The organism is Paenibacillus sp. FJAT-26967 (assembly GCF_001541095.1).
Classification (GTDB): Bacteria; Bacillota; Bacilli; order Paenibacillales; family NBRC-103111; genus Paenibacillus_F.
The window spans coordinates 864,990-980,332 of record NZ_LMXH01000001.1 but is presented as its reverse complement, the minus strand read 5'-3'; the positions used below and the strand labels follow the sequence as shown (position 1 = coordinate 980,332).

Below are 115,343 nucleotides of genomic sequence, written 5' to 3'. Positions count from 1 at the left end.
CAGTGCGCATCAGCGCATCGATCTCCGCATCGTTTACTTCTTCCTCCGGCAGCTCTCTCGCATTCACTTCATAGAACTCATCGTTGGCGATATATTCAGCAATCTCCGCCCGGACGACTCCTTCTACAAGCACACGAATAGTTCCGTTCGGAAGCTTCAGCATTTGACGGACCTTCGAAATCGTACCCACCCGGTAAATATCTTCCTTGGCAGGCTCTTCTATATTCACTTCGGCTTGGGAACAGAGCAATATCATGCTGTCATCGATCATTGCTTTTTCCAAGGCTTTGACCGACTTTTCCCGGCCTACATCCAAATGCAATACCATGCTCGGATAGACGAGCAGGCCTCTAAGAGGCAACAACGGCAGGCGGCGTGTCCGCGTTTTATTAGGCCCCATGTTCCGACACCTCCACTTTTTACTGGCGGGAATTTCCTTCTCGATTATAAGACAACCCCATTTTTAATGAGGGTCCTTATCTGTAGATAACATTTTAACAAAATTGTACACAAAACACCAATTGGGCAAAAAACAGCCTTCGGAAAGGTTCCCCCTGCCGAAAGCCGCTTCTGCCCGGAGACGGTATTACGACTTTGAAGGTTCTGCACCGTCAGTCGGACCCGCATGAAGAATGGGCATGGACCCCGGCAGCATCTGCTCGCTGAAGGCGGATAGCGGGATGACATTACCGACTGTCTGGATGCCGAGTGCAATAGACATCACTTCTTCAATGGATTCGACTGCAATCACTTCCAGCTCCGGCAGATCCGCAAACATCTCTTGCCAGTTCTCCTTCGGAACAAGCACCCGGGTAGCCCCCGCCTGGAATGCCGCCTCTACCTTGGGAACGACCCCTCCGACAGGCTTTACCTTCCCGTGTATGCTCATCTCCCCCGTCATAGCCAGTTTGTTGTCCACGGGAATTCCGTGAATAGCTGAAGCGATTGCCGTTGCCATCGCTATGCCTGCCGAAGGACCGTCAATAGGCGTCCCCCCGGGAAAATTGATATGCAGGTCATAATCCGTCGTCTTCAGACCCAGACGCTTGAGCACAGTCAGTACATTCTCAACGGAACCGCGGGCCATGCTCTTGCGGCGGATCGTCCGTGCTCCCCCGCCCATCTCTTCTTCATCAACCACACCGGTGATATTAAAAGTTCCGGTCCCCGGCTTGATGGTTGGAATTGCGATGACCTCAAGTTCCAGCAGAGTTCCCAGGTTGGGACCATATACGGCAAGCCCGTTTACAAAACCGACCTGCGGCTCCGAAGGTACTTTACGCTCCGGACGCGGAGGAATCTGAGAACTGTTCACAACCCATTCGATATCGGCTGCCGTGACATCCTCGCGCTTATCGGTCATGGCGATTCCAGCTGCAAGCTGGATGACATTCACCGCTTCCCGGCCGTTTGTCGCATAGCGCTTCACAACTTCGATCGCGGATTCATTAACCGGGAAGCCGATCTTGGTCAAAGCATTGGCTGCAATCTCTCCGATTTCATCTGGTAACAGGGGACGGAAGAAGATTTCCATGCAGCGGGAACGGATAGCGGGAGGTATTTCGTTAGGTGTGCGGGTCGTAGCACCAACCAGACGAAAATCCGCCGGCAGTCCATTCTGGAATATATCATGAATGAAGTTCGGAATGTTATTGTCTTCCGAGTTATAGTAGGCACTTTCCAGGAACACTTTGCGGTCTTCCAGCACTTTCAATAGTTTATTCATCTGAATCGGGTGCAGTTCCCCGATTTCATCAATGAATAAAATCCCTCCGTGTGCTTTGGTTACCGCGCCCGGCTTGGGCTGTGGAATGCCCGCAACGCCCATTGCACCTGCTCCCTGATAAATCGGGTCGTGAACAGATCCGATCAAAGGATCGGCAATGCCGCGTTCGTCAAAACGCGCAGTCGTTGCGTCTATTTCCGTAAATTTGGCTTCATTGCGAAAAGGAGATTGCGGATTCTTCTTGGCTTCCTCCAGCACGACACGCGCAGCCGCCGTTTTCCCAACACCTGGAGGGCCGTAGATGAGAACATGCTGGGGATTGGGACCGCACAATGCGGCTTTAAGCGCTTTGAGACCTTCTTTTTGACCGACAATATCCTGCATGCTTGAGGGTCTCGTTTTCTCAGCCAAGGGCTTGGTCAAGGACACCGAACGCAGTTTTCTAAGCTTCTCCAGCTCTTTCTTGGACTCTCTATCTACCGCAGACCGGTTCGTCTGCTGATTACGCAGCAAATTCCAGAAGTACATCCCAATGACAACAGCAAAAAACACTTGAATCAACATTAATATCATACTCAGGCTCATATCCATCGTCTCCATTCCTTTCCGGTCCGATCTCCTATATGGCAGTATTCCCCTCCTTGAGCGGAATAATCATCGTTTCGGAATGTTTTCCGGCAAATATGAATGAGCATCGAGATTTAGCGAATGCTAATATTAATCGATCCAATCAGAAAGGATGGGCAATAATGTTCAACAAGTCCGTTCTGCAAACCCTCTGCGTTGTTCTGCTGCCCGCAGCACTTATTATTACCGGAGCATGCGGAGAAAAGGCCGGGGGCCGCCGGGAGCAGGCAGATGCAACTTTGGCTTCCCAACTGGCAGCCTCTGCCGAGAAGAACCTCGGAACCGGTAAAGCTTCGGCCAGCTCTGCATCCTTCTCTAAGCCTGAACCGGAGAGAACACCGGTCTTATCTAAAAAAGCTCCTCAACACACTATCTCCGATATTGATGTGCTGATTGATGTCGGGCACGGCGGAATTGACGGCGGTGCTGTCCACGGCGCTTTGCTTGAAAAGGATATTAACCTTGCAATTGCCAGATTGACGTATACCGCCCTCACTCAAAAAGGGTACCGCGTCGTTCTGAACCGGGATAAAGACTATGCTCTTAGCGATGATAACAAATGGCTGAATACCCGCAGCCGGCATATACGCGATCTTGCTCAGCGGATGCAGATGGCCAATGACATTAAGCCCAAAATCCTTATCTCCCTGCACGTTAACTCCGCGTTAAACCGGTCTAAGAAGGGGCCTATTGTTCTCCACCAGAATAACCCCGGCAGTTTATTACTGGCAACGCAGCTGCAGGAACGCCTTAATAGCACTACCAGAACATCGTTTATGCCAATGGTGGGCAAAACCTATTATTTACTAAAAAGAACGAAATGCCCTTCCGTCATCATAGAGGTTGGCTTCATTACCAATGCGGAAGACCGAATCCGGATGACTGACCCTAAGGGCCAACTCCAAATTGCTCACGGGATCCGTGATGGAGTTACCTCCTACCTGACCCAGAGCGGGATTCCAAGCACGCAAAAAAGTCACGATTCAGAACACTGAATCGTGACTTTTTGTGTCTTGGGTGGGTTAGGTGATCGGCATACCGTGGCGTGCCTGATGCTCTTTACGTCCCGGAATTTCGCCGGTCCGTTCGTATTCCACCACAATATGATCGATTTCTTTCTTCAGCTCGCTGAGCAGCTCCGCTTCAGGAATTTTGCGGACCATTTCTCCGTAACGGAAAAGCAGCCCTTCTCCTCTGGCTCCCGCGATTCCGATATCGGCTTCACGCGCTTCGCCCGGTCCGTTAACGGCACAGCCAAGCACCGAGACCTTGATCGGCACTTTGATATTCGCAATGTAAGCTTCCACCTCATTGGCGATTGAGAACAAGTCGATATCCAGACGTCCGCAAGTCGGACAAGATACCAAGGTTGCTGCGTTCGTAATAAGTCCGAAGGACTTAAGAAGTTCACGCGCTACCTTTATTTCTTCTACGGGATCGGCGCTCAGTGAAATACGCATCGTCGAACCGATGCCCATACTCAGCAGCGCTCCAAGCCCTGCCGCACTTTTGACGGTACCCGAGAAAAGCGTGCCCGCTTCCGTAATCCCCAAATGCAGCGGATAGTTGAAAGCTTGAGCCGCTTGTGAGTAAGCCGCTATAGCCATCGGCACGTCCGATGCTTTCAGCGATACAATGATGTCATGGAAATCGAGCTCTTCCAGGATACCAATGTGGAACAATGCGCTCTCCACCATCGCTTCAGGAGTCGGGTAACCGTACTTCTCCAGCAGATGATTCTCAAGGGAACCTGCATTCACTCCGATACGGATCGGAATCCCGCGTTCTTTGCAGGCTTTCACAACAGCTTCGACTTTCTCTCTTCGGCCAATATTGCCCGGGTTAATTCTTACTTTATCAATCCCGTTCTCAATGGCAGATAGAGCAAGCCGATGATCGAAGTGAATATCCGAAACCAATGGAATATGAATTTGCTTCTTAATTTCCTTGATAGCCTCCGCGGCTTCTTTATTGTTGACGGTCACGCGAACGAGCTGGCATCCGGCCTCTTCCAGACGGTGGATTTCCGCCACGGTTGCTTTCACGTCCGCCGTTTTCGTCGTACACATACTCTGAATGATAACCTCATCACTGCCGCCGATTGTCAAATCCCCGACGCGTACCGGTCTCGTATCCTTTCTGTGAAACATGCGTGTCTTCTCTCCCATGAACCAAACATCCTCCAGACCGCACAGCCCGCTGTCCCGGCCTCTAATATGAAGCGGGCAGCCAGAGCCGGGCAGCTTGGAGGCTGTCGGTACCTTTATAGTATGAGCAGCCGATTACGGAAACTGACTTCGAATCAGGCGCTTTCTTCTTTTTTGTTATCCGATTGACCTTCATTCGAGGACAATACAGGTGACAGCTTGTTCTGAACAGAATCCTTCGTAACCATGCAGTTCGTTACATCGGTACGGGTCGGAACATCGAACATGACATCAAGCATAATGCTCTCAATGATGGCACGCAGTCCACGGGCGCCCGTGTTACGTTTGATGGCTTCCTTAGCGATAGCGTCCAGTGATTCAGCATCAAACTCAAGCTTGACATTGTCCATCTCAAGCAGCTTCTGATACTGCTTCACAAGCGCATTCTTAGGCTCGGTCAGAATACGGACAAGCGCGGCTTCATCCAAAGGCTCCAAAGTGGAGACAACTGGCAGACGGCCTACGAATTCCGGAATAAGACCGAATTTCAGCAAGTCTTCCGGCAGAACCATGGATAAGTATTCGCCCGGCTTCAGGTCGGTTTTGAGACCGTCTGAGCTGAAACCGATGACTTTCTTACCGATTCTGCGTTTGATGATTTGCTCTAATCCGTCAAAGGCACCACCGCACACAAACAGAATGTTCGTCGTGTCGATCTGGATAAATTCTTGATGCGGGTGCTTGCGTCCGCCTTGCGGAGGAACGGATGCTACCGTACCTTCAAGAATTTTGAGGAGTGCCTGCTGCACGCCTTCGCCCGAAACGTCACGAGTAATGGACGGGTTCTCGGATTTACGCGCCACTTTATCGATTTCATCGATATAAATAATACCGCGTTCCGCTTTCTCCACGTCATAATCTGCCGCTTGAATAAGCTTGAGCAAGATGTTCTCCACGTCCTCGCCCACATAACCGGCTTCGGTCAAGGAAGTCGCATCCGCAATCGCAAAAGGAACATTCAGAATCTTCGCAAGGGTCTGAGCCAGAAGCGTCTTACCGCTACCGGTAGGGCCCACGAGGATAATGTTACTCTTTTGAAGCTCAACATCTTCAATCTTGCTTTGAGAATTGATGCGCTTATAGTGATTGTAAACAGCGACGGAGAGCGATTTTTTCGCCTGATCCTGGCCGATTACATATTGATCCAAAATGGTGCAGATTTCTTTCGGTTTCGGAATGTCCTTAAGATCCAGCTCTTCTTCATGGCCGAGCTCTTCTTCAACGATTTCCGTGCACAATTCGATACACTCATCGCAAATGTAGACACCCGGGCCAGCAACGAGCTTGCGAACCTGATCTTGGGACTTTCCGCAGAAAGAACATTTCAACTGACCTTTTTCATCGTTGAATTTAAACATTGGATCACTCCTTTATGATTTCAGGTCGCTTCGAGTGATGACCTCGTCGATCAGACCGTAAGCTTTCGCGTCTTCTGCGCTCATGAAATTATCACGATCCGTATCACGATCGATTTTATCGTACGGCTGACCGGTATGTTTCACGTAAATATCGTTGAGCTTCTGCTTCGTCTTGATGATCCAATCCGCATGGATTTTAATATCCGCGGCTTGACCTCTTACACCGCCAAGCGGCTGGTGAATCATTACTTCGCTGTTAGGAAGCGAAAAACGTTTGCCCTTCGCACCAGCAGTCAGCAGCAGGGAACCCATGCTTGCTGCCATGCCGACGCAGATCGTCGACACGTCCGGTTTGATGTGCTGCATCGTATCGTAAATTCCGAGACCGGCCGTTACAGACCCACCCGGAGAATTAATGTATACGTGAATATCTTTCTCAGCGTCCTGCGCCTGTAAAAACAGCAGTTGGGCAATGACCAGGTTAGCCACGTCATCATCAATCGCGCTGCCGATAAAGATAATTCGGTCTTTGAGCAGGCGAGAATAAATGTCGTAAGAACGCTCACCACGGGCTTCTTGCTCCACAACCATAGGGATAAGACTCATTGGACCAACTCCTTTGCGGGGTACTTACCTTCCATTTTATCATGTTTGAAAGGTAAAGTCATATTTGGGACAGGCGCTGTGCAAATTTGTTTCTTTGCCTGTTTCCGGGTAAAACAAAGGCACGCTTTGGAGTACGTGCCCTGTATGTGTCCTATTATACAGCTTTTGTCGAGTTCATAAGGTGTTTAAAAAGGAGAGAGATTACTCAGCCGCTTCTTCCTTAGCTTCCTCTTTTGCTGCTTTTTTTGCTTTTGGTTCTTTCTTTGCCGCTTTTTCTTTCTCTTCTGTGCTGTTAGCTAGCAAGAAGTCAACCGTTTTGCGAACAGCCAGATCTTGCTTGATGCCTTCCAGGCTGCCGTTAGCTTCAAAGATTGATTTCAGCTCTTCAACAGTCTTCTGGTACTGCTCAGCAAGACGTGCAAGTTCAGCATCCACATCTGCATCGGATGCTTCGATTTTCTCTGCTGCAGCAATGGCTTCAAGAACCAGGTTGTTGCGAACACGTTTCTCTGCATCTTCTCTCATTTGAGATTTCAGCACGTCCACGTTCTGACCGGAGAATTGGAAGTACAGGTCAAGTGTCATGCCTTGCATGCGAAGGCGTCTTTCGAACTCGCCTACCATCTGATCGAGTTCAGTTTCGATCATGGAAGCCGGAATTTCAACGTTAGCATTAGCAGCGGCTTTCTCGACAACAGCCGTTTCGCGTCCCACTTCTGCATCCTGCTTCTTCTTCTCTTCCAGGCTTTTCGCGATATCCTGCTTGTACTCTTCCAGCGTATCGAATTCGCTAACGTCTTTAGCAAACTCATCGTCAAGTGCAGGCAGGTTCTTGCGTTTGATGTCGTGCAGCTTAACTTTGAAAGAAGCCGCTTGACCTTTAAGCTCTTCGGAGTGGTATTCTTCCGGGAAGTTGACTTCGATGTCTTTCTCTTCGTCTTTGACCATCCCGACAACCTGCTCTTCGAAACCAGGAATGAAGCTGTTGGATCCCAGTTCAAGAGAGTACTTCTCCGCTTTGCCGCCTTCGAATGCTTCACCGTTCACGAAACCTTCAAAGTCAATAATCGTGATGTCGCCGTTCTCAGCTGCGCCTTCTTCAACAACAACGAGTTCAGCATGTCTTTGCTGCAGGCGTTCCAGTTCTTCGTCGATTTCCTGCGAAGATACAGTGCTGTCAACAGCAGGAACAGCCAGGCCTTTGTATTCGCCAAGCTCCACTTCAGGCTTCAGGGCTACTTTCGCTTTGAATTTCAAAGCTTGGCCTTTACCGAACTGTTCTACGTCCACTTCCGGACGGTCTACAGGCTCGATGCCCGTTTCTTGAACAGCTTGCATGTAAGCTTCTGGCAGAATGATGTCCAGTGCGTCCTGGTACAAGCTTTCAACGCCAAAACGCTTCTCGAAAATAGAACGGGGCACTTTACCTTTACGGAATCCCGGAACGTTTACTTTCGATACGATTTTCTTAAATGCTCTATCGAGTGCTTCTGCAACTTGCTCCGCTTCCACTTCGATATCAAGAACGGCAGTGTTCTTCTCTATTTTTTCCCAGCTTGCTTTCATTTTATGCTTTCCCCTCCAAAAATGTACCCTGACAAGTATTTTTTCACGTTCTGACCTTGCAAAATGCAGAAAAACCCTTTTACCGGCCATTATAACCATTCTAGTATAACACAAAACCTTGTCTTTTCAAGAGAATCGAATGAATCGCCGATTTTTAACTGCCTGTAAAAAATGTCCGCATAAAAGAGTGCAGACAGCCGTAAGCTTCTGTCCATTTGCCGACCGCTCCGGCCGTGATTCCATATTGTTCAAGAAGCTGCTCACGGCCTGCTTCCCCGTAGAGCGTCTGAAGCAGAACCCCATGCAGCGCGCAGGCCCATGCGTCTATCTCTTCTTCGGTCGAGGCGCTCATGGCAGCGTAAAGCTCGGTTCCATAGACCGTCTTCAGGAATTCCATCCAGGTCTGCTCCGCAAAAAAGCCGAAATCCGGCTGGTCGTTTTCGCTGAGCTGCTGCACCCGGTACAGCATTTCCCGGATCTTCTCCGGGAATTCTTCCAGCTTAAGCGGAGTGTCTTCGATCCGGATCACCATTTTGTCGCCCTTGCGAGCAAGGACAGCAGGTCCCTTAACTTCGCGCTGCTTGAGCACTTGAAGGGCGCGGAACTGAATGAACGGGTGATTCTCCGCCGTGTGCAGCCACTCTTTGAGAAACTCGTCGATCCGCGGATCATCCGCATAAGCGAGCTGTTCCAGTGCGATCATCTGACGTTCCATATCTTGCCTGTCTTCAAGCATATCAAGAAGCCGGCCGACATATTGACGGCCTTCCGCTGATTTATCGGATACGGATTGCCTCATCAGATCTTCTTCGGTTAATTCCGTGTCTTCGTCGTCTACCTTTAATCCATCCTCGAAAATCGTTTCGGGAAACATGGTTTCCAGCCATTGAAGAAGTGCCCTCCACTGGGCCTGTTTGTCCGCATCGTCACGGGAAAATTGCAAAAGATAGCGGAGCAGGCGGGCAGCCTCTTCGTAATTTTCCTGTTCCAGCATAAGCGTCATCTGCTTCTCGTAAGCAGCCGAAGTTTTGGGGAACAGTACGACATTATTATAAGAATGAGTCAAGTAATCCACCTCAGAGCCGGTCCGGAACCGGCTGATTTTGTTTGAACCTCGTCCGTGAGTTCCATAAAGTTTATCCCTAAGTGTACCGGATTAAGCCCAGGAAATCAAAGCTATGCCCACAGCAATGCGCAAACCATACAGCAAACAACCCCAATTCTCCTTAAATTACTGGGAGAACTGGGGTTAGGGATCATCCGATCCGTTGAAGAATCAGACCAGATCGATTTCCGGAATTTCACCGGTGCCGGTGCAGCCATTATGTTCGACAGTCTGCCCGTGCCGGCGCACAAGGGTAAAATATTCGCAGCTGCCAATCACGGAGTAATCTCCGTTCATCACACCCGGGTAGGCCCGGTTGACCGAAAAAACCTGGCTTTTATGCGCTTGAAGCGCCTCACCCTTACGGCTGCGGAATTCCGAAATGTCTACGCGCGCCGTAATAGGACAACGTTCTGACGGGCCATAGTCTCCGCAGTGGTCATAGTAATTCGGAATGGAGACATAGTACAGATCCGGTGCGGTCTCCAGGCTGCTCTCGGTCCGAACTGCCGCACGCAGCACAGCCTTCGAGACAGCGATGTGATCCGGGTGTCCGGTTACTCCGTCTGGGGGAAACGTTACGATGAGCTGCGGCTGAAGCTTCAAGATGAGATCCGCTATATGCGAAGCCAGCTCCTCTTCATCGACCTCAGCCAGACCTCCGTCCGGGTAACGGCAGAAGCAAACCTCCTGAAGACCTAGCACGCCGGCGGCCAGCTGAAGTTCACTTTCCCGGAAACGGGCAACCTCCTCCCGGCAGGTAAACGAGTACCCTCCGGTCTTTCCTTTGCAGCCGGATGTAGCGCATACGAGATGGACGGCATGCCCCTGATCTGCGTATTTGGCCATAGTGCCCCCGCAGGCAAAGGATTCATCATCCGGATGTGCAAAAATAAAGAGCAACGTTTTCCTCATGACGGAACCACCCTTCTATCTCCCGAGCTACGGCAGCAGACTGAGGCCCTGCGTGATCACGCCGTAAATCGGTTCTCTTTTGACTTCTTCCAGATTACATGAAGGGGCAAAATCCTGCAATTGATTCGTCAATCTGCTGCGCATAAACATGTTATTCTGAAGAACGCCTCCCTGAAGTATAAGTGTAAAAGGCATTGCTCTCATATCCAGCCGTTCGATGACCGCTCTGGCGGCGTGGAACAATTCGTCCGCGCCGGCTTCCAGAATCGACCGGGCCGCCGGATCTCCCCCCTGCTCGGCCTCGCTCACAAGCCTGGCCAGCCTGGCGACCGTATCCACCCGGTATTCGGTGGAATACACCCAGTTGTACAGCTCTTCTTCACTCCGAAGGCCCAGGAAGGGCATCACCGCGTCCGTGAGCGCAGTAGGCCCCCGGCGGCCGTCTAGCGACTGCAGCACGGCAATAAGCGCCTGCTTGCCGATCCAGTAGCCGCTGCCCTCGTCTCCGACGCGGTACCCCCATCCGCCTGCCCGGGCGCTCCTGCCGTAATCGTTGATTCCGTACACGATCGAGCCTGTGCCGGCGATCAGCAGGATGCCGGGCTTGCCGTCAGTAGCTCCAAGCAGCGCAGCCAGTCCGTCGTTCTCGATGACGATCCGCCGGGCCCTGATGCCTGCCTTCACCAGAGCTTCCTTTACGAAGGCTTCAATCATCTCGCGGTCATGCTCCGTATCCAGCCCTGCCATTCCGAATACGGCGCAGGCGACCTCGAGCGTCTGCAATTCCTCAGCCGGATTATCCGGATTGGACAGGCCGGCCAGAGTGCCCGTGACGTCCCCGCCCTCCCCTTCAATCTGCCGGGTGCCTGCTTGCCCGATCTCGTCTTGCGGGGCGCCTTGCCTGGAGGATTGCAGCTGCTTCCTCGCGGCATGAATAGCCTGCACAAGTTCGCTGGCAGCCGATTCCGCTGAGGTCGTCTGATAATTCACCGACCCTGATCTTCCGGTTCCGATAACAGTTCCTTCCTCATCCGTAAAAACCGCCAGACACTTCGTCCCGCCGCCGTCTACGGCAAGCAGCGGAATCGCAGGCCCCGTCATTGGCCCGCGCTCCAGCCTTGGAGCTCAGCGTCCAGATTGGCAAGTGCGCCCGTCGTCTGCTTCTGCGCGGCCGATAGCCATGCCTCCTGCTGATGCTGGCGCACTCTGCGGTCCGCTATCGTGCGGCGGATCTCTTCCGGAGCCGGACCGCCCGGCAGAGTGCGGATATTCACGAAGTGAACGGGATCCAGTGAACTGCGGAATTCTTCCGGAGTGATCAGCAGCTTGCGCCCGATGACTTCCAGAGCTACCTCGTTCACCAGCTCCAGAGAGATTTCGTTGGCAGCAAGTCCTTCGGCCAGCGCATGCTTCACAACACCGCTGACGATGTGATGCGATTTGCGGAAAGAAAGCTGATCGGTACGGACGAGAGTATCGGCCAGCTCCGTAACGGTAGCGAAGCTGGCTTCTGTCCTCTTGCGCAGCACTTCTTTATCAACATCGAGCGTACCGATGACACAGGATAAGAGACGGTACATCTGATCCAGTACGGCCAGCGCCTTCCATGCATAAGGCTGCATGTCGTCTTCGGTATCCACGATATCCCCGAACGGAGTATTGTGCATCATCGTGAGCACCGTCTGAGTATTTCCTACACAGCTGGACAGAAGCGAGCGCATATGCTCGAAAGATACCGGATTGCGCTTTTGCGGCATGATCGAGGAGATTTGCACGTAGGGATCGGCCACCCGCAGTACGCCGAACTCCTGTGTGCACCACAGGAGGAAGTCCTGTGAAGCGCGGCCGAGGTTAATCCCCGCAAGCTGCACGGCTGCTGCGATTTCACCGACGTAATCGGCACCTCCGATAGCGTCATAGGAATTGTGCACCAGCTCGTCAAAGCCGAGCAGCTCCTGCATTCTCTCGCGGGATATCTTGAATCCCGATGTCGTCAGCGCCGCCGCCCCCATGCTGCTGCGGTTGCAGTTCGCGTAAGCCGCCTGCAGGCGGCGGATATCCCGGTCCAGCGAATCGGCTACGGCCATGATGTAGTGGGCCAGTGTGGTCGGCTGAGCCTGCTGGGTGTGCGTATAGCCGATCATCAGTGTGTCTGCATGCTCCTCGGCAAATGTAAGCAGTTGGCTTTTGAGCGCCAGACCTCCCCGGATCGTCGTCTGAAGCTTCTCCCGGAGCACGATCCGGTAGATGGCTATCCCCATATCGTTACGGCTGCGGGCCAGATGTAAATTCCCAGCAATGTCCCCCGCCGCTTCCAGTAATTCACTTTCCACCTGGAAAAATAAATCTTCAAACTGCCCGGTATATTCACACTGGCGGAGTTTCTCCAAATCCAGTCCGCGGATCGCACCGGCTATTTGCCCGGCTTCTTCACTGGTAACAAGTCCCTGATCCTTGAGCATGATGAGATGTGCTTTGTTGATCGCCATCATCGGCGGGAGCAAACTAGTTTTCGCTTCATTAAAAGCTGGTTTCAGTACCGCTTCTGTATAGGTAAGGCCCGGAAATAGACCGCCTTCCTCATGTAAAATCTGGTCACGGCTTCTCATGTTGTCCATCCTCCCATATGATTTATCTAAGAATTTCTTTAGTCCGTTATGTCATGACTAGTCAGCCAGCTTGCAATGAGCTTGTTCATATTCGCCGTCACTTCTCCGGCAATCCATTCCCCAGTCTCCAGCGAGATCTGGTGAATATTCCCCGTATAGCCGTCCCACCCCCGTGGAGTTCCTTCTACCAGAACATAGGGCACTTCGGACAAAGCTTCCGGCGGGGTAAGATCACGATCTTCCCTGCGGACTTCTACCAGATCGGGGCGCAAAGCTTTGAGAGCGGACATTTCATAAGGACCTCCATGACCTCTTCCTGTAGTCCCTTGAAAAAATCCGAGCTTTTCCGGAGCATCCACGGCAGCCATCTGCCACCAGTTGATCAGGAGAAAGCTTGCATCTTTCCAGCGGGCCGTTACTTGTTCCGCAGTAGTACGGGCGGCTCCCATATTGCCGTCATGGGCGTTAAGGAGTACAACCCTTTGAATTCCGGAGCGGCATATACCGTCCAGCACAGCCTCCAGATACCGGTGAAAAACAGGAGGATCGATGGTGATGGTTCCCGGATAGGAGCTGGTTTTGCCCGGACATGCGCTGTAAGGCACTGCCGGATATATAAGCGGTTTTAGACTCGGATCAATCCTTTCGGCAAAGCCCTGTGCCAGATAAAGATCTGTGCCAAGCGGAGAGTGCGGCCCGTGGTATTCCAGGCTTCCGAGCGGGACGACGGCAAATGCCGCTTCCCCGAACTGCTTCTTCGCATCGCGTCCATGTACTTCGCCGGCCAGCATGCCCCTCACCTCTTTTTAGAATAGAAAGGAGGATCGGAAGATCCTCCCGTTCTGATTTTTTCCTTCTATTAATAGATACTCCCAAACAGATACTCCGGACCCGCTGAATCTGCGGGACAGTCTTACTGCTTCAAGCTGATCATGTTGACGAACATCCGGATGGAGCCCGGAACCAGACTCGGCATTTCACGATACCAGACGAGTGAGCTGTACGTGTACGTCCCTTTGCCGTAATTAGCGGACAGGAACGTGCCTGTGAATTCTTTCTCACCCGGATCTCCGTTAGAAATGAGTTCGGTATACTCCTTGCCCCATTCAGCCGGATTGTAAGCCGAACGGTCTTGAATCCAGTTCTGCCAGTCGGCATCCGTAATTTTGTTAGGCGTGTTGAAAATAGGATGTTCCGGCGCGAGCATTGTCACCTTGGAATTCTCGTCGGTCACCCTCCATTGAATAAGCGGGGTGCCGATCTTGATCGGATACGGAGCCAGAGTCGGCGACCATTTATCCTCCGGCTTATGGTACTGCACAACCAGATTACCGCCATTCTTCGCATAATCGAGCAGGCGCTGATTGCTTGGAATCAATTCAGGCCGGAAAGCGTACGCCCGGATACCCAGTACAATTGTGTCGTACTGCGAGAGATCCCCGAATTGAATGGCTTTGGCATCCAGATTCGTTACGTTAACACCCACCTGGCGCAGCACGGCATCAATGTTATCAAAGCCGCTTGATACATAACCGACTTTAAGATCATTCGCCACCTTGAGGTCGAAAGCTTCGATGGCGAGATTCGCCGGTTTCACATAATAAGTCGTCCCCAGATGCGGATACGTGATTACCTGGACGGTACGGCTGCTATCTTTGCCGTTCTCCTTGGCAACGGCAGCAATGTTAAATTTGCCGGGTTTCACGGATTTAGGGGCTTTAACGCTGAATTCAATCGCCTTCGTTTCATTCTTGGCCGCAAAGCTTACCTCCTGGGACGCAGGCTCGATCGTCCAGCCCTCAGGGGCTTGGAGCGAAACGGTTGTTTTCGACGCTCCCGGAGCATAGCTGCGTGCGGTTACTTTGACCGAAACGGCCTCTTCAGGCTTGAGGGTGTTAAAAACAGCCGCTTCCGGGCTCAAAGTCAAGGATGTTGCCGGAAGAACCGCGACGGCATTATCCGCAGTAGCATGTACGCCGGCCTGAGTGCCATAGGCTGTGTATGTAACGTCAGCGCTAAGGAGCGGTGCGGCATACGGATTGAAGTCATCGGATTTAGCCGGAACCGTTACTTCATATTCCGCCTTGGCGGTTTCGTTGTAGCCCAGCTTTTTAAAGGTGACTTCTCCTGTAGGTTTAGCTGTCCATCCGTCCGGAACATTAAGTTTGAGCGCAAGATCTGACAAACCTACACGGCCCCCGCTGTGCGCGGTTACGGCTACTTTCACCTTCTGTCCGGCGACCAGCTCTCCGGTTTCGGGTTTGACCTTCACGGTAACGGAAGACGCTTCCTGACTGGCTTTATCCAGTTGCCCCGTCTTGACACTCAATCTGTGGAGCAGATCCGTTTTGACGGAAGCTTCGAGCGAAGACTTCTGCACATTACCGATAGCCGATTGTACATCTGCTTTCATCTCATGAACCTCACGGGCCACTTTGACGAAGTTCGGATAGGCCGCAATGACTTCATCCGCATCCTTCTGGAGTGTTTTGAGATCCTTTACGATTTTATTGTCTTTTCCTTTGGTTTCCAGCTCCTGAGCCAAATCCGCAAAGGTAAAGGAGATGCCTTTGAATAAGGAGTCCGATTGGGCTTCCTTATTGCTTTCCGTACCGTTTAAGCCAGCCAGCTTATAATAAGTGTCTTTGGGGCCTTCATCTACATGGCGTCCCATTCCCTGGCTCTTATGCATAAAGCGGGACTCTTCACCGAGCTGCACATAAGAAGCGCCATAGATTTCGCTGTAGTCGCCTGTCGGCAGAGCTACGCTGTAATCTTTATCGTTAGCAGGCAAATAAAGCTTCTTCGGCTGCCACACTGCCAGCCCTTCTTTGAGCTGTTCCGGAAAAATAGCTGGATTTCCTGCATCTTTAAACGCACGGACGGTCAGTACGTTAATAGCCCGGTGATGGCCGTGGGTAGACTCTTCGTTCAGGAATGCCGGGATGAGCACATCCGGTCTTTTCTCACGGATTTCACGGACCAACCGCTGGTACGCGACCGTCTCGCCCCATTTCTTAAGTGTTTCTTCAGGACTTTTGGAGAATCCGAAATCATAAATCGCATCGTCAAGCTTGGTGCTGAGGTTCGCTAAGGTAACATTCGTAATCTTGGAGGCTTCCTGCAGTTCCCGGGTACGGATGATGCCCAGAGCATTGCCGAGTTCGCTGCCGATCTCGTTCTGCCCGCCTTCTCCGCGGTTGGCAATGACACTATACGTGTCGACACCCTGTCCGAGAGAGACATACGCAAGTGCAGCACTGTGCTCGTCATCGGGGTGCGCCCCCGTATTCATGGCACTGGCGACAGTGGTAAGCGGTTTGATCGATTTCCATAGGTCGACGACTCCCCTGTCGGCTGCTGCGGGTTGCGGTAGCGCCGGTACGGCAAGTGTTCCTACAACCGTCACAGAGACTACTGCTGTCACCCATTTCTTCATCCATCTGCTTGCATTTGTTCGATTCAATCGCTTCTCCTCCTTGACGCAATAGTGGCGGCAGGAACAGAATCCTCTCCCTGCCTTTATCAGCATCGCGGCAGGCGTCCGCCCAATAGGAGCATGACACCCGCCACGATAATGAACGGTAGGCGTGGTGGGTCAGATCGCCGATCCGGCATTGCCGCCGGTCAGCTTCCGGGAAACAAAGAGAACGAGAATAATCATCACAATCTGCAGGACGCCGTAGGCACAAGCTGTACCGAATTCAAAAGCGTACATCCGCTGGAATATTTCAACCGACATTGGTGTCGTGTTACTCGTGTACAAGAGAATGGAAGCGACGAACTCTCCCAGTCCTTCCACCAGAGCCAGTAGCGTACCTGCCAAGATGCCGCTGAGTGCCATCGGAAAGACGATCCGCCTGAAGCTGTACCACCAGGAGGCGCCCAAGTTACGCGCCGCTTCCTCAACGGAGCTGTCCATCTGCATCAAGGTCGAGGAAGTCGACCGGAAAATAAGCGGCAGATGACGGACGAAATAGGCGAGCGGCAAAATCCAGAAGCTGCCGATCAGAACCTGATTGAACGAGAACACGTTCGGTTCGCTGAACGCGGTGATCAAATTCACCGCGACGACTGTGCCGGGAAGTGCCCACGGAAGCATAATCAGGATGTCCAGCATCGTTTTACCTTTGAATTTCATTCGTACCATGGCGTAAGCGGCAGCAACACCGAATAGAAGGTTCCCTATCGTGGCCACGATGCTCATCTGGAAGCTGTTTACAATCGGTCGCCATGTTTTCTTATCCGTAAACAAATCGATATAGTGCTGGAATGTATATTCAGGCGGCAGGACCTGGACCGTCCAGGTGCTGTCCTCCGAGAAGGAGAGCAGTACGATAACGAGAATCGGCAGCATCAGAACAATCGTTGCGATGAAAGAAAGCACCATGGTCGTGTACTTACCGGCCTTGCTTTTGACCTCCGTCCGGTGAACACTGACGCCTTTGCTCATGTTCTGATAATTACGCGCATTCTGGTACCAGCGCATCGCGATAAGGAACACGATCGATACGATCGACAGCAGCGTAGATTGGGTCGCCGCCATATCCAGATCACCGTTTGTCCGGGACAAATAAATCTGCATGGTCATCGTCCGGTCAATTCCGAAGACCAGCGGCGCCGTATACGAAGCCATCGAGATCATGAACACCAGCAGGGAAGCCGCAATGATCGCCGGGGTCAGCATCGGCAGAATGACTCTCCTCCAGATGAGGATTCTTCCCGCTCCAAGGTTAGCCGCCGCTTCTTCCAGCGACGGGTCCAGTCCTTTGATCGCAGAGGATGCTGTCATATAGAAATAGGTGTACATAGTGAACGTGTGAACCACAATGACACCCCATATTCCTTTCAGGGCAAAAGGCGCATGATCCAGCTCGAACAGCTTCTGCAGCGCCCGCGGGAAGATCCCGCTGTCTCCATACAAGAAAGAAAAGGACAAAACTCCAATCAGCGGAGGCAGTGCCATAGGAACGATAGCCAGCACGGACAAAATTTTGCGTCCGGGAAACTCGTACCTCTCGAGCAGGAACGCCATCGTGACCCCTACGATACCGCAGGAGATTACACTCAAGATCGAAATGTACACACTGTTCCATAAGGCTTCCAGATTAGAGGTATGCTCCAGACTGAAAAACTTGGCATAGTTTTTGACAGAGAAGATCCCTTCCATTTTCACACTCTGCAGGAAAGTCTGGAAGAACGGATAAATGACATAAGCAAGCAGGATCAGAAATAAAGGTGCAATGAGGACGTAAACAAATTTCGGTGACGTTGTAATGGATGTCCACCGGCTGTTCGGACGGATGACCGGCGGCCGTTTAGTCTGCTTATTCGTTTGCACAGCTCATCCTCCTTTACTCTACGAAATAGACGCTTTCCTTCGGAATCGCAAACAGAATATCTTCATCCCGGCCGCGCATACGCTGACCCGGCCCGATAAACATCGCTTTGATCGGCATACTGCCAATCTGCGCGACATAATTGACGCTGACGCCCGTGAATTCGGACATGACTACCTTGGCGGCCAGGACATTCTCTTGTCCCCGTTCTTCCGCCCGCGCTTCGCGGATCGATTCAGGCCGGACGGACACCGTCACCTGACCTCCCACGGACAGACGGCACTCCGGCGATGCATTCTCCGCGAAGCCTGTAACGAGACTGCCGGAGCTGGTGCGGACGTGGACGGTGCCGCCTTCGACACGCTCGACCGTTCCTTCCCACAGGTTCGATTCACCGATAAAAGAAGCAACGAAGCGGTTGAGCGGCTTGTTGTAAATATCATGAGGCGTGCCGACCTGCTGTACGACGCCATCCTTCATGACCATAATCCGGTCGGACATCGACATGGCTTCTGCCTGGTCATGTGTTACGTATATCGTGGTTATGCCGAGTTCCAACTGCAGGCGCTTAATCTCTAAGCGCGTTTCTTCCCTCAGTTTGGCATCCAGATTCGACAGCGGTTCATCCAGGAGGAGAATATTCGGTTCGATCACCAAAGCGCGTGCCAGCGCAACGCGCTGCTGCTGCCCGCCGGACAACTGATCAATCCGGCGATCGCCGTACCCGTCCAGATGAACGAGTTTCTGGGCGCGCGTTACCTTCTCTCTGATTTCCGCTTTGGACTGTTTGCGGACTTGGAGACCGAAAGCAATATTCTCGGAGACCGTCATATGCGGGAATAAAGCGTAATTCTGGAACACCATTCCGGTGTTGCGCTTGTTGGGAGGCGTAAACGTCACGTTATTCTCACCGAACATAATGCGTCCCTCGGTCGGATAGTAGAATCCGGCAATCATTCGCAGCGTGGTCGTTTTGCCGCAGCCGCTCGGTCCGAGAAAGGTGAAGAATTCACCGGGTTTAATGTGGATATCGACATTTTCTACTCCGCGTGCTCCGCCAAATTGTTTGCTGACTTTATCCAGCCTGACTTCTATCAATGGAATCCCTCCCCAAAATTAAAGCCTCTACTGCCTATCCGTCATTTATTAATAATACTATACTTATCTGCAAACTTGGTTTAAAGAGGATCGGGTGGCTCTGTCCCACCCGATTCGCTCGTAAACCTTTTTACTTATGTGTCAGGACGGGTTTTCATGCCACCCGCTTAAGCTACTTCTTGTTTTTTCCCTTGATGTTCTCATCCCAATACTGCATCCATTCTTTTTCTTTCGAAGCGAGAACCTTCCAGTCCAGCTGAAGCGGTTTGGTATCCAACCCTTTCAGCCAAGCCGGGAACTCATCCTTATTAATATCCGTCCGGGTCGGGATCTGGAACAACGACTCGGATTTCTTCTTCAGCTCGTCTTTATCGAACAGGAACTCATAGAATTTCTTAGCGTTCTCCATATTTTTGGCGCCTTTGACAATACCGACGGCATCCACAAGAATTGGTGCGCCGCTGGCCGGATAAATATAATCAAACGGCTGTTTTTTCATTTCCTTTTGAATGAGAATATCCTGAAGGTTCCACAGGGACAAAGTGCCTTCCTGACGAGCCAGCTTCAGATAAAGGTTGGTCGGGTCTTGGGTATATTCTTTGGTATTCGCATCCAGCTTCTTCAGCCAGTCGTACCCTTTCTGAGGGTCGGCCGGGTCCTGGCGGTAAATCATCGAAGAATAGATGGTGCGCATCGTACCGGACGCAAGCACGCCGCGGATCAGCAGCTTATCTTTATATTTGGGATCCAGAAGTTCATCCCAGTCTTTAGGAGCATCTTCTTTCTTGAGTGCCTGTGAGTTGTACATAATGACTTCCGGCAGGAGCATTTCCCCATACCAGCGGTCCTGAGCGTCCTTGTTCTCCGCCGCCACATTTGCCGCGAAAGTCGGCTTGTAGGTTTCCAGAAGCCCTTCCTCAGCCCCCGTTATAAAAGAAGACTGTGTGCCTCCCCACCAGAAGTCTGCCTGTGGGTTCGTTTTCTCACCGCGGATACGCTCCAGCACCTGCTGGGCTCCCATCGTCATTACTTCGACCTCAATGCCCGGATTCTTCTCTTTGAATCTCGGCAGAATTTCATCCACCACATTCTTGTCACGGGCCGTGTAAATCACGAGCTTCTTAGAACCGCCTGCATCTCCCCCGCTGCCGCCTCCCGCTTCGGGCTTGGTGTCGCCGCCTCCGCAAGCCGATAATCCGAAAGCCATTGCCGCAATCAGGGTTAAACTGGTCCACTTGGTCAACTTCTTTTTCACTTGAACTCCCCCTAATCTAAAATATATCGTTTAATCCGCTCCAGTTCGTCAGTTCTACCTGCCTGGCTGAGCAGAAGGAAACGCTTCCAGTACGCTGTGAACGGCACCTAGCAAACCGGCCCGCTCCCTCAGAGAGGCAAGCCTGATCTCGGGCACAACCGGTACCCACTCGGATAGCAGCTGTCTGATCCGCTGCAAACCTTCTACGCTCAGGTTGACCATTTCACCGCTCAGAATGAGCAGTTCAGGGTCAAGCACGCTGACGGTATTGGCTATCCCCGAAGTCCAGCTGCTATAGACTTCTTCGAGAAGCGTCCGCGCCTCTTCGCTGCCTCCTAAGTCCAGCTGATACAACTGCTGAAGAACACTGCGCCCCGCATCTAATGCCAGCCCTGAGGCTGCGGCTTTCTCACAAATCCCGGTTGCGGAGTAATTCTTCTCGAATAAGCCGAAGCCGTCCTGCTTACGGCTGCGCTGGCTGCCGATCAGCATATAGCCGATTTCACCGGCCGCCTCTTTGCTGCCCCTGTAGAACTGCTTGTCGATGATAATCCCGGCGCCGATACCGGTTCCGACATACATGTACACCAGATTGGAAAATCCGGAACCGGCTCCGCCATAGAACTCGCCAAGCGTCATCATGTTGACGTCATTATCCAGAATGACGGGAATGCCCAGCCGCTCTTCAATTTCTCGCCCGACCGGCAGATTCATCCATCCCGTACTCGGAGCGTAACTCACCGTACCGCTTCGCTTCTGCGTAATCCCCGGCAGTCCGACACCCATTCCTATAACCCGGTCCCGCTCAAAGCCGCTTTTCTTCAAAAGTTTCTCCAGGTTAGACTCCAACGCCTGCAAAGCGGAGTCCCCGTTAACCGGCTGGGTCAGGCGGGTGTGCACACTATGCAGAAGCTCTCCCTTCAAATCGGCAATTGCCATCTCCAGTTCACTGCCTTCAAACACGGCGCCTACCACCGTATAAGCCTGCACATTATATTCAAGGAGAATCGGCTTACGTCCGCCTTTGGACTCTCCCGCTCCCACCTCATGAATCAGACCTTCATGAATCATTTCATCCACAAGCGATGAAACACAAGGCCTGCTGAGCTTTGTACGCACCGACAGTTCAGCCCTCGACAAGCGGGGATGCTGGCGCAGCTGGTACAGAATACCTTCGCGATTCATCTGTTTAACTAGCTTCGTATTGCCGGTTTTTCCTTTGCCGATCACAAGCCTACCACCGCCTTACTTAGTTAGAATGACTAACAAACTAATTAAACATAGTATATGTATACGCTTTCAGGTTGTCAATATTATCCGGCGAAATTTTTCTTAATTATTTTTCGAATTGGATATAAGCTCTAAAACAGCTGTTTTTCTTCGTTTTATTTAATTTTCAAGTAAAAATCCCCCATTTCCTGCTTATACGGCGTCATAGCTATGCAACACCACATCTGATATACCTATATCCATTTTCGCGCAAACAAAAAAACCCACTGCAAACGCAGCAGGCTTTCTTCGTTCTCCACCATTATTTTCCTACCCCTTGACTGGGATTGTTCTGGGCTGCATGCTTGACGTTTTTGGCTTCCATCTCTTCGGCAAATTCCGCGTTGACCTCGTACTTTTTGCCTTTGGTCTGTTTAACCTTCGCCATGTTTATCACCTCCGCCCGGATTCCAAGAGTCCTTGCTCCGGCTGCTTTGCGGCAGCCAGCCTGTTCAAACCGCGCTTGGTTTTAATCAATGCTGTTTGTTCGGGAGCCTTTTCTCCGGGTGTTTCTTGCCATGGGTCCTCTGATTGCGCTGTGCTTTCAGCTGAGTATCATGCAATTTGGAGATAAAATGACTGTCCATCTTCGCACGCCTCCTCGGCAAATAATGTAAGTGAAGCCGTCTTAGTATGTCCCTACAGGCTCGATTTGAATTCCTTTGTCACATAAAAAAACAGAAAAAAAGAGCCTGCGAAAGGCCCCTCTGAGATAAAGATAAGTGCATTATTCGATTGCTTCCAGTCTCATAGCCATATCAACCAGCACGGCACGCGATTCCGGCTTCGTCTTCACTTCTTGATACAGTTTCTCAAAAGCTGCCTTATTGTTCTTGAATTCGCCTTCATTCTTAATCGAGAAGTGGCTCCATTCGATCAAACGGTTCTCCGCTTGACGAAGTTCATTGAAAGCTTTATGGAAACCGCTGCGCTCAATCGCATCTTCCATTTCTTTCTGACCGATTTCCGCACCGTTTTGTCTCATATCGTTTAGTTTCTTATCTGCCTGCTGACTTGCTGCAAGAAAGTGTTCTTTGGCCGCCAAATAATCTGTCTGCGCCCTGGCGTATCTACGTTTCATCAATAACAGTCCACCTTTAACATAATTTCCCGCTCACGCTTGGAGAGGGATACGTTCTATCTAGCCCCTATTGTAACAAAATTTCCGGAGAAACAAAACCGGATTAAGCCATCCCATCTTCCAGGCTCCTGAGTTCAGGCGGACAGACATTTTCAGCTCTGCCTCCGCATACCCTTAATCATCGCAATAAACGATCTTCTCCTGCTTGCCTAGAAATGTATACCGAAAGGGTGAACTCCATGTGCGGAATAACAGGATGGATAGATTGGCGCAAAGACTTAACCACTTCCTCATCCATTCTCGAAAATATGACAGAAACTCTTACGCATCGCGGACCTGATGCTTCCGGAACCTGGATTTCCCATCACTGTGCATTCGGCCACCGCCGGCTCAGCGTAATGGATCCCCAGAACGGGGCACAGCCGATGATCCGCAGAGAAGGCGACCGTCTCTATTCCATCGTTTACAACGGAGAGCTGTATAACGCAGTGGAGCTGCGCAAAGAACTGGAACACCGGGGCCATAGGTTCAGCAGCACGTGCGACACCGAAGTACTGCTCGCCTCGTTCGTTGAGTGGGGCCGCAGCTGTGTCGACCGGCTGAACGGCATTTTTGCGTTTGCGGCCTGGGACCAGCAGGAGCAGACGGTATTCCTTGCCCGGGACCGCCTGGGGGTGAAGCCGCTGTTCTACAGCCTGCTAAGCGGCGTGTTCTTGTTCGGCTCCGAGCCGAAGGCCATTCTCGCCCACCCCGATATGAAGGTCGAAGTCGGCGCGGAAGGCCTCGCCGAAGTATTTGCAATCGGGCCGGCCCGAACACCCGGTCACGGGATTTACCGGAATCTGGCGGAACTGAAGCCCGGCCATTATATGGTGTATGACCGCAGCGGATTGACCGTCCGGCCTTACTGGAAGCTGGAGAACCGGCCTCACACGGAGAACGTAGAGGAAACGGCCGCCTATATCCGGGAGCTGCTCGCAGATACAGCCCGGCGCCAGCTCGTCTCCGACGTTCCCGTGTGCACCCTGCTATCCGGAGGGCTTGATTCCAGCGCCCTGACCACGCTGGCCGCTAACCATTACCGGGATAGCGGCAAAGGGACGCTGGATACGTATTCCGTGGACTATGCGGATAACGATAAGCATTTCATAGAAAATGCGTTTCAGCCGAATTCCGACGCACCATGGATCAAACGCATGACTGATTATCTCGGTACAGAGCATCACTATGTCGAATTCGATACGCCTGAGCTCGTGGAATCGCTCCGGTCCGTCGTGCTTGCCCGTGATATGCCGGGTATGGCGGATGTCGACGGTTCGCTGTACCTGTTCTGCCGCGAAATCAAGAACAATGCGACCGTAGCCTTATCCGGCGAAGCGGCCGATGAAATCTTCGGCGGGTATCCCTGGTTCCACCGCGAAGATGCTCTAAATGCGAATACCTTCCCCTGGTCACTGTCACTGCCTCAGCGTGCGGGCATTCTGGCGAGGGACTTCGCCGACTGGATCAAGCCCCTGGAATATGTGCACAGCCGGTATGAGCAGGCACTTGCCGAGGTGCCCCGGCTGGCTGGTGAGACGCAGCAGGAGAACCGGATGCGCGAAATGTCCTACCTGAACATTACGCGCTTCATGCCGACCCTGCTTGACCGCAAAGACAGAATGAGCATGGCTGTCGGACTTGAAGTCCGGGTGCCCTTTTGCGACCACAGGCTGGTTGAATATGTGTGGAACATTCCATGGGACATTAAAACAGCCGGAGAACGCGAGAAAGGTATTCTGCGTAAAGCGCTGGTCGGCGTGCTTCCGGAAGATGTGCTCGCCCGGAAGAAAAGTCCATACCCCAAAACCCACAATCCAAGCTACTCGGCAGCGGTCAAAGAACGGGCTCTTGATATTCTCAGCGATTCGAGTTCCCCTCTTCTCCCTTTCGTAGATGCCGGGAAATTACGGGCAATGGCGGCACCGGGAGCCGAAGCCGCAGAATTCCCCTGGTTCGGCCAACTCATGTCGGGGCCTCAAATGTTCGCTTATTTAATCCAGGTGGATACCTGGCTTCGTGAATACAAGGTATCCATCCGGTAGCCAGGTTCGTTCGCAAACTTACCAGGAAAAGAAGGGCCGGCAATCCGTTAAGATATATGCTGAAACAAATTTGAATTATTGACTCCAGCCTTTCCTTTCATGGAAAGGTTATTTTTGCAGCTTATCCTGTATACGTCTCCTGCAAGTCCTTTACCCGGGGAAGCGTATACCTGTGTTATGTCCACCTTTATAAAGACATTTTCTTGATTGTCCACTCTACGAGGACACGAAATAACTGGCAAGTGAACGACAAGGACTGGATACGTGTTGTGGTGTATCTTGTGGTGTATCTTGTATAGAAACTCCATAGATTGGAGTTAAGAAGCGGAATCCACTATCTGCCCTATAACCATAATCCGGAAATGCAAGTCGCGATTAACTTTCTTCTAAAAACACAAAAAACCGGCTTCGCTTGTTAAGCGAAGCCGGTTGCTCTAGCCAAAGACCCATATCCCTATAAGATCAGACTAACCTCGTCGCATGACGCTCAAAAAACTGCTGAAGCGCCGCTGCTCTATGGCTGATAAGGTTTTTCTCCTCCAGCGGAAGCTCAGCCATCGTCATCCCTTGTTCTGTCAGGTAGAACAACGGATCATATCCGAAGCCGCCCGCTCCTCGCGGCTCCGCGATCACGAACCCTTCGCAAGTGCCCTCCGCCTCCAGGGTGTCCCCGCGCAGCGGGTCCACCAGAGCCAGAGCGCAGACGAAGCGGGCAGGGCTCAGCAAAGCAGGTCCTTGCTCCCCAGGATCTGAGACAGCAGAGGCGCTGCCACTGCCTGCTTGCCAGGTACCGGCAGCGCTGGACCCGGGGCCGTCTTCCTTGCCGGCTGCGTCCATGTCCTTACCGGCGGGGTGACCGTCAGCACTGCCGGTGCTACCGTCAATACGGGCGAGGTTACCATGAACACTGCCGGGACTGCCCCCATGCCGCTCAGACTCCGTGAAGCTGTCGACATTCGTCAGGCTCGCATAGCCGGCTGTGCCGCCCGCCTGAGCGGAAGCCATCGCTCTAAGCTCACTGAGCAGCTTGGCGTTGTTCTCGGCATCTGAAGCGTAATCTCCGGCATACCGGGCGGAGTATACGCCCGGGTCTCCGCCGAGCAGGTCTACGCACAGCCCGGAATCGTCCGCAAGTACCGGCAGATTCAGATGCCGGGCAATGATGGACGCCTTGATCCGGGCGTTGTCGGCGAAAGTCGCGCCGTCCTCGACGATTTCGGGCATAGCATCGAAATCCTCGAGACTGCGCACTTCCTTGCCGTAACGGGCAAAATAATGGGCAAATTCGCGTACTTTGCCCTTGTTGCGCGTAGCGATAACAACTACGCCGCCGCTCCCCTCAGGCACGTGCGCCCGTTCCGATCAGCGTACTCACGTGACCGAGTGCTTTACGCTGCTCCTCAATCATCGTCGCAATCCCGCCTTCTGCCAGAGCAAGCAGGCTGTCGAGCTCTTCACGCGAGAAAGAAGCTTCTTCTCCGGTCCCCTGCAACTCTACGAATTTACCGTCCCCCGTCATGACTACATTCATATCCACGTGAGCCTGGGAATCTTCGGTATACATTAAGTCAAGCAGCGGGCGTCCGCCTACGATTCCGACACTGACGGATGCCAGATAGTCCGTAATCGGAAGGCTTTTCAGCTTACCGTTGTCTACCAGCTTCTGCATAGCCAGAGCCATAGCCACGAAAGCCCCTGTAATGGAAGTCGTCCGTGTGCCGCCATCCGCCTGGATCACGTCACAGTCCAGCGTAATCGAACGTTCACCAAGCGCTTCCAGACTTACAACCGAACGCAAGGCCCGTCCGATCAGACGCTGAATCTCCATCGTCCGTCCGCCTAGTTTGCCTCTTGCCGCTTCACGCTGATTACGCACCTGGGTAGCACGGGGCAGCATCGAGTACTCGGCCGTTACCCAACCTTTGCCTTGTCCTTTCATAAAAGGAGGGACTCGCTCTTCTATACTTGCCGTACAAATGACTTTCGTCTCTCCAACTTCTATGAGAACCGATCCTTCGGCATGTTTGATATAATGGGGGGTAATTTTCATACCTCTTAGCTGGTCATTCTGTCTTCCATCGGCTCGCATTATTTGTTTCCTCCTGTTTGGTCGCAGCATCTTTCGTGCAGTATCCAGTTCTATCCTTCCTATTGTAGCAAAGGAGCCGGGCAAAAGCACATACAAGTTCAGACAAAAAAAGGGAGAGCAGCCTCTCCCGGGGTTCATACAGATAGCGGAATCCGCAGCTTCTATGCTTACAGCTTCTCCGGATTCGGATTCAAATGCAGCGGCCGGGCAACCGGTTTGCTGTAAGTCTGATCGTCAGTGGCCTCGACTTTGGCTTTCCCGTTAACCGTAATTTGAACCTGGGACGCTTTGGTGTTCTCAGTCAGGGACAAGATCACCGACTGGAGACCGTCCGCAGGGGCTTTGAGATTCTCATCCAGCAGCTTATCAGAGAAATTAACCGTCATGACCGAGTCCGAGCTGCTTTTCACATCCAGTACTTTAGCGGATGCGTTCAACACGGGCTGAAGTCCTTTGGAGATGTTCGGACCTTTAACAAGCTCCTCCATGACAGTTCGCGCGATATCATCCGTCCGTTTGACCAGACGGGTTACCGGTACATAATATTTACCTTTATCAGCAGTTCCATTCGTGAAATAAAGCGTGACCGGCGTCGATTGCCCATAATCGATTCCCTGCTGGATTTCCAGGTTAATCCCGAGTTTGCGGGACAGCGGTTCATCAAGCGGAGTCCGCGCAACCGGCATCTCCTTCAGTTCCTGTCCGTTCATTTTGAGTTTAACCCCATCAATCGTGGAGAATCCCGTCAAAGCCCACGTAATGCCCTCCATGATTTTTCTTTCTTCTTTGGCATCGTATTTTTTGAACGCCTGATTGAAATTAACGGTTGCGGTCTTTTCCTTAATATCTACTGTAAGCGTTGTCCCTTCGGGGAGCAGCGCGCTGAAGCCTGCAGGAAGCTGACCGGCTCCGGGGCCGCCCGCTACCATGTATTCAAGAGTCGTTTTGGCGACGGATTGCGTTTTGGGAAGATCCAGGCTGACCGGAACCACATATCCCTGCGGATCTTTCGCATAGACGGTCATTTTAGCGGTCTGGGTCGTCTGGGCAGCCGCCCCCTCTTTACCTGTGCTTACACCCAGCGATGTTTCGATGCCAGCCGGCGGAGCATCAATCGGCTGAGTCTCCGAAGTCCATAGACTGCACCCTGTACCCACAAGCGCAATAGCTCCCGTCACGGCTGCAGCCTGCACCCAGCGATGTTTTCTCATGTCCAACCCTCCTAATCAATATGGTACTGCGCAAACCGGTTTGCCGGAGAACAAGCGGAATCTTCCGCTGCTCCTGTCCCTCTTCCAGTGCTCCACAACCATTTCCAGGACCCCATAACCCTTCTTCCAGCAGCCTCGTCCGCCATCAGATTTGTCCTTCGTAATTCTATGTATACAAGCATGCACCGTGCTTTATGCCGATGTTGTCCGAAAAAGGTGGACGGTCCAATACCTCACCGCAAGTCCGCTTGCTGTTGTACTTGTTCCTAAATAGTGGGTATACTAGGGTATCGCATCTGAATTGATCATGGAGGAGAGACTAACGTGAAATATGCGCTTGATAGTGAAAAAGTGGCTGTGGCGACTCGGGAAATGCTTGAGAAAAGAGGAGTTTCCACTACAGATATCGCAGAATTGACCTTTTTTTTGCAAAAAGATTATTTCGAAACGTTAACTCTTGAACAATGTCTTGCAAGCGTGGAAGCCGTACTCGGCAAAAGAGAGGTGCAGAACGCGATCCTGACCGGAATTCAGCTGGACATGCTGGCCGAAGAAGGCAAGCTGATTTCTCCGCTGCAGGAAATGATCCAGCATGATGAAGGTCTATACGGATGTGACGAAATTCTGGCCTTGTCCATCGTGAATGTATACGGAAGTATCGGGTTCACGAACTTTGGCTATATTGACAAATTAAAGCCCGGCATTCTAAAAAGGCTCAATGATAAAAGCACGTACGAAAAGCACACATTCCTTGATGATATCGTCGGAGCCATCGCGGCGGCAGCCAGCTCCCGGATCGCTCACCGCAAACAGTCGGAGGCGGAACAAATCTTATAATTCACAGCAGCCTGCGGGATGCGCAAAAGAACCTTTCGGAACCACTTGATAAAGTGATTCTGAAAGGTTCTTTTTGATCAGAGTCATGATCGCCGGAGTATGGAGAAGGCGGAAATCCGGTGCATTCTTAAGCCGAGTAGACGATCAGGCCGCCGGCTTCTTCCGCGCGGACACGTCCGCCAAGCTCCAGGCGGACCGTATGCGCGATAGTCTCGGCCATCGCGAAGCGCAGCTGGTGCAGCGACAGACGGTCCCCGAACGTCGCACGGCACAGCTCGTACGCGGTCATCGGCTGCTCGCGCAGCTTGTCCGTCATGAGTGCCAGCCGCTCCTCATGGTGGCGGATCAGCTCCAGCGCCCTTTCGCTGAAACCCGCGAAAGGATCGCGATGGCCCGGATACGCCATCCGGACCTTGAGCCTGCCAATTACATCCAGGCTGCTCAAATACGCACCGAGCGGGTCCTCTTCCACGCCGGGCATGAAGCTGATGTTCGGCGTGATCCGCGGCAGCACATGATCGCCGCAGAAGATCTCTTCCGCATCGGCGTCGTAGAAGCAGAGATGTCCGGCCGCATGTCCCGGCGTCTCGATCGCTTCGTACTCCGCATCTCCGAGGCGGACGCGGTCCCCTGGCCGCAGCGCCGTCATCGACGGCTGCGGCGATACAAGCGGGACGAAGCTGTCCATATGCTTCGTCAGCTGTTCGCACTGCGCGGCATCCATGCCGTGCTGTGCGAACAGCTCCGTAAGCAGCCGTGTCATCGGCTGCCCCGGCCCCCACAGGAGCGCAGCCTGCTCTATGCCGGTTTCCGACAGGTAAACCGGCGCGTCCGTGCGCTCCTGCAGCCACCCGGCCATCCCGTAATGATCGGGATGGTGGTGGGTCAATACGACCTGCCCGATGCGGTCGTAAGGGATACCCAGCTGCGGAAGAACGGTGGTCCACAGTTCTTCCGCAGCTTCCGTGCGCAGTCCGGGGTCCAGGATCGTGACCCCGCCGGCGCTGCCTTGCAGCACGTAGCTGTTGACCCAGCGCAGCGGGAACGGCAGCGGAACCTTGACCTGCCACAATCCGCGGCGCAGCTCCTTCACAGGTGCAGATGCCGGTGTGTTCATTGCGGCACGCCCCCTGTCCGGCTGCCTACAAAGATCATCCGGGCTGAAGTCTTTGGCTCGTAAAGACTGCCGTCATAGCCGCCGTACACACGGTCGACTCTCAAACCGACTTCTTCAAGCATCTTCAGAAAAGCATCCCGCTCATACAGCCGGACTTGTTCGGAATAGCCTCTCTCACCATGCTCTTCGTCCTGGATCGAAATTTTTTTGCGTACATACCCGTCTTCTATGTATCTCGTTTCTTCTATACGCTGTCCTTCTTCTTCACGCAGAGAATGAGGAACCAGATTCTGCTTTACAAAAGCCGGATTCAGGAAGTCAATAATAAACTGGCCTCCCGGCTTGAGCAGCCGCGCAATCTCGCCCGGGACGCGTCCGTTCTCAAGGTCATTCTCGAAATAACCGAAAGAAGTGAACAAATTGACTACCGCGTCAAAAGTCCGGTCCACCGGCACGCAGCGCATATCTCCCTGCATCCAGGTGACGCGGCCGTCTTGATCCAGTTTGCGCGCTTCTTCGAGCAGGACTTCCGACAGATCGACTCCTGTCACATTGAAACCGAAGTCGGCCAGTGCAAGGGAATGGCGGCCCATGCCGCAGCACAAATCGAGCACTTCAGCGCCCTTCGGCAGATCCAGCCAGTCGATCATTCTTTTGACCTCCGCATAAGCCCCCTCAAAATTACGGTGTTTGTACACTAGTAAATAGTCTTTGCCGAAGCTTCTGCGGAACCATTCTTCGTTCAAATTCTCATCCCCGTTTCTCTATGATTAAGTCCGTCTCTCCGCTTAATCGAACCACCCTTTGCGCTTAAACCAATAAAACATCATTGCGGCCACAGCCAGCATTACGCCGAGCACAATAAAGTAACCGGACTGCCAGTGAAGCTCGGGCATATTGTCAAAATTCATTCCGTATATTCCAGCCATGAAGGTCAGCGGCATAAAAATCGTTGTGATCACCGTCAAGGTTTTCATAATATTATTCATCCGGTATGAATTCAGGGAAACGAAATTCTCCCGCATATCCGCTGTCGTATCCCGGACGGAATCTATCATTTCCGACAGTTTCAAGAGGTGGTCGTGGATATCCGAGAAGTAAGCATGCTGCTCTTTGATGTGCGGAATCCTCTCCGAACTTAAGACCCGGTAGAGCAGATCCCTCATCGGTACAATGGTGCGCCTGAGCTGGACAAGCTTCGTACGGATGTCAAAGACGCGCCTCATCAGCGTATGGATGGAATTCCCCTTCTGATCGGAGTCGAATTCATTCATTTCATCTTCAAGCTTATGCACACTCGGAAAAAAATCATCCACAAGTTTGTCCATAATCAGGTAAGCCCCGAAGGATGCCCCCTTGTCCCAGTAAGCCTCGTTCTGTTGGAACTTGCGCCAAGCCCCGTCAATTTCCTTGAGTTTCGTAAAATGAAACGATACCAGAAACTTCGGCGCCAGAAAAAGATCGACCTCATATGCCGCCAGTGTCGAGGGATGAATAGAATGCAGGACAAAAAAGTGCACGTCCCCATAATGATCCAGCTTGGGTCTCTGGAGCCGGTGCATACAGTCTTCCACGGCAAGCGGATGAAAATGAAAATGCCGGTCCAGCAAGAGAGCCTCTTCCTCCGTGGGGCAGTCAAAGTCTACCCAGTACCATTCTATATGATCTTGATCCAGTTCATCCAAAGGAAGGTCGAAGAGAAGCTCCATGCTGCGTGTAACAGCCATTGTGCGGATCATAGCGCTCCTCATTTCATTCAAAATCTCTTATACAAAATTTTGAAAACATTTCTATTATCGTATCATGTTTCGATAGGAAACAAAACCGATAAACCACTTCTTTATTACGCCTTAACGTTCAGGTTCAAACAGCCATTCCCTGGAAAATCTCAGCCACTCCCTGGCAGCGAAAGAGAGGTATCCATCCTTGCGCCAGATCATAGCCAGGTGCCACATTATACTCGGGGACACCAGAGTAATGTCTACGACTTTCGCAGGATCGAGCCTCCGGCAAATAGTTTCGGGCAGCAGCGCTACACCCAGACCGGCGCCCGCCATGGCGCTCAAGAAGTCCCACTGTGAGCTCTCATAGATAATATCCGGTTTGAATCCCGCCTGAATGCATGCCTGCGGTATTCTTTCATATAAAGTAAAGTCTTCCTGGAACATGAGAAAAGGTTCGCGGCTCAGCTCGGCCAGCCGCACGGATTTCCGGTTCGCGAGCCGGTGCTCCTTGTGAACTACCAGCCGCAGCTCTTCTTTGACAAAAGCGAATTGGTCAAACTTCAGCGGATCAACGGGAAGAACCGCAACCCCAAGATCCAGGCTGCCATTCTCGACTTCCTGCTCCACAGTCCGCCCTCCCTCTTCGATCAGGCGGATGCCGATCCCCGGATACAGACGATGGAAGGCCGCGATCAGCTCGGGGAAGAACGGGGCCCCGATCATCGGGGGCAGACCAATGCGGATCTGCCCCTTGCGCATCGACACGACATCACCCAACTGGACGGACAGCTGCTGCACGGAACGGACGATCTGCTGCGCCTGCGCCAGAACGGCTTCGCCCGCGTCAGTCAGCACGATTTGGCGGGACGATCTGTCGAACAGTTCGACTCCCAGCTCCTCTTCCAGCGTACGGATCATCTTGCTGATGGTCGGCTGTGTAACATGGAGCGCTTCAGCCGCTTTCGTAAAGCTGCGGCGTTTGGCCGTCTCGAGAAAATATTGCAAGTGACGAACGTCCATGAGTGTTTTCTCCTTTGCCGCTTACGTTGTTACCCCTTCCATAGAGAAAAGGAATGAAAACTATTCGATATATGTATTTTACCTATCTAAAGGCCGGAAGTATACTCATGGAACAGGAAGGGGTTTTCCGGATGACACAAGGATGGAAAGTACTAAAGCCGTTGACCATAACGATCGGTCAAATCGCGCTGCTGTTCGGCTTTGCTTATTTCGGCAGCCTGCTGTCGAAGGTGCTGCATCTCCCGGTACCCGGCAGTATTGTAGGCATTGCACTTGTATTTGCCTCCCTGCATTTGGGCTGGGTGCGGCTGGAATGGATTGAACAAGGAGCGGATTATCTCCTCTCCAAGCTGCTGTTATTTTTCGTGCCGCCTGCGGTCGGCATTCTGGAATATAAAGAAATGTTCACCATGTCGGGAAGCCGGTATGTGTTGATCATCATTGTCAGCACGTTCGCCGTCATGGCCAGCACGGGCCTGGTAGCCGAATTTGTAGGAAAGCGCCGCGGTGCGAAAGCTGAAAAGGAGGATGCCGCCGCATGAATGCTACCGGACTAATTTATTTAATCGTTACTATAGCGGTATTCTGGGGAGCCAATAAGCTGTATCAGCGTACGCGCAAAGCTTATCTGACCCCGCTGCTCGTAGCGCCTGTGCTGCTGATGGCTATGCTGTACTTCACCGGCACGCCGGTTGAAGTATACAGCGGCGGCACCCGCCCGCTTACCGAACTGCTGCAGCCGGCGACGGTGGCCTTCGCCATCCCGCTGTACCGCCAGTTCAAGCTCCTCCGCAAGCACGCGGTGGTGCTCGTAACCGGCGTCCTGTGCGGTTCAGTGGTCGCTGTGCTGACCTCAGTCCTGCCTGCGGGATGGATTCATGCGAGCCCGCAGATGATCGAGAGCGTCGCGCCGCGGTCGATCACCACTCCGATCGCGATGGAGGTATCGCGATCGCTCGGCGGTATTCCCTCGATCACCGCTGTCTTCGTGGTGATCACCGGCGTCTGCGGCTCGATCATCGGGCCGCTGGTCATCCGCTCGCTGCATATCCGCAGCGGCATATCGCGCGGCCTGCTGCTCGGCATGGGCGCCCACGGGGCCGGCACGAGCAAAGCCCGCGAGCTCGGCAGCGAGGAAGGCGCCGTCGCCAGCGTCGCGATGATTCTCGCCGCGCTGTTCACGCTGGGGCTGATCCAGCCGATGATGGCGCCGTTCTCGTAACCGGCGCGGGTTGGCACGGCATCCGCTGTCCAGATTTTCCGATAGAAATCAGCCGCTGCACAGGCAGACGATCTTCCAGTGTCGGGTTCGCTTTGGGAGGTCGGTCACTGATGTTGTGAGTGCTTCAGCGGCGGGGTGTTCCGATGCCGGGACACGGAGCGCAGATACATGGAGTTCTATTCCCTATGTGTATTTCAGAAACACTCTAAGTACTGCTAATAGCCGCTTGCTGTATGTTTTTTTTATAACAATGTAAGAAGCTTTTTACCAAAAAGACTTCCGTTCCACCTGAGTGGATACGGAAGTCTTTTTGGGAGGTTCAGTTATGAGTTCACGGTTCCATGCGTTTCGTGGTTTCGTGGTTTCGTGGTTTCACGGTTCATGAGTTCACAGTTTAGGCTCAGGTTCAGTTCTTGGTTCTTGGTTCTTGGTTCTTGGTTCTTGGTTCTTGGTTCTTGGTTCTTGGTTCTTGGTTCTCGGTTCTCGGTTCTCGGTTCTTGGTTCTCGGTTCTCGGTTCTTGGTTCTTGGTTTCATGTACTCCTGGAAGTTCAAGTATTCAATTATCCATGAGTTTATTTTAATCTATCCAAGCTCATGAAACTTCCGGCAGCTAGGAAGCTTTAGCCGTTAAAGCGCCTGCCGGAGCTCCCGTCGTTATTTTACCCGCTGCCCCGTTGGTTCCGGGGGTATAGGTGTAGGTTCCCTTGTTAAAGAAGTAATTGGCAGTGTTGTTGCTGTCCCAGTTGTTGCTGCCGTCGTTAAAACAAGCTTCCAATTGGGCAGCCGACCCGATAGGGATCGTAATTTTGGCATAACCGCTGACTTCCGAGTCACTCATTCGTACTCCCGGAACATTCGTCCATGTTCCGCCTGCGGGACGATAATGAATATAAGGCGTACTGAAGCCTTTCTTGTAATACAGCGTTACAGATCCGGTTGTGCCATCAGCCGGTTTGGCATGAGTGATCACGTACTGCTTGAAATTAGCCATTTCCCCTGTGACTGAACCGTCCGGGTTGACCACGTTTGCCAGACGAAGCAGCGTAAAGCCGCTGTAGCCGTATTTCGTAATCTTATCTTCAATCTTCTTGAAAGCGGCAGTGCCCGATGCCGGGAGCGCATTTTCTCCGTTAAGGCGTACTCCTTTGGCACTCGCAATAGCCGAGACTTGATCGACCAGTGTAGAAGGCATGGAATAGTTCGGCGCTGAACCGCTGTCGGACATTTCCAGACAAGTGAAGGTCAAATCCAGGTTGTTGTCTTTAAATTTCTGAATAAGCCGGTTGTAATCATAATACCCTGCTGCCTGTTCCGCGCTGTGCGGCATGGAAGGACTCGTCATCTGCCAGTGCACCCCGGAAACTTTGGCACCGATCGACACGCCGAATACCGGGTCCAAACTTTTGTGAGCCGCGCTGCCAATGATCCCGAGATGATTTTCCAGAACGCTCTGGTACCAGGACAAGAAATCTTTGCCGTAGGCCGTCTTATACCCGCCTCCCGTGTAGAAGCCGTCTCCGTCACCCGGAGGATTAATCTGGTTTGCATTTGTTAAACTAAGTCCCCAAGCCTGATTGATTCCGCTTAGAGATCCGTATTTGGCCAGCATGGCTTGGCGGAATGCATTCTTCGCCGTTTCCGTATAAGCCTGAAATTTGCCTCTTGCAGGATAGCTCCAGCCCGCCGCCGCATTATAGGACGGGAACCGGAGCTCTCCAGCCGGACCGCCGCTCAGATAGATTTTGGGGATAATAGCTTTATATGTAGCAAAATTAGCTGCAAAGGAGCTGTACAGCTCCGTGTACTGCTTGCCGATTCCGTTCCAGAGGGGCGATACGGTCTCATTGTTGACATAGCCGGTCTCGCTCTTGAACTGCATTTCATCCGCGGTTCCTTTGCTCCACAACCAGTTCGGAAGCGGAATATTGCAGTCGTCACCCACGTTGCCGCCGCATTTATGGGTCGAGAGAATAGGAACCCATTTCAGGCCCGCTTCTTGTACGGCACTCGCATAGGTCTTGTAGTAGCCCCAGTCAAACTGGTTATCCCCTGCGCTTTCGACCATTCCCCACCAGACATCGGTTGTAATGGCGTACACTCCGTTACTTTTCAAAGTACGCAGCTGGTTCTTGAACGCATTCCAATCCGTTACTTTGGTCAGAGGCCCCATCACCGAAGCCTGAAAATCATTAGCTGCCGCCGCTTCCGTCTTCACGGTCCCGAAACCGAGAACCGAAGTAACGATAAGGATGAAGCCCAGAAGCTGCAGAGCGGCTTTTTTCAATCCTTTTGTGGTTGCTGTCATTGGATGCACCCTTTCTTGTTTAATGTATCCCATTTACTAATGTAGGATCATCAGGCAGATAGTATGAATTCCCTCCTTTCGATGAAATCGCTTGCAATTAAAATTATAAGGAAATGGACACGTTCGGAACGACCTCTTCAATTGCGGAACTAGTGGATAATTTTGTGGAGTTTATTGAGCATCTTTTTTCGCAACAAAAAAAGCATCCGGTAAAGACGTGCTGTTACACACTCTTACTCACATGCTCTTCTCTCGAATGGGTTATACATCTTCTATAGGTTATTTCTCTGTCAAATTCAAATAATAGTTTTGCAGACTCAGCCAGGCGCTTAAATCCTCGTAGCCCTTGGCATCCCGCGTACCCGCCTCCAGATCGGGCTTCTCCGCTTTTACGACGGTATAGACATATTGTCCGCTCTCTTTAAGCACTGCGCCTGCGCCCGGCTCCGTTTTCTTCTTCACCCAATCCGCCGCCTTGTAGACTTCAATTCTAGCGATCTCATCATGCAGCCGGTGGACATTCTCATCCTGAATCATGTACTGCACGAACACAACGGATTGCACCCGCTTATCCAGATTGCTGTCTTCTTGAATGGTTTTCAAATTCTCGTCCGACAAAATGTCCAGTCTAAGATTCTGAACCCAGGCAGGTATTTGAAAGGTATATCCGTATTGATTCAGAACTTCTGCCTCATCTTCACTAACTGTTATGTAAGGGCGGTCTGTAAGCGTAACACGATTGTTCGCGCCATCCCATGAAACCTCCACATCCAGCGCACTTGCAATCGATCTTGCCGGCAGATAAGTGTTCCCTTCATACGTGATCGGCTGCAGTTCATTGCCTTGCTCATCTTTCATCACGGAGACAATTCCGTTCACTTCCACTTGCAGAGACTTGTTCAAATAAGCCTGAATGACGTCCAGATTCGATGCTGCATAAGCTCCGACAGTAGCTCCGACTAACAAGGCGGCGCTAAGGCCCCCTGCAAGGATCCATTTTTTCATAGGTACAGCTTGCCTCCTCTTCACTACCTTTTTTCATTTTACATTTTTAATAGAAAAGAGTAGTTACAGACAATTAACAATTGCATGCCTGGGGAAGACTTGCAGGAAAACACAAAAGCCCTCCCCCGTCAGGGAGAAGGCTCAAGATAGCTACATGTTGCAATTGTCGGAATAGATCGGCATTTTACTTGTCGTTACGGTATACATTACGTGTTACGGTCGTTGTTTTACCGAACTTATTGGAAGCGACAACCTTGAACTCGTTGACTCCTTTTTTGAGAGAGAGCTCTTCCGAGAAGGAACCGCTATACACATAAATTTTACGATCATTAAAATAAACGACCGGATAATTGTCATTCTTGTCAGAGATTGTCCCCGTAATCGTTACTGAATTCAGCGCCGTATTCACCGGGAAGTAGTTTAATGTGATGAGGGGGGCGTCTGGCTCGAACGTTATGGTTTGGATCGCACTGCTTGACTTGCCCGCTTTATTGGTAACACGAATAGTAAAAGTGTTGACACCGTCCGCTAAGGTCACTTGCTCCGAGAAGGCTCCGCTGTACAAGTAAATCTTCATTTCATTGAGATAAACCACCGGGTTGCTGTCGTTCTTATCCGTCACGTTCCCGGAAATCGTTATCGATTTGGTTGCAGCTCTCTCAGGCAAGCTGTTCAACTTAATGACAGGGCCTCCCGCGTTTAAGGTCACGCTTTTGACGATCGTGGTCGTTTTGCCGAGCTTGTTCTGTGCTTTAAAGGTGAGCGTATTCTCCCCCTCTTCCAAATAGACTTTCTGGGAGAAAGAACCGCTATAAGAAGTTACAAAGAGTTCCGCGCCATTCAAATAAACCACGGGGTAACTGTCGTTCGAGTCCGTAACCGTACCGGATACCGTAATGCTGTCAAGTTGAGTAGACTCCGCCAAGGCATTAATCTTGAGTACAGGTCCGCCGGCATTAAACGTGACTTTCTTAACCACTGTCGTTACTTTGTCATTCTTATTCTCTGCGGTGAAGGTCAGGATGTTCTCTCCTTCAGAGAGTTTAACCTTCTTGGTAAAAGAACCGTCATAAGAGAATACGAATAGCTCCTCATCGTTCAGGTAAACGACCGGGCTGCTGTCATTCGAGTCCGTAACCTTACCGGATACCGTAATGGTGTCGGATTGGGTCGTGTCTGCTACCGAATTAATCTTCAACACGGGACCTCCGGCACGGAGCGTCACGGTTTTGGTGATTACGGTTTCTTTATCCGCTTTGTTCTTAGCCTTAATCGTGAAGACATTTTCTCCATCTTTAAGGGTGACCTTCTGGGTAAACGAATTGTCCCACGAGCTCACATACAGCTTCTCTTCGTTAAGATAGACCGCGGGGCTGCTGTCATTCACATCTTTGACCGTACCCGAGATTGTAAAGGATTCGGTTGTGACGGTCTCCGGGGTATCGTTTAATTTGAGAACCGGTCCGCTCGTCTTATACGTAATCGTTTTGGTCACACTGTTCGTCTTGCCGCTCGGAAGCTTGGCCACGATATGCACATCGTAAGTACCTTCTTCCTCCAGCTTGAAACCTTCTTTAAAGGCACCGTTAACGACTGCTGTGCTTTCATCGTTAATCATTACTTTGGCATCCCGGTGCGTTTTGCCTGAAATATAGAACGTGCCGTTCTCCGTTTTCTCCGGCATGCTGACTTCCAGCATCGGTCCATCCGCCTGATCCTGGGAGGAAGACTTGATAACCCGGAACAGCAAAGTCGCTACCTCAGCCCGGGTGATCGGCTGCTGAGGTCTGAATGTGGCATCATCATATCCGCTGATCAGTTGTTTCTCTGTCGCAATCGCGACATAGTCTCTAAGTGCGTATGAAATCTCATCCGTATCGTAAAAATTGCGGGAAAGAGTATTGCTGTCCTCCACATCATTGGAAGAATAACCCAAGGTTTTGACCAGCGCGACTGCAACATCTTCCCGGGTCGCCTTAGTTTCCGGGCTGAAGAAAGCCTTCCCTTTAGGGGGATAGTATCCTGTCAAGAATTCCTTCGTTCCTTCAATGTATTCATAGGACCACTTGTCCGGAAACACGTCCGAGAAAGTCGGTGTCCCCGGTTTCGGCAAATCGAGAGAAAATGTGAGCGCAATAAGCTTGGCAAATTCTTCTCTGGTGATGGATTTCTCAGGCTGGAACGAGGAGTCTTCGTAGCCGCTAATGATGCCTTTCTTCGCCATATCGTAGATAGCGTCGTTAGCCCAGTGGTTGTTCACATCAATGAATACAATGTTCTGATTGATCGTGCCGCCATTAACGGCTTGATTCTGAAGAATGTTCTCCGCATAAGCATTCGTGCTTAGCATCAGCATACACACCGCAAGTAAAACACTCATTACCTTGTGTAAGGATTTCATATAAAACCTTCTCTCTGGATATAAAAATAGGCACTAATACCTACATTATAAAGGAAAATGTTGGTTTTTAGTAGACCTTTCGTATGACCACCGAGTACCACTCCCTGCTTGCAAAAAGACACCCGATACAAAAGCATGACTAGCACATGCCTCTATAACGGATGTCCGGAATAAACTATTCTAGCAATCTATTCTATGATTCACAGCGCATCTGCTTTGCTTAGTATTAATCGAACAAATGAATATCTGCAAGCTGCAGAATCGTGCCGCTGTTATTGCTTAAGTCAAATTTGTAATATCTATAGGCCGTAGTGTTGTTAACGGCAAAGGTTCTGGTCTCCATGCGGTTAGCAAAATCCTCATTGCTGCGGGTGTCAACCACATACCAGTTCACCCCATCATTAGAGCCGGAAACAGTCCAATTCAAAGGATCACGATCCGGTTCGTCATTGGCCGATGTAATCGAATAGGACTTCACGGCATAAGCGTTATTCCCCGCAAACTGATACTGGAGGGACGCACTGCTGTTAAAAGTCAGCCACTTCGTCGCTTCATTGTTATCGAATGCATTCTCTTTCGTCTCACCTGCAGGACTGTCATTCGTACTCGCCGTAACAGTTCCGCCGACGGTCAAACCGGGAGCTTTCTTGTACATCCGGAAATACGGGCTGTTATTCAAGGTAGGTGCACTCACCGGGTCCCATGCCGGAAGCTCATTCTCACCGAAGACGTAGCCGGATGCATCCTTTGTGACGACAAACCGGTGCAAGTAATCAAATCCCCGCTGCATAATGGAATTAGGTCCACCCTCATGCGGAAGACCGAATGCATGTCCTAGCTCATGCAGAGCTGCGCCGTATCCAACGGATAACCCGGCTTGAACGGTGGAAACATTCTCCCCGAGGAACTTGCTGTCTACCGGACTCGCGCTGCTAAATTTACTCGTGATCTGAGTTTCGTTGTCCGGATACAGCCAGACCGTCGAGCCCCCGAACACGCCGTAATCCCCGCCGCCGAGCGCAATGTGCGCATACATATAATCCTCGGCCGCATCGTATTTAGTAAAACCGACGAAGGCAAGATTCTTAGTGCCTGTCTGAGGATACTGCTGCGGAACTGCGGCCGCAACTTCCCAATAGAGATTATCCTTGTTATAGGTTTTGTTATAATAATAAGAAGTCGGGTAGAGGCTCCTCAGTACATGTACGTCCACTTTCCCGGTCGTCTCATTCATTTCCAGATTGAACGTTTTGCGGCCGTTCCCGTTGCGGTTCATAGAATCAGCCGTAAAAGATTGCACCATTTTCATATAAGTACTGAGCTTGGCTGCATAATTCTGCGGATCGTTCGGAAGCTGAGTCTGGTACTGTGTACTGCCATCTTCCGGAACATACCAGAAAATACGCGTCACCGCATCATTCGTTTGAGGCTCGTAGATTAATTTGAGTGTAATCTGGCTGGCTCCGCTTTGGATCACCAGATTGTTCTCTCCGGGCACCAGATCGGCAAACACTTTGAAATTGCCCTGCGCCGCATCCCCTTGCATAACCTTGGTGTCACGGGTGGAAGACGTATTCGTCAAGGTGACCGACGTAGCCGACGTATTATTGAGCGTTCCGCGAATAAGCGGCAGCGCGTAACCGATTGACTCGTTATCGGTAAAGTTCGTTACTTTGAATACCGGGGCAGGTCCGGGAGGGTTCGATCCCGTCGTCACTGTAACAGTAACCGGCTGGCTGGTGGTCACTCCACTGCTGTTAATCAGCTCCGCTTTGTATGTATAGGTCCCGGCTTGCTTGTAGCTGATCGCCTTGGCGGCCTGCTGCGCCTGCGGCGAATTAGCTGTCAGTGCCTGTGTATCAATCAAATTATTATTCTCGTAAAACTTGACCGACGTTCCGTTCTCTCCCCACCACATGTTCATGGTGATCGTGTAGTTGCCGTCTCCATCCGTGTTATCATGCATTAATGTCGGTGTTCCCGGCGCACCGCCAGCGGCAAGGACCGAACTTACCGGCGTACCTGCTGCTAACAGCACGATCAAGCAGCTCATCATAATCCATTTCAGTACTTTCATTGCTCTCCCACTTCCTGTCTCTCTATTTGTATAAAATCGTTACATTCCCTTCCTACTACATGCACCGTCAACAGCTCTGCTAGTACGAGCCCCTGTCGTGCACGTGCGCCTTCAAAATACGCCGCCAAAAGGAAATGATAACCATTTCAGTTTATGCCCAATAGATATGACAGGCAAGATAATAATTGGATTTATGTATGAATATTTGGTAAAAATGATCAAAGCAGACACAAAAAATACCAAGTATTCCTCTGTGAATTATAAAAATTATCTTCAGATCGATAAAAAACCTCTTCAGAACCATCCGGAAAACGATGATTCTAAAGAGGTCCGCTTGCGCACACCGTTAAATAAATTGGCGGAATGACCAGCCCGAACGTTCAATAAGTGACGTGATTTGAGCAAGATGATGCCGCCCATGCCAGGCATATCTGTGAACAGCCGTATCCAGATTCATTTCGCCGTGAGCGGGACTTGTGAAGGTTCTTTGGAATTGGGAGGGTTGCAAGGAACGAAGTAAAACCGCAAACCGGCTGTGGATTGATTCCAGCAGAACCAGCGAAGTTTCGACAGGTGCGGAATAGTCACTTAGTTCCGCCCACAAATCTTCTCTGTAGGAGCTTGCCGCAGGACTATCCTCGGTCAGCGCTCTTTTGAAACGGAGAAAAGCGTTCATGTCATTATCGGCCATGTGATGAATGACCTGCTGGACCGTCCAGCCGCCTGGCCGATAAGGTGTGAGCAGCTGCTCGGAAGTTAAATGGCGCACGGTGTGCCCAAGAACCCCCGGGAGTTCCGCAATATCTTCTATCCACTTCTTACGCTGCTGCGGCGCCGGATTCTGTACCGGTTCAAATAACCCGATCGGATAACGTAAACGATCCATCCGCTTCTCCCCTTTAAATATTTTAATCCTTTCCAATCCTTTACAAATTCGGGGATCGCTTTTTTTTTCCTCCTGGTTTAAATAAAAAAAGCCCACCATTGAGTGAACTCTTTCCGTTATTTCCAGCTGCTAGGGTTGCTGAGGTGTTATATCTTCTGTTAGTACTTCATAAATTAGTTCCCCCGGAATCTGATCCTCACTTCTAATGGATGACATAAATACAACCGTCATTTTCTGTTTCCAGTGCCCTCCATTTACTATGATTACATTCTCATGCTGAGTCACAACCGTTTCTGGTGAACTGTACATGGAAATCATCATGAAGACTTTAAAAAGTATCTGTTCGACCGTCACATTCCACTACCCCTTTTAGTTATTGAAATTGTTTTTCGAGTTCGACAGTTCGGCATTCGCTACTCCCTATGTATGTATTCTCAGCAACAGAAAAGAACATAAACCATGTTCCCCTGACACACGCACCCGCCTAAATATTGGGTATTATTTCATGATATTCGCCATGCACTTCATTAATCCTTCATAACTTAGGACTAAGGACCTATTTTTTCTCGATGATGAATTTAAGTTAAACACCCCTGCCTTGAAAACTGCTTAAAAAAAACCTCTTCAGGATCATCCGATAAGCGGATCATTCTAAAGAGGGTTTCCCCTGGCAAGGGTTGCTTCGTCAGATTTTAAGTTCGCCGAGTTTAATTAGCTCGACTACCGCCTGTGAACGACCTTTTACGTTCAGTTTTTGCATGACATTGGAGATATGGTTTCGCACAGTCTTCTCGCTGATAAAAAGCTGCTGTGCAATATCCTTCGTCGTTTTGTCCTGTACCAGCAGTTCGAAGACTTCGCGTTCGCGATTTGTCAGTAAGAATTTGTTTTTATGGTCGCTTCCCTTCAAGTTGCCATCCCTCCTTGCTCGGGTTTTTGGGGTCATTACAAGGGTAAGGGATACAGTCAACTTAGTGTATGAAGGGCGGTTACCAATGGTGCGGTGGCGGAAGGAAAATAGGCGTATTAGGTTGGTTCACGGTCTTGAGAGAATTTATACATAAGTTATCGAGTCCAATGACTCATAAAACTTGAAGTAATACTCCTGTTATGCAGCTTTGAACGGACTGGATTTCAGTTGCTAACTCAACCAAAGTGAAATGATAAAATTTGTTGCCAGAATTATTTACATAAAAAGTTTTTATTTTACTTTTCAGGTTTTATTTTTACCAAATGTGTTTATTTAACATATAACTTAAAATAACATTCATATAAAAGGGAGGAAGTAAATGTACAAGTTACTTAAAGTTTTTTTCTTGCTTGGTTTGATCTTTATTTTTAACCCTGAAAATTCTTATGCTGAGAAAGCAACAGAAGCCGAGGTAACTATAACAAATATTGAAACAACAGCCGATTCTATTAATTTAGCTTGGTCCGGGAACAAAAAAAGCATTTATCAGGTCATAGATCTGGATGGAAAGATTGTTCAAGAAAGCGATAAACAAAATTTTACCCAAACTAAATTAACTCCAGGAACAAGCGTAGAATATTTTATTAAAGAACTAGACGAAAAAGGAAAGGAAAAAAAAGAAAATACTATAAAGGTTAAAGCCCAGACAAAAAAGAAGAGTATAGAGACAACTAATTTAATGGAAGGAAAAACAATAAACATTGTTAAAAAGAAGAAAAAAGTAATAATGGATTGGGATGATTTTGGGAACGGAAACTATCAAATATATAAGAATGATGAATTACTTGTCTCTGATCTAAAAAAAAGCAATTACAGCGATAATAACTATGATGATTCTAAATATACAAGTTATAAAATTGTTAGTGAACACCAAGATAAGAATGAAAAAAAGGATCTAGTATTAGTTAAGAATATAGATAAAAACGAATCGAATACTTTAACTGCTTTAGCATATGATATAAGATATAGCTTTAAATATAGAACATATATCCCTGAAGCGTATACTCGTTCACCTACTGCCTATCGAAATATTGGTTGGGATGGCTATTATGGCGGTGATACACGTACGTCTCCATGTTATACTTGTAATTCAGCAAGAACAGATACCAGATTCATTGCGAACTTTTCATCTATTAATGAAACGCCCTATTATAGCACATTAAATAAGTATATTTGGCCTACAAGATGGTATGATCTCAAATACAAGCCACTGGATAGCAAAACTGCAAGTGACGATAATATCTATTTATATCCCCCCAGTACTTTTTACGATAGTGCAACAGGAAAAATCAAATGGAAGATTTACCATAATGCTTTAATTGCAGTGAGACCAGTCGGTGGATTAGTACCGGCTCCAGGAATTACTTATGAATATATAGGAGAAATAAATAGAAGTGGGAAGTACATTATTACAGGAAATCATGATAAGGCACCAAGTCATGAGCTATGGTTTGTTACCGGCAGTCCCGATGATAATGGTTATGCCGTATTAGCTTATAGTTTTAAGAATCAAGGATTTGATAATCTTTTTCCTCCGTATCCCAATGCTGATTTCACTGTTTCAAATTAAATTTTTAGGAAGTCAAGATTTATGATTCCTTGACTTCCTTACAAACGGGGGGCTTACTTTGAGATCTTTGAAATTCTTGCTGATCATCCTACTATTTCCCTTCATTACTTGGGTCCTAACTCTTTCTTTGGGTTTTGAATTTGTTTTCTCATTATTACTTATCTCGTCTGTACTCGTGTTATCTCTTAGTGGTTGGGCTTATATCCTTTTCCTTAATAAATGGGAGAGTAAAAAACATGTTTTCTGGTGCGGATTTCTGATCTTTTTCCTCGCTCATCCTTTAGCATGGGGCACTTCATATGTTCTAAACAGAGAAAAAATGTCACTTATCGAAGCGCTATCTGCGGCCGGTTTTGCCATGGGGACTATAGGACTTATCCTGTCTTTGATAGGTGGGCTGTTGGGTCTAAATTTAGTCAAAATTCTAAGGCTCACTTAGCCTGCGAAATGGGCTCTTTTATAAGGTTATTTCCTCAAAAAAGCCGCAACCTGAAAGGTCACGGCTGAATAAACTCAATAATGAGACCTGCCGTCTCCTCGATAGCTTTGTCGGTCACGTCTATGACCGGACAGCGCAGACGCTTCGCAATGGCGATGGCGTGCTCCAGCTCCTCGTTGATCCGCCCCAAGGTGGCGTACTGGGAGCCGAATGGAAGTCCCAGCGTCTTGAGCCGCTCGATACGGATTTTGAACAGCTTCTCGGCGTTCATCGTCAACGCGACGATGCGGCTGCCGGGAAACTCGAACAATTCCGGAGGAAGCTTCACTTCCGGCACGAGCGGGAAGTTCGCCACTTTATATCCCTTATGCGCAAGGAAGATACTGAGCGGTGTCTTCGAAGTACGTGACACGCCGATGAGTACAATATCGGCATTCATCATCGATGTCGTATCGCGGCCGTCGTCGCATTTGACTGCGAATTCAATGGCCTCGACACGCCGGAAATAAGCATCGTCCAGCTCGTGCATAAGACCCGGCTTACGGGTTGGCGCGCCATCGAATGTATCAATGTAAGCCTGCATCATCGGCCCCATGATATCAATGGCACGGACCCCGAGACGAATCGCTTCTTCCTTCATCATTTCCCGGAGTTCAGGCTGAACGAGCGTATAGGCGACGAAGCCGCCCTCACGATGCACTTCTTCCATAATCTCACGGATTTCATCTTCATGTTTAATATGCCCGATCCGCCTCATCTTGACATCTTGGCCGTTAAATTGGCGAATCGTGGCACGAACGACCGTTTCCGCCGTCTCTCCGACGGAATCGGAGCAAATTGTGATCGTTTGTTGTTGTGCATCCTGAACCATCCGGTATGTGTTCCCCTTCCTTACCACTTCCGGGCCGCATCAAGCAGCACTCGGGTCATTGTCGTTTTGGAAATGCGCCCGACCACTTCAAGAGACGGCTGGTCGCTCCCGTTCTCATGTGGAATAACTACAGGCAGCATATCGATCTGGTGCTCCGCCATTTTGCGTGCCGCTTCAATGACATCATCATCCGGTGTAACGGTGATGAGCTGCGGTTTACGCGTCATGACTAAGCTGACCGGCATGGAAGCAGCTGCAGGATTGCCAAGCGTTACCTTAAGCAGGTCCTTGGGCGATATGACACCAAGCAGCATGCCTTCCTCGTCCGCAACGACCAGACCGCCGACGTTATCGACGAACAGGGCAACGACTGCGTCGCCTACTGTAGCGGTCTTGCGAACGATGACCGGCATCGACTGGACCTGCTTCACCTTAAGCTTGAGACCGTTTGCTTGCTCTTCACGAAAAGACTTGTTAGGAAAATAACCGACCTTCGGCTTGGCATTGATATGGCCGAGCATCACGAGGAGGGAAAGATCCGAACGAATAGTCGGACGGCTCACACCCAGCTGTTCTGCGATCTGCTCTCCTGTGATGGGTGCCTGTTTATGAATAAAATCCAGAATTTCCATCTGGCGCTGCGACAACTGAATAGCTCTCACTCCTCACGGGCGGATTCCCGCAGGTGCAATCGGGTATAATTCCATGATATATAAAATGCCGTCACGATACAATCTTTTGCTGCTCTGCCGAGCTGTTTTTCTCCGCTTCGGCCGCTTCGATTTCCGCCTGGGCAGCGGCAATTCTGGCAATCGGAACCCGGTAAGGTGAACACGACACATAGTCAAGGCCCATCTCGCGGCATAACCGGATCGACTTCGGGTCGCCTCCATGCTCGCCGCACACGCCTGTCTTCAGTTTAGGCTTCAGCGCGCGGGCACGGGTGACCGCGAGGTCGATTAATTGCCCCACGCCGTCACGGTCAAGCACCTGGAAGGGGTTGTCCGGCAGCAGCTTATTCTCTACATAGTGTGTCAGGAACTTGCCTTCCGCGTCATCACGGCTGTAGCCGAATGTCATCTGCGTGAGGTCGTTCGTACCGAACGAGAAGAAATCGGCATGCGCCCCAATCTGAGGCGCAGTCAAAGCGGCCCGCGGCACCTCGATCATGGTGCCCACTCGGTAAGGGACCGCATTCCGGTTGTCACCCAGCATCTTCTGCGCGACTTGGTCGACCAGCTCACGCATGATGCGAAGCTCGTTAGCATGACCGACAAGCGGAATCATAATCTCCGGCGACACCTCGATGCCATCGCGGATACAGTCTTGCACAGCGGCAAAGATCGCCTCGATCTGCATGCCGTAAATCTCGGGGAAAAGAATTCCGAGACGGCAGCCCCGCTGACCGAGCATCGGGTTCACCTCGTGAAGCCCGCGCACTTTGCGGATCAACGCTTCCAGCTGTTGAAGCTCCAGGTCCGGTTCGGAAGAATTACACCCTGCATTAGGTGCTAATTCTCTGGAAACTTCCGAGCGTACCACTTGTCCGGAGCTCCGCTCATTGCTGCTAGCTGCTGCCGGGGTTTCCGGACTCCCATCCGTCTCCAGCTCATAGCCGGCCTGTTCTTTGCGTGCAGCCGACAGGTGCGCATGGCGCATGAGAAGATCCTCCAGATTCGGCAGGAACTCGTGCAGCGGCGGGTCCAGCAGCCGGATAGTCACCGGCAGCCCTGCCATCGCGCGGAAGATCGCGGCGAAATCGCCTCTTTGCATCGGCAGCAGCTCCTCAAGCGCCTCAGCGCGCACAGCTTCCGTATCGGCCAGAATCATCTTCTGGACGATGGGCAGGCGCTGCGGCGATAGGAACATGTGCTCCGTGCGGCACAGGCCGACGCCTTCGGCTCCGAAGCTGCGGGCTTTAGCCGCATCTTCCGGATTGTCCGCGTTGGCATAGACTTTCATGCCGCGCACATCGTCCGCCCACTGCAGCATCTCCAGCAATTCCGCGGACATGTCTGCCTCCTTCAGCGGCACCTCGCCGATCATGACGCGGCCGGTTGCGCCGTCAATCGTCAGCCAGTCGCCTTCGGCGATCGTCTGTCCGCCGATTACGGCCCGGCGCTGCTTCGCGTGAATGACAAGCGCTTCACAGCCGCAGACGCACGGCTTGCCCATTCCGCGGGCAACAACAGCCGCATGGCTGGTCATGCCGCCGCGGGAAGTCAGCACCCCGCGGGCAGCCAGCACACCATGGATGTCTTCCGGCGTCGTCTCCGTGCGGACGAGGATAACGGCCTTGCCGCTTCGCGCCTGCGCCTGCGCTTCATCCGCGGTGAAAACAGCTTGTCCGCAAGCCGCGCCCGGTGAAGCGGGCAGACCGGCGCCCAGCGCGGCAGGAGCGGCGCTTTCATCCAGACTCGGATGAAGGAGCTGGTCCAGGTGCGAAGGCTCTACCCGCATCAGCGCTTCTTCTCTCGTAAGGATGCCGGCCCGGACCAGTTCTACGGCAATCCGCATAGCGGCCTGGGCGGTACGTTTGCCGCTGCGCGTCTGCAGCATGTAGAGCGTGCTGTTTTCAACGGTGAACTCGATGTCCTGCATATCCCTGTAATGCTTCTCCAGAAGACCCGCCATTGCGACAAGCTGCTCATAGACGGCAGGCATGTCCTGCTGAAGTCCGGCGATAGGCTGCGGCGTGCGGACACCGGCTACTACATCTTCTCCCTGGGCGTTTGTCAGGTATTCGCCGAACAGTACTCTCTCACCCGTACTTGGATTTCTTGTAAAAACAACCCCTGTCCCGCTTGCTTCGTTCATATTGCCGAAAACCATAGCCTGTATATTAACCGCCGTGCCTTGTTCATCGGGAATCCCGTTCAGGCGGCGGTATATTTGCGCTCGTGAATTATTCCAGGACCGGAAGACGGCTTCGACCGCCATATGAAGCTGCTCGTACACATCCTGCGGGAAGGCAGTTCCCGCTCTTTTGAGGATAAGGGATTTGTACGTGCCGATCAGTTCCTGCCACGCCTCCGCCGTAACGGATTGATCCGACTGCACTGCGTACGCTTCTTTTAAAGCATGCAGTTTCTTCTCGAACCAGGCGCCCTCTATTCCGAACACTACTGTCCCGAACATTTGAATAAGCCTCCGGTAGCAGTCATAAGCGAACCGGGGGTTATTCGTAGCCGCCGCCAGTCCTTGTACGGTCTCGTCATTCAGACCCAGATTGAGAATGGTATCCATCATGCCCGGCATCGAAGTAACCGATCCCGAACGGACGGAAACGAGGAGCGGCGCAGCCGCATCCCCGAAACGCTGGCCCTTGCGGACCTCAAGTACCGTCATCGCTTCGCGCACTTCCCGGAAGAGTCCCTCTGGCAGCCGGCTTTCTGAATAGTAAGCCCTGCAGGCTTCCGTCGTGATCGTAAAACCCGGAGGAACAGCCAGACCTGCTCTTGTCATCTCGGCAAGATTCGCCCCCTTGCCCCCCAGTAATCCTGCTAAAGATTGGTTTCCTTCTTCAAAGTGCATTAGCCACTGCTTGCTCATTCGTTTCCACTCCCTTTTTATCTGCTGCCCCTGTACAGGCTCTGTCGCTGCATTCCATGTAATAGACCATCACTCTCTCCGTATCCAACTCACCCAATACCCGGTCGCACCACTTGCAAAGCAGGGTTCCCAGCAGATTCTCCGATTTCACTTTCTCCATCGTTCATCGCTCCTCTTATTGGATAATGGTACTTATTGAGATATATGACGTCATAATACCAAACATGTATGAACACCCTTTCATTCTTTTAAAAAGAGAAAAGTTTGTTCATCAGCAGCTCATAAATCTACCCATGGACCGGCGTCATCTGCAATCATCCTCAAATAAGGATTGATTTCTCCTTTTTTATATCATATATTATTATTAAGTACAACACATTAGATTATATATGACTCATAATTGGCCTGTGGAGGGAAATGGAATGCAAAGAGAACTATCCTTGGAAATTGTGCGTGTAACGGAAGCGGCAGCGCTGGCTGCAGCCCACTGGATGGGCCGCGGCAACAAGAATGAAGCAGACGGCGCGGCAACAGCTGCGATGCGGGATTCATTCCGCTCTGTTTCTATGAAGGGAACGGTTGTCATCGGCGAAGGGGAAATGGATGAAGCTCCTATGCTGTATATCGGGGAGCAAGTAGGCAGCGGAGACGGGCCGGAAGTGGACATTGCAGTCGACCCGGTTGAAGGAACCGAGCTGGTGTCCAAATCCTTAAACAATGCGCTGGCTGTTATTGCTGCTGCCGATAAGGGCAAACTCCTTCATGCGCCTGACATGTATATGGAAAAGCTCGCGGTAGGACCCGCTCTGGAAGGCAAGCTGAGCCTGGACGAGCCTCTGGAGGAGACCCTGCTCAAAGCCGCGCGGCTGCTGGACAAGAATATATCCGACCTGACGGTCTCCATTCTTGACCGCGACCGCCACGAAGAGCATATCGCGGTGCTCCGCAAAGTAGGCGTGCGCCTGAAACTCCTCAGCGACGGAGATGTCGCTGGAGCAATGGCGCCGGCTTTCCCTGAATCCGGCGTGGATCTCTACATCGGCTCCGGCGGCGCGCCGGAAGGCGTTCTGGCAGCAGCCGCGCTGCACTGCCTGGGCGGCGAGCTGCAGGGCCGCCTCATGCCGGGAAGCGACGAAGATGTCGCCCGCTGCCGGACCATGGGCATAGACGATCCCGCGAAGCTGCTGCGTCTGGAGGATATGATCGGCGATGACGATGTCATCTTCGCCGCGACGGGCATCACGCCGGGCGATTTCCTGGGCGGCGTCAGATTCCTGCCGGCCGAGCGTGCGGAGACGCATTCGATCGTGATGCGAGCCAAGACGCGTACGATCCGGTACGTCCGCTCGATTCATCATCTGCCGAGCAAGCCCAGCACCGCTGAGTATGCCGTGACCGGAGCGTAAACCGGACCTTGATCCTTAGTCAGATTCAGCGCATGACAGCGTGTCCATGTGAAGTATAAGCATCGTTCACACAGTCATCCTCCCGGGTATAACTTCACACCAACCGGACAACCTGCCTGCGTGAGAATAAGCCGGATGGCCTCGGCCGCTACACTCCTCAACGACAAAAACCTCACTTCCTTGTTATCGGAAGTGAGGTTTTTGTCGTTGTCAGACCTGCCGCTTGTTCGAACCGGTAAACGGACCAAGCGGCCTGTATGGCTTAACGTCATTAAGGATGATGTGGTGAATTTCCTTATTTGGATGCGGCAGCTGTCACCTTGTAGCCGGCCTTGACCGTTGTGGAAGCCTCCACCTCAGTCATAACAGCCGGATACATCTTGGTAGGGTCCGGTGCACGGAGCGTGTAGTATACAACGGCTTCTTCAGCCGTTACGTATTCAACCCGGTCAATGGAAATCCCATAACCCGGATTAGGCATCAGCCCGCGTGAGAGCGTCACTTTGTTAAACTCTTCGCTATCCTTCGTCACGCTGACCTTGATGTCTTCCGCAGGCTGCGGTGCTGCCGGTACGCCGGCGTCAGCTTTGTGCTTGGCCACAAACTCCATCGCGTTATAAGCCAAGACTGCCGCCTCATAGCGGTTGATCGGCTTCTTCGGCTGGAAGTTGCCTTTCTCATCCAGCTTCGCGATCTTCGTCAGAAGAAGAACCTGAATCGCATTCATGCTGCCGGGAGTAATCTGATCTTCATCCCCGATTAGCTGGAACATTTGGATAACCGGGTAAGGTCCTGTCTTCTCGACAGCGGCATGGAGCCATTCCGCGAACTGCTCTTTCGTGATGATCTGCTGAGGATCAATTTCACGATCGACCGGCAGGTTGTTCACGCCCGCGATTATGAAAGATTCCGAATACCAGACATCGTCCTTCGCTTTGGGGAAGCTGTCGCTTGCTTTAGGCGCTCGAATAAACCGGACTTTGCCTGTATCAAGTTCAAGTGCCTTAACGATGAGTTGGACGCCTTGTGCAGCCGTCATGGTTGCATTAGGGGCAAAGTGCTGGGCATCAATGCCGTCCACAATTCCCTTCTCTTTGAGAGAAAGAATAGCCTTCTCTTCCGGTTTTCCTTTGATATCCGAAAAAGCTAGCGCGGAGGAACCGAGTGAGAATACTAGCATTGCAGCCAACAGTGTCGTTGTTAATTTTTTCATGATGTTCACCTCCACTTTCATTGACGGAACTTTTATTCATTATGTTGCATTCCTTTTTCCTAATTTATCCCGGCTGAGCCGATCTGAATATAGGGCTCTTCCTATAAAGTAACGGCTTATCCGACTTTTTACAACAACATAAAAAAAGAATATTCATGCGCAGATTCACGATAATTTCTACCGGGTACTACTGAGTAGATCCAAATTTTGGAGGGGAGTGAGTAAATGCGACCACTACAAACCGCCACCTGGACCGTCTGTACCCTATCTGCGCTCGCTCTCCTGGTGTCAGGATGCGCGAAACCTTATGAGGCGGCTCCGATTCCTGCGGCTCAATACGGCAAAACGGTGCTGAATTTCTGGAGTTCATGGAATTCAGACAGTCAGGGAGCGGCTATCCGGCAGATGATCGAGGATTTCAACCAGGCACAGGACACCATTCTCGTCCAGCATACGTTTGTTCCTGCGGACGAAATGGAGGCGACCAATTCCAATGCCGTTGCTTCCCGCCAGCCGGCGGATGTGATTGTGAGCGATCTGGCTTCCGTTGAGAAGAGAGCCTTTCATAACCAGAACACGAACTTATCCAAATTTATTGAGCAAGCCCCTGTTCTGAAGGAACGTTTCTATCCCCGGCTCTGGGAAGCCGTGCAATACCAAGACGAAGCTTACGCCCTCCCTTTCCTCACGGATACGCGGCTTCTTTTCTACAATAAGAAGGCTTTCCGTGAAGCCGGACTTGATCCGGACACTCCTCCGAAAACATGGGATCAGCTGGAGCAGGCTGCCATAAAGCTCGACCGCCGGAATTCCGGGGGCGGGTATGACCGGATCGGATTTTATCCGCTGTGGGGAAGCTTTGGCGAAGAAAGCTGGATGATGAATGCGGACGGAGGAAGGGGGTTCTTCGACGATAACGGACAACTTGTCATCCATACGGAAGCCAAAACAGAAGCTCTGGAATGGCTGGCCCGTTGGGATGATAGACTGGGGCAGGATACGATAGCGGCTGTGAATGAAGATTATAGAGAGACGCAGATTAATCCGTTCCTGACCGGAAAAGTGGCTATGATGACCGAGAGTCCTGCATTCTCCTCCTCTATTCGCGAATTCAGCGAGGAGCTGGACTACGGCGTCGCACCAATCCCCGAAAGAAAGGCCGGAAGCGGACATTGGAGCAGCGGCAGCGGCTATGCTTTGGAGATTCCTCAAGGCGCCAAGCACCCGGAGGCGGCATGGGAGTTCATCGAGTACCTTACAAGTGCAGAAGCGCAGCAATCCTGGTCTCTGCGTAATATGGAAATGTCCGCTAACAAAGATGTCATGTACAATAATCAAATGGCAGACAATCCGGTCTATCAGGCAGTCTCCAGTAACCTCGAGGTCACCCGGTTATTTGCGGAACCGCTGTCTGCACCGGATTTCAAAAGTGTGATCGCATCTCAAATCGATGAAGCTCTGCTCGGAATCCGCAGTCCGGAGGAGGCGCTCCGGAACGCGCAGTCGGAGGTCATTCATCTGATGGAATTGAACCGCGGGGCCGATCCGGCGGAACATACAGCCGGCGGCGCAGGAATCGCCGGACTACCCAGACCCAGACCGATGTAACGGTATAGGCACAGGCGGCCCGGGCACTGAAGCCGGAACGGCACGGCTCGCCTAACCTGTCGTACAAGTAACACGCACCTCCCCAAAAAACCTTCGTCTGCCGGGTATGGAAACTCCCGTGACAGAGGAAGGTTTTTTGTCCTGCCGATCTGACTATATTCGCTTATCCTATCCGCTTGATCATAGTATCGCTTATTCGTTACTCCACACCTGTAACTTTCTGTCCCTGCAGCGGATCCATACCGCCTTTGAATTTGATCCGAATGGAGCTGGCCTCAAACAAATCAGGTCCGTCGGATACATGATAATGAATATGAGGTTCGCTTGTATTGCCGGAATTGCCGACCAGCCCGAGCTTCTGTCCCGATTTAACCCGGTCCCCTGGCTTCACAAGGATGGAATCCTGCTTAAAGTGCGCCAGATAACTGAACTCACCGTTTCCATGGTCGATAACAACGTGATTCCCGGCTGGATTCTCAGCATCGGTCTGTCCGATCTCGTTATCGGGCTTGCCATTCTCCATTTTTACGATAGTACCTGGAGCCGGGGCAAGAACTTCTTGGCCAAACGCATAGTAACTTTCCAGTTTGGCTCCGTCTCCGGAATAGCTGGAACCATCTTTCATTCTCACGAGATCATAAGCGTAACGCTGGGATTGATGTTCGTAATGGTAGTTAAGCAGTACGTTGGTCCCGCCCCATACGACATCCCATTCCCCCCTGAATGGAAGCTCAAACTCTGTTTGACTCCATGCTTGGTCCGTATCCGGGTAGGTTTGCAGCGGAAGCGCTTGAAGTCCGTGAATGATCTTATTCGCATCGATTATCGCTACGATGCCCTTGGACTTCGAATCGTCTGTCCATACATAGCGGTAAGCTCCATCCACATTCATTTTGCTCTGCAAGGTATACGATTTAACTCCCCGGTTAAACGATCGTCCCAGTTTCTTCACGTCTTTCAAGCTCACCTGCTCTTTAAATTCAGGACTGAAGCGGCTGTAAATAGTCTCGAATTTTCCTTCTAGAAAAAACTTGCCAAGCTGCTCCGGCCTCATTGCTGCGCCTCCCTTATCCTCCGGTTTGCTTACGACAAGGGGGTTACTGCCGCCTCTATCTGCGGGCCCGTATCCCGTCCATGACGAAAAAATCAGCAGGGCGGCCATCGCCCAGCTACTTGCTATCATCCTCATCCCATCCTTTCCCTTCCCCGACCCGTATTGTGCTGCGTGAATTCGTTGCTTGGTTAACAGTTTAACAGACTGTTGTTATCCCAAGCGTAACACCGCCTTACACCTTCCTTAATTTTCCTTCAAAAAGTCATCCGGTTCCGTAAGCTTCTGTTAAGATTGCGTTTCTTTTACGTTCAGCCATTCATGGTATGATGACAGTAAACAAGCAGCAATGAGGCTCTGCGAAGGAGTGTGTCAGACGTTATGAACGAAGCCAGCATTCTGATCGTTGATGATGAATCGGCTATTCTACATATGCTCACAAAAGTACTCGGAAAAGAAGGTTTTACCGACATAGACACCGCTGCAACTGCAGAAGAGGCTTTCGAAGCGTGCCGGCGGAAGCCTTATGCGCTTATTCTGCTGGATGTTATGCTGCCCGGAAAAAGCGGATTCGATATTTGCCCTCTTATACGTTCAATAACGGATGCACCGGTTCTTTTTCTGACGGCAAGGGGTTCGGATTTCGACAAACTTACGGGATTCGCACTCGGCGGAGACGATTATATAACAAAACCTTTCAACCCGCTGGAAGTAGTGGCTCGCATCAAAGCCAGACTCCGCAGGCAGGTGCAGCCTCATGTCGGCAAATATCGGCCAAACCAAGACCCCTTATCCGCAGCCCGTGAGTCCCTCTCTTACCCGGACCTTGTTCCGGGTGAACGGTACGATTACGGCCGTTTTCAGCTGGACGCGCTGGCCGGGGAACTTATTGTCGAGGGACGCAGCCACTCCTGTCCGGCTCAGGTATACCAGCTCCTGCTGTTTTTGTGCCGCAATCCTAACCGGATTTTCAGTAAGCAGCAGTTGTATGAGAAAGTCTGGGGGACCGACAGCCTCGGTGACGATAACACGGTGATGGTGCACGTTCATCGCATCCGGGAGCGGATCGAGAAGAATCCCGGAGAACCGAAGCTGCTCGTGACCGTTCGCGGGCTCGGTTATAAGCTTGTGCGGCCTGCGCAGCAGGAGGAGCCTGACCGTGGACGTTAGAAAACGGCTCATACTCCGGTTTATCGCTCAACTGGTAACGATCGGATTCTTAATTCTGCTGCTGGTCGGCGGCGCGGTTTCTTATTTTTTCAATGAAATTACCCGAATCGAAATGAATCAGGATTTTACAAATGCCGGGATGACGAAACTAGTCGATTCGATCCGCACGGAAAACGAGCGCATCACATTTGACAGTAAGCTTCTGGATCAGGCTCTCCGCCAGGGCGGCTGGCTCCAGGTTCTGGATGATGACGGCTCGGTCACCCATTCATACGGAGTTCCCGCCGATGTTCCAGACCGCTACCTCCCGGGTGAATTCGTGGATTACTGGTCAGGCCGCAAACCTTTTCCCTATGCGCTTTATTTGTGGATCGAAGAGAAGAATGGGAATACGTACACGCTCCTGTACGGCAAAAGAAGCATCGAACGGATTCTCGTCGAAGAGGTGTCAAGGAGTGCAGCTCTGGCAGGAGAAGCGGATAAAGCTCCGAAGGCCGGCAGTGGAGCAGCAGGAGCAAATGAAGAAGCGAAGGAAGAAGATGAAGGAACTGAAGCATTAACTAAAGCTTCGAAAGACGAACCTATGGAGGCCGGAGCACGGGATGGAACTTCCGTCTACGAAGACGGGCAGCTCCATCTTCCCCAGCCGCTGCAGCAAAAGCTCATCGCAGCAGGCGCAGCCGTCCAGCTGCTGAGTCCGGAAGGCGAGGAACGGGCGGCCTTCCGCAAGCCGCCAGATCTTCCTTCGGCTTACAGCCTGCAAGATCTGGCGCTCCGCTCCCAGCACAGCGAACGCTACGGCTACGATCTGGCGTCCCTCAGCGAAGCCGATGGACGCACCTGGGTCGTCTCGGTGCCGCAGCGAAGCGATAGTACCGGCACCTTCCCGGAGACAGTGCCCCAGGCGGCGGTTGCCGCCTTCTTGGGCCTGTTCGCCGGGATGCTGCTGCTGCTTGTCGGCGCTGCCTTCTGGTATGGGCACCGCTTCGGCACACCGATGCTGCACATCCTGGCATGGCTCAGGCGAATTAGCCGCAGCAGCTACGATGAACCCGCCAGCAGCGGCGGGCAGCCCCGGAGCCGCCGCAAGGACGGGCGGCTCAAGAAGCGCTTCCGCTTGTACAGCGACGTCATGCAGACGCTGCAGCAGCTCTCGGAAGCGCTGCGCCAGAGCGAGGAAGCGCGCGCCCAGCTGGAGCGGACGCGGGATGAGTGGATCGCGGGAATATCACACGATCTCAGAACGCCCCTCGCGTCCATTAAGGGCTACGCCCATATGCTGGAGGCGCCTCAGTATACATGGACGGAGACGGAGATTAAAGAATTTGCCGCCATCATTAAAGACAAGGCCGATTTTATGGAGCAGCTTGCCGGCGACCTGAGTCTGACCTTCCGTCTCAAAAACGGAGGGCAGCCGTTTGTACCGGAGCAGACGGAATTGAATGAATTTGTGCGCCGCAGCATTCTCCAGGTCATTAATGACCCGGAGTTTGCGGATGCGAATGTGACATTCGAACCTGCGGCAGCTCTTGTTGCCTATCCGATCGACCGGCAAGCATTCCGCAGGGTGCTGGACAATCTGGTCGCCAATGCGATCCGTCATAACCCTCCTGCTACACCGGTCGAAGTGAAGCTAACCGGTGCGCCGGGAGGCGGATTCGTTCTCGACATCCGCGACAACGGCATCGGCATGGACGAAGAGACGCTGGAGAAGCTGTTCGACCGCTATTACCGGGGCACCCACACAGAAGGGGAAACCCGGGGAACGGGACTCGGCATGGCTATTGCCCGCCAGCTTGTTATCCAGCAGGCCGGCCGGATCGAAGCATCGAGCGAACCCGGGCGGGGCACACTCGTCCGGCTGACATTTGGTCCGCCGGCTGCCAAGGATTGCAGTTGAACGCATGAATGACACTGGTAAACCCTCCGCCCGCCTTGGCGAAGGGTTTAATCTGGAATCCCGCCGATTCAAACACAGAGGTAATGAATGGTTTTATGTCTACAGCATACCTCAACCTGGCGGCCATAACTTAAATCGACTGATCCGGCTTAGTACTTGTTTATTTTCACTGCTTCTTCAAAGGCGTGTACCCTGTTTTCTCAACCAGAGCTTGGCCTTGCGGTGATAAGATCCAGTCAATCAGCCGGTCTACGTTGGGGTTCTTACTGCCAAGGGTCACCGCATAGAACTCCGAAGTTAACGGATAAGATTTGTTCTGGATGTTGACTCTGCTTGGCTGTACGCCGTTAATACTGAGCAGGCGGATCTTATCTTCTCGGGTCATTTGCGTTGCGTAGAAAAGAAAGGAATACCCCACCGCATTCTTGTGGTTCCGGTAGTTTGCCGCATTGCGGATAATTCCGCCCATTCCCGATGCGACATCTTCTTGAGGCGGGGTGACCAGATTCTTTCCTTCCATCAGCTTTTGAAGCGCGGACTGGCTTCCGCTGTTCTCGGGACGCTGGAACGCCTGGATCGGCATGTCGTCCCCGCCAAGCTCTTGCCAATTCGTCAGATGACCGGAATAAATCGACTGGATCTGTTCCAGCGTCACATCTTTAACACGGTTCCTCGAATTGACGAAGAAGACGAAAGCCTCGCGGCCGATCGGAGTCAATACAAGCTCCCGGCCGCTTCTCTCTGCATCAAGTCTTTGCAGTCTGGATGGGCCCGCTGTGAAAATAATATCCACCTCGCCCCGGATGAGCTTCTCATAAGCGCCATCCGTCTTGCTCGACATCACTGCGCTGTTAGAAATGTCATAATCCGCTTCAGGATAGACCGCCTGGGCAATTCCGGCATACAAAGGATAAAGCGCCGTAGCTCCGTCCAGCCGGGGCAAATCGTTCTCCAGTTTGAAGGAAGAAGGCTCTTCCAGCGCAACCGCCTTGGTTGATTTCATGAAAGGCTTATAGGCGTTTAGATCAACCTCTTGTTCTTTCATCGTAATGCTGCCCAAATATGCTTTATTGATTTCATAACCGGCCAGCACCAGACCGCAAATCGCTGCACTAGAAGCAAGTGTTATGTTAAATTGTCTGGTTGTTAGGACCTTAAAGATTCTAAGCAGGGCCAGTGTTATGAATAAAGCTATCGCCGCCACGATAAAAATCAGATAGAACGTGCCCATCCCGCTCAATGCGGCAAAAACCATGGCTATGAACCCGCCAATCGCTACAATGACAATGACAAAAATGCTTATAAATATCCTATCAATAGTAGTCATAAGCTCTCCTTACTTTGTTCGGCTCCAAAAATATAGGACGGATCGAACCGCCTGGAAATATTGTTCCATTTTCCTTATACGACAAAATTTGGATTTTGTACAGACCTATCAGTTATATAGCTAAGTAAAATAAAAAAAGCCGCGAATTTCGTGCCGGACTTATATCGTTAAATGACATGATCCGCATTGATTTACTCTTACTCTGTATTCTTACGCCCTCATCCGTCTCACAGGGCTTCCTCGCCGTCGTCCTCAAATTTCTTCACCCACTAGTAGAAGACTTGTTGGTAGGAGACCTGATGCTGCTTTTCTGCCGACTTCCTGTAGTCATGGTTATGCGCTAGGCAGTACTGAACTATCTCTAACCGTTCCTGCCATGATGTAGAACGCCCCTTTGTCATAGCACTTGTTCTCCCTGTGTAGGTTATTAAGCCGCTATGACCATTGTAATTATTAATCCAGTTGGAAAGCTGCGTTCTAATTGCAATTTTATACGTATCGATGACCTGATGATAGGACATTTCCCTATCAAGATAATCTTTCACGGCTTAAAGTTTAAGTTCCGAGGAATAGCTACGATTGCGAGTTCGAATCTCTAGTCCTTCGCTACCATAAAGCTCGTTCCGGCGCCGCCATGCAACTAAGCTTGATTTGTTAATCTCATTTATTTGGGCTGTGGCTTTGAGACCACTCTGTTCGATCTCCCCTAGAATGCTTAGCTTCTGTTTCCCACTAACTGGGTTCCAGGCATGAAAATACTCCCCTCCAAGTAACAGGTAAACAGGTAGACCCGGCACTCTCATGAACAACCAAATAAGAGGGCGAACACCGTAGAAATGTTCGCCCGAAGAGTCGTTGTGTATATGTATTCAATTTATACTAATGGATGCGGTATATAAAGTTCTTCTAAACTCATAATTTCTTCGGCTGTCAATTTAACCGACAACGCCGAAAGCGCGTCTTCGAGATGACTGATCTTAGTTGAGCCGATAATTGGAGCTGTGACCTCTTCCTTTTGCAACAACCATGCAAGTGCAACTTGTGCACGTGGAATTCCCCGGTCAGTGGCAACTTCCGCAACTCTTTCCGCAACTTTACGATCAGCCTCTTCCGTTTTAACAAATAGTACCTTTGCTACCTGGTCCTTCTCTGATCGCGCGGTCTGCTCATTCCAATCCCGGGTTAACCGGCCTGCAGCCAATGGCAGGTAAGGAGTGATGCCAACTCCCTCGTCTCTGCAAAGGGGGAGCATTTCTCGTTCTTCTTCCCGATAGAGCAGGTTTAATCTATTCTCCATAGAAACGAACCGTGTCCAGCCGTTGCGCTCTGCAACATGTTGAGCTTTCGCAAACTGCCATGCCAGCATGGAGGATGCACCAATGTATCTGACCTTGCCCGCCTTAACTAAATCGTGAAGAGCCTCCACGGTCTCCTCAATTGGCGTACTAGGATCCCACCGATGAATCTGGTACAAATCGACATAGTCTGTTCCGAGTCGCCTTAGACTGTTATCAACTTCGGTCATGATAGCTTTACGGGAAAGCCCCAGAGCATTTGGACCTTTGCGCATCGGAACAAAGATCTTTGTCGCAATGACGACTTCGTCACGACGAGAGAAGTCCTTTAAGGCACGTCCAAGAATTTCTTCGCTTGTTCCGTCGGAATACATATTTGCGGTACTGAAGAAGTTGATGCCCAATTCTAGTGCTTTTTTAATGATCGGTCTGCTTTGCTCTTCATTCAACGACCATGGGGTATTGCCGCGTTCAGGTACTCCGAAGCTCATGGTTCCAAGGCTTAACCGCGAAACATCCAAGCCGCTGCGTCCAAGTTTTACATATTCCATTTGATAACACACTCCTTAAGGATACTGGTAAGGCATTCACGCCTTCAGGTTGTCTACACATATCTCTGTGCGCCAGTGCTCGAGACTACATCACCACGGGAGTTGACGTCTTTCGTTTGAGAATGTGCATGTCGGACCGTCCCCGCCAAGGAGCGCAAGGCGCACGGGATGTCGCGCGGATTGCTCGACGGTGCCCGTGCCCTCAAAGTTGTTGAGAGTCGTCGCGGTGAAGCCGGGGCATTTCGAGTTCGATGGCGAAGGCGAGCGTAATCGCATTGAGAGCCGTCTTCGAAGGGCTGTAAACGGCACCGAACATCTCGCGATGTGAATTAGTAGGATCCGCGTTCAACGTTAGGGAGCCCGAGCCGCTCGATACGTTGACGATACGCGCTGCCGGCGCTTCACGAAGGAGCGACAGCATCGCTGGCGTGACAGCGATGCTGCCGAACACGTTAGAGATGCTACGCTTGGGCGCCCCGACTTCCCGACCTCCTCGAGAGGCCTGCCCGGCTGACCCATGAGCGATATACCCGCGTTGTTCACGAGCACATTGAGACGACCGAGCTCGCTGCGGATGCACTCTGCCGCGGCGGAAATGTAATCCTGATTTGTAACGTCGAGTTGGAGGACGCGGGCATCCGCTCCGACGCTCTTCGCGGCCGTCTCCCCTTTCACGAGATTGCGCTAGCCGACGAGCACAGTGAAGCCGTGCGCCGCGAGATCTTTCGCGATTTGAAGACCGATTGATTTATTGGCCCCGGTGACCAAGGTCACGGGTTTATCCTGCATAAAAAATAACCCCTTTCTTGAGGCTTTACTGCTCAATTGGTTGGTACGTCGGTTTCTTTTGATGTTGACATGACAACCTAAGAGTAGATTAACACCTTGTGGTTGACGTGTCAACCGTGGTATTATACCTTCATGGATACCAACAAAGTAAGCGAAGATGAAATGCGAATATGGAATATGTGGAAAGGTTCATTTAAGCGAATCTTCGGTCGCGTTGTTCAGGAGCTTTCTGAACATACAGGACTATCAGAAGGAGACTTTGGAATATTAGACCGATTAGTACAATTCGGAGATGGCAAGCTTCGCCAACAGGAACTAGCCGACTCGATGAACTGGGATAAGAGCAGATTATCCCATCATTTGACGCGGATGGAAAAACGGGGCCTTGTTATAAGGAGCCCATTAGACGCATATCGTGGTGTCCAGGTCATCATTACTTCTGCCGGAAAAGCAGCTTTGGATGAGGCCTTACCCATCGTCTCAATGGCAATACGCAAGTATTTTCTGAATCAATTAACCGATCAAGACATTGAATCGATTACGAATCTGGCGGAAAGAACAAAAAGCGACCCTAGCCTCCGGTAAAGCCTCGTTGACTTGATCGCTTTACTGGGCACTGTCCATGCTGTATACGGGAACGGACTGAACCGGTCTATCCTTTATCTTTACCTCCATGAAACACGCAGCAGCCCATTTGATTCGGCTTTTCCGCCAGTCGCGGGTAGCTCATCCCCTTTTCGCCCTACTTGTGATAGGGGTCTGCGCGCTGTCTGTATAGGCAAGTTTTAGGGCCATCCTTTGCGGGAGGCCCTTTCTTTAATCATGCCGCGGTTATCGGCGTTACCGGACTAGGCCCGTTTATAATGAAAGAGCGACAGAAGGAGAGAATAATAATGCGTGATCTTTGGGATCACGGCATCACCCAGAGTTACAGCGTCATCGGAACCATCAACATTTCAGGACAGTTTTCCCACGATAAGGGGCGCGTTCCTAGGCGATGGTGATATCGGGGCGCAGACCCGAATGACGCTGGAAATTCTCGATCGCGTGCTGGAGGGATTTGATGGAACATTCCGAGCAGGTTTTAAGTCTTATCAAGGAATACGTGGGACAACACCGGCCAGACGGCAGTCTCATCGGAGTAGCATATCTGGCATTCCCTGAGCAATTGATTGAAATAGTGTCATCGCACATACAAACTATAGGAGAGAAATCTATACATCATCGCTATTTGCTGGGGCTGCCTGCCTACCCAGTCCATAACTATATTTTTACCGTCTAATACTTTATTTTCTCCGTACATCCATAACAAACGGACCTGAAAATTTTATCCCCTGATCCATTACTGATAATAATTTTTCAAAGCAACAAGCACTGGACGAGCGTACGAGCCATATTAAAGTCGGCAACCGTGGACTTTATACGATTGTTCAAACATTAAACCACACTACCTCATGAGAATTATTCTCAATTACGGTTAACGATATATGTTCTTGTCCTAATACGGCAAACGATATAAGTTCTTGTCATCCGACACCGGATGACAAGAACTTGATAACATTCCCCACTAATTCCGATCGTTATTCTTTATTAAATGAATAGTCAAAAACAACAAACCATCACTCTGCCCTTGAATGATGGTTTGTTGTTTTTGACTTATATAAATGAAAATCTGTTACATAGTTATCAACATATTCACGAAGTAATTTATTTCCTTGTAAGGATTCAGAATTTGATGAAATACTCGCCTACTATCCCTATCAGAAAGATTGGCATATGCGTATGGGCAAATCGGTGGAAAGTCACCATCTTCAAGCTTTAGAAGATTTTGAAATGAAGATACACACAATTTGTGACTTCTGTATTTCTGCTAGGGGCTTATCACGGCTCCGGTGCTGCTCCCCGAATAACGGGAAGCAAAGGTCGGGTGATTGGAATTTATGAGTGTTTGTTGTATCAATGAAATGAATGCCGGAGTAACAACAAAGAAGCAAATTATTTAAATGACTCGCTTCTTTGTGTGTAATATCCAATCTATAGAAATATAATATTTATTGTATGACCTCATTATACAATTTACTCTGTTATTCAGATTATACTTTTCTGCTTTGATCCAACCCTTAAAGTTTTTTCGCATAATACATCCATAATGTAAAAAATACGATCAAAACAAATAATAAGCAAACTAGTAAGGTGTAGAATATTAAGGAATTAAAGAAACCGGCGATCACGGAGGCAATGCCCAGACCTATGATAATGATGGCTGTGCTGAGAATACTGGCACTCTTGAGTATCATTACACTCCGCTCGTCATTCTCCTCTATATATTGCTTCTTCAACTCGGCTTCATTTTTGCTGGCTTTTATATACTTGATGAGGAAAAAAACGACGGCCACTTCAACCCCGATAAAAGCACCTGTGTGAAATCCCTTTATAAAACTCGGCAAATCGGGTAGTCCACCTCGGTAAAATACAAGTCCCACATAGATCAATAGCATAGCTGTAGCTACCAGTGACAGTACGTTTTTGCGAGTTTTTACTTTAATCTTGTACTTGTCCATTTACATTTCCTCCACTTCGCTGAAATCAAAAACTTCTTCTATGGCGAGTCCAAAATAATTGGCAATTTTGTAAGCAAGAATAAGGGAAGCCGTATACTTTCCCCTTTCAAGGGAGGTGATGGTTTGTCGGGTAACACCGACGATTTTCCCTAGATCTTCCTGTGAAAGCTTATGCTGCTTACGCAGTTCTGCAATTCTTGTCTTCAAGATATCACACCCTTGCAATGTTTACTTTGCTTTTTTAGCATAGTTTACTTTGCATTTTATGTCAAGCGAACTTTGCATTTTATGTAGCTTTGCAATTTCACCGAAGGAAGGTTGCATTTACATTGAAGGCGGTACAGCGCTTTTCCCAGAAAAACGGAGCTTCCGTTTAGCTTCTCGCCGTTACGGCTCACCCGACACATTCTGTTCATGCTGTCTCTAACTGTCTTTAAAAATAAAAAATGCAATGCCATTAACGACATCGCACTTTTTAGAAATTCAGTTTGGATACACATCGGTCAACATATTTTCATAAACTGCTTGTTTTCTGACGTTGGTTTATCAAATACATTAGGACAATTCATATTCGGTATAGCCTCATTAACTCGGATCCTATAAGGTTCAAGTACTGATAAACGGTCGTTTTTTATGGTGTATTTAAACGAGAATTTTGATAGACTCGCCTGCTTTAACTTATTTAGCGCACGCGACATACCTTTGTTCTTTCCCCTACAAAAAAAGAAGCACACTTTTTCGTGTGCTTCGCTTGTTATCTTTAAGGGTTAACATTCAAGATAGCTCCAGTGTATTGGTCGAAAGATATACGAAAAGGGTCACCAGTAAGACTGCCTTCGGAAGAAGGAATAATATCAAATGTAATATACGAATCATTGTGAGGATGTGTTGTTGAGATCTGGACTTCTTGAACACTAACGTCAAGGAATGGTTGTGCCAATTGAATCGCTTTCTCTTTAATTAGGTCTATTGAAATCATTTGTTCTTTTTTCGTTTCATTTCTATTTTTTTTATCTTTCCATGCCTTCATATCATTGATACCGATTATTTTATTATTTGGACCAATCCATACACGCATACTGTCGTCTGTGGTTACATAAGATGCAGTGGCTACTTCTCTCTCATCTGGTACAAGTGAAAATCCAGTCAAGTTAAAATACTTATGCAATACCAGATTGGCTTCTTCCGCAGTTTTAACTGTCGGGCTTTGGCCGCCTCCAGGCTGCGATAGTTTTACCACTTCCACTGTTTCATTTAATTGGGTATTCGCGGCCGGTGTCCCTTGCGCATTTACTAATGAGAATGAGCAGACAGTTATTAGCGTTGCTAATCCTAATACAGATAAGCGAAAAGAATTTTTCTTGAAATGTTTAATCATGAGTATTCTCCTCTTCAGGTGCTTGTAATTGCCCGATAATCCGACCAATCCTGGATATCTCCGGGCTCCTGCATAATGCTCCAATAAATTAATGATCGTCTGACCGTACGCTGCTTTGTGTTCAGCATGGATGTAGGACAAGGCTAATGCATCACAGGCTACCTCTTGGTCTGCCCGCATTCGTGCGTAGACAACCCACATAATCGGATTAAACCAATGTAAAATAACCAGAACATGCATAAGCCAATTCATCGCAACATCCCTGCGCTTGATATGTGCCAGTTCATGATTGAAAATATAACGGAATTGATCGGCATCCATCGAACGAATCAACGAACGGGATAATAAAATCCTTGGTTTCATAAACCCATAAACCGCAGGACTCGGCACTGCATCTGTTTCGGTTAGAAGAATCGGTTGTTTGACCGACATTTGGCGTTTGCATTGCTCGAATACTTGTAAGACCGCCGGATTGGTTACATTGGGCTGTTTTTTAATTCGTCTATACACATTGATATTGGCTATAAGGGTTACAAGACTCAAGACTATGACCCCTAACAACCAACCAAACAACAGAATGTCTCGCAGCGTTATTGTAGATAATAGATCCTCAAACGATTGCTTTGCATGGACTTGTTTCTCAGGAACGTTCGCAGCGGAATGAACGTCGGATGAACCTTTGAGTGTCCATTCGCTCGGAGAATCCACGTTATTCTTCAACTGATTTCTTCGTTCATAAAGATTGGAAATATCATCGAGCGAGCCCATGAGGGATTCATTAGACAACTGTTGCTTAATTGGCAATAGATTGTACACGCTGTACGAGCTCTCTGGAGCCCAAGGTAGAACGAGCCGGATGACAACAGGCAACCATAGGAGATAATGCCACTTCGGCTGCAACTTGTTTCTGAGCAGCCATTTGATCATGACAATGAGAACAACCAGCACACTTGCCATCAGCGAAGCCCTAATCACCCAGTCGAAAAAAACCTGCATATACATCTGCACATATGTCATGGCTATATGTCCGTCTTCGATTTGTCAGCATCGCTCTTGTTATCATCGAATAATTGTTTCAGCTCATTGATTTCCTGTTCCGTCAGTTTTTTCTCCTGCAGGAAATTCGCAAGCATCGGTTTAATGGCTCCACCGTACAATTTTTGCAGAAAAGTTTTGGTTTCACTTTGCAAATACTCATTTTCTGAAACCAATGGATAAAACATTTGGGCTCGTCGCGATTCGTCCTTGTTGATTCCAACCGCTTCCTTCTGCACCAGGCGGTTAAGCAGTGTACGAATCGTCTTCGGACTCCAGTCCGTTGTTTCCGTTAGTTGTTTAACAATTTCGCTGGATGGACATTCCTCCCTCGCCCAGAGGATTTTCATAACTTCCCATTCTGCATCTGTGATTTGTGGTAATTTCATGCTAGAAACCTCCTGTTACATGTAAAAGGATTACAGACGTAGGCCTACAACTCATATACTACACGTGTAGTCCTATTATGTCAACAAACGTCTCGCTCCATTTACTTAGTGGTTAACGATATATGTTCTTGTTCTACTACGACAAACGATATAAGCTCTTGTCACAAGTCAGTGACAAGAGCTTATATCATTAAATAACAATGGCTGCTGTTACGCGATTGTAAAGCATAGATGGTCTTGTTCTCCGACAGCGGCCTCTTATGCACGCATGTTCTTGTCATCCGGCCCCTGCTCGCACAGGACTTCATATTCGGCAAAAAGCCCTGGAGGACTTGCCTCCAGGGCTAACTGCGTAATCTTTAAGGAATAACCTTCCAAACGTTGGTGCCGGTTGGAGTTTCGCCTAATGTCCACCATTTGGCTTCATAATTGACACCGTTGTAAGAAACTTTGTTACCGCCTACATATACGGTAGACGCGCTCCAGGCTGCATACGTACCCGCACCGCCGCTGCCTGTCGTCTTGACCGCCAATACGGAAGAAGCTGCGGATGCTTTGCCTGAGGAATCGATTGCCGCTACGGTAAAGCTGTAGGTTGTGCCGCTCGACAAGCCCGTGCTTGTGAAAGAAGTCGAGGACGTCGTACCTACGGCCACGTTATTGCGGTATACTTGATAGCTTGACGCTCCGGCTACGGCTGACCAGTTCAAGGAAACACTGTTGTCCGTAACGGCTGCGGAAGCCAGGTTCGTTGGAGCGGGAAGTGTGCTGCCTCCACCGAAATCTACATCCGTTACGTTAACGTAAGCTGTAGGCGCTCCCGAAACTTCCCAGATCGCCAGGATAACATGATAACCGGTTCTTTCGGGAACGTTACAATTCGTCGTGTGATAGTTGGCAGGGCTCGCACCGTTAAAATCTTCTTGGCAGAAAGGCGTCAGATCGAAGGATGCTCTCGTCAGAGGAGCATTCGGATTCCAGCCTGGCTTGGTGATGAAATACTTAAAGGTGGTTGTAGCGTGTGCGGCATTCAACTGCCATTTGAAAGCCTGAGGTCCTGCCGTCATAGGAACTTTGCTCCAACGGGTCGAGGTTTGCTCATCTAGTTTGGGGAAAGTGTTACCCGCGCTCGCGATATGACCGTCGCCAGGGCCTCCGTTAGGGAAGCCTTTACCCGCTTCGGCGCTTTGCGGCTCGTATGCGGCACCGCCACAATCCGTATTCACTTTAGTTTTGCATAAAAGCGCACGGCTGGCGGGCACATCCAAATACCCGTGAGCCGAGCTTGTGTTGGGAAACAGAAGCATCAGGACAGCAATCATCAGCAGCATACCGCAAGCGGCAACCAGCTTGTGCAGCAAAGTGTGGTTCGGTAAAGCCAAATTCATCATTCGTTCCTCCTCAGATTTGGGTTTTCAAATACAAAAGCGCTTACATTTTTCTGCTTTAAACCAGCATCACCTCCCTTAAAAGTAAAGCAGTAATCTGTTTGTATAATTACCGGTTGGTATGTATTTATATTCCAATTATATGCCTGATCGAAGCATATCACAATAATTTTTACAAAAAAAGGAGTCTGTGTAACGAGCGGTCTCTGTCCAGCGACAAGAAAATTGCAAAGTAACTGAAAGCCCAGGCTTATAGCCTTACAGGATCGACTCCAGAAGAAATTCTTTACTATAACCTGTCTTTTGACGTATCCTTTCACGCCAAACTTCCTTATCACCTGTCTCTGGTTCATTTATTATTCCTTCGGTAGTACTCATAAAGCTTGACCCGTTATAAAACTCCCAGTGTGCGATTTCAGTTTTATAAGGAACTCTGCATTCCAATAAAGGCGGCTTTTTTAAAGTGTTCTGGGAGATTTCGGCTGCACCCATGAACGTGCTTCTATCCAAAGGCTCCAGTGAGAATTCTTGTCTGCTGATTCTGCCATTCGGTCTATGATAAGAAATTAGTAAGACATCCTTCTGAGAAGTAACTTGAACGTCTGCCGCAGGAAAAAAAACTGCCAGCCGATCCGATGTAAAATCCTCACTGTCTGCATCTACGAGTATCGGTTTAAGCCATTGATCTCCGAGATCGCATAGATACCTCTTCCCGTTCGCATTCTTGGCTATGACAGCTACATGTGCATGAGGCGTCCCCAAATGATGGCCAATCGGATACGCCTCTATGCCTTGCTGGCCAAACTCATGCAGCAGCCAGATGGCAAGGTCAAAGCAGTTGCCTGTAATCCCATATTGCTCATGGTGTTCCTTCATTAATGAGATATCTCTTTGCTTGCTTCCACTCGTTCTACGATAGTACCAGGCTTTGGTTAAGGTCTCCATAGGAAACGAGTCAAACTTTTCCCATACCGATTCAATATCTCTCGTTGCTAACATACTCCATTCTCCCTCTTGAATTCGTAAGTACGATAGCCGCCGGACTGAACTTGCTAATAAAATACCCTGGAACCTTAGCTATCAGGAGTTTGAGGTACTTAGAAGGAAAATCTACTCAATCCTATGTAACTTTCTCTTGAACCAAGAAGGCTTCGATTTGTTTCTTATGATGCTCGTCATGATGAATAAATACATCAACAAACTTCCGGTATGTATAGTCCTCGTAATCAATTGTGAAGGCAGTGGTATTATCATACTTTACTTCAAGCAATTCAAGAAGCTGTTGTCGCACTGCGATTACATCATCAATAAGCGCATCTAAAGTCCGGTAGGACTGGGCCCATGCTGCGGCTTCCTGGTTATGCTTCTCAATATCCACGAAGAATAACTGAGCTCCCTCTGTCATTAGGGGAACCATCGTTTCTAAATTGTTCTTATCCCAGTACATCAAGTGAGTAAGAACCTCTCTAAGAGACCATTTGCCTGCAGATATAGGAACTAACCAAAGGTTCTGGCCTGTTCGCCTCAATTCTCCCACCCATAACAGAAAATCTGCGAATTGTTTCAATGTCTCGTTCGGTTTGGCAAGCATCTCAACTCTCCTGTCCATAATTTATATGGATAATGTACCATGAAATACCATCTAATGCAAACGTATGTTCCTTTTTATTTCTAACTTTGAGAATTTTGTCGACCTCCAGCGTACCCCTGATCTGATCCGATTACTTCTCGTCCAATTAAAAAGACTGGAGCCTAAGTGATCAGGCTCCAGTAACGAGCGGATCATGATGCAGTACACCATGAACCAGGGCTAAATCAAGACCGGGTAAGTTCTAATACAAGCTTTTAGCCGTCTCTAATTACCCCCACAACCCCACAATAATAATTCCTGCGGTAATTAAAATAGAAGTAAACAAACGTCTAGCCCCTTGTTTCTCCCTTAAGATGAAGATACCCATAACCGTTCCGAATACCGTACCGATCTCCCTCATAGGAGCAAGCTGCGCGACAGGGGCGAGAGACAAGGCAAACAAGAACAAAAGATAGCCCCCGGGAGCGAGAAGCCCGCCAAGCAAGATGATTTTCCAGTTCACCTTGACTTCCTTCCTCATTCCTCCCGACGAAAAAGCAGCCCACGAAAGAGCCAAGATCCCTCCGACATTGGTTGCTTCATTCAATACGACGGCGGATACATAATTCAGAGCTATTTTGTCCACTACAATATAACTGGCTATGCATAAGCCCACGGCCAAGGCCAGCAAGGGTGCTTTGAGTGAGGCAGAGCTACTGCGTTTGAACAGCTGAACATTACTGAGCGCAGCAATTCCCGTCACTATGCAGATTATACCTAGCCAGCCCATAGGTGATAGCTGTTCATCAAGCAGGGTCACCCCGATGAGCGGAACTAATAAAGGGCTGATGCCTCTCATAATCGGATAAACTTGCGATAAATCTCCTACGGTATAGGCAGCTGCCAGCAGGGTCATATATAGTCCATGCAGGCACATGGAAGCAAGAACGATCCACAAACCAGTTCCCGTTAATTGGGAAGCATCCCATTCCATAAGGGTCCACGGCAAAAATATTAAAAAAGCCGCCAGCTGGCAAAACCAAAGAAACACATTTTTGTTGAGACTTTTCTTCGTATATAAGTTCCAGATCGAATGCAGGAAACCTGAACCAAGTACCATTAGGATCGCTAAATTAAGCATCGCACACCTTATCTTTCGTTCATCGATGAATTAATTTAACATTCTATCACTATTCCCCTAATTTGGGTACAACCTCGGCTCATTATGACGGGTCACCCTGGCACGCCTGCGTTAGTCACGTTAAGTTATCCCTTTTGCCCGCATTTCCTGCGGATTTAAATCGTAACTTCTTTCTTCCTGAACATAAATTGATGCATAATAATTTCTCTTCGAACCGTAAAATGTAATGGCTTGGTGTGAAAAATTTTTTATACTCGTTTGTCCCCTTGTTACGGATTTTCTTTAATTCTATAATGAACGTACTTGAGAACCGAAGGAAGCGCTATGCCGCTGAATCCCTTCCGTATAACCCCAACAGCCAACGGAGGAAAAATCCATGTCTTTTAGTCAATACGGTCCGCTTTGTACAGAGGTCTACGACCATACCAAAAAAATAGGCCAATCGCTAAACGGCGATCTGGACTATTATCAGAATAAATTAAAGCATTGCAAAGGACGCATCCTGGAAGCAATGGCCGGTTCCGGAAGGGTCTTGATCCCGCTGCTTGAATCGGGTCTTCAGGTAGACGGAATGGATTACTCCCGCGATATGCTCGCCTCGTGCCGTCAGCGCTGTGAAGAGCGCGGGCTCGCGGCAAATTTATACGAATCGAATCTGCAGGAGCTGGCTCTACCCCACAAATATGAAGCTATTCTTATTCCGGGCGGTTCGTTTCTGCTGATCGAAGACCGTCAACAATCCGTCCAAGCCTTGAAGCGGCTCTACGAGCATCTGGAACCCGGCGGCCGTCTGCTGCTGGATTTGTTTCTGCCCGATCCTAATTTTGAAGCGGGGCGTCTCGAAGGCATCTCTACCTTCCATCTTCCTGACGGAGATACGATTACCTTGGAGAACAGGCTCGTGGAAGCGGATCTCTTCAGCCAGTCCAAAGTCAATCATCTAAAGTATGAAAAATGGCGGAACGGCACGCTCATCCAGACCGAATTGCAGCGTTTTGCGCTGCGCTGGTACGGAGTGGAGGAATTCAAATTGTTATTGGAAAGCATCGGATTCACGGATGTGAACGTATCTGCGGATTTTGAACACGGGAAACAACCCAGCAGCAGCAAGCAGACCTTTGTATACGAGGCGGTCAAGAATTAAGAAGATGCATAAGCCTGGCAAAAACTGCACCCCCCGAAGGAAACTCGGCCGATCTGCGTGTCTGGCGCTTGCATGCAGCACGAAGTCGGCCCAAGCCTCATACAGGCTCCTTTACAGGCTGCCTCCGCTCTTCCTCATAAACATAGAAAAAGCAGGGGAATCTCTCCCCTGCTTTTTCTCGTGCAATTCCCAATTAACCCGAATATTCTCCCAGTCCTGCTTATATACGCTGGATTCCGCTCCATTAACCTGTAAAGACATACGTTACAAATCCGACAAGCCGTTCCTCCTGCGGCAAACTGGCGCAAGATGAAAACGCCCGCTTGAAAGGGCGGCAGAGACGAATCCATGTCAGCAGGTCAAATTAACTGGAAGCGTTCGTTCCGTCCTTGCCGCGCAAAGCAGCTTTTTCACGGTAAATGAACAGCTGCTCCAATAGGATACAGACCAGCATCCCGAGCACCAGTCCGTTGTTAGCGATGGTGCGGATCAACCCGGGCAGGTGGGCGATCGCCTGGGCCGGAACGAACAGGCTGCCGATCCCGATCATCAGCGACACGCCGATGATGAAGAAATCACGGTCGCCGCCCTGGAGCGACTGGTACTCACGAAGCGCCAGACCGATCATGGAAGCGAACGGTATGAAGATAACCGCATAGCCCACCGGCATCGGCAGCGAAGTCAGCACCGCCGTAACCGGCGGGAAGAAACTGACCAGGGCGATACCCGCGGCTGCCAGAATAAACGGCAGCCGCTTCACAAGCCCCGTGGTCAGCATGAAGCCGGCGGTGCCGGATATCGGCACACAGCCCATGGCTGAGAATACACCGCCCAGTGCGGTGGATACGCCCATTATCAGGCTGGTGCGGTTGTAGTCGACAGGCGGCATGTCCGGCTGGCTCTTGGCTACAACTTTTTCAACGACGGCAATACTTGCAATCAGATTCGCCAGCAGCAGCAGACCGATAAGAATCGAGGTCGGAAGAACACCCGCATCCCACTGCGGCAGCCCCCACTCGAAGATCCCCGGGATATCAAATGCCGAAGCAGCCGGAAGAACCTCCGGCGCGATCCCAAGAGCGATAAAGAGCAGCCATCCCGCGAGGAGCGAAATCAGCACGGAATAATTGCGCAGAAATCCGAATCGGCTTCTAGGCAGCAGCATAGCGATCAGAAGCACCCCGAAGGCTGGAAGCGCCACCCGCACATCCACCTCGTCAGTCAAATATCCGATCCCGAACAGCCCTTTCATAAAGGAACCGCTGAGCTGCGCGACGAGAATGATCAGATACGTACCGGTCACAAGCGGCGTAAACAGTTTGCGGATCTTGCCGATCCAGCCCATGGCGCCAAGCAGCAGGAACAGTCCGCCCGTAATAAGCATGCCCATCTCCAGTTGACGGAGACCGTCAGTCAGAGCGAGCGAACCGGAAGCAATCAAACCGGCATAAACAACAAAAACACCCCACCATAATCCGGCCGGGCCTTCCATCATGGGCAGCTTGTGCCCGAATAAGGTTTGTAACAGAGCGGAGACTCCGATTAACAAAAAGGTGCGCTGCATGAAAGAGGCGATTTCCTCCGGTGGAAGACCCAGCACGTTCCCTACAGCGAGGGGTGCAACAAGACTGCCTGCCAGGATGAAAACCAGCCATTGTATTGTGGATAAGAATAACTTCATAGAAACAGACTCCTTGTCGATTCAGCACTAGAATAACCTCGCATACCCGTGTAACACCGCGTTCCGAGTATTCTTAGTGTTTAAGATATGTTGCAAAAAACAATCATATCCCACCCGCATTAAGATTGGCAAGCTATAGAATCTCCCTTTTCACTCTATGATATCCGCACCCTTCTGTGATCCCACTCTCCCAGGCGTTCCTGCACATCCTGGCAGTCCCCGCTTGATTAGCAAGCGTTCTGCCACTACTATAAGGAGATGAGGACCCCAGGTTGCACCGGGCCTGCTTTTCCGGCACAACATACATATACATGCACTTTCAAGGCCTACAAGCGCTCTATACATCATTCAGGAGGAAACTGCTATGAACTTCCACATTCCAATTAACCGCATCAATTCCGCTTCGCTAAAATGGGATCGTACCGACGTCGTGTACGGCTCATCCGATATTCTGCCGCTGTGGGTAGCCGACATGGATTTCGCCGCGCCGCCTGCCGTGATCCGCGCCTTGCAAGAACGCGCCGAACATGGCGTACTCGGTTATAGTTACATTACAGACTCCTACCTGGAGGCTATTGCCGGCTGGATGAAATCGCGGCATAACTGGGACATCCGGCACGACTGGATTCAGTTCTGTCCGGGCGTTGTGCCCGCACTGAGCTTGATGGTGGAGTGCTACACCAAACCGGGCGAGGCCGTTATGATCCAGACACCGGTTTACCCGCCTTTCTACCAGGTGGTCAAGAACCACGGCCGACAGCTCGTGCTGAACCCTCTTCATCTATCGGCTGAAGGGGATTACACCATGGATTTTGACCGGCTGGAGCAGGACCTTGATGCCCATCCGGTCAAAATGCTGATCCTGTGCAGCCCGCACAATCCGGTGGGCCGGGTCTGGACCCGGTCCGAGCTGGAGCGGCTGGCAGAGATTTGCACGAGCCGAGGCGTTATTGTCGTCTCCGACGAAATTCATGCGGACCTCGTGTTCGAAGCCGGAGCCCATACACCTTTTGCGGCCGTCTCCACAGAAGCGGAGCAATGCTCCGTGATTTGTACAGCGCCGAGCAAGACGTTCAATATGGCCGGTCTGAACACAGCCAATATGATCATCCCTAACCCCAAGCTCCGCTCGGCTTTCCGCAAAGCTCTGCAGCGCTACTCGCTCAGTTCCATCACGCCGACAGGACTCGCTGCAACCGAAGCGGCTTACAGGGAAGGCGGGGAATGGCTCGACGCTCTGCTCGAATACATTCAGGGAAACATGACATACGTCCGGGAGTATATTCAGCAGAACATCCCGGAACTTAAAGTCAATCAGCCGGAGGCCACTTATCTGTTGTGGATTGATTTCCGGGAGCTCGGTCTCAGCGGCGAAGAGCTTGCCCGTTTTCTGCTGGATGAAGCTAAACTTGCCTTGAATGCAGGAAATTCATTTGGACAGGACGGGGAAGGATTCATGCGGATGAACGTAGGCTGTACCCGCCAGACCCTGGAGGAAGCCATGCAGCGGCTCGACCGGGCAGTTGCACAGAGACGGGTGTAAAGCTAAGGGGTCGGCTAATTTGACGCGATACTAAGAGAAGCCGGATTTTATTTCTCACGGATTTTTCTTAATCCGCCGTAGAACAACTCCAACTCCATCCCTATTCTTTAGGAGAATAAATAGCAAAACCCTCTTAACATCCAAATGGACGCTAAGAGGGTTTTAACTTTAACTAGTCCGTGTCTTTGTTTTAATTCTTCTTATTTCCATTCCCAAAATTTAGTCCCCTGACAGATAACTAATCTATCTAACCAAACGTCAAATCCATAATTAAAAATTACAGAAGGGCTGGACAATGATTCCTCATGGTCTTGAAAAGATAAGTAGGTGCTTCCGTCTACCTTATTAGTGTCAATTACTAAGAAATCGCCAATATGAAAAGCGATCGGAACCAAGTGATCAGGAAACTGCAAGTATGGGAGGGTTAATAAATCGTTTATATTAAAAAACTCCCATGAAATTCCATAGTACTCATCATAAAATATCTTAGCTCCGTTTGTTATCGATAAAAATTGTTTATAGTCTTCAGGAAGAGTCCACTTTTTCTCATTACAAAGCGAAATAATTTGTTGAGTAGATGCCGGTTCGTTAAACACGCATTTTGTGTTATATAAATACCCGTCACTTGATTGAATCAGTCTGTACGTATCCTTATATAATTCTTTTAGTCCAGTTATAGTTTTATCTACTGATGCCATAATAACAAGTCTCCCTTGCTATTAATATAGTCTCCAAAAGGAAGTGTGAAACAATTGATGATATTGTCGTGGCAACGGAATTAAATTATAAGGGCTGTTTGTACCGCCATATTCCCTAGGAATGATATGATGAATATCGTAGTCTTCCCAGTTAAAAGCCGGTTTTCCATAATTAGTAACGTACCAAACGATATAATCTCTTCTATCGTTATTCGTCCAGTCTACTCTAAGGTGTGTGGGGACGGCATTCATATTACTGAAATTCGGCTCAGTTAGTCGTATGCCTGAGTGTGCGTCGGTATAACTAAAATAGGGTACAGCGCCACGATTATATAGGATTGTACTTGTATATCCTGTTTTGAAACCAACTGAACTACTACCTTCATAAATTATAGCACTATAATAGCCTCTCCAAAAGTAAGTACTTGCTGTTATTGTGGTTGACGTGGATTGTTTATAACGTATGTTTTGATAATTCGTAGCTAATGTAGAAAATGATCCAAATCGTGACGTACTAGCTTCTAGTGTATTTTTTATATTTAAGTAATCAGCTTGCTTTCCTATATATCCATCATATGTAACTTTGTGTTGAATTATAGAGTTATTTACATTGCTATACATTTCATTTGTAATTACAACGCCATTCATTCCTGCTGTTGTTGCATTTGTTTGCGTTTTGTAATTATCTATATATTCATCTAGGCTCATTGTATTATTATTTGTATTGTTATATACAACTATTTGAGTTGTCTTAGATAATACATAAACATCCTGGATCACTGATTTTACTTTACTGTCTTCCAAGTATTTTTTCGCCTCTAAAAAGAATGGCTCTTTCGGTAAAGAATCTAGTTTCTTAATTAGTCTTTCAGTAGATACATGAGGGTCATTAACTGAAGTTACTGATTCTTGTAAATTCCTTTCTTTGCTACAAAATGCTTTAGAACATGTCTATTCATGTTAGAGATCATTGCTCTTTGACAAAAAAGTGGAGCTGGTGTAAATTTAAACTATAAATTAGCACCAGATACTAATACTTGATACCAAATAAAACGTCGAGGTGATTACTATGGAATCGAAGGCCCGCATCTCAGCTATCGGCAGCTATGTCCCTGACAAAAAACTGACGAATCACGACCTGGAAAAAATGGTGGATACGAATGATGAATGGATCGTGCAGCGTACCGGCATGCGGGAGCGGCGTATTGCCGCTCCGGGGGAATTCACCAGCCATATGTGTATATCCGCTGTTCAGAACATGATGACGGAATACGGAGTGTCCGTCGACGATGTGGACCTTATTCTCACGGCGACGAATACACCGGATCTTCCTTTCCCGACCGTCTCCTGCCTCGTCCAGGCGCACTTCGGCATCCCTTCGACCGGAGCGCTTGATCTCAATGCAACCTGCGCCGGGTTCGTGTATGCGCTGCATACCGCCAACGCTTTCGTCACCGCCGGTCTCCACCGCAAAATTCTTGTGCTCGGAGCAGACCACATGTCGGCGATTACGGACTACACGGACCGGACTACGTGTATTCTGCTCGGTGACGGGGCCGGTGCCGCCCTGGTAGAACGGGTCCCAGGCGCAGACGCGGGCGCGTTTATCGGGCATCATCTCGGCTCAGACGGAAAAGGCGGCATTCATCTGTACCGCGCGGGACTGTCGGAATCTTTAGACGATAAATTGCTCGCCGGAGCGGGCAAGCTTGTCCAGAATGGACGAGAAGTGTATAAATTCGCAGTCGGGACCGTCCCCAAAGGGGTCCATGCCCTTCTGGAATCCAGCGGTGTGGATTCCTCCGAGATCGACTGGTTTATCCCCCACAGCGCCAACCTGCGTATTATCGAATCTTTATGCGAGCGTGCCGGCATTCCAATGGACCGGACGCTCTACAGCCTTGAATATTACGGCAATACTTCCGCCGCAACAATTCCTCTGTCTCTTCATATGGGTGTGCGGGAGGGCAAAATCAAACCCGGCGACCTGCTCATGCTGTACGGGTTCGGCGGCGGTCTCGTGCACGGCGGCCTGCTTGTCCGCTGGGGCTGAGCCTGCGGACGCCTCTGTGCCCGAATGACCAGCGGGCATAAGCGCACACTTCAGCCATGCTTACTTGGCATGGCCGAAAGACGGCGGGCGCGGACTTGCCTAACCGCGCAAGCATCGGCGGGAGCTTGCTAAGCCCGCCGCCGGCGTTTCCCGCTGCTGCCTGCGCATACGCCTACTTGCAGCCACGGCTCTGCCGGAGTCTGCGAGGTATGGCGGCGCGGAGGCAGCAGCAGGTCGATTTTGCGCAGCAGCGCGTAGTGGTACGCCGCAAGGCGAAGAAGCAGTGCTTCCGGCGGAAGCACTGCTTCTTCGCCTTTTGCGCGCGGGGCTGCTTGCTGCTGCCTGCTGCTTACATTTCTACCTTCGAAATTCTTACACTCTGCAGCACTAATGACCGCAGCTATGCGGTTCTCTCCCGCATCTGCCCCGACCCGGCTGCGCCTATTGGCTGCGTTAACTTGTGTTTCACGTACGTTTCCCGTTCCACTCATACTGGCGGCCGCTTCGCCGCTTGCCGCACCCCGCTCCTGCCGTTCCCGCCCCCTGCTGTCGCCGCTTGCTCTCATCGCACGATTCTCTTGACAGGAGCTCTTCGGCCTAGCGGCAAGATCTCGTTTTGGTGGAGTTTCCACACCTTTCCGCTTCTGCTCCGGCTGGAAACTCACCATGACGCTATCGCAACCCGCGTCATGGCGCTGAAGGGCAGGAACAGCCACTGCGGCACTTTCAAGCAAACGACTCAAAGCCCGCTGGCTTCGAGCGAGCGATTGAAGCATATCCAGTTTCCAGGCGGGGCATTCACTCCATGCTGTCATCCCATTGCCCCTCCATCAAATCCTTGAAATTGGCCCAAACCTCCGCCATTCTCATTGTCCGCTTCACCTACAAGTATTTGCAAATGTCTGCCTAGAGCCTGCTCCATTTTGGTCATGGCATCGATCAGCTCCAGCAGGCCTTCGTGTATTTCCAGCGGCTGCTGGACTTGGTCGGTATGGGAAGCAAAATGAGCGGCATTCAAATGATGCGTAATCCAGGCACGGGATTTCTCCGCTTCAGCCGCCTTGGATTCCAGAATGGATGCGATGCTTACCTGCATCTGCGCAGCAGACTGGAGGATTTGCATATAAGAACCTTCTCTGCTCATCCGTTCTACCCGCCCCTCTTATTCGTTTTCATCTTCTTCACTCAATTCTTTGACGGCCAACTGCAGATTAGTAGCGAGTGCCTCTTCCAGTTCCGCCAGCGAGGCTAAATAATTCGTCACGCTTTTCGTTACTCCCGCGGATTGGCTAAGCAGGGATTCGATCCCCTCAAAAGTCGGATGTTGATCCGGAATTTGGCCGATTAAACCGGACATATGTGCGCATACTTCACTTTTATAATGCAGGATCCTGGACAGCTCCAGATGGGAGCGCGCCATGTGCCGAAGGATTGCGCTTTTTTCCCGTTCCATAATACGCCTCCTATGAGCAGCCTTTGATCTTTTTAATCTTTCAATTTCCCGGCTCTATCCTTCAACATATGCAGGACGCCGGATGCAGGTGTGCCAGTGGCCGCCCCGCAAACATAACCTTCCGCCGAAAAGATCACCTGTCCGCCGCATACTCGCGTTTGCGCCAGTTATCGGGATACAAAATTCGGCTGCCTTTCTTCTCCATGGCCAGACGAAGCCCCTCCAGGTGCGCGCCGGCAGAACTCAGGTCCACACTGGCATAAAGAGGTCTTCTCCCTCTGGCCTGTTTCCTTTTGCCGCGATTATCCACAGACGCCACCGCAAGTCCTCCAAGCAGAGCTGCTGCATGCGCCTTGGCCGGATCAGACAAATGATCGCCGATCATTTCGATCGCCTGCCTCGACATCGCATGAGGAACGGCTGTTAAACTATCCGCCAGCAAATCTCCGCGTCCCAGACTGTAGTTCACAAATTGTTTTACAATCTCTCTATCCTCTCTTTGATGAAACAGCGGCATATCCGATGAGCTGTCCGACAGGGCAATGTCGATCCCGCTGCTTATAAGCAGCACGAACGGGACAAGATCCTCGGCCTTCGAGGCGCAGCCCGTTTCGAGAACCAGGACAAGATCCGATTGTATCCTGCTGAATAATCCCCCATCCCCCAAATCCTCTTTCCCGTCCGATTCCAAGAACTTGGCTCCAGGGGGGATGAGTGCACGAATTTCTTCGCGGACAGGATGCATCCCATCTTCCGGGACAAGAATCAGCTCATTCAGCGGGATACGGTTAAGTTCCCGGAGAAGTGCGGCAGTCTCTGCCGCTCCTGCGTCCTTTCTCAGCTTCACCACGGCTGCTGTTGTCCGATGAGTCGGTAAAGGAAGCCAGCCCTGATCGGACAGCCCCCGTTCTTCACAGTAGCCGAGCGCAAAAGAAGCAGCAGCAGCCGCATAGTCTTCTCCCAGCAGCTTTGTTATTCCCAGCGTATTGGCATGGCGGCCCCACAAAGCGCCCATATCCATTTTATAAACAGCCAATCCATCCGGATCAGGCCGGGCGCCTGACACCTCAGCCAGCTGTAAGGGGTATACACCGGCAAGCAGCCGGCCAAGGTGATAACCGGAGGCGGCTAATTCAGCCGGGGTAGATACCCGCCACGTCCGCCCCCTCTGAATACTCTTCTGCTTAATCCTCCGGGTCCTCCGCGGCCGTGACTTCCTGCCGGAAGCTCTCCGCTGCTTCGGACTCACGCTCCGTCTTTGTTTCGTATGCCGTTTCATTCTCTTCCTCCTCCGCCGGTTCTGCCGGCCCGGCCGGTAACGCTGCTGCTTCCATCCAGTAGTGAAGAGCTTCAAGATGATCCCCGACAATAAGGTCTCCGACAGGATCCCGTCCGGCTCCCTTGCGGCGCAGCGGATTCTTGGCTCCTACGGCAACATACTCGACAGCTTTTACAAGGAGTCCGCTGCGGACTGCGGCAGCGAGTGCTTTGGGAGGCACAGCGAGCACTTCCGTTCCAATCGCATCCAGAGCCCTGCGGCTTAAGGCGTGCGGAATGGTAGTCAAAGAAGTGCCCGACAAATCAGGCCGCTGCATAAAAGCGGTTAATGCGTGCTTGGCTAGAATAACCCGGTGTACGGCAGAACGCTTCGACGGTCCGATATAGGTATTCATGGCCACATCAACCCCGCTCTCGACCGCATGTATAAACGCAGCCAGCTTGACGGCAGGAATTACAATATCCCCGTCCGTAAACAGCACAATATCACCAAGCGCCGCCCTCGCTCCGACCGCTCTTCCGACATCGTGCCCCAGAGGCTCGGCATAACTAATAATACGTGCACCCATTTTTTCAGCCAGCCGCCTGGAGCCATCCGTTGATCCGTTGATCACGACAATCACTTCTATGCTGGAATGGGCCCGGTAGGCTTCCCTGATCACGGCAGCAAGTCTGCGCCGTTCGTTATACACGGGAATAATCACCGAAACCTTAGGAGACGGATCATTGATATAGCCTCGCCTGCTTGTTAAGTCATACCGGCGCTTCCGAAGGGCATTACGCTGTTTTTTCATCGTTGTTCCCCCCTGTCCTCTTACAGAGTCCCTGCTTCCTGTTATTACAGTATGGCTTTGGCACAGTTAGCGGGAGGGCTATCGGGGAATTAGATAAAAACGGGCTGCAACGCACCTGACTAACGAACCTTGACATCCCTGAGCAGCGTTTCCCATGAAGCGGGATTCAAGCTGTAACATTGTACGGCGCATATTTTCTCCAGCGGCCAATCCAATTCCTCAATGACATCATAATTAACATGATTAATAATGAGAACCCGGTAATCGTAACTGATGACCTTGTTCAGTACGCGTTCCAGTTCCTGAGCTTCCTCAAACGATGCATCCGTCCTTACAAACAGCAGGCTTTGGCCATGCATCATATAATGCAGAGTCCGGTATATCCGCCGGTCGAGCTTAGCTCTGTATTCCGGATAGGAGCTCAGATTGAAAATCGTATTGTGCCTCTCCGGAAAATCGTGTCCTGCGATCAGCCGGTATTTTTTATCCATAACCAGAAAATTACCCCCTGCATAATCCATCCCGATCGCTTTGAGATTGGGGAGCTGCATAAAACCCGCGAATCTGTTCTCGAGTACCTTGTTGACATCTGTCAGCTCCGAGACCATCCAGTCAAATACACCAGAGAATGGCCGCAAATTGAGTTTTCTCAATTGAAGCGAAGGCGTACAGTTCTCACCTAAACTAAAAATCGCATCATAAGTTCCCGGAATTCCGCTTAATTTCAAGTCGCCCACTCCTCTCTTGCCTGCTTATCGTGCATGAATGTCCGTAAAGAGAGCTTCCCACCATTTGTCGCTGTTAAAATTCCAAATATCCGCATAAGGAACCTGGACGGCGCAAGTACGGGGCAGCGCCCAGTCTAATTCGACGATCCCCTGCACCTGATCATATTCGACCAGCAGGACTTTGAAATCGTGAGTGACAAGTCCGCTCAGCACCTGCTCCAGCTCCGCTGTTTCTTCATAAGTTCCGTGCATGCGGATGAATAAAATCTGCTCATCTTCCTTTATTTTTTTCAAAAACCGGTTAATACGGCGGTCCAGCTTCTCTTTAAATTCCCGGTAGGTATAGAGATGCTGCGGCGAATTCCTCGTAACCGGAAAATCATGAACGGATATTACCTGATAAGCGGAATCTTTTACTTGATAATTAGGCTGCAACGTATCCGGCTCGACCACGCTCATATTGTGAAGCGCCATAAATCCGTCGAATTGCCTGCCCAGCAGCCGGTTTACGTCCGTAAGCGAATCGGAAATCATCCAGTCCAGTACACCGGCGGAAGAACGTAATCCGTGCTTCTCCATTTGAATGGCCGGCAGGCAATTCTGTCCCAGGCTGAACACGGAGTCATAGGTGCCCGCTAAATCCTTTAAACGCATCGAACTCCCCCCTTTTACATCCTGTTGTATACAATGCTCGAACCGCATTTTCAGCTTGGACCCCCGTCCTTACCGTGAAAAATAGACGCGCACATCCAGTCCCGCGAATTATCCTGGCATACCTTACTAATAAGGATGTGAACTTATCCATCCGGAAACACGGAGGTGAAAGACATGTATAAGTACTACCAGAAGGTAGAAATAGCTCCGCACACTCATGCACTGCCTCTCCTTGCAGGAGAGCAGGAACTATACTTATGCCCCCTTTACTTGTATCAGATTACGCCGGGAAGCCGGATTATCCTTAAAGCAAGCATCGCCTGGAGCAATACGGTTGCCTCTGATATCGGAGAGTTGGAGATCAAGATAAGACGAGATCACCCGTCCGGGGAAGTTCTGGAAAGCAGTGAAGATTCACGCTTTCGTACCGGCACAGCCAGGATTGAAGGAGAAGACAGAGGGGGCTCAGCCGAAATTTCCTTGTATTACCTGACCGTCCGTTCCTCTGGAAGCAAAGCACGGGTCGAAGGCCCCATTGTGTTCGAAGGATTTGTCCTGGATGAGGAGTAAACAGGGGTAAAATGGATGCTTTCCTCCGGTTACTTGTCCGTGACGAAGCAGCTGAAAAATGAATTTACTAATCCTGTAAGAACAAATTACCTGAAGGGAATGAAACACATGGCGACTATTTTAGACTATCAGACGAATGATGCTCTAATAGGCGGGGGCTCCCTACCTTTTCCGTTAACGAACCCTCTTCTGGGAGGAACTGAGGTCGGAGTTGCAACGATCAATTTGGCGCCTGCGGATTCTACTAATCTGCTCAGGTTCGAAGGAACCATCGGCTGGGCACCGGATCTTCTTCTCCTTACTCCGCTGCTTCCGATCCTGCAAGTAAAAATCCGTGTCGGCAGCCCCACGGGAACGGTTATTTACGAAGTCGACGATTCTGCTCTTATTGGAACCGGCGTACTGACGACCATCACGGATAACCTCATGACAGTTTCCTTCCAGCATACGCTGCCGGCTACATCCGTTCCGGCCGGTCCACAGCCTTACTTCCTGACCGTTTCTCTGCGCGGACTTGGCAGCGCCTCGATTCGTGGACCTGTTCATTTCGGGGCATTCGTGATCGCGCCGTAACATCATCTTCCCCCAAACGGCAGACGGGACATTTTCCGTCTGCCGTTTTCATTTCCCGGACCTTAACCCGCACACACAAAAGCCGCACGATGCAGTCGTGCGGCTTTCATTCAAACTGCTGTTTAAAACCGGCCTCGACCTCGGCCAGCGGCTAAGTAAGCCTTCATGAAGTGCTCCGTCATCCGGTCCAGAGACCACCGCTCGCTGCCCGAAAGACGGGCCGCCTCTCCCATCCTCAGACGAAGTGCATCTTCCTCCAGAAGAAGCTCCAGATGACTGGCCAGTGTACCGGTGTCACCGATTGCAGACACGAAGCCCGTCTCGCCGTGTACCACCATCTCCGGAAGGCCCCCCGCACTCGAGACGACGGCAGGCTTGCCTGCCGCCTGCGCTTCCATCACGGCAAAAGGCTGATTGTCCTGGACGCTCGGGTGCACGAAAATATCCGAAATTTGAAGCACGGCCGGCACATCGTCCCGGTACCCGAAGAATAAGATATCTTCCGCCAGCCCTGCAGCCTGGGTCTGGGCAACCAGTTCCTCGCGTTTGTCGCCGTCTCCGATCAGCCAGCACACCCAGTCGCTGCGTCTTTGTTTCAGCGCAGCGAGCGCTTCAATTAAATAATGAATCCCTTTTATCGATTCAAGACGCGCCGGACAGACAATTACCTTTTTGTCCAGGGGATGAAGCAGGGAAGTTCCGGCTGCAAGTTTCTGTTGGAACGAGTACAAATCCAATCCGTACGGGGAAACTTCAATATGATCCGGCGAGACTCCGTATTCTTGTGTCAGTACATTTTTCAGCCAGTGAGTAGACGTTACCACTTTATCGGCCGCCATCGCCCCATGGTACTCGAGTGCCCGGTAGTAGCAATGGACAAGCGGTCTCTCAAGCGCGGAATCACGCCGGCCGTCTTCGTCCAGTAAAATTTTGATTTCTCTCGCAAGAGATCCGTGAATACTTGTAATTAGACCGGTAGTTTCAGGCCTTACCCGGTTAAGCGCAATGGCGGCGAGAACATCCTGCGCGTGGATCACATCATACTGTGCCAGACCAAATGAGGCAGCGGCCAGTTCCATGCAATACCGGTCGATTTCCACCCGGTGCACGAGTTCATCGCGGTAAAGCACAGGCAGATTATAGGGGTTCAGTTTCGCATGTATTAAATGCAGCAGATCCTCTTTAACTACTTTGCGACCCGTTCCATATAAATGATAGACAGGTTCGTCAGCACCGTTCCCCATAATATCTACGCGGTGGCCCCAATTCTCCAGCCTGCTTTTGAGCTGCAGCATAAAAGGCCAGACCCCGCCGACATGCGGAATGGGCCAGTAGCTCACCAGCAAAATATTCATTCGCTCTCCCCCATCCTTTAACAATACTCCCCGATATTCGGATAGTGCCACGCCCTGTCTCACGGCTCCAGTAACCTGATGCTTTATCTTATTGACAGGGCTGCTCGGATGAAAGGGCGGGCCGCCTTGCAAATATAAAAAAGGCGGGAAAACAGGAGCCGCTCCGCTTGATAACCCGCTGCCGCCCGGTCCTCCTCTCCCGTGTGTTCATACGATGAGTAGGACTACACACAAAATGCGAGGTGCATGTATGAGAACGGTAGTTACCGGCGGAGCGGGGTTCATCGGCTCCCACTTGTCAGAAGCCCTTGTCAGTAACGGACATGAAGTCCATATTCTCGATAATCTGTCGAGCGGCAGGAAGGAATGGATACCGCCCGGCTCCATCCTGCATCAAGAGGATCTGGCGCAACCGGAAGCGGCCGGGCTGATCGGACAGCTGCGGCCGGATATCGTATTTCATCTGGCGGCCCAGGCCGATGTCCAGCGTTCCATTGCCGATCCCGCATTCGACGCGGATGTGAACATAACGGGCACGATCCGGCTGCTGGAAGCCTGCCGGAAGCATGGCGTGGGCCGATTCGTATTCGCCTCCACATCGGGTGTATATGGAGACAGCAGCAGCCCGCTGCTGTCCGAAGATGCTCCGGCAGCCCCCCTCTCCTATTACGGCCAGTCGAAGCTGGCAGCTGAGGGATACATCCGGATTTTCAACCGGCTGTACGGACTGCCGTATACCATTCTGCGCTACGGCAACGTATACGGCCCCAGGCAGACGCCGAAGGGTGAAGGAGGCGTTGTTGCCGTATTTATGGAGCGCCTGCGCCAGAATCTGCCGCTTGGCATCCACGGCGACGGGGAGCAGACGCGCGACTTCATCTATGTCCGTGACGTAGTCGAGGCCAATCTGTCCGCCGCCTCAGCCCCGGGAAGCGGGGTATATCATGTGAGCACAGGCCGCCCCACTACCATACGCCGAATCGCCGAGCTCCTTGGAGACTTCCGGGGACAGGAAGTCCCCATTCATTTCACGCCGGCGCGTCCGGGCGATATCCGCCACAGCTGCTTGGATAATGCCAGAGCGAAGCAGAGTCTGGGATGGGCGCCCCGCTTCCGTGTCGAGGAAGGGCTTCGCCAAACGTACACATCCTTCCTCGGCAAGTAGCCGCCTTGCCGGGCGGCAGCGCTCCCGCAGGCCGGCCGGATTCATCAGGAAGGCCCCGGTATTCTCTTCTGACAGGAGAATACCGGGGCCTCTTACTACTGGCTCAGCGGCTGTTCCAGATCGTATGGAGAGCCTGCGCGAATGCTTCTACGCTTCGCGCCCAAGGCCACTGGTATGAATCCGATTCGCCTTGGAGAGCAAGACGGCTGCGAAGTTCCTTATCGTGGATCAACCGGATTATATCGGCCGCCAGGCGATTCTGATAGCGGTAGGACAGGAGACAGTTATGCTCATGTCTCGCGTAATCCAGATTGCCCCCCGAATAAGTCGTAACAAGCGCCGCCCCGCACCTCATCGCCTCCAGACCCGGCAAAGATCCCGAATCATAGAGGGAGGAACTGACGTAGATGTCCGTTTTGTTGTACAAGTAGCGTAGTTCTTCATCCTTATTCGGCAGACAGAATTGAAAGCTGCCCGTATCGCGCAGTCGCTGCAGAGTCGGTGCCGCATGAAATTCATCGGGCGGGCAGATCAGATTGATTTCAGTATCGGGATAATAGTGTTTAACGAAAGCGAGCTGGCTGACCAGGTAATCCTGGTCCCGGTGCCAGGCGATTCCTCCCTCCGAGTTGCGGACGACAGCCGATATTTTCACAGCTGGAGGCGTAGAATGGCGCAGATTCAGATTGTGCATGAACGGGTCAATTCCAATTGGGACAATATGGCCCCGGATGCCGTGATTCAGCTCGATAAGCTTCTGCTGCCAGCCGGACAGCACGATTACATGCGGTGTGCAGTGATAAGTAGGAAAAGTGATATGATCATCCGGCAAAAAGGTAGGTTCATAACAGAGACTGAAACGGGCATGAACGTTCCGGTCTCTCTTACTCGCTTCCACGCATGCGGGCACTGTCGTATAGAAGTTGGAAATGACTATATCTCCGGGAGGGATATCATCGGCATCCAGCGTAATGCTGTGGCGGCCCCGGACGATTTTGGACCTTATATCAAACTTGACCTCTGCATGGGCAGGCATAACGATCGTGACATCATACCCCTGATCCGATAATCCGTTCGTAATTTCCGCGAGCATTCGCTGGGCTCCGCCAAAGTTCAAAGTCAGGATGGGAAAGACGAGTCTCATGCTCTTCCTCCTTTCACATATACACTTCCTGTTTCCATTCTTTGCAGGCCGTTCTACCCGTTGGGATGATTGTTCAGAATGTGCAGAATAACAGGATCAGGCATCCGGTAACTGTCAGGAAGTCCGGCTCTGATCTGATTCCAAAGCTTATAATCGACAAGATATTCAGGATTGGACACCTGTACGGAAAAAAGCGAATTATAAAGATCACCCATTACATAAACTTTCTCGCTCACGGTCATCCTCCTTTCTACGCACCGATAGGAATTTCAGGGCTGGGCGGCGGCTTTGGCAACCGCTCTGCCGTATACATCGAGAAGCCTCTGGACCATCAGATCCATGGACCAGTGGATCGCCCCCCACTGCCCGGCCTCCCTGCCCATCGTTTCACGCATAGCTGTGTTCTCCAGCAGCGTATACAAATGCGTGAACAACTGCTGGCTGTTACCCGACTGGAAGATAAGACCCGTACGGCCGTGTTCGACCATTTCGGGCACGCCTGTGGCGTCGCTGACCACGGAAGGCTTCCCTGCCAGCTGCGCTTCAATCAATGATAAGGGCTGATTGTCTACATAGCTCGGCTGTACGAATATATCGGATTGGGCAAGCAGATACGGCACGTCGCTGCGCCTGCCCAGAAACTGGACGGTCTCCAGCAGCCCCAGCTCCGTACACTGCCTGTTAAGCTCCGCTTCCATATCTCCCTCCCCCACAATCCAGCAGACGAAATCGTCCCGTACCGTCCGAAGCAGTGCAGCAGCCTCGATGAGCAGGGAGACCCCTTTAATGGGAATGAGGCGCCCTGTGAAGATGATGGCTTTTTTGCCGGGAGGCTTGTAGACAGGAGAACTCGAATACCCCATTTGCGAATAAAAATCTCTCGTATCGTATCCGTACTGAAACACTTCTACCTGATGCTGAGGTACAGAATACTCCGTTGTCAGCAGCTGTTTCAGCCACTGGGAGGACGCAATTGTAATATCGCTGCTTGTGGCGCCGAGATACTCAATCGCCGACTGGAACCGCCAGATAACGGATTCCCCGAGATTGACGTTATTCTCCATCAGGTGCAGCTTGATCTCGTGGGCTACAGAGCCGTGCAGGCTGGCGACGAGTCCGGTACGTGCCGGTTTGATCCGCTTGAACGAGCGGGTAGCCAGGACGTCCTGTGTATGAATCACGTCATACTTATCCAGCCCGAAATATGCGGCCGCCAGCTCCATGCAAAGTGTGTTCAACTCAAAATGCGAGAGCCAGGAACTGGAGTGAAGAACCGGATACAGCTCAGGGGTTATCTTCTTCTCCAGAAACGGCCGCACCGCATCTTTATGGAAAACACGACCGCTAAACGGCATATGAAACACGCTTTCATCCTCACTGTTGCCGAATACATCGACTTCGTGACCCAGCGCCTCCAGCTTTTCCTTCATATTAACCATAAGCGGCCATACCCCGCCCAAATGCGGAAGCCGCCAGTAGGTAGCGAGCAGTATCCTCAAGAATGGTCCCCTCTTTTCTGCGCGAAACTACTAAACAGCCTTCTGTCACCTGCATACTTTTCTCCCTACACTATATGCCGCTATGCATCTTTTCAACGGGTCGTTTGCCTCACCGGGCTCAAAATGTGTACGTGTCCATACGCATGTGAAACATTTACATATACTGAACTATGCCGGATTGAACGGAAGGAAGGTGACTATGTCTATTTACCGTTTTGACGCTTATGTATACGGATCCTGCGATTCGCGCTATATCCAGTGTTTTGATCTCATCTTCCAGAATATCGCCCAGCGGCACTTTGACGTGCTTATTCAAGGCTATCAGGGCGAGAACCGTTTTCTTCTGGGGCTGTATCATCTCGATCCTGCGCCGCTGCCCGGTTCAATTGCCCATCTGCCGACCGTTTACAACCATAATCAGCCTTTTACACTCTACATTCACACGAATCTGACAACCCCATACCCCATGACGATGACGATGTACGCTAAGAACGAAGGAGCTCTAATCGCAACATTCACCCACAATGAATTGACGGTCATCGATCCGCTTTGAACCCTGTATTCCGCCCATACAAAGAGGCCCTTCCTCAGGAAGCGGCCTTTTAGAGTTACGTGTCTTTTGTAAACTTGCCGCAGCCGGCAGCACGAATTCACAGGCATACGGGTCAGTCCCGGGAACTAGCTTCCCAATGACGGAATCGGGGTCAGTTCTGATTGCAGTACACGGTGGACAGGTACGAGATTGTTGAAAGTATCCAAACCGAACACGGAAGCTACGACCAGATTAGGCTGCGGAGCGATAACGGCTATCTGGACTTCATAAGCCAGCACACCGGATATAAAAAATGTACGAATATCTGCAAACCTGGGCGGTACCGTGTAGGTCTGGAAATAAAGCGGAGTCTTGGCAACACCCGTACTCAGCGTATAAAAGATTTGAACGACAATCTGGGCTGTATTCACCGTGTCTTCGTTGCTGATGTTAACGGCTGCGTTGGCGGCGGCTGTTCCGAAATCCCTCGTATTGAGTATCAATCCTGTCGTAAAAGCCATCTTTTCACCCCCATTCTATTAATCTCTCAAGCAGTATATGCTTGGCAGCATAGAAAGATTGGGCGACACCCGGAGCTGTCCGAAATTGGGAGAATTGCCTGTCTGCCGCAGCTTCCGAAAGTCGCCCGTCAACGTTCCTGCCGGTATTAATTGCCCGAAAATATAGTCTGCACCCCCGTTCTCGTATCCGTCCATACGCCGATAAATCCAAAAGGCGGAACCGTAGTAATTCCCGTGTAATTCCCGATGGACGGAACAGGTGTGGCGCTGCCCGCATTCGGATTGCTGGAAACGGTGGACTCCCTCCTGTTGAAAAACGTAGCGCCCCCGTCCGCCGATATAGCCACATACGTATCCAAGTCAAATCCGTTAATCTGATTGGAATAATATAAGATGGTGACCAGCCCGCTTTTGGGAGACACATCTATAGAGGGAAAAAAGTTCTGGGTACCGGCCGGAGCCGACGTAACCGAGACGGGATCCGTCCAGGTCAGTCCCTGATCAAAGGACCTCGAAAGGAATACGTCCGAGTAACCTTGCCGGTTATCCTGCCACACGGCATACAGAGTTCCGCTTGTAGCCAAAGCCGAATTATCAATGGCGATATTGGCTCCGGTGGGCACTTCGAAGCCGTATCCCGGAACAGGCAGGATCGAGGGGACTAGCGCTACGGGTGAAACAATCACCGGCGTTTGAAAAGTAACCCCCCCATCCAGCGAACGGCTCACCTCAAACCGTGTGAATGGAGCTAGTGAGATGTAAGCGACATATACAATACCCGTTAATCCCGCAACCACGTCCCCGCGCGTCACATAATCGGCGTCCGGTGACACAAGGGCCGGACGCAGCCAGGTCTGTCCGTTATCCAGCGAACGCTGAAAGAAGATAACGGACCCGCCCACAAAATCCGTATTGAATTGGCGCACGTAGACCAGGTAAACACTGCCCTGGTAAGTACTCGCCTGGGAATTGTCAAAAACCGCATTCACCTGCACGTTGTTGATAAATGTGGTATACCCTTGCGCCGCAATGACTGGAGCTGCGAAGCTGATTCCGTTGTCCGTTGACGTGTAGACGGCAATCGAGCCGTTACCGGCCGCATCGAAGACGTGAGAGGCCACGATAAATACGTTCGGAAAACCGTATGCAGCGACGTTGGACTCGCCACCGATATACCCTGGCGGTAGCGGCAGTACAATCGGTCCCCACGAGATCCCCTGGTCAACCGAACGATACACCGCGATTTGCGCCGCTCCTGTCGTAAAATCCGTTGCGGCAGCTACTATATTCAGCGTAGTCAGGTAATTGGCGGCTACACTCGGCGTCTGTGCAAGCGATCCTGCAGGAGACACCTGCGAATCTGTCATAACTGTTCGCCTCCCTCAATAAGTTAAAATCCACCCCACGTCGTCTGCGAGCCGGTTCTTGTATCGGTCCATACGGCATAGAAATTGTCCGGCACAACGGTGCCGACATCAATGTAATCTCCGATAAGCGGTGTCGGAATCGGGCTGTCTCCGTTGGGATTAAAAGAAGTGGTGGTCACACGGAAATTGACAAACGTGCTCCCTCCATCCCGGGATTGAGCCGCATACACATCGAGATCGAAGCCGTTGAGCCGATTCGTGTAATAGACGACGGTGATCGTACCGGTTTTGGGCGATACTGTTATAGCCGGGAAAAAGTTCTGGGCGCCCGCCGGGCTTGCCGTAATGGGAATCGGCGGGCTCCAGGTTAGTCCCTGATCCTGCGACCGGGACAGAAATACGTCCGCATACCCCTGCCGGTAATCCTGCCATACCGCGTAAATATTTCCCCTGCCGGGAGAAAGAAGCGCGGTATCCGCCACAATGTTGGAGCAGGTCAGTACACGGAACTCATATCCGGGAACCGGAAGCACAAGCGGGACGACGGAGACGGCGGATACGAGAATGGACGGTTCGAAAGTCTGCCCTCCATCCCGCGACCGTCTGACGTAATAAGCTGTAGGGGTAGTCGTGTCGATCCAAGCGAAGTAAAGATCTCCCTGCAATCCGATGCCCACATCGGGACGTTCCGTATTCCTCATGGTATTCGACAAAATCAGCGGAGCATCCCATGTCATGCCCCCATCCAGCGACCGCTGAAAAGTGGCCACCGAAAATCCGCCCGCATCGACATTGTACTGGCGGTTATAAGTGACATAAGCATTGCCGACAAACGGACTGGATTGGGAATTGTCGAAGAACACTTTGGTCCAATCGTTATTAATGAACGTGCCGTATCCCGGATTCACGATAATCGGCGCCGAGAAGCTGAGCCCGTTGTCCGTGGATCTGTATGCCGCGATCGTACCGCTGGAGTCACCGGGAAAAACATGGGCTACGATTAGGAACAGATTCGGAAATCCGTAAGCCGCAAAGGCGGCCTCCGCTCCCGTAAATCCGGGCGGCAGGGGAAGAAATGAATTCGTCCAGTTCACTCCCGCATCCTGCGACCGGTATACGCCGGTAAGCGGGGGCCCAAGCGAAAAATCGGTAGCTGTTGCGATCATAATGTTGGCATCCAGCAAATTGACGGCGAGCGACGGTTCCTGCTTCGGATTACCCGAGGCATTTACTTGAAAGTTAGGCATAACCGCCTCCTGATAAATAATCTTGCTAACAGTTTATGCTCGAAGCGGATAATGGTATGGACAACTGTGAAATTAGTAACATCTCTTTGGCAATGTCCACACCCGTCAAATGGAATGGAATAAACTGAAGTATGCAATTGACAGAACGGCAGCACGGGCCGTTACAAACTACCGGCGGGGAAAGAGGGGATATTGACCATGAGAGATGTCGGCATCGTTATGCCGGTATATTTGCAGAAACCGTCTTATTTACAGGAAGCGATCCAAACCATTCTTAACCAGACGTATACCGATTTCCGGTTTATTATTGTCATCGATGGCGTAACGGAACAAATGGGTCCGCAGATCCGGCAACTGACTTCTCACGACAAGCGGGTTGAAATTCTCGAGAACGACCGGAATATGGGGGTTTCCGCTTCGCTGAACCGGGGATTTGAGCCGCTTTTTGAAGATCCCGATATCCGGTATGTAACCTGGGTATCCAGCGATAACCGCACCCATCCTTATTTTATAGAACTTCTCCGTCATGAACTCGTACTTGCACCGGAGGAAGTCGGGCTGGTCTACAGCTGTTTCCGGGAAATAGACGGAGAGGGACGTCCGCTTCGTGACGAAGCCTTTCAGGAGGAATTCCGCCGGTATCAGGATAAGCCGAAGGAAGAGCTCCTCGACGTATGCATTGTCGGGGTATCCTTCATGTACAAATCCTCTTATGCCCGGAAGATTAACGGTTATCATATGGAGCCCGTAGAAGATTATGAATATTGGCTGAGACTATCAGACTTATGCGATATGCGGTATATCCCCGTAGAACTTGTCGAGTACCGGGTCGACTCGGATTTCAGCATTTCGGCCCGTCTCAAAGGCTCCATCGAGCAGCACAGGCGCTGGCGTCATGCTTTCCGTCTGGCCAAGATGCAGGCCAGAAGAAGAAAGAACATCCCTCTGGAAACAACCATTTACTTCCCGGTAACGGAAGCTTCCGAGAAGCTCCCGGAGCGGCTCGACCAGCTCCTGGACCAATACTACAGCAACTATCAGGTAATCGTTGTTGACGTGACCTCCGGTCAGCGTGCCCCCGACCTTCTGCGTGATATTAAGGATCCTCTGCTGAGCTTCCGTTCGTTTCCCGGTGCCGATCCGGTTAAAGCCGTTTGCGCCTGCCTGGAGGAGCTTACGACTCCTTTCGCTTCCGTTATGTACAGGGAAAAAGATTTCGAATATATGGATCTTCAAATTTTATCAAACGCCCTGCGCGCAGCTCCTGAGGGGACCCTATCCGTTTCCTACAACAGCAGCCGGAGTGATCTTGCCTACCGTTTCGATCCTCAGGCGGGCATGCCTTCGACGGAGCTTTTCCTTTCCGCCAGGCTGAAAGAGCTGCTGCTTAGATAGTCAGCCGACACCGGACGGATGCCGATTCCAGGACAAAACGCTTGGCGATAACCGCCAAGCGTTTTAAGCGCGCTTCTCCATCACTTGGACACCCAGCTCACCCAGCATATGAGTGAATTGCTCGGCATAGAGGCCGGGAGAGAACTGCTGCGCCGCATGCCGGCTTGCCCGGTAGCGTATTTCTTCCCGCAGCGGCACGTTCTCCATCAGCCCCGATATTTGCCTGTACGCCTCTTCATGATCGTCGTGGGGATAGAATCTTCCCGTCACGCGGTCTGCGATAAAGCTTCTGACTCCATCTGAATCGGTGCTGACCACGGGACACCGGCAGCACATAGCCTCCAGAACCGCGTATCCGAATCCCTCTACACGCGAGGTCGACAGCAGAACACCGCCGGAATCGCCGATGATGGAGTACTGCCTGGCCATCTCTTTGTGCGGAATATTGGGCATGACGATCAAACTTGAGCCCAGTTCATAATCCCTTACCATGCTTCGGAAATCTTCCTCTTCGGGGCCAAGCGTGTTATCTACATACATGCGGATTTCAAACGCCCGCCCGCGGGTTTTGAACAAACGGCCGATCTCCAGCAGGCTTCGCCAGTTTTTATTCCGTTCGAGCCTCCCTACCCATCCGATAATAGGAACAGGGGCCACTGTATCCCCTTGAAAACGGAAACTATCCGAATCTATGCAGTTATGAAAACTGAACCTTCTCATACGGGCATAATACTTGTCGAAAATTTGAATCAGATGCGGGGTGCGCGGGTACAAGACACCGTCGGCATGAAGAATAAGCAGCGGAGCAATCCGTTTCAGAATAAATTCGGCCTCCTCCACGCTTCCCAGCCCCTGTGCCTCATAGATAATGAGACCTTTATAGCCGTTCATACGCAAAGGCAGAATCAGCTCCGCCACTGTAGAAATGATGACGGCGTCAAACTGTTCACGTGCGACAAGCTCCCGGATCTCTTTATTGTCCCCGGTCACGTATACGGGAATGCCGTCCAGATTCTGCAGTCCCGTCCCTTTGTGCAAATACAGCAGACTGCACGATATCCCGATCTTCCCCAGCGCAATAATCCGCTGCCGGTTCAGGGTTTCCATCCCTCCGCTCGGAATATAGAACACAAATAACAGCTTCATGACTCACCTTCTTTCCGGCTGTTTTAAAAGAGGCTGCGCATATGCACAAGACCGCTATTCGTTCCTTGAATCCGAAAAAAAGCCGTCCATAAAAATCCGATTGTCCCTATCGGATTTCCGTTGCGCCCGGCTACTTCTCCGTTTCCATAGCAGCAATACGGGCTGCAATCACCGGGTTGTATCTGGCACGCAGTACAGCCACCTCCTGCTCTGCAGCCTGCTGATGATTCCGGCTTCCCATCGCAGGATGGAACCGGTACTGGGTCAGCTTCTCGTCCAAGAACTCCATCCGTACTCCGGCAGCGGCAAGACGCAGCCACATCTCCAGGTCCTGCGTGTACTTAAATGTCTCGTCGAATAAGCCGTAGCGCCGGAACAGCTCTTTATGCATCACAATCGTGCAGCCATTAATGGGATTGTATTGGAGCATGTAGGCATAAAGCTTCGATGACGTGGTGAAGTGCCGGGTGTTCCCGTCATCCGTAGGAAAATTAGGAGCGTCCATGACACGGCCATGCTCATCGACGACTTCATAATTCGTAAAACCGACAGTTGCCTGACTCAAACTTAATCCCGCTATTTGAGCGGTTAACTTATGGGGATAGAAACGGTCATCCGAACTAAGCCAGGCGATATAATCGCCCGAAGAGTGGCGGATTCCGTGATTTAACGCGGAAGCTGTCCCTCCGTTAGATTTGCCTAAATAATGTATCCACGGCAGGTACGGCGTTATTCTGTCCTGATGCCGGGTGGAACCATCGTCAACAACGATAATTTCTTTATCCGGATAAGTCTGGCTTAACGCACTGACGATGGCCTGATCCACATATGCACAATTGTAAAAAGGAATAATGATGCTCACCCGGGGCGGCATTAGCCTCTACCTCCTTCCCGTCCTTTTCCCTGACTTGCCTGCTGCACTTGCAGGCTTAATAATCTTTCGTTTACGCCGTTTGATCCCCCCGCCGCCAGGCTTGCGTGCCGGACGCCTTCTTGCGGCAAGAAGGCTCTTCTGGCTGCGTGAAAGACGCAGAAGAAGCTTCCGGTATCGGCTTCTCACGCTTAATACCTCTTCCCAGATGGCAGGCTGATGCAGAACAGTTCCCATTCCGTCATGAAGGCGGTACAAGGTCAGCGGATAATCGAGAAAATCCAGAGGGAAACCCGCCAGCAGCACCCGGATCCAGAACTCGTAATCCTGTGTATAGCGGAGTGTTTCATCAAAATAACCGACCGCACCGAATAAGTCCCTGCGCATCATGACCGTACAGCCATTGACCGGGCAAATGGATAAAAAAGAGCGTGTGAATTCATGCGGATACCGGTACCGGTAAGCCACATTCTCATGTGTCACTGCTCCAGACTCATTGATCTGATCGAAGCCTGTATGACTGAATAGTGAATTGCGCTCCAACATGAACTGCACCTGGCGCTCCATCTTATCGGGATAAAAAAGATCATCCGAGCTGAGCCACGCTGTATAATCGCCAGTGGCGCTCCGAAAGCCCAGATTCAGCGCAGATGCGGCTCCCCCGTTTTCCTTTCCGATATAAATCAGCCGGTCCATGTAAGGCTCCAGTTTTTCCTTATGAAGAGTAGAGCCGTCATCCACCACAATCAGTTCGATATTGGTGTAGGTCTGGTTCAGCACGCTGGAAACCGCCTGATCCACGTACGGACAATTATAGAAGGGAATCACGACCGTTACTTTCGGCAGCATGCATTCACCTCTTTCCTTCTGTATGGCGTGAGTCAGACATGTCTGTAATAGTCCAGCGCATCCGACAGTGATTGCTCAAGCGGAATTCGCGCCGACCATCCCAGCGCTTTCAGAGCCGTTACATCCATTTGCCTGACAAGTTCCGGACGCGGTTTATTCTCAACCTCCAGCGGAAGCGCTGCTGAAGTGAGTGATTGGAAGACCGACACAATCTCGCCCAAGGAGCGCGGCTGCTCCGTCCCGATCGAGTAAACGGCGCCAGGCACTCCTTTGTCGAGAATGGTTTTGTATGCCGATACCGCATCCCGCACATCCACATAGTCGCGTTCTTCGCCCAGTGAGGACAGACGCAGCGGTTCGGGCGCCGCCCCTGTCTCCAGGCCGGCTATCTTACGGGCAAGCAGACCGCATATACCTGTGGAAGGACCCGGTCCGATCAAATTGGACGGCAGAGCCACCATGATCTGCTGCGAGAACCACAGGTGCCAAGCCTGGGCCGCATACATCAGCAGCATTTTACTAAAGCCGTACGGATGCGGAATCGGTTGTCCGTCAGCGGCTGTGCCAATCATGGACCCCACGGCAAGAATCCGCGTGTCCGGAAAAGGCCGCAGCGCCTCGAGAAGATACACCGAGGCCATCAGATTCGCCTGCAGGAACGAGCCGGGATCATTCCAAGACTCCGCTACCGAATTGCGTCCCGCCAGATGCAGTACTAGGTCCGGTCTGATTTCATGGACCAGACGAGAGACATCCTCCGCTCTTGTCAAGTCACAGACATAGGAGGTCCCGCCTGTGACCCGTGCGGAGTCATTCCGTACAACGGCTGCGACCTCCATACCGAGCGATGCAAAATACGAGCAGGCCGCAAGGCCTGTAAAACCGCTGGCCCCAGTGATGAGAATCTTTGTCACTCCCGCCACATCCATTCGCTCAATTCCTTCAGCATCGTATCGTAAGCGGGCGCAGTGTATCGGATCTCCGGCCGGGTGCTTCTGAGTGTCCGGTTGAGCTCTACGGACGAATCTTCGCGAATCTTAAGATCCGTCCGGCCGAACTGACTGCGGAATACATGCAGCAGTTCGTACTTGCTTATTTTTTCCGGAGCAGTCAGATGCACCAGTCCGGTTATTTCCGGTTTCACAAGGATATGCCCGATGAACTTGGCGAGCTCCAGTGTCGTCACGCCGTTCCAGTAAGCTCTCGTATATCCCTTCACTTCACCGGTCTGGCCAAGAAACCATTCCAGAAGACCGATCCCCCCCGTTCGGATCTCGGGCCCGATAATAGAAGTCCGCACCGTGAGATGAGGGGCTTCTATTACTTCACCAAGAGCTTTGGAACGGCCATACACGGATATACTGTCGGGCTCATCGTTCTCTGTATGGTCACCGTGACGGCCCGAGAACACGCAGTCTGTACTGATATGAATCAGCCGGCTTCCGGCATCCCGGGCCGCTTCAGCCAGATCGTGCGGGAAAATCCCATTAACGCGGAAGGCGTTAACGGGGTCAGCTTCGGCAAATTGGTTCAAGATGCCGATGCAGTTAATTACGGCATCCGGCCTGATCGCCTCCATCAGGCTGCGAATCCGGGTCATATCCCGGGCATCAGCCTGAAGTCCATTCCGATCGCTCCGATCCCGGGTCGTGTAGGCGACACTGTATGCGGGCAGTCTGCGGAAATATTCCACTAATAGGTGTCCTGCCATTCCCTGCCCGCCCACGACGAGCAGTTTCATGTGAGAAACCCTCCTTTGACCAACAGAGCTCTGATCTCATCTTTCTCCATGAGATTGTCTTTGGAAGAGAAGCTTGAAATATCAGCTCCTGGATAAGCGGAATAGTATTCTTTGAGTCCGGGAATATCGAGTGTAGGCAGAATAACCAGATACTGTTCGTCGTATAGAATGGTCGTCTGGCTTTCGAATTCCGTGAGCAGAATTTCGTGAATTTTCTCGCCTGGTCTCGTACCGGTCTCTACAATCCGAACGTCGCTTTTGCCAGAAGCTTCAATAAGAATATCCGCAAGGTCGATGATTTTGCATGTCGGCATCGTCATGACGAATATTTCACCGCCCAGACTTTCTTCCGAGGCTTTGAACAAGAGAGTAATGGCTTCCTCCAATGTAAGAAAGAACCGGGTCATCCCTTTATCCGTGATTGAAATTTGACTTTTCTCATGAATCTGCTTCGTGAACAAGTGAATCACGCTGCCGTTAGTCCCCAGCACGTTACCGCCCCGGACACACACGAATTTCGTCTCCGTGCGCAGCAGGTTGGCGTGTACGATCAGCTTTTCCCCGATAGCTTTGGTCATGCCGTAGAAATTGGAAGGATTGGCCGCCTTATCGGTTGAGATGTAGATCACTTTCTTCACATTGTTTTCAATAGCCGCTTCAATTACATACTGTGTTCCTACCACATTTGTTTTGAGCGCTTCATAGGGCTGTTCCTCACATACCGGCACATGTTTGAGCGCCGCCAGATGGAAAATATAATCGACTCCCGCACAAGCACGGATAAGCGCTTCCCGGTCACGGATATCGCCGATGCAGAAGCTGAGGCGGCTGTCCTCGAATGATCTCTGCATCGCTACCTGTGTCGATTCATTACGGGAAAACACAATAATTTCGTTCGGATTCTGGGGGAGAAGCTGCCGAATTAGTTCATAGCCCCAGGACCCTGTTCCCCCCGTTACCAAGATTCTCGTGTTACGAAACATGAAGGTTCCCTCCCAGCAAATATTTCACAACTTTCGCCGATACATCCGTATCCAAGTAGCCTTCCGGACAATGCCAGGAGCGAGGCAATTCTTTCATTAATCCGGCGGCATCTATAATGTTTTGAGCTTGCAGTCCCGACACAATATTGCTGCCGCAATCAATCGTCTCCGGTCTTTCTGTCGTTCTGCGGACCGTTACGGCCGGTACGTGGAAAATACAGCATTCCTCCTGAACGGTTCCGCTGTCAGTGAGCACACAAACGGCATTCTTCTCAAGCTTGACAAAATCGAAGAATCCGAAGGGCTCATGAAATTCTACAAGCGGGTGGACGGTCAAATCTTCCTTAGACAGCTTCGACTTGGTACGCGGATGCAGGCTGCAAATCATCCGCAGGCCGAATTTCTCCGCCGTACCGCTGAGCCCCTTCACAATCTCCTGCAGATGCGGGGAATGATCTACATTCTCAGCGCGGTGAATCGTCGCAGCCATATATTCGCCTTGCCTGAGCCCAAGCCGATCCAGCACGCTGCTTGCTTCTATTTGGGCAGCGTAATGCTGAAGAACCTCGTAAATCGGATTACCCGTGAGTACGATCCGCTGGCTCGGTACTCCTTCCCGGATGAGGTGTTCCTTGCTCTGTTTCGTATACGGCATATTAATCGTCGAGACCGCATCTATAATTCGGCGGTTCTTCTCTTCAGGTACCGTAAGATCAAAACAACGGTTGCCCGCTTCCATATGAATAACGGGGATCCCCATCCGTTCGGCCAGGATAGCCCCCAGAGCACTGTTGGTATCCCCCAGAAGAAGAACGCGGTCGGGCCGCTCCCGGTTGAAGATCGTTTCCAGTTCAGAGAATATAGTCGCCAGCTGGCCTCCCAGAGATTGCTGACGGTCCTGAAGCACATGGTCCGGCTGCCGCAATCCCAGTTCCCTGAAGAACACGTCACTCAGCGTATACGTAAAGTTCTGGCCCGTATGCACCACAACATGCTTTTCCGCCAACCGGTCCAGCTTCTGCATAATAAGGCTGAGACGGATAATTTCAGGCCGGGTTCCGAGCAGCGTCAAGATTTTCAATTCCTGCACCTTCCTTCCATGATTACCAAGCGATTGAGAAGCCTTCAGGGGATGGGGTCGCTTGCGCACATGAGCACGTTCAATCCGTTCTACCGGCTGCTCAGCCCCTTCCACTAGCTTACAGGCACCCGTTCGCAGCCTGACGGCTGACGGCGCCTTCGCGCAAGGCAGCGCTGCTCTGCGCGAGTGCAAGCTCCCCGCTTACCTTCGCCTGCGCCCCCTGCCCTTAGCGGCCTTCGCGCGGGCTCTGCTGCGCTGCACGCTTGCTGCCGGACGCGCCTGCCGCCCTAGCGCCGGCCTGCTTCCCGCACGGCTGCGCCTTGCAGAGCGGCTTTTGCCGGGCTGTGCCCGCCCGATGCGGCTCTTGCGCTCCCAGGCCGCGGACCGGACCTTGCGGAGCTTGCGTACGGATGTGCTCTTCCGCCCGGAGCGTCCGCTCCCGGCAGCCGCAGCCCGCCGTTTGCGGCGGGCGCGCATTCTCCGCCGCCCCGCACCTCCGCGACCCGGCCGGGGAGCCGCTTCACCGGAAGAGCACGCCGCAAATCCGAGCGGCTGTGAAGCAATCAGCGCCTGAGGCACCTGCACAGGTACCGGCGGCAAGCCGAGCAGACGGAGCTGCCCCGCTGTAACCGGGTAGCGGACCCCATCCCGCAGCACGTACAGCTGCGGATCGTTTCCGCGTACAAGGACTGCCGGCTTCGCTATGGCTGCGAGCACGGGAGAAGCGGCTGTGACGGCTGCGATCCGCGCCTCCATGCCTGCCAGCAGACTTTGCTGACGGATGCGGTACACGTCAATGCCGAACGCTTGCGAAGCCGCAGCGAGATTGCGGACCCCGGTCACTTCTCTCAGCTGCCGATCCGCAGCCAACTCCGCGATCCGTCCGGCGAGGCCGGCCACATCCCCTCTCATGACGAGAAAACGGCCATTATCCGTATGGTTCAAAATTTCTCTCAGTCCCCCGGAATCGAATGAGACAACCGGCTTCCCGAACAGCATCCCCTCAAGGGCTGTCATTCCGAAGCCTTCCTCTGCCAGACTCGGTACGACCACAACATCCATAGCCGGATAAATCTTACCGATGTCACGTTCGAAATCTACCCAATGAAACCGCCGCCCATAGCCGGAGACGGCCGTTTTCTCATAACATTGTCTGTAAAATCCGATGTCCGTCGCGCGTCCGGCTATTATAAATTGCACTTCCGGGCTAGCCGGACAGAGCTGCAAGGCCGCTTCAATAAAGTGCTCCAATCCCTTGGTCGGGTAAATATCCGATGATATATATCCGGCCAGAACCGTATCCTCGCTTATGCCGAAGCTTCCTCTCAACCTTTGTCTGGACTCGGCCCACTGCTCCGGTTGAATGCTCTCGGGATGCCAGGAAGGATACAACACCGGGTTCGCTTCACCCCCGGATCCCCCAAAAGCGGTGAGCGTCGCTTCTGATATACCCGCCACAAGATCTGCGTGTGCGTTAATATAAGTTACAGAAACCGGCGTAAACCCGGTGTCTATCATTTTCTCTGTGATCATCCACAGAACAGGAATCCCGAGCGCCTTGGCTGCCAGAGGCGGCAGCACATTCACACAAGTATTTACAATGACCAGCTCAGGCGCGTACTCCCCCAGCACACACAGCAGCCCGCTCATTGCTCTCCGTTCTTTAACAGGCAGATCCTCCAGCTGCTGCTGCAGCCCGGGCCCTGGCGTATATATTTCCCACAGCAGCGGATAGGAGACGCTAACCGTGTAAATACCCGCTTCCCTTGCTTCTTTTGACAGAATACCCTCGCCGGGCACGACCAGAATGCAATCATGCTGTGCTTTAAGTTCCCTTGCCATGAAGAGCAGCAGCTTCTCGGCTCCGGTTATATGTTCCTTTGAACAAAGGTGGGAGAAGAGCATAATCCTCATGCTTCGTGCGCTCATCGGCAACATACCTAAACCGCAGGTATGATGTTCACCTCCTTTTGTCTGGGTAGTACAATATATTAGCGGGGCATTCTTCACGGCACGACAGTTGAACCCGTATCATTCGTACAAATTTCAGAAGCACTCTTATGCCGGGGTACAATAAAAAGAAACGGGCTCGCCCCTGAACTGTAAAATCCGTTCCGGGAAGCCCGTTCCTATATGTGGTCATCAAACTTGAGGCGGATTCTGCAAATTTTGTTCTCCGTCAAGGAGTCCTTGTGCAAGACCTGCTTGAAACCCCGTATTATAGCCTTCATGAAACGCCTGATTGTATGCGGGGACAGCTGTTTTTCTGCGCTTTACAACCGTTTTCTTCCGGCCTTTGCGGGGAGCTGCCGCAGTTCTCCGTTTCGCTCTCATGCTGCTTTTCGCAGCGGCGGCTGCGGATTTTTTCCGGGAACTGCTTTTCCGGACGGAACGAGCCTGTTTTGTGCCCGCAGCACCGGTACCCGCTTTTTTTCCTGTCACAACCCGCTTGGATTTCAAACGGGCAGCTCTGGCCGCCTGCTTAGCGGTTGAACCGACGGGTCCTCCAGATGAGCGTTTTGAACGGCCCGCCGTTTTTTTATAGGTATCCATTGCTTGCTGTCATTCCTTCCTGACAGTCGGCCGGCAAGTAATCTTGCTTAAGCACTCCCTGTAGTATATGCCGCATGAACGGGGGCGTTCGTTGGACGAATTCTTCCGGAACCGCTATAAGACGGGGGCAATCTCGGGTTGTGCAGCAACCTGCACTTCCCCATCCGTGAAAACGACACGGAACAGCTCCGACAGCCTGTGTGTAAATGTATGCTCCCGCATCGTCTTATTGAGCCCCCGCAGCGCAATCTCCCTGCGTTCATCCTCGTGAGTCAGATAGTAATCCAATTTATCCCGCAGTTCCTCTGCCGAGGCATAGGTTACAATTTCCGCGTCGGGGATATAGAACCGGGATAGATCATCGCGGATATCCGTCAATTGAAGCACCCCGCAGGCGGATATTTCAAATGTACGCGGATTCGGTGAAATAGCCCGGATCCCCCTGCTGTTATTATTGAACTGTTCATCATCAAAAGCCCGGTGCAAGTTAATTACGATTTTGGACCCGTTGTAATAATCCGCCGTTTCTTCAGGCTCCATCCACTTGTTCAGATTAATCCGGCGGGCGAGCTTCCGGTACGAAGCCAAACGGTCCCACCACAGTCCTGAGAAGTGAATATCATGCTTCAATAAAGAAGGGGTAATGGAATTGAAGAGACTAACCCGGTTCCAATAACCCGACCCCACAAAACTTACCGCACGGTGATTATCGGCAGAGACTGCCTTCGGACGGTACATCCCGGGATAAACCGCCATAGGAAGATAATGAACATTCTTACAGCCATGCTCTATATAAAAAGCGACACAGTTAAGCTCCATCGTAAAAACATAGTCGAAAGCCAAAGCCAGATTCAGCGTCACATCCGTATAGTACGGATCATCCAGCAGCCACACCGCTGTGCGGATCCCGCATATCCGGATCAGATCCAGCTGATCGGGCGGCAGCATCATCGCATCCAGAACCAGTACAAAATCCGGCATTTCCTGAGCAGCCACCAGAGACAGCTCCGAAGTCGGCTGCGCCCATACGAGCTCCCTGACCAGAGGCCGGATAGTTTCGATGACCGCTGTATCCAGCGGGGAGTAAGGGAGTCCCTTACCCGAAGTTACATACATCACCTTCTTATCCCAGACAGGAACCGGTTCCTGCGGGATTTGCCGCATAATAGATTCGCAGCGGCCGAGACGGTATCCGGATTCAGCCCCTAAGGCGTATCCGTTCTGCCAGCCTTCGGCTTGAGCGGCTGCTGGCGTTTGCCTTCGTTTCTTATGAGCCGGCACGTCATCTCATCTCCTTTTCCGCAAAGATTATATGGATGTGAAAACAGGGCCCAGAAGCCTGCCTATCCGATCTGCGAAGGTATGCTCCATCCGGGTGCGCCATAATCCTCTCACCGCCACAGACCGTCTGCTTTCCTCATGGTTTAAATAGTAGAAGATTTTCTCTGCACACTCTGCCGGGGTCTGGAACGTCTCAATCTCGGTCCCGGGCACATATAAATTCGGCAGATCCTCCCGGACATCTGTCATTTGAAAAGCGCCGCAGGCCGATATCTCATACGTCCGGGGATTAATCGAAAGGCCTCTCATCCCAGCCGAATTTTTACTGTATACCGGATCAATCTCTCCCCTGTGAAGATTCAGAACAATTCTGGCCCCATTGTAATAGCGGACCGCTTCTTCCATCGGGCTCCATCCCAGACGGATTCCGCTCCGCAGCCGCTTATAATGCTTCAGACGATCCCATAGAGCGCCGATCAGGACAATTTTGATGCCCGGTACGAGCGGAATCAGCTGATTGAAGAAATCAATGCGGTTGGGGAAGGCATTGCCTATAAAACAAACATCGCTCAGATATTCCGGACTGACAGGCTGCGGCATAAAAATATGTTCGGGTGCAGCGAGCGGAAGATGGTAGACATTCCTGCATCCGAGCGAGACATAATAAGCGGCTGCATTACGCTCGTGCGTAAAAACATAATCATAATGAGCGACGAGTTTGGAAGTTAAGTCCATGAAATACGGATCATCGGCGAACCAGATCGCTGTAAGGATACCGAGCTGCCGGATCTGGTCTATCTGAGCAAGATGATCCTTCGGAAAAACGTGGAGACCGTTCAGAACCAGAACCAGATCAGGCATGCTCCCTAATGCCGTCTCCAGGATGCCGTCCGGTCCGCTCACGATCAGTTCCCGCACCGCTCCCGTCAGAGCTCGTTCAATTCCGATATCAATCGCCTCGAATCCTTGTTTGATAAACAGAACCCGTTTGTCATACAAGAAAACCGGTTTCGGCGGAAGCTGGGCAAGGACGGTCTGACAGGTGCCGATACGGCGTCCCGCTTCCCAGCCCCGCTGGTATCCGTCGTTCCAGGCCTCCTGGATGCCTTGTTTAGCGTAAGAAGCGCTCATTGCCGATCCCCTGCATCTTCTTCAATAGCCGGTAAATCGGCTTGCAGAAAATGATGAAGCGCTTCTTTCCAGGGTCTAAGCGGTGTTACTCCGATTCCGTGAATCACCGTATCCGCCAGCGCCGAATGCTGCGGCCGCGCTGCGGGCAGCGGGAAATTTTCCGCTGTCACCTGCTCCATCCGGACATCCGGAATGCCGAGAAAGTCGATAATTTCACTTGCAAATTGATAGCGGGTGCAGACACCCGCATTCGATCCGTGATAGGTGCCGTAATGCTCCGTCTCGATCAGATGCCCGATTAACTCCGCCAAATCGTAGCTGTAAGTGGGTGAACCAAATACATCTCCCGCCATCTGCAGCGGACTGGCCCCTCTGGCTTTCTCAATAATTTTGGTGACGAAATTACTGCCGCTCCGGCCATACAGCCAAGAGGTGCGTACAATAAAATGCCGCTCGCACAGCATCGAGACGAATTTCTCGCCGTGCAGCTTGGAAGTACCGTACACACTGATCGGATTCGGTTTGTCTCTCTCCGTGTAAGGAGCTCCCTTGGCTCCGTCGAAGACATAATCGGTGCTGACATAGACGAGCTTGGCACCGCTGCGTGAAGCGGCTGCCGCCATGTGCCATGTGCCAACCGAATTGACCCGATAAACGGCCTCCGCCTCGCTCTCCGCTCCGTCCACATTCGTATAGGCAGCCGCATGAATGATGACGTCCGGACTGATTCGGTTAACAACCGCTTCAACCGCCGTATCGTCTCCTACATCGAGCTGTCCTCTTGTGAGCGCATGCAGTTCATGCCGGGCGGCAAGCACACGTATGAGATCCCGGCCCAATTGGCCGCCGGCCCCCGTTATAAGTACCTTCAAGAACGCCCGCCCCCTTTCAGGTAAGGGTGGTTGCGGTACTCTCCGCTCAGAATGGACTCCCACCAGGAGCGGTTCGCCGTATACCAGCCGATTGTCGCGCTCAGCCCCTCTTCAAAGCCGCGCTGAGGCTTCCAGCCAAGCTCACTCGCAAGCTTGGCAGCGTCAATCGCATATTTCCTGTCGTGTCCGGGCCGATCTGCGACAAATTCAAGAAGACCTTGGGGAAGGCCCAGCTCCTTAAGCACCCTGCCCGCCACCTCCAAATTGGTGCGTTCATTTCCTGCGCCGATATTGTAGACTTCACCCGGCCGGCCCGCTTCCAGAACCGCGTGCAGCGCCGAACAGTGATCGTCTACATGCAGCCAATCCCGGATATGAAGGCCGTCTCCGTAAATCGGAAGCGGCAGATTGTGCAGGGCGCGGATGATCAACGCAGGAATCAGCTTCTCCGGAAACTGCATCGGGCCATAATTGTTGGAGCAGCGCGTCACGATAACGGGATAGCCGAACGTCTCGTAATAGGCGCGCGCGAGCAGATCGCCGCCTGCCTTGCTGGCTGAGTAAGGGCTGTTCGGAGCCAGTGGCGTCATTTCTGTAAAAGCCCCCGGTTTGTCGCCAAGAGAGCCGTACACCTCATCCGTGGAAACCAGAATGAATCTAGGGACAGCCGCCCGTCTCGCCGATTCAAGGAGCTGCTGAGTCCCCAGCACATTCGTCCGGACGAAGGCGGCCGGCTCCCGAATACTGCGGTCCACATGTGATTCTGCGGCAAAATGTACGATCGCATCGAGTTCCGTTTCCCCCATGAGCCTATCCAGCAAACCCGCATCCGCCACATCCCCGCGCAGGAATGTATACGTGTCCGAAGGGACCAGGTCCGCCAGGTTATACGGATTCCCTGCATACGTCAGCAGATCGAGGTTGATAATCCGGTCCCCCGGATTTATCTTGCGCCAATAACGGATGAAGCTGCTGCCGATAAACCCCATCCCTCCGGTTACAAGGAGTGTGCCCATTAAATCTCCTCCTTCCGGATGTGGGCAGCCGCTTCATAGAGCGATTCATGCGTACCGGCATCTACCCACCAGCTTTTCAGCATGCGATAGGTCAGCTTGCCCGCCTTGGCGTACGCATTATTTACATCGGTAATCTCCAGCTCGCCCCGGCGGGACGGTTTGCAGCTGGTAACAAGCTGAAACACTTCGGAATCATAGAAATAAATCCCCGTCACACAGTAAGAGGATTTCGGATTGGAGGGCTTTTCTTCAATAAAAGCAATCCGTTTATCTCGCAGAACCGGCACCCCGTAGCGCCTGGGATCGGACACCTCTTTTAACAGCACCATGGCTCCATCGGCCTGCTTTTCAAAATCCGCAATATAGGGCTGCAAAGAATCATGAAACAAATTATCACCGAGAAGCAGGACGAATTTCTCCCCTTGCCCGATATAACGCTCCGCCAGTCCCAGAGCCTCGGCTATGCCGCCCGCCTGCTCCTGTATGGCGTAGGTAATATTCATGCCCCACTGCGATCCGCTGCCCAAATACTCCGTATAGAGTCCAGCCGACTGCTTTCCTGTCACGAGCAGCACATCCAGAATACCGGCTTCTTTCATCTTCTTAATGGAGTAGTGAATCATGGGATACTTTCCAACAGGCAGAAGGTGTTTATTGATAATCGTCGTCAGGGGCCGCAATCTGCTTCCTGTGCCGCCTGCCAGTATTACTCCTCTCACAAGGCATACCCCTTTCCTCCAGACTTTGCCGCCTATAAGAACAGCCGCCGCAAGCCTGAATGCTCCTTCTTTACTCCCACCCTGATATTTCCATTTCTTCGTCCGTATTTTCCATCTTCCATCGAGATAGGTATATGCTAAATCATATGCTTTTCCCTATATAGGGAACTGGGACTCTTGACTATATCGTGTAAAATTGGCCTTTGTACCCGTAATAGGTGTCATGGTTGTTTAAGCCTGGAAAAGAACGTGTGCGGAATTGCAGGCAAACCTTTCTAACATGCATATAGACAAAAAACAGAGGATGATACGCCATTGTTACAGACGTATCATCCTCTGTTCTATAGTTCGTTTATACTTTGGGACCTACTGCAATCCAGTTCAAGACCGCATCGAATTCAACCTGCGGCTGTGTACGGATGATCGAGATTACAGCCGATTTTGGCGTCTTGTGTTTGCACACGGCGTAGCACGCCACGTGGCTGCTGGTTGCGACGAGAACATAATCCTCACTCGCGTATGCCTCCTCAAAAGCAATGCCGATCTCCAGTACTTCATCCCGTTCCTGGAAGCGGAAGGCGACTAACCCGAATTGCTGAATGGTCTCTTGCTTGGAGGATACCTGCAGCGCTCTGAAAGCGAGCTTGCTCGGTTCTATGGAAGCAGGGGCCAGATGCTCCGACCGGACGGCTTCCGGGGCCAGCTTAGCTTCGGTAACGGAACCTTCTGACAAGTGGATCTGCTGGACCGCTCCTGTTGCTATCTTGGTATTCGTTACGCTGCCGTCCTCCAGCTGTCCGTGCTCGATAAGACCAGGCTGCAGATGCTGGGCTCCGATAGAACCCGGTGCGATTTTACCGCCTGTTACAGAGGCATCCGCCAGATGGATTTCTTCTACCGCATTAGGCTTCAGATGATCGGAACCGATACATCCCTCCGCCAGCTTGCCGGATGTAATCACCCCTGGAGCGAGCTTCTGCTCCGTTATCGCTCCGTCGGCGATCAATATCGGCAGAACTGACCCGGCCTGCAGGTGCTGACTTGCTACAGAGCCAATGCGCAGGTGTTCTTCACCGATGCTCCCGGAGGTAATGTGCCATCCTGTGATAACGCCTGCCGCCAGCGCTTCGCTCGTCACCGAGCCTTCTGCCAGCGCTTCACTCATCACCGAACCCTCGGCCAGCGCTTCACTCGTCACCGAGCCTTCAGCCAGTGCTTCGCTCGTCACCGAGCCTGCCGCCAGCGCTTCACTCGTCACCGAGCCTTCCGCCAGCGCTTCACTCGTCACCGAGCCTTCCGCCAGCGCTTCACTCGTCACCGAGCCTGCCGCCAATGCCTCGCTCGTCACCGAGCCCTCCGCCAATGCCTCGCTCGTCACCGAGCCCTCCGCCAGCGCTTCACTCGTTACCGAGCCTTCTGCCAGCGCTTCGCTCGTCACCGAGCCTTCCGCCAACGCTTTGCTGGTCACCGAGCCTTCCGCCAGCGCTTCACTCGTTACCGAGCCTTCCGCCAGCGCTTCACTCGTCACCGAACCTTCCGCCAATGCCTCGCTCGTCACCGAGCCCTCCGCCAACGCTTCGCTGGTCACCGAGCCTTCCGCCAGCGCTTCACTCGTTACCGAGCCTGCCGCCAACGCTTCGCTTGTCACCGAACCCTCGGCAAGCGCTTCGCTCGTCACCGAGCCTTCGACCAGTGCCTCGCTGGTCACCGAACCCTCGGCCAGCGCTTCACTCGTCACCGAACCTGCTGCCAGCGCTTCACTCGTCACCGAGCCTGCCGCCAATGCCTCGCTCGTCACCGAGCCCTCCGCCAATGCCTCGCTCGTCACCGAGCCCTCCGCCAATGCCTCGCTCGTCACCGAGCCCTCCGCCAGCGCTTCGCTCGTCACCGAACCTGCTGCCAGCGCTTCACTCGTCACCGAACCTTTAGCCAGCGCGGTTCTCGTCACCGATCCTTCGGCGAGCGCTTCACTCGTCACCGAGCCTTCCGCCAGTGCCTCGCTGGTCACCGAACCCTCGGCCAGCGCCGCTTCCGTCACGGCACCATCTGCCAGTGCCTCACTCGTCACCGAGCTTGCTGCCAGCGCTTCGCTCGTTACCGAACCTTTAGCCAGCGCGGTTCTCGTCACCGATCCATCTGCCAGCGCCGCTCTGACTACCGCACCATCCGCCAACGCGGTTTTCGTTACCGAACCATCGGCCAAGGCGGCTCTCGTGACCGAACCTTCGGCCAGCGCCGCTTTCGTTACCGACCCTTCAGCCAGAACTTCACTGGTTACCGAACCTTCCGCGAGCGCAGCTCTTGTCACCGATCCTTCAGCCAGCGCCGCTCTCGTTATCGAGCCTTCCGCCAGGGCGGCGCTTGTCACCGATCCTTCCGCCAGCGCGGCTTTCCTCACGGCACCTTCGGCGAGAGCTTCACTCGTTACGGAACCTTCGGCCAGCGCTTCACCGGTCACCGAGCCCTCGGCCAAAGCCGCCTTTGTCACGGCGCCCTCTGCTAACGCTTCGCTGGTCACCGAGCCTTCTGCCAGCACCGCTTTCGTCACCGAGCCTTCCGCCAGAGCGGCTCTCGTTACCGAACCTTCCGCCAGGGCAGCTCTCGTCACCGAGCCCTCAGCCAGCGCTATTCGGGTTACCGAGCCCTCCGCCAAGGCGGCATTCGTCACCGAACCCACTGCGAGCGCTGCACTTGTTACCGCGCCTTCCGCCAACGCCTCGCTCGTCACCGAACCTTCCGCCAGCGCTTCACTGGTCACCGAATCTTCGGCCAGCGCTTCGCTCGTCACCGAACCTTCCGCCAGCACTTCGCTGGTCACCGAGCCTTCCGCCAACACCGCTCTCGTTACCGAACCTTCGGCCAGCGCTTCGCTCGTTACCGAGCCCTCGGCCAAGGCGGCTCTCGTTACGGAGCCTTCCGCCAGCGCGGCTCTCGTCACGGAGTTCTCCGCCAGTGCAGCTCTCGTTACCGAACCTTCCGCGAGCGCAGCTCTTGTCACCGAACCTTCCGCCAGCGCTTCGCTGGTCACAGAGCCTTCCGCCAGCGCTTCGCTCGTCACCGAACCTTCCGCCAGTGCTTCGCTCGTCACCGAGCCTTCCGCCAGCGCTTCGCTCGTCACCGAGCCTTCCGCCAGCGCCTCGCTGGTCACCGAGCCTTCCGCCAGTGCTTCGCTCGTTACCGAACCTTCCGCCAGCGCTTCGCTGGTCACCGAACCTTCTGCCAGCGCTTCGCTCGTTACCGAACCTTCCGCGAGCGCTTCGCTTGTCACCGAGCCCTCAGCCAGCGCTTCGCTCGTCACTGAACCTTCCGCCAGCGCCTCGCTGGTCACCGAACCCTCTGCCAGCGCAGCTTCCGTCACGGCACCGTATGCTAGCGCCTCGCTCGTCACCGAACCCTCGGCCAGCGCAGCTTCCGTCACGGCACCATCTGCCAGCGCCTCGCTTGTCACCGAGCCCTCGGCCAGCGCAGCTTCCGTCACGGCACCGTATGCCAGCGCCTCGCTCGTCACCGAACCCTCGGCCAGCGCCGCTTCCGTCACGGCGCCCTCTGCTAACGCTTCGCTGGTCACCGAGCCCTCGGCCAGCGCCGCTTCCGTCACGGCACCATCTGCCAGCGCTTCGCTGGTCACCGAGCCCTCCGCCAGCGCTTCGCTCGTCACGGCACCGTATGCCAGCGCTTCGCTCGTCACTGAGCCCTCCGCCAGCGCAGCTTCCGTCACGGCACCGTAAGCCAGCGCTTCGCTCGTCACCGAACCTTCCGCCAGCGCCTCGCTTGTCACGGACCCTTCCGCTAATGCTTCGCTCGTTACCGAGCCTTCCGCCAGCGCTTCGCTTGTCACCGAACCTTCCGCCAGCGCCGCTTCCGTTACGGCACCGTCTGCCAGATGAAACGCCTCGATCGTTTCCGCTGCAAGATGGTACCCTTCCACAATTCCGGGCGTTAAATGATGGCTGCCGATTGAATTTTCAGCAAGGTGCCCTCCATTCACCGCCTGATCGGATATTTTCGCAGCCGTTACCGCACCGTTTGCTAAATGTACGGACTGAATCCCCAGGGGCTGGATGTGCTCGCTTTCGATGGAGCCGCGTGCGATTTTACGATTCGTTACACTATTGTCGTTCAGTTTGGAAGTGCTCACGGCATAATCCGTCAACTTGTCGGTCGATACCGATTCCGTCGCCAGCTTCGATGTAGTGACGGCTTGATTAGCCAAATGCATGGTCAATACGGCATTCTCTCCGATATGCCGGCTATCGACTGCATTAGAAGACAGCTTAGACGCAGTAACGACTCCGTCTTTAATCAGTTCCGTCGTAATCTCGGCCGCACCGATATGCCGGGAGGCGATTTCCCCGTCTGCAATATGTGCCGCATGGACCGCGCCTTCCGTTAAATGGCGCGGCTCGACAGCACCTCTGGCCAATTCCTGCGGTCCGACCGCTTCTCCTGCAATCTGGGCCGAGCCGACTGCTTCGTCCGCAAGCTTTTCACCCGTAACGGCACCCGGTTTTAAATGATCTTCTCCAATAGCTTCCACGCCGACATGCTGTTCGGTTATTGAATTTTCCTGAATATGCCCCCCCGATATTGCGCCGGGTGCAATTTTATTGCCTAGAATAGCGCCAAGCTGAATATGTCCGGTCGCGATACTCCCCGGTGCGATTTTGATCTCGGTGACGGCCTCATTACGGATTTTATCTGTTGTAATCGTATCGTTGGCAAGTTTGGCCGAATTAATGACGTAATTGCCCAGATGGCGGGAGAGAATCGCGCCGCTTTTGATTTTCTCCGAGGTTACCGCCTGATCCTCCAATCGCTCCGGGGTAATGCTGGCTTCCGCTAAATGATGGGTTTGGATCGATTGGGGAGCAAATTTCGCCGCGTCAAAGGTCTGATCGGCCAATTTTTCCACCGTAATGCTCTTATCTGCGATTTTATCGGCTGTAATGGAGCGGATCTGGATATGATCCCCGTTAACGATGCCGTAGCCCAGATGTTCCCGGAGAACGGCTCCCGTAGCCAGTTTCTCACTCGTTACACTGCCGTCCGCCAATTTGGAACGGTCTACGGAAAAATCCTGGAGAGAACGCGTTCCGATGCTGTAAGGTTTAAGCTTCGACTCATCTATCGCACGGCTTGCGATTTTCTCCCCTGTGACAGCCGCTTCGACAATATCATCGGTATAAACGACCGCCTGGCCGTTTTTTTCATCTTTCCGTTCGTTCAGGAGGATCAGTGGCGAACCGCTTTTGGGAGAACGGGGATCCGGATTTTTATCTGAACTCCGGTCCGGATTTTTGTCCGGGTTTTTGTCGCTGTTTTTACTTTCTTTAGCCGCAGCCCCGCCGCTTTCCTGCGTAACGGTCTCTTTCTTAGATAGGACTGCTTTTCTGCTTTCCGTCTTCACGTTTTGGGCTTTCGGGCTTCCCGGCTTATCAGGTACTAATTCGGACACCACCGGTTCCACAGGGGCTGCTGCCTGGATCTCTTTTCGCTCTGCTGCTTCTCGTACTTCTGGTGTCGGGACAGAGATTTTATCCTTTAGAGTATCCGCTGACGCTTTCACGGAACGGTCCCCCTTATCCTGCAAGGGCTCCTCCTCCGTCTCCTCATCATCCTCAATCAGAAACTCCAGCAGTTCCTCTTCCGCAAACTCCAGATCGGAATGATCTTGCGGAATCTCGGACAGAACCGGATTGCCGGTAAGCTTCTTATTGGTTAACAACCCTTCCGATTTCCCTCGTTGCAGACCGGCAGGCTTAAGCTTTACGGACTGCTTCGAGTTATTTTCA

General features: G+C 51.6%; 100 protein-coding genes and 1 pseudogene (2 of these 101 cut by a window edge). 20 read left to right on the top strand and 81 right to left on the bottom strand.

Features of this window, described 5'->3' with window-relative positions:
- Window positions 1-400, bottom strand: the beginning of a protein-coding gene (lon, locus tag AR333_RS04300) for an endopeptidase La (RefSeq protein WP_068774071.1). It extends 1,955 nt beyond the left edge of the window; 400 of the gene's 2,355 nt are visible here — the first part of the coding sequence; the start codon lies at window positions 398-400; its stop codon lies beyond the left edge, outside the window.
- 186 nt (window positions 401-586) lie between these two features.
- The gene (gene lonB, locus AR333_RS04295) at window positions 587-2,311 is read right to left on the bottom strand and encodes an ATP-dependent protease LonB (protein ID WP_156430865.1); all 1,725 of its coding nucleotides are present in this window, start codon (window positions 2,309-2,311) and stop codon (window positions 587-589) included.
- A gap of 164 nt (window positions 2,312-2,475) precedes the next feature.
- On the opposite strand from lonB, the gene AR333_RS04290 reads away from it, so the two are divergent.
- Window positions 2,476-3,348, top strand: coding sequence for an N-acetylmuramoyl-L-alanine amidase (locus AR333_RS04290; RefSeq protein ID WP_068774070.1), 873 nt, complete (start codon window positions 2,476-2,478; stop codon window positions 3,346-3,348).
- A 27-nt stretch (window positions 3,349-3,375) separates the two neighbouring features.
- Here the strand turns inward: AR333_RS04290 and ispG are convergent, their stop codons facing one another.
- The 17 genes from ispG to AR333_RS04215 form a co-directional block, all read right to left on the bottom strand.
- Window positions 3,376-4,503 (bottom strand): flavodoxin-dependent (E)-4-hydroxy-3-methylbut-2-enyl-diphosphate synthase, encoded by a 1,128-nt coding sequence (gene ispG, locus AR333_RS04285; RefSeq protein WP_068775115.1) that lies wholly within the window; start codon window positions 4,501-4,503, stop codon window positions 3,376-3,378.
- 152 nt (window positions 4,504-4,655) lie between these two features.
- Window positions 4,656-5,918: an ATP-dependent protease ATP-binding subunit ClpX gene (gene clpX, locus AR333_RS04280; protein ID WP_068774069.1), complete on the bottom strand. Its 1,263-nt coding sequence runs from the start codon at window positions 5,916-5,918 to the stop codon at window positions 4,656-4,658.
- A gap of 12 nt (window positions 5,919-5,930) precedes the next feature.
- Window positions 5,931-6,524, bottom strand: a complete 594-nt coding sequence (gene clpP / locus AR333_RS04275) for an ATP-dependent Clp endopeptidase proteolytic subunit ClpP (protein WP_068774068.1) — start codon at window positions 6,522-6,524, stop codon at window positions 5,931-5,933.
- 201 nt (window positions 6,525-6,725) lie between these two features.
- Entirely contained in the window at window positions 6,726-8,090 is a 1,365-nt protein-coding gene (gene tig, locus AR333_RS04270; RefSeq protein WP_068774067.1) for a trigger factor, read from the bottom strand.
- Window positions 8,091-8,244: 154 nt separating this feature from the next.
- A complete protein-coding gene (locus AR333_RS04265; protein ID WP_068774066.1) occupies window positions 8,245-9,156 on the bottom strand; it encodes a hypothetical protein in 912 nt (303 codons plus the stop codon).
- A gap of 210 nt (window positions 9,157-9,366) precedes the next feature.
- Complete coding sequence (locus tag AR333_RS04260) at window positions 9,367-10,110, bottom strand: PIG-L deacetylase family protein (RefSeq protein WP_068774065.1); 744 nt, start codon at window positions 10,108-10,110, stop codon at window positions 9,367-9,369.
- A 27-nt stretch (window positions 10,111-10,137) separates the two neighbouring features.
- Window positions 10,138-11,211, bottom strand: coding sequence for an N-acetylglucosamine kinase (locus AR333_RS04255; protein ID WP_068774064.1), 1,074 nt, complete (start codon window positions 11,209-11,211; stop codon window positions 10,138-10,140).
- The gene (argH, locus tag AR333_RS04250) at window positions 11,208-12,719 is read right to left on the bottom strand and encodes an argininosuccinate lyase (RefSeq protein ID WP_068774063.1); all 1,512 of its coding nucleotides are present in this window, start codon (window positions 12,717-12,719) and stop codon (window positions 11,208-11,210) included. Before argH ends, AR333_RS04255 begins: the two co-directional genes overlap by 4 nt.
- Before the next feature lie 38 nt (window positions 12,720-12,757).
- Window positions 12,758-13,510 (bottom strand): creatininase family protein, encoded by a 753-nt coding sequence (locus AR333_RS04245; protein ID WP_068774062.1) that lies wholly within the window; start codon window positions 13,508-13,510, stop codon window positions 12,758-12,760.
- 122 nt (window positions 13,511-13,632) lie between these two features.
- Window positions 13,633-16,158 carry a PIG-L family deacetylase gene (locus AR333_RS04240; RefSeq protein WP_172798822.1) on the bottom strand — a complete coding sequence of 842 codons (2,526 nt, stop codon included), beginning with the start codon at window positions 16,156-16,158 and terminating at the stop codon, window positions 13,633-13,635.
- 159 nt (window positions 16,159-16,317) lie between these two features.
- On the bottom strand, window positions 16,318-18,060 hold the full coding sequence (locus tag AR333_RS04235) for an iron ABC transporter permease (RefSeq protein ID WP_068774060.1): 1,743 nt from the start codon (window positions 18,058-18,060) through the stop codon (window positions 16,318-16,320).
- A gap of 13 nt (window positions 18,061-18,073) precedes the next feature.
- Window positions 18,074-19,156, bottom strand: a complete 1,083-nt coding sequence (locus AR333_RS04230; RefSeq protein ID WP_068774059.1) for an ABC transporter ATP-binding protein — start codon at window positions 19,154-19,156, stop codon at window positions 18,074-18,076.
- 172 nt (window positions 19,157-19,328) lie between these two features.
- Window positions 19,329-20,411 carry an extracellular solute-binding protein gene (locus tag AR333_RS04225; RefSeq protein ID WP_068774058.1) on the bottom strand — a complete coding sequence of 361 codons (1,083 nt, stop codon included), beginning with the start codon at window positions 20,409-20,411 and terminating at the stop codon, window positions 19,329-19,331.
- A 54-nt stretch (window positions 20,412-20,465) separates the two neighbouring features.
- The gene (locus AR333_RS04220; protein ID WP_068774057.1) at window positions 20,466-21,641 is read right to left on the bottom strand and encodes an ROK family transcriptional regulator; all 1,176 of its coding nucleotides are present in this window, start codon (window positions 21,639-21,641) and stop codon (window positions 20,466-20,468) included.
- 301 nt (window positions 21,642-21,942) lie between these two features.
- Window positions 21,943-22,068 (bottom strand): hypothetical protein, encoded by a 126-nt coding sequence (locus tag AR333_RS25595; RefSeq protein ID WP_268893079.1) that lies wholly within the window; start codon window positions 22,066-22,068, stop codon window positions 21,943-21,945.
- Window positions 22,069-22,153: 85 nt separating this feature from the next.
- Window positions 22,154-22,267 carry a DUF4023 family protein gene (locus tag AR333_RS24150; RefSeq protein ID WP_084783497.1) on the bottom strand — a complete coding sequence of 38 codons (114 nt, stop codon included), beginning with the start codon at window positions 22,265-22,267 and terminating at the stop codon, window positions 22,154-22,156.
- Between the two features lie 140 nt (window positions 22,268-22,407).
- Window positions 22,408-22,761 (bottom strand): hypothetical protein, encoded by a 354-nt coding sequence (locus tag AR333_RS04215; protein WP_068774056.1) that lies wholly within the window; start codon window positions 22,759-22,761, stop codon window positions 22,408-22,410.
- 239 nt (window positions 22,762-23,000) lie between these two features.
- Here AR333_RS04215 and asnB point away from each other — a divergent pair, with 239 nt between their 5' ends.
- On the top strand, window positions 23,001-24,845 hold the full coding sequence (gene asnB, locus AR333_RS04210) for an asparagine synthase (glutamine-hydrolyzing) (protein WP_068774055.1): 1,845 nt from the start codon (window positions 23,001-23,003) through the stop codon (window positions 24,843-24,845).
- Between the two features lie 462 nt (window positions 24,846-25,307).
- Here the strand turns inward: asnB and AR333_RS04205 are convergent, their stop codons facing one another.
- From AR333_RS04205 to AR333_RS04195, 3 genes are all read right to left on the bottom strand, one after another.
- Entirely contained in the window at window positions 25,308-26,192 is an 885-nt protein-coding gene (locus tag AR333_RS04205) for a non-canonical purine NTP pyrophosphatase (protein WP_068774054.1), read from the bottom strand.
- A complete protein-coding gene (gene rph / locus AR333_RS04200; protein WP_068774053.1) occupies window positions 26,185-26,934 on the bottom strand; it encodes a ribonuclease PH in 750 nt (249 codons plus the stop codon). Before rph ends, AR333_RS04205 begins: the two co-directional genes overlap by 8 nt.
- 167 nt (window positions 26,935-27,101) lie before the next feature.
- Window positions 27,102-28,145, bottom strand: coding sequence for a GerMN domain-containing protein (locus AR333_RS04195; RefSeq protein ID WP_068774052.1), 1,044 nt, complete (start codon window positions 28,143-28,145; stop codon window positions 27,102-27,104).
- Window positions 28,146-28,469: 324 nt separating this feature from the next.
- Here AR333_RS04195 and AR333_RS04190 point away from each other — a divergent pair, with 324 nt between their 5' ends.
- A complete protein-coding gene (locus tag AR333_RS04190; protein ID WP_068774051.1) occupies window positions 28,470-28,982 on the top strand; it encodes a phosphatidylglycerophosphatase A in 513 nt (170 codons plus the stop codon).
- Window positions 28,983-29,109: 127 nt separating this feature from the next.
- Here the strand turns inward: AR333_RS04190 and AR333_RS04185 are convergent, their stop codons facing one another.
- The 4 genes from AR333_RS04185 to AR333_RS04170 form a co-directional block, all read right to left on the bottom strand.
- Window positions 29,110-30,099, bottom strand: a complete 990-nt coding sequence (locus AR333_RS04185; protein ID WP_068774050.1) for an MBL fold metallo-hydrolase — start codon at window positions 30,097-30,099, stop codon at window positions 29,110-29,112.
- Window positions 30,096-30,845, bottom strand: a complete 750-nt coding sequence (locus AR333_RS04180) for a class I SAM-dependent methyltransferase (protein ID WP_068774049.1) — start codon at window positions 30,843-30,845, stop codon at window positions 30,096-30,098. The genes AR333_RS04185 and AR333_RS04180 overlap by 4 nt, the downstream gene beginning before the upstream one ends.
- A 42-nt stretch (window positions 30,846-30,887) precedes the next feature.
- A complete protein-coding gene (gene corA, locus AR333_RS04175; protein ID WP_068774048.1) occupies window positions 30,888-31,838 on the bottom strand; it encodes a magnesium/cobalt transporter CorA in 951 nt (316 codons plus the stop codon).
- Window positions 31,839-31,949: 111 nt separating this feature from the next.
- Window positions 31,950-32,843, bottom strand: coding sequence for a LysR family transcriptional regulator (locus AR333_RS04170; protein WP_068774047.1), 894 nt, complete (start codon window positions 32,841-32,843; stop codon window positions 31,950-31,952).
- Window positions 32,844-32,974: 131 nt separating this feature from the next.
- On the opposite strand from AR333_RS04170, the gene AR333_RS04165 reads away from it, so the two are divergent.
- Both AR333_RS04165 and AR333_RS04160 read left to right on the top strand, forming a co-directional pair.
- On the top strand, window positions 32,975-33,385 hold the full coding sequence (locus AR333_RS04165) for a CidA/LrgA family protein (RefSeq protein ID WP_156430826.1): 411 nt from the start codon (window positions 32,975-32,977) through the stop codon (window positions 33,383-33,385).
- A complete protein-coding gene (locus tag AR333_RS04160; RefSeq protein WP_068774045.1) occupies window positions 33,382-34,065 on the top strand; it encodes an LrgB family protein in 684 nt (227 codons plus the stop codon). The genes AR333_RS04165 and AR333_RS04160 overlap by 4 nt, the downstream gene beginning before the upstream one ends.
- A gap of 611 nt (window positions 34,066-34,676) precedes the next feature.
- On the opposite strand, the gene AR333_RS04155 is transcribed toward AR333_RS04160, so the two are convergent.
- From AR333_RS04155 to AR333_RS04120, 6 genes are all read right to left on the bottom strand, one after another.
- Window positions 34,677-36,371, bottom strand: coding sequence for a family 14 glycosylhydrolase (locus AR333_RS04155; RefSeq protein WP_068774044.1), 1,695 nt, complete (start codon window positions 36,369-36,371; stop codon window positions 34,677-34,679).
- A 279-nt stretch (window positions 36,372-36,650) separates the two neighbouring features.
- A complete protein-coding gene (locus AR333_RS04150) occupies window positions 36,651-37,376 on the bottom strand; it encodes a stalk domain-containing protein (protein WP_068774043.1) in 726 nt (241 codons plus the stop codon).
- Window positions 37,377-37,560: 184 nt separating this feature from the next.
- Complete coding sequence (locus tag AR333_RS04145) at window positions 37,561-39,777, bottom strand: S-layer homology domain-containing protein (protein WP_084783495.1); 2,217 nt, start codon at window positions 39,775-39,777, stop codon at window positions 37,561-37,563.
- 226 nt (window positions 39,778-40,003) lie between these two features.
- Window positions 40,004-41,854 carry a discoidin domain-containing protein gene (locus tag AR333_RS04140; RefSeq protein ID WP_068774042.1) on the bottom strand — a complete coding sequence of 617 codons (1,851 nt, stop codon included), beginning with the start codon at window positions 41,852-41,854 and terminating at the stop codon, window positions 40,004-40,006.
- 346 nt (window positions 41,855-42,200) lie between these two features.
- Window positions 42,201-42,740, bottom strand: a complete 540-nt coding sequence (locus AR333_RS04130; RefSeq protein ID WP_068775114.1) for a YfiT family bacillithiol transferase — start codon at window positions 42,738-42,740, stop codon at window positions 42,201-42,203.
- A 685-nt stretch (window positions 42,741-43,425) separates the two neighbouring features.
- Complete coding sequence (locus tag AR333_RS04120) at window positions 43,426-43,650, bottom strand: response regulator transcription factor (RefSeq protein WP_009672290.1); 225 nt, start codon at window positions 43,648-43,650, stop codon at window positions 43,426-43,428.
- 379 nt (window positions 43,651-44,029) lie between these two features.
- Between AR333_RS04120 and AR333_RS04115 the strand changes: the two genes are divergently transcribed.
- A complete protein-coding gene (locus tag AR333_RS04115) occupies window positions 44,030-45,280 on the top strand; it encodes a hypothetical protein (protein ID WP_068774039.1) in 1,251 nt (416 codons plus the stop codon).
- A 497-nt stretch (window positions 45,281-45,777) separates the two neighbouring features.
- On the opposite strand, the gene AR333_RS04105 is transcribed toward AR333_RS04115, so the two are convergent.
- The 4 genes from AR333_RS04105 to AR333_RS04090 all read right to left on the bottom strand — a co-directional run bounded on the left by AR333_RS04105 (window position 45,778) and on the right by AR333_RS04090 (window position 50,302).
- Window positions 45,778-46,590: a pyruvate, water dikinase regulatory protein gene (locus AR333_RS04105; RefSeq protein WP_068774037.1), complete on the bottom strand. Its 813-nt coding sequence runs from the start codon at window positions 46,588-46,590 to the stop codon at window positions 45,778-45,780.
- A gap of 20 nt (window positions 46,591-46,610) precedes the next feature.
- Window positions 46,611-47,222, bottom strand: coding sequence for a helix-turn-helix transcriptional regulator (locus AR333_RS04100; protein WP_068775113.1), 612 nt, complete (start codon window positions 47,220-47,222; stop codon window positions 46,611-46,613).
- A gap of 91 nt (window positions 47,223-47,313) precedes the next feature.
- A complete protein-coding gene (gene ppdK / locus AR333_RS04095) occupies window positions 47,314-50,142 on the bottom strand; it encodes a pyruvate, phosphate dikinase (RefSeq protein WP_068774036.1) in 2,829 nt (942 codons plus the stop codon).
- Window positions 50,114-50,302, bottom strand: coding sequence for a hypothetical protein (locus AR333_RS04090; RefSeq protein WP_068774035.1), 189 nt, complete (start codon window positions 50,300-50,302; stop codon window positions 50,114-50,116). The genes ppdK and AR333_RS04090 overlap by 29 nt, the downstream gene beginning before the upstream one ends.
- Before the next feature lie 262 nt (window positions 50,303-50,564).
- On the opposite strand from AR333_RS04090, the gene glpX reads away from it, so the two are divergent.
- Window positions 50,565-51,548 carry a class II fructose-bisphosphatase gene (gene glpX / locus AR333_RS04085; protein ID WP_068774034.1) on the top strand — a complete coding sequence of 328 codons (984 nt, stop codon included), beginning with the start codon at window positions 50,565-50,567 and terminating at the stop codon, window positions 51,546-51,548.
- A gap of 295 nt (window positions 51,549-51,843) precedes the next feature.
- On the opposite strand, the gene AR333_RS04080 is transcribed toward glpX, so the two are convergent.
- Window positions 51,844-52,761, bottom strand: coding sequence for an S-layer homology domain-containing protein (locus AR333_RS04080; protein WP_253735708.1), 918 nt, complete (start codon window positions 52,759-52,761; stop codon window positions 51,844-51,846).
- Between the two features lie 225 nt (window positions 52,762-52,986).
- Here AR333_RS04080 and AR333_RS04075 point away from each other — a divergent pair, with 225 nt between their 5' ends.
- The gene (locus AR333_RS04075) at window positions 52,987-54,369 is read left to right on the top strand and encodes an ABC transporter substrate-binding protein (protein ID WP_068774032.1); all 1,383 of its coding nucleotides are present in this window, start codon (window positions 52,987-52,989) and stop codon (window positions 54,367-54,369) included.
- A gap of 199 nt (window positions 54,370-54,568) precedes the next feature.
- Here AR333_RS04075 and AR333_RS04070 read toward each other — a convergent pair whose 3' ends face one another.
- Complete coding sequence (locus tag AR333_RS04070; protein WP_253735707.1) at window positions 54,569-55,552, bottom strand: M23 family metallopeptidase; 984 nt, start codon at window positions 55,550-55,552, stop codon at window positions 54,569-54,571.
- A 249-nt stretch (window positions 55,553-55,801) separates the two neighbouring features.
- Between AR333_RS04070 and AR333_RS04065 the strand changes: the two genes are divergently transcribed.
- Window positions 55,802-56,590, top strand: coding sequence for a response regulator transcription factor (locus AR333_RS04065; protein WP_068774030.1), 789 nt, complete (start codon window positions 55,802-55,804; stop codon window positions 56,588-56,590).
- Window positions 56,580-58,490: a HAMP domain-containing sensor histidine kinase gene (locus tag AR333_RS04060; protein WP_068774029.1), complete on the top strand. Its 1,911-nt coding sequence runs from the start codon at window positions 56,580-56,582 to the stop codon at window positions 58,488-58,490. Before AR333_RS04065 ends, AR333_RS04060 begins: the two co-directional genes overlap by 11 nt.
- Window positions 58,491-58,656: 166 nt before the next feature.
- On the opposite strand, the gene AR333_RS04055 is transcribed toward AR333_RS04060, so the two are convergent.
- The 3 genes from AR333_RS04055 to AR333_RS25290 form a co-directional block, all read right to left on the bottom strand.
- Window positions 58,657-59,817, bottom strand: coding sequence for a PstS family phosphate ABC transporter substrate-binding protein (locus AR333_RS04055; protein ID WP_068774028.1), 1,161 nt, complete (start codon window positions 59,815-59,817; stop codon window positions 58,657-58,659).
- Window positions 59,818-60,691: 874 nt separating this feature from the next.
- Window positions 60,692-61,663, bottom strand: a complete 972-nt coding sequence (locus AR333_RS04050; RefSeq protein ID WP_068774027.1) for an aldo/keto reductase — start codon at window positions 61,661-61,663, stop codon at window positions 60,692-60,694.
- 351 nt (window positions 61,664-62,014) lie between these two features.
- Complete coding sequence (locus tag AR333_RS25290; RefSeq protein WP_253735706.1) at window positions 62,015-62,338, bottom strand: SDR family NAD(P)-dependent oxidoreductase; 324 nt, start codon at window positions 62,336-62,338, stop codon at window positions 62,015-62,017.
- 246 nt (window positions 62,339-62,584) lie between these two features.
- Here AR333_RS25290 and AR333_RS04040 point away from each other — a divergent pair, with 246 nt between their 5' ends.
- Both AR333_RS04040 and AR333_RS25285 read left to right on the top strand, forming a co-directional pair.
- On the top strand, window positions 62,585-63,037 hold the full coding sequence (locus AR333_RS04040) for a MarR family winged helix-turn-helix transcriptional regulator (RefSeq protein ID WP_068775112.1): 453 nt from the start codon (window positions 62,585-62,587) through the stop codon (window positions 63,035-63,037).
- Between the two features lie 278 nt (window positions 63,038-63,315).
- Window positions 63,316-63,632 (top strand): annotated as a pseudogene (locus tag AR333_RS25285) (RidA family protein); the annotation flags it as partial.
- 940 nt (window positions 63,633-64,572) lie between these two features.
- Here AR333_RS25285 and AR333_RS04030 read toward each other — a convergent pair.
- From AR333_RS04030 to AR333_RS03995, 8 genes are all read right to left on the bottom strand, one after another.
- The gene (locus tag AR333_RS04030; protein ID WP_068774026.1) at window positions 64,573-65,013 is read right to left on the bottom strand and encodes a hypothetical protein; all 441 of its coding nucleotides are present in this window, start codon (window positions 65,011-65,013) and stop codon (window positions 64,573-64,575) included.
- Complete coding sequence (locus tag AR333_RS04025) at window positions 65,014-65,220, bottom strand: helix-turn-helix transcriptional regulator (protein WP_068774025.1); 207 nt, start codon at window positions 65,218-65,220, stop codon at window positions 65,014-65,016.
- 553 nt (window positions 65,221-65,773) lie between these two features.
- Complete coding sequence (locus tag AR333_RS04020) at window positions 65,774-67,408, bottom strand: M56 family metallopeptidase (protein WP_068774024.1); 1,635 nt, start codon at window positions 67,406-67,408, stop codon at window positions 65,774-65,776.
- 2 nt (window positions 67,409-67,410) lie between these two features.
- On the bottom strand, window positions 67,411-67,815 hold the full coding sequence (locus tag AR333_RS04015; protein WP_068774023.1) for a BlaI/MecI/CopY family transcriptional regulator: 405 nt from the start codon (window positions 67,813-67,815) through the stop codon (window positions 67,411-67,413).
- A gap of 359 nt (window positions 67,816-68,174) precedes the next feature.
- Entirely contained in the window at window positions 68,175-69,203 is a 1,029-nt protein-coding gene (locus AR333_RS04010; protein WP_068774022.1) for a lytic polysaccharide monooxygenase, read from the bottom strand.
- A gap of 258 nt (window positions 69,204-69,461) precedes the next feature.
- Window positions 69,462-70,202 (bottom strand): hypothetical protein, encoded by a 741-nt coding sequence (locus AR333_RS04005; RefSeq protein WP_068774021.1) that lies wholly within the window; start codon window positions 70,200-70,202, stop codon window positions 69,462-69,464.
- 121 nt (window positions 70,203-70,323) lie between these two features.
- Window positions 70,324-70,794 carry a DinB family protein gene (locus AR333_RS24145; protein WP_172798798.1) on the bottom strand — a complete coding sequence of 157 codons (471 nt, stop codon included), beginning with the start codon at window positions 70,792-70,794 and terminating at the stop codon, window positions 70,324-70,326.
- 268 nt (window positions 70,795-71,062) lie between these two features.
- Complete coding sequence (locus tag AR333_RS03995) at window positions 71,063-71,893, bottom strand: DMT family transporter (RefSeq protein WP_253735783.1); 831 nt, start codon at window positions 71,891-71,893, stop codon at window positions 71,063-71,065.
- Window positions 71,894-72,290: 397 nt separating this feature from the next.
- Between AR333_RS03995 and AR333_RS03990 the strand changes: the two genes are divergently transcribed.
- On the top strand, window positions 72,291-73,058 hold the full coding sequence (locus tag AR333_RS03990; protein WP_068774019.1) for a class I SAM-dependent methyltransferase: 768 nt from the start codon (window positions 72,291-72,293) through the stop codon (window positions 73,056-73,058).
- A 364-nt stretch (window positions 73,059-73,422) separates the two neighbouring features.
- Here AR333_RS03990 and AR333_RS03985 read toward each other — a convergent pair whose 3' ends face one another.
- Window positions 73,423-74,739 (bottom strand): purine/pyrimidine permease, encoded by a 1,317-nt coding sequence (locus AR333_RS03985; protein ID WP_068774018.1) that lies wholly within the window; start codon window positions 74,737-74,739, stop codon window positions 73,423-73,425.
- Window positions 74,740-75,103: 364 nt separating this feature from the next.
- Between AR333_RS03985 and AR333_RS03980 the strand changes: the two genes are divergently transcribed.
- Window positions 75,104-76,282 (top strand): MalY/PatB family protein, encoded by a 1,179-nt coding sequence (locus AR333_RS03980; RefSeq protein ID WP_068774017.1) that lies wholly within the window; start codon window positions 75,104-75,106, stop codon window positions 76,280-76,282.
- Between the two features lie 200 nt (window positions 76,283-76,482).
- On the opposite strand, the gene AR333_RS03975 is transcribed toward AR333_RS03980, so the two are convergent.
- Together AR333_RS03975 and AR333_RS24515 are read right to left on the bottom strand one after the other, a co-directional pair.
- Complete coding sequence (locus AR333_RS03975) at window positions 76,483-76,980, bottom strand: SMI1/KNR4 family protein (RefSeq protein ID WP_068774016.1); 498 nt, start codon at window positions 76,978-76,980, stop codon at window positions 76,483-76,485.
- 21 nt (window positions 76,981-77,001) lie between these two features.
- Entirely contained in the window at window positions 77,002-77,784 is a 783-nt protein-coding gene (locus AR333_RS24515; protein ID WP_156430825.1) for an HNH endonuclease signature motif containing protein, read from the bottom strand.
- 265 nt (window positions 77,785-78,049) lie between these two features.
- Here AR333_RS24515 and AR333_RS03970 point away from each other — a divergent pair, with 265 nt between their 5' ends.
- The gene (locus tag AR333_RS03970; RefSeq protein ID WP_068774015.1) at window positions 78,050-79,033 is read left to right on the top strand and encodes a ketoacyl-ACP synthase III; all 984 of its coding nucleotides are present in this window, start codon (window positions 78,050-78,052) and stop codon (window positions 79,031-79,033) included.
- Between the two features lie 128 nt (window positions 79,034-79,161).
- On the opposite strand, the gene AR333_RS03965 is transcribed toward AR333_RS03970, so the two are convergent.
- The 7 genes from AR333_RS03965 to AR333_RS03935 form a co-directional block, all read right to left on the bottom strand.
- Window positions 79,162-79,848 (bottom strand): hypothetical protein, encoded by a 687-nt coding sequence (locus AR333_RS03965; RefSeq protein ID WP_068774014.1) that lies wholly within the window; start codon window positions 79,846-79,848, stop codon window positions 79,162-79,164.
- The gene (locus AR333_RS03960) at window positions 79,845-80,177 is read right to left on the bottom strand and encodes a hypothetical protein (protein ID WP_068774013.1); all 333 of its coding nucleotides are present in this window, start codon (window positions 80,175-80,177) and stop codon (window positions 79,845-79,847) included. Before AR333_RS03960 ends, AR333_RS03965 begins: the two co-directional genes overlap by 4 nt.
- An 18-nt stretch (window positions 80,178-80,195) precedes the next feature.
- Complete coding sequence (locus AR333_RS03955) at window positions 80,196-80,486, bottom strand: hypothetical protein (RefSeq protein ID WP_068774012.1); 291 nt, start codon at window positions 80,484-80,486, stop codon at window positions 80,196-80,198.
- 133 nt (window positions 80,487-80,619) lie between these two features.
- On the bottom strand, window positions 80,620-81,765 hold the full coding sequence (locus AR333_RS03950; RefSeq protein WP_156430824.1) for a hypothetical protein: 1,146 nt from the start codon (window positions 81,763-81,765) through the stop codon (window positions 80,620-80,622).
- Entirely contained in the window at window positions 81,671-82,558 is an 888-nt protein-coding gene (locus AR333_RS03945; protein WP_084783491.1) for a glycosyltransferase, read from the bottom strand. Before AR333_RS03945 ends, AR333_RS03950 begins: the two co-directional genes overlap by 95 nt.
- Window positions 82,559-82,677: 119 nt before the next feature.
- The gene (locus AR333_RS03940) at window positions 82,678-83,286 is read right to left on the bottom strand and encodes a DUF1796 family putative cysteine peptidase (RefSeq protein ID WP_068774010.1); all 609 of its coding nucleotides are present in this window, start codon (window positions 83,284-83,286) and stop codon (window positions 82,678-82,680) included.
- 24 nt (window positions 83,287-83,310) lie between these two features.
- The gene (locus AR333_RS03935; RefSeq protein ID WP_068774009.1) at window positions 83,311-83,940 is read right to left on the bottom strand and encodes a DUF1796 family putative cysteine peptidase; all 630 of its coding nucleotides are present in this window, start codon (window positions 83,938-83,940) and stop codon (window positions 83,311-83,313) included.
- Between the two features lie 174 nt (window positions 83,941-84,114).
- Here AR333_RS03935 and AR333_RS03930 point away from each other — a divergent pair, with 174 nt between their 5' ends.
- Window positions 84,115-84,510: a hypothetical protein gene (locus AR333_RS03930; RefSeq protein ID WP_068774008.1), complete on the top strand. Its 396-nt coding sequence runs from the start codon at window positions 84,115-84,117 to the stop codon at window positions 84,508-84,510.
- Between the two features lie 108 nt (window positions 84,511-84,618).
- Window positions 84,619-85,083: a hypothetical protein gene (locus AR333_RS03925; protein ID WP_068775111.1), complete on the top strand. Its 465-nt coding sequence runs from the start codon at window positions 84,619-84,621 to the stop codon at window positions 85,081-85,083.
- Window positions 85,084-85,205: 122 nt separating this feature from the next.
- On the opposite strand, the gene AR333_RS03920 is transcribed toward AR333_RS03925, so the two are convergent.
- Entirely contained in the window at window positions 85,206-86,438 is a 1,233-nt protein-coding gene (locus tag AR333_RS03920) for a glycosyltransferase family 4 protein (RefSeq protein ID WP_068774007.1), read from the bottom strand.
- Between the two features lie 250 nt (window positions 86,439-86,688).
- On the opposite strand from AR333_RS03920, the gene AR333_RS03915 reads away from it, so the two are divergent.
- A complete protein-coding gene (locus AR333_RS03915) occupies window positions 86,689-87,603 on the top strand; it encodes an NAD-dependent epimerase/dehydratase family protein (protein WP_068774006.1) in 915 nt (304 codons plus the stop codon).
- A gap of 103 nt (window positions 87,604-87,706) precedes the next feature.
- Here AR333_RS03915 and AR333_RS03910 read toward each other — a convergent pair whose 3' ends face one another.
- Genes AR333_RS03910 through AR333_RS03900 form a run of 3 tightly spaced genes read right to left on the bottom strand, consistent with a single transcriptional unit; the run spans window position 87,707 to window position 90,246 of the window.
- A complete protein-coding gene (locus AR333_RS03910; protein ID WP_068774005.1) occupies window positions 87,707-88,747 on the bottom strand; it encodes a glycosyltransferase family 4 protein in 1,041 nt (346 codons plus the stop codon).
- Window positions 88,748-88,800: 53 nt separating this feature from the next.
- On the bottom strand, window positions 88,801-88,989 hold the full coding sequence (locus tag AR333_RS03905) for a hypothetical protein (protein ID WP_253735705.1): 189 nt from the start codon (window positions 88,987-88,989) through the stop codon (window positions 88,801-88,803).
- Between the two features lie 27 nt (window positions 88,990-89,016).
- The gene (locus tag AR333_RS03900; protein ID WP_084783490.1) at window positions 89,017-90,246 is read right to left on the bottom strand and encodes a glycosyltransferase family 4 protein; all 1,230 of its coding nucleotides are present in this window, start codon (window positions 90,244-90,246) and stop codon (window positions 89,017-89,019) included.
- A 199-nt stretch (window positions 90,247-90,445) separates the two neighbouring features.
- Between AR333_RS03900 and AR333_RS03895 the strand changes: the two genes are divergently transcribed.
- Window positions 90,446-90,799 (top strand): hypothetical protein, encoded by a 354-nt coding sequence (locus AR333_RS03895; protein ID WP_068774003.1) that lies wholly within the window; start codon window positions 90,446-90,448, stop codon window positions 90,797-90,799.
- 125 nt (window positions 90,800-90,924) lie between these two features.
- On the opposite strand, the gene AR333_RS03890 is transcribed toward AR333_RS03895, so the two are convergent.
- From AR333_RS03890 to AR333_RS03880, 3 genes are all read right to left on the bottom strand, one after another.
- A complete protein-coding gene (locus tag AR333_RS03890; RefSeq protein ID WP_068774002.1) occupies window positions 90,925-91,299 on the bottom strand; it encodes a hypothetical protein in 375 nt (124 codons plus the stop codon).
- A 146-nt stretch (window positions 91,300-91,445) separates the two neighbouring features.
- Entirely contained in the window at window positions 91,446-92,666 is a 1,221-nt protein-coding gene (locus AR333_RS03885; protein ID WP_068774001.1) for a sialidase family protein, read from the bottom strand.
- Window positions 92,667-92,689: 23 nt separating this feature from the next.
- Window positions 92,690-93,913: a sialidase family protein gene (locus AR333_RS03880; protein WP_068774000.1), complete on the bottom strand. Its 1,224-nt coding sequence runs from the start codon at window positions 93,911-93,913 to the stop codon at window positions 92,690-92,692.
- Between the two features lie 198 nt (window positions 93,914-94,111).
- On the opposite strand from AR333_RS03880, the gene AR333_RS03875 reads away from it, so the two are divergent.
- Entirely contained in the window at window positions 94,112-95,308 is a 1,197-nt protein-coding gene (locus AR333_RS03875; protein ID WP_068773999.1) for a glycosyltransferase family 2 protein, read from the top strand.
- Between the two features lie 63 nt (window positions 95,309-95,371).
- Here the strand turns inward: AR333_RS03875 and AR333_RS03870 are convergent, their stop codons facing one another.
- The 15 genes from AR333_RS03870 to AR333_RS25590 form a co-directional block, all read right to left on the bottom strand.
- Window positions 95,372-96,454 (bottom strand): glycosyltransferase family 4 protein, encoded by a 1,083-nt coding sequence (locus AR333_RS03870; RefSeq protein ID WP_068773998.1) that lies wholly within the window; start codon window positions 96,452-96,454, stop codon window positions 95,372-95,374.
- Window positions 96,455-96,584: 130 nt separating this feature from the next.
- Entirely contained in the window at window positions 96,585-97,328 is a 744-nt protein-coding gene (locus AR333_RS03865; RefSeq protein ID WP_068773997.1) for a glycosyltransferase, read from the bottom strand.
- A 6-nt stretch (window positions 97,329-97,334) separates the two neighbouring features.
- Entirely contained in the window at window positions 97,335-98,174 is an 840-nt protein-coding gene (locus AR333_RS03860) for a glycosyltransferase (protein WP_084783489.1), read from the bottom strand.
- A 32-nt stretch (window positions 98,175-98,206) separates the two neighbouring features.
- Window positions 98,207-99,103: an NAD-dependent epimerase/dehydratase family protein gene (locus AR333_RS03855; RefSeq protein ID WP_068773996.1), complete on the bottom strand. Its 897-nt coding sequence runs from the start codon at window positions 99,101-99,103 to the stop codon at window positions 98,207-98,209.
- Entirely contained in the window at window positions 99,085-99,915 is an 831-nt protein-coding gene (locus AR333_RS03850; RefSeq protein WP_068773995.1) for an SDR family oxidoreductase, read from the bottom strand. The genes AR333_RS03855 and AR333_RS03850 overlap by 19 nt, the downstream gene beginning before the upstream one ends.
- Entirely contained in the window at window positions 99,912-100,898 is a 987-nt protein-coding gene (locus tag AR333_RS03845; protein WP_068773994.1) for a polysaccharide biosynthesis protein, read from the bottom strand. Before AR333_RS03845 ends, AR333_RS03850 begins: the two co-directional genes overlap by 4 nt.
- Window positions 100,888-101,979: a non-hydrolyzing UDP-N-acetylglucosamine 2-epimerase gene (gene wecB, locus AR333_RS03840; RefSeq protein WP_068775109.1), complete on the bottom strand. Its 1,092-nt coding sequence runs from the start codon at window positions 101,977-101,979 to the stop codon at window positions 100,888-100,890. The genes AR333_RS03845 and wecB overlap by 11 nt, the downstream gene beginning before the upstream one ends.
- 201 nt (window positions 101,980-102,180) lie before the next feature.
- Entirely contained in the window at window positions 102,181-103,908 is a 1,728-nt protein-coding gene (locus AR333_RS03835; protein WP_172798797.1) for a glycosyltransferase family 4 protein, read from the bottom strand.
- A 213-nt stretch (window positions 103,909-104,121) separates the two neighbouring features.
- Window positions 104,122-104,532: a hypothetical protein gene (locus AR333_RS03830; protein ID WP_068773992.1), complete on the bottom strand. Its 411-nt coding sequence runs from the start codon at window positions 104,530-104,532 to the stop codon at window positions 104,122-104,124.
- 114 nt (window positions 104,533-104,646) lie between these two features.
- Complete coding sequence (locus AR333_RS03825) at window positions 104,647-105,813, bottom strand: glycosyltransferase (protein ID WP_068773991.1); 1,167 nt, start codon at window positions 105,811-105,813, stop codon at window positions 104,647-104,649.
- Between the two features lie 27 nt (window positions 105,814-105,840).
- On the bottom strand, window positions 105,841-106,944 hold the full coding sequence (locus AR333_RS03820; protein ID WP_068773990.1) for a glycosyltransferase: 1,104 nt from the start codon (window positions 106,942-106,944) through the stop codon (window positions 105,841-105,843).
- Window positions 106,941-107,816: a dTDP-4-dehydrorhamnose reductase gene (rfbD, locus tag AR333_RS03815; protein ID WP_068773989.1), complete on the bottom strand. Its 876-nt coding sequence runs from the start codon at window positions 107,814-107,816 to the stop codon at window positions 106,941-106,943. The genes AR333_RS03820 and rfbD overlap by 4 nt, the downstream gene beginning before the upstream one ends.
- Entirely contained in the window at window positions 107,813-108,832 is a 1,020-nt protein-coding gene (gene rfbB / locus AR333_RS03810; protein ID WP_068773988.1) for a dTDP-glucose 4,6-dehydratase, read from the bottom strand. The genes rfbD and rfbB overlap by 4 nt, the downstream gene beginning before the upstream one ends.
- Complete coding sequence (locus tag AR333_RS03805; protein WP_068773987.1) at window positions 108,832-109,551, bottom strand: sugar phosphate nucleotidyltransferase; 720 nt, start codon at window positions 109,549-109,551, stop codon at window positions 108,832-108,834. Before AR333_RS03805 ends, rfbB begins: the two co-directional genes overlap by 1 nt.
- 352 nt (window positions 109,552-109,903) lie before the next feature.
- A protein-coding gene (locus AR333_RS25590) for a WIAG-tail domain (RefSeq protein WP_068773986.1) crosses the window boundary here: on the bottom strand, window positions 109,904-115,343 show its 3' portion. Its footprint extends 173 nt past the window's final position; 5,440 of the gene's 5,613 nt are visible here — the last part of the coding sequence; its start codon lies off the right edge, out of view; its stop codon occupies window positions 109,904-109,906.

Excerpts from the sequence above, each read along its gene's own strand:
- AR333_RS04115 (WP_068774039.1), top strand. The coding sequence starts at position 44,030 with ATGTACAAGTTACTTAAAGTTTTTTTCTTGCTTGGTTTGATCTTTATT.
- ispG (WP_068775115.1), bottom strand. The coding sequence starts at position 4,503 with ATGTTTCACAGAAAGGATACGAGACCGGTACGCGTCGGGGATTTGACA.
- ppdK (WP_068774036.1), bottom strand. The coding sequence starts at position 50,142 with ATGAGCAAGCAGTGGCTAATGCACTTTGAAGAAGGAAACCAATCTTTA.
- corA (WP_068774048.1), bottom strand. The coding sequence starts at position 31,838 with ATGATCCGCACAATGGCTGTTACACGCAGCATGGAGCTTCTCTTCGAC.
- AR333_RS04065 (WP_068774030.1), top strand. The coding sequence starts at position 55,802 with ATGAACGAAGCCAGCATTCTGATCGTTGATGATGAATCGGCTATTCTA.
- AR333_RS04050 (WP_068774027.1), bottom strand. The coding sequence starts at position 61,663 with ATGGAATATGTAAAACTTGGACGCAGCGGCTTGGATGTTTCGCGGTTA.
- AR333_RS03935 (WP_068774009.1), bottom strand. The coding sequence starts at position 83,940 with ATGCGTTTAAAGGATTTAGCGGGCACCTATGACTCCGTGTTCAGCCTG.
- AR333_RS25595 (WP_268893079.1), bottom strand. The coding sequence starts at position 22,068 with ATGGCGAAGGTTAAACAGACCAAAGGCAAAAAGTACGAGGTCAACGCG.
- AR333_RS03945 (WP_084783491.1), bottom strand. The coding sequence starts at position 82,558 with ATGAAAAAACAGCGTAATGCCCTTCGGAAGCGCCGGTATGACTTAACA.
- AR333_RS04170 (WP_068774047.1), bottom strand. The coding sequence starts at position 32,843 with ATGGACGTTCGTCACTTGCAATATTTTCTCGAGACGGCCAAACGCCGC.
- argH (WP_068774063.1), bottom strand. The coding sequence starts at position 12,719 with ATGAGAAGCCGTGACCAGATTTTACATGAGGAAGGCGGTCTATTTCCG.
- AR333_RS04070 (WP_253735707.1), bottom strand. The coding sequence starts at position 55,552 with ATGATAGCAAGTAGCTGGGCGATGGCCGCCCTGCTGATTTTTTCGTCA.
- clpX (WP_068774069.1), bottom strand. The coding sequence starts at position 5,918 with ATGTTTAAATTCAACGATGAAAAAGGTCAGTTGAAATGTTCTTTCTGC.
- AR333_RS03925 (WP_068775111.1), top strand. The coding sequence starts at position 84,619 with ATGGCGACTATTTTAGACTATCAGACGAATGATGCTCTAATAGGCGGG.
- AR333_RS04080 (WP_253735708.1), bottom strand. The coding sequence starts at position 52,761 with ATGAAAAAATTAACAACGACACTGTTGGCTGCAATGCTAGTATTCTCA.
- AR333_RS03880 (WP_068774000.1), bottom strand. The coding sequence starts at position 93,913 with ATGCCTAACTTTCAAGTAAATGCCTCGGGTAATCCGAAGCAGGAACCG.
- AR333_RS03890 (WP_068774002.1), bottom strand. The coding sequence starts at position 91,299 with ATGGCTTTTACGACAGGATTGATACTCAATACGAGGGATTTCGGAACA.
- AR333_RS04255 (WP_068774064.1), bottom strand. The coding sequence starts at position 11,211 with ATGACGGGGCCTGCGATTCCGCTGCTTGCCGTAGACGGCGGCGGGACG.
- AR333_RS04140 (WP_068774042.1), bottom strand. The coding sequence starts at position 41,854 with ATGAAAGTACTGAAATGGATTATGATGAGCTGCTTGATCGTGCTGTTA.
- glpX (WP_068774034.1), top strand. The coding sequence starts at position 50,565 with ATGCAAAGAGAACTATCCTTGGAAATTGTGCGTGTAACGGAAGCGGCA.
- rph (WP_068774053.1), bottom strand. The coding sequence starts at position 26,934 with ATGCGAGCCGATGGAAGACAGAATGACCAGCTAAGAGGTATGAAAATT.
- AR333_RS03905 (WP_253735705.1), bottom strand. The coding sequence starts at position 88,989 with ATGACCGTGAGCGAGAAAGTTTATGTAATGGGTGATCTTTATAATTCG.
- clpP (WP_068774068.1), bottom strand. The coding sequence starts at position 6,524 with ATGAGTCTTATCCCTATGGTTGTGGAGCAAGAAGCCCGTGGTGAGCGT.
- AR333_RS03980 (WP_068774017.1), top strand. The coding sequence starts at position 75,104 with ATGAACTTCCACATTCCAATTAACCGCATCAATTCCGCTTCGCTAAAA.
- AR333_RS03835 (WP_172798797.1), bottom strand. The coding sequence starts at position 103,908 with ATGAGCGCACGAAGCATGAGGATTATGCTCTTCTCCCACCTTTGTTCA.
- AR333_RS03915 (WP_068774006.1), top strand. The coding sequence starts at position 86,689 with ATGAGAACGGTAGTTACCGGCGGAGCGGGGTTCATCGGCTCCCACTTG.
- lonB (WP_156430865.1), bottom strand. The coding sequence starts at position 2,311 with ATGAGCCTGAGTATGATATTAATGTTGATTCAAGTGTTTTTTGCTGTT.
- AR333_RS03960 (WP_068774013.1), bottom strand. The coding sequence starts at position 80,177 with ATGAGCAGAGAAGGTTCTTATATGCAAATCCTCCAGTCTGCTGCGCAG.
- AR333_RS04015 (WP_068774023.1), bottom strand. The coding sequence starts at position 67,815 with ATGAAATTACCACAAATCACAGATGCAGAATGGGAAGTTATGAAAATC.
- AR333_RS04155 (WP_068774044.1), bottom strand. The coding sequence starts at position 36,371 with ATGACAGCAACCACAAAAGGATTGAAAAAAGCCGCTCTGCAGCTTCTG.
- AR333_RS03955 (WP_068774012.1), bottom strand. The coding sequence starts at position 80,486 with ATGGAACGGGAAAAAAGCGCAATCCTTCGGCACATGGCGCGCTCCCAT.
- AR333_RS03990 (WP_068774019.1), top strand. The coding sequence starts at position 72,291 with ATGTCTTTTAGTCAATACGGTCCGCTTTGTACAGAGGTCTACGACCAT.
- AR333_RS04030 (WP_068774026.1), bottom strand. The coding sequence starts at position 65,013 with ATGGACAAGTACAAGATTAAAGTAAAAACTCGCAAAAACGTACTGTCA.
- AR333_RS04245 (WP_068774062.1), bottom strand. The coding sequence starts at position 13,510 with ATGCTGGCCGGCGAAGTACATGGACGCGATGCGAAGAAGCAGTTCGGG.
- tig (WP_068774067.1), bottom strand. The coding sequence starts at position 8,090 with ATGAAAGCAAGCTGGGAAAAAATAGAGAAGAACACTGCCGTTCTTGAT.
- AR333_RS04010 (WP_068774022.1), bottom strand. The coding sequence starts at position 69,203 with ATGAATTTGGCTTTACCGAACCACACTTTGCTGCACAAGCTGGTTGCC.
- AR333_RS03995 (WP_253735783.1), bottom strand. The coding sequence starts at position 71,893 with ATGGTACTTGGTTCAGGTTTCCTGCATTCGATCTGGAACTTATATACG.
- AR333_RS03850 (WP_068773995.1), bottom strand. The coding sequence starts at position 99,915 with ATGAAACTGCTCGTCGTGGGCGGGCAGGGAATGGCAGGACACCTATTA.
- AR333_RS04145 (WP_084783495.1), bottom strand. The coding sequence starts at position 39,777 with ATGAAATCCTTACACAAGGTAATGAGTGTTTTACTTGCGGTGTGTATG.
- AR333_RS04185 (WP_068774050.1), bottom strand. The coding sequence starts at position 30,099 with ATGAACACACCGGCATCTGCACCTGTGAAGGAGCTGCGCCGCGGATTG.
- AR333_RS03885 (WP_068774001.1), bottom strand. The coding sequence starts at position 92,666 with ATGACAGATTCGCAGGTGTCTCCTGCAGGATCGCTTGCACAGACGCCG.
- AR333_RS03965 (WP_068774014.1), bottom strand. The coding sequence starts at position 79,848 with ATGACAGCATGGAGTGAATGCCCCGCCTGGAAACTGGATATGCTTCAA.
- AR333_RS04040 (WP_068775112.1), top strand. The coding sequence starts at position 62,585 with ATGGATACCAACAAAGTAAGCGAAGATGAAATGCGAATATGGAATATG.
- AR333_RS04055 (WP_068774028.1), bottom strand. The coding sequence starts at position 59,817 with ATGACTACTATTGATAGGATATTTATAAGCATTTTTGTCATTGTCATT.
- AR333_RS03970 (WP_068774015.1), top strand. The coding sequence starts at position 78,050 with ATGGAATCGAAGGCCCGCATCTCAGCTATCGGCAGCTATGTCCCTGAC.
- AR333_RS04165 (WP_156430826.1), top strand. The coding sequence starts at position 32,975 with ATGACACAAGGATGGAAAGTACTAAAGCCGTTGACCATAACGATCGGT.
- AR333_RS03920 (WP_068774007.1), bottom strand. The coding sequence starts at position 86,438 with ATGAATATTTTGCTGGTGAGCTACTGGCCCATTCCGCATGTCGGCGGG.
- AR333_RS04150 (WP_068774043.1), bottom strand. The coding sequence starts at position 37,376 with ATGAAAAAATGGATCCTTGCAGGGGGCCTTAGCGCCGCCTTGTTAGTC.
- rfbB (WP_068773988.1), bottom strand. The coding sequence starts at position 108,832 with ATGGGCACACTCCTTGTAACCGGAGGGATGGGGTTTATCGGCAGCAGC.
- AR333_RS04100 (WP_068775113.1), bottom strand. The coding sequence starts at position 47,222 with ATGGAAATTCTGGATTTTATTCATAAACAGGCACCCATCACAGGAGAG.
- AR333_RS03875 (WP_068773999.1), top strand. The coding sequence starts at position 94,112 with ATGAGAGATGTCGGCATCGTTATGCCGGTATATTTGCAGAAACCGTCT.
- AR333_RS03865 (WP_068773997.1), bottom strand. The coding sequence starts at position 97,328 with ATGCCGCCCCGGGTGAGCATCATTATTCCTTTTTACAATTGTGCATAT.
- AR333_RS04260 (WP_068774065.1), bottom strand. The coding sequence starts at position 10,110 with ATGAGGAAAACGTTGCTCTTTATTTTTGCACATCCGGATGATGAATCC.
- AR333_RS03820 (WP_068773990.1), bottom strand. The coding sequence starts at position 106,944 with ATGAGCGCTTCTTACGCTAAACAAGGCATCCAGGAGGCCTGGAACGAC.
- AR333_RS04020 (WP_068774024.1), bottom strand. The coding sequence starts at position 67,408 with ATGACATATGTGCAGATGTATATGCAGGTTTTTTTCGACTGGGTGATT.
- AR333_RS03930 (WP_068774008.1), top strand. The coding sequence starts at position 84,115 with ATGTATAAGTACTACCAGAAGGTAGAAATAGCTCCGCACACTCATGCA.
- AR333_RS04290 (WP_068774070.1), top strand. The coding sequence starts at position 2,476 with ATGTTCAACAAGTCCGTTCTGCAAACCCTCTGCGTTGTTCTGCTGCCC.
- AR333_RS24150 (WP_084783497.1), bottom strand. The coding sequence starts at position 22,267 with ATGGACAGTCATTTTATCTCCAAATTGCATGATACTCAGCTGAAAGCA.
- AR333_RS04130 (WP_068775114.1), bottom strand. The coding sequence starts at position 42,740 with ATGGATCGTTTACGTTATCCGATCGGGTTATTTGAACCGGTACAGAAT.
- AR333_RS04215 (WP_068774056.1), bottom strand. The coding sequence starts at position 22,761 with ATGAAACGTAGATACGCCAGGGCGCAGACAGATTATTTGGCGGCCAAA.
- AR333_RS03975 (WP_068774016.1), bottom strand. The coding sequence starts at position 76,980 with ATGGCATCAGTAGATAAAACTATAACTGGACTAAAAGAATTATATAAG.
- AR333_RS03895 (WP_068774003.1), top strand. The coding sequence starts at position 90,446 with ATGTCTATTTACCGTTTTGACGCTTATGTATACGGATCCTGCGATTCG.
- asnB (WP_068774055.1), top strand. The coding sequence starts at position 23,001 with ATGTGCGGAATAACAGGATGGATAGATTGGCGCAAAGACTTAACCACT.
- AR333_RS03860 (WP_084783489.1), bottom strand. The coding sequence starts at position 98,174 with ATGCTGCCGAAAGTAACGGTCGTGATTCCCTTCTATAATTGTCCGTAC.
- AR333_RS03855 (WP_068773996.1), bottom strand. The coding sequence starts at position 99,103 with ATGGATGTGGCGGGAGTGACAAAGATTCTCATCACTGGGGCCAGCGGT.
- AR333_RS04075 (WP_068774032.1), top strand. The coding sequence starts at position 52,987 with ATGCGACCACTACAAACCGCCACCTGGACCGTCTGTACCCTATCTGCG.
- AR333_RS24145 (WP_172798798.1), bottom strand. The coding sequence starts at position 70,794 with ATGCTTGCCAAACCGAACGAGACATTGAAACAATTCGCAGATTTTCTG.
- AR333_RS04090 (WP_068774035.1), bottom strand. The coding sequence starts at position 50,302 with ATGGAGAAAGTGAAATCGGAGAATCTGCTGGGAACCCTGCTTTGCAAG.
- AR333_RS04005 (WP_068774021.1), bottom strand. The coding sequence starts at position 70,202 with ATGTTAGCAACGAGAGATATTGAATCGGTATGGGAAAAGTTTGACTCG.
- AR333_RS03985 (WP_068774018.1), bottom strand. The coding sequence starts at position 74,739 with ATGAAGTTATTCTTATCCACAATACAATGGCTGGTTTTCATCCTGGCA.
- AR333_RS03950 (WP_156430824.1), bottom strand. The coding sequence starts at position 81,765 with ATGAAACGGCATACGAAACAAAGACGGAGCGTGAGTCCGAAGCAGCGG.
- AR333_RS04105 (WP_068774037.1), bottom strand. The coding sequence starts at position 46,590 with ATGGTTCAGGATGCACAACAACAAACGATCACAATTTGCTCCGATTCC.
- AR333_RS04195 (WP_068774052.1), bottom strand. The coding sequence starts at position 28,145 with ATGAGAAAACATCGCTGGGTGCAGGCTGCAGCCGTGACGGGAGCTATT.
- AR333_RS04160 (WP_068774045.1), top strand. The coding sequence starts at position 33,382 with ATGAATGCTACCGGACTAATTTATTTAATCGTTACTATAGCGGTATTC.
- AR333_RS03910 (WP_068774005.1), bottom strand. The coding sequence starts at position 88,747 with ATGAGACTCGTCTTTCCCATCCTGACTTTGAACTTTGGCGGAGCCCAG.
- AR333_RS03830 (WP_068773992.1), bottom strand. The coding sequence starts at position 104,532 with ATGGATACCTATAAAAAAACGGCGGGCCGTTCAAAACGCTCATCTGGA.
- AR333_RS04240 (WP_172798822.1), bottom strand. The coding sequence starts at position 16,158 with ATGAAGAAATGGGTGACAGCAGTAGTCTCTGTGACGGTTGTAGGAACA.
- AR333_RS03845 (WP_068773994.1), bottom strand. The coding sequence starts at position 100,898 with ATGTTTCGTAACACGAGAATCTTGGTAACGGGGGGAACAGGGTCCTGG.
- AR333_RS03870 (WP_068773998.1), bottom strand. The coding sequence starts at position 96,454 with ATGAAGCTGTTATTTGTGTTCTATATTCCGAGCGGAGGGATGGAAACC.